Here is a 113946-nt window from a genome sequence, read left to right as displayed (position 1 = left end):
GTCCTTGTTCTTCCGGCCCTGCTTTTCTTGGCGGTGATGTACTCAAAAGCACCTTTGAAATCTGTTCTTGCCGGCGCCATTGGGATGCTACCCGGGTTGCTAATTGCTTCGGGCATCAACGAGTTTAAGTTTGGAACACTTAACCCTTTATCTTATGGATCGACCGAAGGCGGAACGCGCGTAGAAGGCCACAGCGCTTATGCAAGCCTCTTGGTGTTTCTGTTCGCAATCGTCGTTTACCGGCGCTTCTTCACAGCCCGTTCACCACTGTTGATTTTCGCCGTCGCCGTATTTCTGGCGATGCTGCTGCAACCCGCTGTAGTGAACCTGTTTGTTTCAATATTCAAAGGTGGATATGCGCTTTTCGTGGACAGCAGCGCGGGTCGGTTGCGGCATGATATGACGGTCGATGACAACGGATTGCTGCGCGTTCAAGGATGGTCAAAAATGGCCTTGGGTCAAAGCATGCCTTGGATCGCTGTTTTAGCGGCCATGCCCTTCGCGAGTTGGCGAAAGAACAACGGGCAAGTGTGGAACCTTATCTGGGTCGTAGTCTTGCTTTGGTCCCTTACATTTTGGATCCGGTCTTGGGACGGTGGCTTTGGAAGCAACATGCGCTATTTTCTGCCTCTTTTCCCAGTTCTTGCGGCTCTGGCGGCCAAGATATTTGTAGACCTTGGCCGTAGCGCCGACAAACCTGCGTTGTTCATTTTTCTGGGACTTGTTTTGGGTTTCTGCTGGTGGCTCGCTTGGGCGCTGACGGGTCCAGGTGAATGGGAAGGGGCCGGTTTCTATGCTGGTAAGTGGATGCTGTTCATCGTGGCATTCTCTTTGATCTTAGGGCGCAACAACCATACACTTTGCCTTTGTGTTCTGACGGCGGCTCTGACCATAGGAAGCATTAACCTAGTGCGGGATATTATGTCCGCGCAGGAACGCAGAGAATCGTTTCGCATTTCCAACGAAGTTTTAGCAAACTCAATCACTGCGCCGAGCCTTACGATCGGGTATCCCGTACTATTTTCGTTCCAAATTCCCGTTGACTATGGGTTTGTCGGCTACCGAAGAACCAACGGCATCGAAAACGCGGCAAGTGACTACACGATTTGGGTTGATGACCAATCAATCGACGAAGTACTGGCTCATAACCCCAAGCTTGCCAAAACCGACGAGGTCCTGGACGTTGAAATGGGCAAAGTCACGCGATTGAAACTAAAGTAAGGGCAGAACAAACCCGGCTTGACAAGTGCCACGCCGAGGCTGTCCCCAGAGTTAAGTTGCGCAGGTGTGTCGTGCCTTCAGCACACTCAGCGTCTTATTGGTTCAGTGGTATTGGTTCACCTGACGCTGCATCTTGGAACACAGACGCAGAATTCGAAGGATGGGATACACGATTCCGCTTGAATTCGAGGGGTCAACAAAGGGTTCGTTTTTGGTCGGGTGGAACATGACGGCCTCCTGATCTTACCTAGGGTTAACTCAGGCCCGGAACATGTTCTGTGAACAAGGGCACACAAGACCTAGCCATGTGCCGTATTGGCGTACGAAACGGCGTTGCACAGAATGGGGCGAGATCACATTTGAAGGGGTTTTATCAGTGCAAAGCCTGTAAAGATGGGAACACGGCCACGGCCTTCACCAGAATTGTCACCCAAAAATCTGCTTATTCAAAAATTTAGGGAGCCATCTCCCTAACTTGTGGAAACGGCTCCCATAAATTTAGTCGTACACAATTTAACTCGTTACTCAACGTGTCATACAAATTACCACTCACAGCCTCGCTTGGAAAATTATCGACGATTTTTTTGCGATTTGAGAGGTTTTTCGATCAATACTCAGCACAGTAACAAAGCACATCGGCACATTGTTTACTTATTAGAGACTTTAGCGGGCGAAACTTCCCGCCGAGCCACCAATTTGAGCCAAAAGTTTGAGAATCTGCTGTGGGCTTAATCAGGTCGTCGTTTCACTAGGGTCCAAAGTCATAGAAACGGCAATTTTGGCGCCTCGCAGGGCGCAAGGCTTGTCAGAATTACATAGTAATGTTTCTATGTGATCAGCACTTTAGCAACAAAACAGGACTTTAGCATATACTATTGGGAGAATTTCTATGAAACTGCATTGCTTGGTCGCATTGTCGGCGAACCCTATTTGTTCGCAGACCTTCGCACAAGATGCGCCGATCCAGCACGATGCAGAGTTCTATGTCCTCCAGGCGCAATACGCTCAGCAATGGGCCCAGGATGATGCTGCCGTGGACGAGGCGCGTGGGGCGGGACCGAGTTCGTTCGGATACTGGCCCGGCACATGGCCCGCAAAGAGAAATTCCCGGACACTCAGTCCGCGATTGGTGTTCTCTATGAAGGGATCAAGAACATCCGACTGGAAACCCAGCGAGCGGTCGAAGCATTTCTCGCCAAACAAGGCTCGTCCATGCTGTAACCAGAACCCCCTTTGCCGCAACCCGGCCAAAGGCCCAAGCATTATAGACATCAAGGAACACAAATGGCTGCAAATCTAATTTTCGCTTTTGGCTTGGTCATCTCGCTTGGCATCGGATTTCTGTACTTTCGCGATCTTGGGGACGTTTCGCAGATGTTGCTGAAGGTAAAGCGCGAAAACATGGTGCGTTTTATTCGGCATGAATACACCCTGATCGCCGTTGGCTTGGGAAGTTTCGTGGTCGCAACGCTGGTGCATTTCATTTTTGGCAGCGGGCCGTTGTGGCTGTGGATTATTTCAGCTCCGCTTGTGATTTTGCTTTACGGATTTCCCTATGTCTGGGTTCACTTGGGACTTAGAAACCAACTGAACGATGCCGCCTTTTTCCCGATTTCAGAAGCCCGTAAATACGTCGGCCCGTCAGCGCCCGTTATCGTGATTGAAAACAACGGACACGCCCGCGCGCATCCTGATGCGCAGATCATGAGGCCTCATCTGGCTGGCGATACGAACGGTTTGGGCGGAGAAGACATCGTGATGACCTATTGCGCGATGGCAAATCTTGGACAAGGCTACGCCCCCCGGATCGAGGGCAAGCGTCTTGATCTGGAAGTTCTGGCACAGCACGGCAACAACCTGATCCTGCGCGACAATGAAACCGGAGAGCCGATCCAGCACATCTATGGGTTCCGCGAAGCCGACCGGGACCCAGAGACCGACGGCCTTGCCTGCCCCCTGCGGCCCGAAGCGCAAATGACGCCTTGGCCGACCTACCGGATGACGTTTCGCGGTTTCCAGAAAGCCTTTCCCAACGGCGAAGTCTTTCTGAACCCACCCTCGCCAAATCTGGCATTGCGCTTGCTGGACATGATCACCGAGATCACGTTTGGCTGGGGCATCGCGCGTCAGCATCAAGAGGAAGCCCCTGTCATGGACAACATGGACAGGTCCGACGATCGCTTGCCCAACAAAGCCTATGTTTGGGGTATCACCATTGGCAATGACGCCGCCTGCTGGACGGACGATTTCGTTGTCGACAACAACTGGATCGTCAACGCCAATGTCGGCGGGCGAGATATGGTGGTTAGTCTGGACCCCAAATACGAAAGCCTTGGCGTATGGTACAATGACAGCGGCAAGCCTGTGACGCGCTGTGACTTTTGGGGGATGTCGGATCAGGGCCGGTTGAAACGTGTCGAAACGCTGCGCGCGGGCGTGTTCTGGCATGTCTGGTCCGAGTTCTTTCCGGAAACCGACATCAATCGCGTTGCACAAGGAGAGACCAAAAGCGAAGCGGTCGCCTGACATACAATTTAACGCTTAACGATCTTGGGAGGGATCAATGGCTATTACGAAAAGACTTAGAGATACCGCACTGCAACTGGCATTCGTCGCGGCGCTGCCCACTTCAGTTTATGCGCAACAGTCTGATTGGTCTTATCAGGCCACGATTTACCTGTTTACACCCGAAACAGATGTGTCCCAAGAAACGCCCAATGGTACGGTCGAGGGAACTCTGGCCTTCTCAGACGCGCTGGAAAACCTCGATCTAGCGTTCATGGGTACATTTGCGGCGACCAACGGGCGTTGGTCCATTCTGGCCGACTACAACTATACCGACCTTTCGTTTAGCAACGACACGCCCGGTCAGGCCAGTTCAGGCGTCGAAACATCGCTGACCACGCAGTTCCTGAGCGGCTATCTGGGTTACAGGGTTTTGACCACAGACACTTCGACCGTTGATCTGGCCGGAGGGTTCCGGTGGTTCCGCACCCAAACAGATTTTACCGTATTACCGGGAGCGGCGCCGGGACGAATGGTAAATGTCGACGAAAGCTGGACCGACCCTGTCATCGGCGTCCGAGCGCGCATGAGGTTCAATGAACGGTGGTCCGGAACCGGTTTTTTTGACTATGGCGGTTTCGCAAGCGACAGCGAAACCTGGCAAGTTCTGCTGACGGCAGACTATGCAATCAACGACCGGTGGTTGCTGAGAGGGGGGTACCGATATATCTCGTTCGATCACGAAATAAACGGCGGCGACTTCAAGTTTGATCAATCCGGCCCGCTATTTGGGGCAACCTATCGGTTCTAGCCGGTTGCTTTGCACACAAACGGGAAATGCGTCTGGGATCGCCGCAATTCCCACTGTTGGGGGTATCAGGTCACAGGTACTTTGATACGCTGCGGCGAGGCGTCAAATGCGAAAGCAGGTGACATCGTTTCAAGCACATTCTGATGGGCCACCTGAACCCACGAACGAACCTGCAGCAGGATCGCTGCCCCGCCGACAACGATTGTTGCGCCTATCATGGGAGAGGCCGCAAGTTCATAGTTTTGGGTGCTGGCTATCCACAATGCAAACCCAAGGCGGGTCACGGCCACCGCGTCCGTTACGCGTGTCAGCTTAGGCAGGAAATAAGACGTGATCGCAGACGCGCAGACGATCAAGCCCATGTAGATAAACCCCGCCAGAACCGGCAGCGGTAATCCCAACCGTGTGGCATCGACATGCGAGTACAGAACGCAACCCGCCGAGAACGCGAGGAAGGCAATGGAATAAAGTCTGCGCTTTTCCCGGTTTAGATGTTCGACAATCCGTTTCACGGCAAAGCCCCTGAGCCAACTGACCAGACCTTTCTGAAGCCGGAATTTGTGGTTGATCTGACGAAATCTGGGCGGAAATGAGACTTTGCCACCGAAGGACCAAGACTGCATGGTCACCTTAGTACGGCGTTTCAAATTTTCCTTCGGCGTGGAAACCAACGGAAGGTGTCGTCAAAAAAGGATCAGGCTTTGGTAACATCGGAAATGTTCAATAAATCAACGGCCAGCCGGTTTATTCCTCGGCAAATATCACCAGCAGCAAGCGGCGAATCTCCAATACAAAGTCTTCCTTCGACTGGGAAATGACCAACGCGCCGCGCGCAGCGGTTATGACCAGATAAGAAAGGTCTTGCGCGCGTTCCGAAGTGGACGCCAGACCTTGCCGCAACAGAAATTCACCCAGTTTTGCAACATAGGCCCCTGGCCAGTTTTCCGGTTGAGTCGCCGCAATCTCCAACGCGTCTTCCAGCAGCTTTGCACCATGGTCCGTTTTGGATATTTCCAACGAGTCGCTCACGACATGAAGCAAGACTTCTTCCAGAACTTGAAGCGGAGCGCCGTCACCTTTCTCCAAAAGCTCAAATACATTCCGGTACAGGGTTTCGGTATAAGTTCTGAGCGCCCACGTATAGCAAGACTCCTTCGAGCCGAACTTCTTGTAGATCGACTGACGGGACAGCCTGACCGCCTTCGCGATGTCTTCCATGGATGTCTTACGGAACCCGTATTGCGCAAACGTGTTCATCACATCACGGGGATCAACACCCGAAATCGTTGGCGCCGTTACCATGTCTTACCTCTCATCAACCCGGTGCATGACGGATACCTACCCTTAGGCAGGTGCAAGTCCGCTCATATTCAGGCTGCCTCTTCCTGTCGCGTCACGTTTTGCCTGCACGAATTCATCAGCCGCTACTTCCCGTTTGAATCAAATTAGACTTCAAACCTGAGGCAGGGCCGAACGTCGCGCCTTTTTGGGCAATTGGTTTACACAACCAGTCCAACTTGCCAACGGCACTTGGCGTCGCAGTTGCGTTGCGATTGACAAAACTGGCCAAAGAAACCGTCGCCTGCGGAGCGCAAGCGACGGCTCGGCTAATTTGACGGTATCAGGATTGCACGGCTTTCATGAACCGGTCTCGGATCACGACAGGGTCCATCGTAATCGGTGGCATTTTCGCGTTACCGCTTTCGCACTTACTGACGATGATCGTCATTTTCTTGGCGTCCAGCGCCTCCTGCAGCACGCGGCCCGTATCCTCGGCCTGACATTCGACCACCCGGTCACAGCCAGCCGCCTCGGCCATTTTGGCAAGTGACGTTTTCTGCCCGGCATAGGTGGGTTGATCGCCCGTCGACCCATATGACCCGTTGTCGACAATCAGCAGGATGTAATTGTCTGCCACGTTATTGGCGATAGTGGGCAAAGTGCCAAGATTGGTCAAAACAGACCCATCGCCGTCGATGACGATAACCGGCTTAGGTTGGGCAAGCGCCAAGCCCAAACCAATGGAAGAGGCCAGACCCATCGTGCCCAGCATGTAGAAATTGGTCGGCTGATCGTCGATTGCGTGAAGCTCCTGACTGGGGATACCAATGTTGCAGACCACCAGTTGATCCCGCAGGATCGGAGCAATTTCTTTAAGGATTTCTGAACGGATCATTGGTCGCCGTAGCCTCCCCAAAAGTTGGCATCGGTCAGAATGGCGACCGGTTTGTTGCACATGAACGTGTATTTCAGGATTGCGTCCAATTCCTCGACATCCGCTTGATGGTGAAAGTGGTAGGTCGGGATGTTCAACTGGGCAAGCAGGGCCTTGGTGTGCACCGCCATTTCAACCTGACAAGCGATGGGTTCACGCAGTTCTCCGCGATACGAGATCAGCATGGGCAGCGGCATCCGGTAGTACTGAATCAACGTCGCAAGTGTGTTGATCGTTACACCAATTGCCGTGTTCTGCATAATGATGGCCGGGCGCTTTCCGCCCATCCATGCACCTGCACACAGGCCCATCCCCTCATCCTCTTTGTTGGAGGGGATATGGTAGATGCCATCACGCTCATCAATCTCGGCAATGACACCCGCCAGTTGTTTGCACGGGACGGTGGTGACGAACGAGATATCGTTGGCCATCAGATCATCCGTGATCTTTTTGTCTATGTTCATGTCCTGTTTGTCAGTCCTGATTGGGGCGCAAAAGCGCGATTGACGAGTTACGGCCTGCGGTGCACATGCACGGCACAGGCCGCATGACGGACGACGCGCGAGGCGGTCGAACCAAGAAAATAGTCGCTGAGGCCAGGCTTGTGCGACCCTATGACGATGCATTCAACGTCGTTGTCACTGGCATAGTCGATAATGGTTCGCGCCGTGTGGCCTTTGATGATATCGCACTTGATCCCGTCAATATCCGACACTTTTTCGCGCAGAAGGTTGCGCGCAGCACGAAACCCTTCGGCAACCACGTCCTTATCCAGATATGCGCTGACCGACCCTTGCGGCATTTCATAGACATGCAGGGCTATGATCTCGGTGCCTTCGGCAGACAAGGCACGTGCAACCTGCAATGTGTGCTGTGACAACCCATGATCCAGCGCCATTGGCACGAGAATTTTCTTGTACATAAAAGCCTCCTACTCCCATGGCGCGAGGATGATCTTGGGCGCGGAAACCGCACCCCTCCGCAGATCCTGGAATGCGCGCGCGCCGTCAGACAACGCGCGTGCCTCGACCCAGTCAAGCGCACCCAGACGGCCATCAAAAATGGCCTGTGCGGTTTCTCGGAAATCCTCAGCCGTATATGTATAGGTGCCGAAAAACGTGATTTCCTGCAAGGTCATACGGCGCGCATCCAGCCCGCCACTATCCTCACCTAAACCCGCATGGGCGATCACCCCGCCCGGCTGTGCCAGAGCGGAGGCCGTCGCGCGGGTCGCGGCAAACCCGACGGCGTCAATGATCAGCGGGAACGTATCGGCGGTTTCAGCGACAAGCTTAAAAGGAATCGCATTTTGCAGATATGCGCGTCGCAATGTGTTTGGCTCAACAATCTGAACGTTTTCGACCCCCATCGCGGACAGGGCCAGCGCTGCGGCAACCCCGATGGCCCCCCCGCCCAATACCAACGCGCGGCGCTCCATGGATGAATGCGACGCCTCAAGCCCAAGGCGCGCCGCATGCCACCCCACGGCCAGCGGTTCCGCCAAAGCGGCCTGTGATAGGCTGACATGCTGCGGCACATCGATCAGATTTCGTTCTGGCATGGCAACAAACTCTGCGAAAGCACCCTCACGCGGCGGCATTGAGATGATCTGGCGGTCCGGGCACAGGTTTTCGCGCCCGGCAGAACAGGCACCACAACGTCCACAGGAAACCAGCGGGTTAATGGTAACCCGCGCACCGTCACGAGGGCCGCCCACGATAACGCCAGCCGCCTCATGCCCAAGGATCAACGGCGCCGGTCGACGCGCATCATGGCCCAGATAGGCGTGCATGTCCGACCCGCAGATTCCGACTGCTTGAATCCGAATAAGGTGTTCGCCGTGATTGGGCTTGGCATCCGGGACATCCCGATAAACCACGCTTTCAACACCTTCATAGATCAAAGCCTTCATTTTGCGGTGAACCCCCCATCAACCATCAGCACCTGCCCGGTGACATAGTCCGACGCGCGCGAGCACAAAAACAAGATCGGGCCGTTTATGTCCGCCATTTCGCCATTGCGGCGAATACAGGTCTGGGCTGCATTGCGTTCCGCGCGCGCCGGATCATCAAAGACGGCGCGCGTCAATTCGGTTGGGAAGAACCCTGGCCCTATGGCATTGGCCGTGATTCCGAAGGGCGACCATGCCTCGGCCATTGCACGGGTCAATTGGCCGATCCCTGCCTTCGTGGCGCCATAGGCAACACCACCCGGAAAGGCACGCGTCGTCTGTAGCGAGGCGAAATTCACGATGCGGCCCCACCCTTTTTTCTTCATCTCAGGAACCATTGATTGGCTCAGAAAAAACGGTGCGCTGAGGTTCACAGCCAATGTCTGATCCCATCCTTCGGGGGTCACGTCATCCGCTGTCTCTCGGGTGTTCAGCCCGGCCGCGTGGACGAGGATATCCGGCGCACCAAACTTGGCCGAGACCTCCTGCGTCAGTCCATCCACACGAGATCTGTCTGAAATGTCGGCGACGACCGCATCGGCATTTTCGCCGATCTCTTCGATCAGCCCGACCAAAGCCTCGGGTCGGCGCGCAACGCCCACAACCTGCGCCCCCGCAGCCGCCAGAACCTTGGCCACCTGTCGCCCTAAGCCCGAGCTTGCACCGGTCACGCAGGCAACTCTGCCTCTCAGGTCAAAAAGCGCGCGCGGGTCATCCATCTGCGGTCAGGTCAAATTGTTCGTCGGGGAAATACTTGGCCAGACGCACGTCTGCGGCACGCGCATGGCCTTCCATCCCTTCCAGTCGGGAAATGCGGGCTGTGGCAACGGCTATCGGTTTGGACCCTTCCCGTGTTGCGCGCTGCCATGTGACGATCTTCATGTATTTGTGAACGCTCAAGCCACCAGTATAGCTTGCCGCGCCCGATGTCGGCAGCACGTGGTTCGTGCCCGTTGCCTTGTCGCCATAGGACACAGTGGTTTCTTCGCCCAGAAACAAAGAGCCATAGCAGGTCAGCCGATCCAGCCACCAATCCAGATCTTCGGCCTGTACGGTCAGATGTTCGGGCGCGTAGGCGTCGGAACAGGCGGCCATTTCCTCACGGTTAGCGCACAGGATCACTTCGGCATAGTCCCGCCACGCGGCTGAGGCATTTTCGCGATTCAATTCGGGAAGGTCCGCGATCAGGGTAGGAACCAGTTCCATCACCTTTTGCGCCAAAGGCCGATCATCCGTCACCAGCCAGACGGGTGAGTTGTAGCCATGTTCGGCCTGACTGACCAAATCGGTCGCCACCACATGCGCGTCGGCGGAATTGTCCGCAAGGATCAGGCTATCGGTCGGGCCTGCGATCATGTCGATGCCGACTTTTCCATAAAGAATGCGCTTGGCCTCGGCCACAAACTGATTGCCGGGACCCACAAGGATATTCGCACGCGGCAGACCGAACAGGCCATAAGTCATCGCGGCCACGCCCTGCACCCCGCCCATGGCCAGAATGCTATCGGCCCCGCAAATATGCGCAGCATAAACAATGGCTGGTGCGACGCCTTCCCCGGGGCGTGGCGGCGAACACGCGGTGATATGGCGGCACCCGGCCACCTTTGCCGTCGTCACCGTCATTATCGCGCTGGCGATGTGGCTATACCGTCCGCCGGGCACATAACAACCCGCCGCATCCACCGGGATCGCCTTTTGCCCTGCGACGAAACCGGGCACGATCTCCATCTCAACATCTGAAACGGTTGCTTTTTGCGTTTCGGCAAAGCGGCGCACGTTGTCATGGGCAAACCGGATATCGGCCTTCAGCTTTTCGGGCACGCGTGCGATGGCCGCGTCAATCTCGGCCTGTGTCATCAGCACGTTGCCCTCAAACTTGTCGAACTTCGCCGCGTATTCCATGGCTTTGGCGTCGCCACCCGTTTCGATATCGGCAAGGATTGTCTTTACCGTGTCATGCACCTCGGTTGCATGGGACTGCGGGGTTAGCGTCGCTTTTTTCAAATACTCGCGCGGCATGGTTAGAAAACCCTATTGGTAGATTTCAGGAAGCAGCGTGGTCGACACAGCCGGAACATAGGCGATCAGAATAACCACGATCAGCATTGTCAAAACAAAAGGAACGGCGCGGGCTGCGATCTTGAGGATCGACTCGCCGGTAATCCCCGAGACCACGAACAGGTTCAGCCCTAACGGGGGCGTAATGAACCCCACGCCCAACGCGGTGATCATCATGATGCAGAATTGGATCTCATTCATGCCGATGTTATCTGCCAGGGGCTTCAGAATCGGGGCGAGGATCACGATATTCGGCGTCGTTTCCATGACACATCCTGCCGCGATCAGGATGCCGATCATCAGCAAGATCAGCAGATATGGATCATCGGTCAGAGAAGTGACGGCTGTCACAAAGCCCTGCGGCACACCCATGATTGCCAGTGCCTCGGCCAGAGGGGCCGAGAAGGCGATGATCGGTAGGATCACCCCGTTTACCTTGGCCGAACTGACCAGCATCGACGGAAAATCGGCCAGAGTCAGAGTGCGCAGGATGAAGCCCATGATGATGGTGACAACCACAGCGGTCGCGCCCGCCTCGGTCGGGGTCAGGCGGCCCGAGAAGATGCCGTAGAAGATGATCCCCGGCACGATGAACGCGTACCAGCCGGATTTCAGCGCCGAGCCAAGATTGGCCAACCACTCGCCCATTGTCATCATGCCGCCGCCCTCATAGGCATAGATGCGATTCATGATGATGTTGGTCACAAGGATCGATACCAGAATGGCCAGACCGGGGATCAACGCCGCCAGGAACAGGGTCGAAGCGGAAATCCCCAGCACAAGGCCGATAATAATATAGGCAATCGAAGGTGGGATCAGGATGCCGGTACAGGCCCCTGCCGCGACCAACGCACAGGCATAGGGGCGGGGGTAGCCGCTTTCGACCAGTCGGTTGATCGTCATTCGGCCCACCGCAGCAGCACCCGCCGCGTCCGAGCCCGAGATGGCGGCGAACATGCCGCAGACCAGAACGGTAGCCGAGCCAAACCCGCCCTTGGCAAAGCAGGTCAGCGCCTCAGCAACATCCAGGAATTTGCGCGACAGCCCCGTTCGGACCAGCACGTCGCCCGTCAGGATGAACAATGGCACAGCGGTCAGGGCAAAGGCGTCGATGCCAGTGAACAGGCTTTCTCCCACAAGGCTGAGCGGCAGATCGCCCGACATGATCAGCATCACGATGGCCGCCGTACCGATGGCCGCCCAGACGGGTACGGCCAGTGCAATCAGGCCAACGAACAGGATCACAGGCAGATAAAAATCCCAGCCCAGTTCAACGGTTTGATTTAGGGAACCCCAAAGCATCGCGTGTCCCCTCAGTCAAACAGCTTATCGCCTTCGAAGACGGGCTTGCCGTCCCTCAGGCATTTCAGATCGCGCAGCAGCGACTGGATCAGCCGCCAGATCATCAGCGCAAAACCGGTAGGCACGGCCATCAAGAACCAGACCTTTGACACGCGCAGCCCATCCGTCACCGAGCCGAACTTGGCCGAGACATGCACCGCCTCGTACGACCAATAAAGCGCGATGACGGCCACGCCGAACATCACCAGATCGCCAAAGATATACAGCAGCGCCTTGGGACGCGGCCCGAGATAATGCATGATCACGTCGATACGGATATGGGCGCGTTCCTTGACCGCCGCCGCAGCGCCAATCCACGCGAGGTAGATAAAGGAATAGCGAACGATCTCTTCACCCCAGATCGACGAATATGCGAAAATTTCGCGCCGCAGGACCTCGATGGCCATGGTGATGACCAGCATCACGTAGAATACCAACAGCAGCCAGCGTTCGGCGTTGCGGTCTATGTTTTGAAGTAAGGTCATCTGTTCCCTCGGCGTGCAGGCAGTCAGGCGCGCGCCTTATGGTCCGGGCGTTTACCGGCCTGACTACATGAGGTTGTGACGGTCGATTAGGCGTCGTGGACGAAATATTTGCCTTGGGTCCCTGCGGCCTCGACCAATTTCTCGAACGCATCCATCGACCCGGCCAGTTCCGTCTTGAACGGATCCCAATCGGCGTTCTGATATCCACCGACGCTTTCCCACTCGGCCAGTTGATCAGAACTGAGCGAGTGGAACTCGACACCAGCCTTGTTCAGTTCAGCCATTGCATAGGCGCGGGCCGAGGGCACTTTGGCAAGGTTCTGGTGGCTCGTCATTTCGGACGCCCAAATGATGCCTTCCTGCACGTCGGCCGGCATCGAATTGAACCACTCCAGATTGCAGGAATAGACCTGACTGTCCGGCACGGCCTGCGTAAAGGTCACGTGGCTGAGGATGTCTTTGAAACCAAAGACGAACAGCGCGCCCACAGATGGATCAAGCGCATCCGCGACGCCCTGCTTGATGGCCGAGGGGGTCTCACCCCAAGCGACAGGCGTCGGGTTTGCGCCGACCATGCGATAATATTGCTGCAACATCTTGGAACCCGGTACGCGAAACTTGATACCGCTCATGTCACCCGGAGTGATAATGGCATTCCCGCCCTGCCGCACGGCAACAACGCGGGGGTCGATCACGACGTAGAACAACGCCTTGAACCCGGCAGCTTCGACCTTGGGATGGACTTCGTTTTTCCACGTGTCCGAATTCACAAGATTGGTGAATTTCTGGTTCGATCCGCACAGATACGGCATGTTGATCAGATCAACGGTAGACGCAAACGGCGCGAAATTCGACAGCGAGTGTTGCGCAGCCTGAATGGTGCCGCCCTGAACCTTTTGCACCAAAGATCCGCCTGCACCCAACTGTCCACCGGGGGCCAGCTTGACATAGACCTTGCCATTGGTGGCGTTCTGGATGTTTTCCTTCAGGTCCAGCTGCATGATCGGATAACTGCGTGATGCACCCAGCACATAGGCTGTGGCGATGGTCATCACGTGATCCGCTGCCTTTTCGCGCTCGCTTTCCTCCTTGGCGGTTTGCGCTGCGGCCTCGGATGACCACAGTACGCCCCCCGCCCCGGCAACCAGCGCCGCCGTGAACGCCCCCGTGGCGCTGAGCTTCAGGAAATTGCGGCGCTCGGCCGACGCCAGTTCAGTTTTGTCGTTGTTCATAGATTGCCCTCCCAAGCAAAAAAGTCAGCCGTCGCTTTCTGCGTCGCGGTCAGCCTCCTTTTTCAGAATTGCGACAACGAACAGGATCGACGCCGCGAACAGGACCAACATCTCACCCACGTCCCCAAGAAAGGCACTGCCTGCAAAAGCACCCAAAGCCACGTTCGCGAAGTAGATGACAAACACGATGATGGATGCGGTCAGAAACACTTTTCCGGACTCCCTTCGGATTCGGCCCAAAGTCATTTGTAAGCGCTTACATCAAAAATGCAAGCGCTTACATATCTACTTTCCTTGGAGGCCGGTTGAGATTAGACTTATTGGCAAAAGTGAATTGCGGGTTTGATAATGTCGAAATTGGGGGCGGCACCAACGCTGGACGATGTGGCCAAGATGGCGGGCGTTTCGACGGCGACTGTCTCGCGCTGCCTCAACAGCCCAGACCGTGTCGTCAAAGCGACGCGGGAACGCGTTCAATCGGCTGTTGATGCCTTGGGCTATACACCGAATTTTGCTGCACAGGTGATGGCCGCCAAACGTACATTCACCATTGGTGCGATAATCCCGACAATGGAGAACGCAATATTCGCGCGCGGGCTGCAAGCCTTTCAGGAAGAGTTGCACCAGCACGGATATACCCTTTTGGTTTCAAGCTCGGCCTACAAGCCAGACATCGAGGAAGAACAGATCAGGACGCTGGCGGCGCGGGGCGCGGATGGGCTTTTGCTGATTGGCCATGACCGCGACCCAAAAATTTATGAGTTTCTGAACCGTCGAAATATCCCCACCCTGGTCGCGTGGTCTTTTACTCCCGATGCGCCGGTCCCCTCGATCGGGTTCGACAACCGCGCGGCAATGTGCGCGTTGGCAAACCGTGTCATTGCCATGGGCCACACGCGTCTTGGCATGATTTCCGGCGTCAGCGCTGGCAATGATCGCGCGCGCCTGCGGATCGAAGGCGTTAAAGACGCCGCGCGGCAAAACGGATTGGACGTTTCGGATTTGACAATCATCGAAACGCCTTACGAAATTGAATGCGGGGCCCAAGCATTCTCCCAGTTGATGGGCCAAGCTTCGCACCCGACAGCTATCCTTTGCGGTAACGACGTCTTAGCCGTTGGCGCGCTGCGGCGGGCTCAGGAAATCGGGCTGCGCGTCCCCAAGGATGTCTCGATCACTGGGTTTGACGACATCGAATTGGCCCGAATTGTTAGCCCGGCCCTGACAACCGTGCACGTTCCACATCGCGAGATGGGGCGCAAGGCCGCCCTGCAACTGATCGAGATGGTCGAAAAACAGGTCACGGATCAGGGCGAACAGCTCGACACCAGTATCATCGAAGGTCAGTCGCTTGGGCCGCCGGTCGGGATTTAAGCTGCCTCGGCCTCCATCGTTCTGAATTCATTTTTGAGCCAGATATGTTTTTTACACATAGGCTCGGTAAAATGCTGGCGTATCAGCTTTTCCATTGCCTTCTGGATCAAAGCCGATGTCGTTTCGGGATAGACCTCGGTGGTGAACAACGACACAGTCCGCACAAAGTTCCGGCCGGGAAAAGGCATGGCTTTGACGCTGTCGTGAAATCGCTGCGCCCGGTGGAAACACGCGGCAGTGGTAATCGCCCATCCCGCGCCCTCGGCAACCAGTCCAATGATCGACTGATTGCACTCCAGTTCGAACCGGTTCGGCAGGTTGTACTTGCTGCGAGTCAACTGAATTTCGATCTGTTTACCGATCATATAGTCGCGCGAATATCTCAGCAGCGGAAGGTTTGCATCCGGCTCAAACAGTTCTTCGGGCTGAACTTCAATGCTACTTGGCAAAATGACGATAAACGGGTCGCGCATTAGCGGGTATTCGATCAACCCCTCTGTGCGTTCTGATGGCCGCGTGGCGACTCCTGCGTCCAGCTTATGCTCTTGAAGTTTGGCGATGATCTCATGGCTCGGGCGGGTGTAGTGTCGAAAGTTACAGCGCGGCAACGCCTGGGCCAGAAACCGGAACAGATCAGGCGCGATCTGGTTATCAAAATCGTCGATCAGGGCCAGCCTCAGGTCGGTCGCGTGACGCCAGTTTCCGGTTCGGATTTCAGCCTCACCCCGTTTCAATACCGTCAGACCATCGCGAACATAACGCGCAAACACTTCTCCGGCCGGGGTCAGCCCCATAGGGCGGCGACCATGGTCTACCAGTTCGATGCCAAGCGCACGTTCAAGACTGCGCAGGTGGTTTGAGACAGTACTGATGGACAAGCCGGTTTCCGACGCGACCTGTTGGATCGACCCTGACTTGGCGATCAATTGAAACACTTCCAGCCAGCGGAGGCTTAGGGATTTAGACACAGCAACCGTCCATTGTTTCGATTACCTCGAAACAAGCCAAGCAGAGAAATGCCCGTTCGGCAATGGTGATGTTGTTTATACGACCCTAACCTAAGACCGAACCCGTTCAAGATTGGGGTCGTAGGGCGAGGTCGGAACAACGGTGACCGCCACATGCTCGCCACAACGATCCAACACCATTTCGCTGCCGATTTCGGCCAAGTCCGACTCAACAAATCCATGCGCCAGATTAAGGCCGGTTCGATGCCCCCATTCGCCGGACGTGACGGTGCCAACAACCCTATCCCCCCGCATGAGCGACCCTCCGGGATGCGCGGGGCCTTGCGATGTGTGCACCTGCAAGACAACCAACTTTTTGCGAAGTCCGTCCGACTGCCGCGCCTTCAATGCCGTGCGCCCGATAAAGTCACCTTTGTCGAGTTTCACGAACCGATCCAAGCCGGTTTCAAAAGGATCAAACTCTGTAATTAAGTCGGATTTCCAATGCAGGAAGCTTTTCTCCATGCGCATCGAGTCGACGGCGCGTGCGCCAAATAACTTCATGCCCAAGGGTTCACCAGCCTGACGTAAAGCCAAGTATGCAGCATAGAGCGACGCGTTGGGCACGTGGATTTCATAGGCCAGTTCACCCGAGAAACTGACACCCATAACGGTGGCGGGGGCGATCCCGACAAAACACTCGCGAACGCTGAGCCACGGGAACGCCTGTGCCGACCAGTCGCCGCGCGCGCAGGCGGACAGGACATCCCGCGCCCTGGGGCCGGCAAGGATCAGGATGGTCTGATCGTGTGTCAGGCTGCGCAGGTGGACGTCTTCGTCAGCCCGCAAATGGCTGGTCAGCCAGTCCATGTCGTGAAACTCACTGGCCGCAGCTGAGCCGTACCAAGTGCGTTCAGGGCCCCGGTCGCTGGCGGGCAAATTGGCCAGTGTCGCTTCGGCCTTGATCATACCGTTGTGGTTCAGCAGGTAACCCAACCCCACACGCCCGTCGCGCTTTATCACAGACCCACAGAACATCCGATCCAGAAATGCGTGACGATCTGCACCCGTTATCTCGATCCGATTGAAACCGTTCACCTCGGCCAGCCCCACATTGGTCTGAACATTGGCGACCTCGGCGGCCACCAGATCGAAGGTTTCGTCAAAATCGAAACTGTGGGTGTGCGCGAAATCTGGCGCGGGCTTAATGTAATCCACCCTTTCCCACCCGTTGACCACGGTGAATTCGGCCCCCTCAGCCGCCAAAACCGGGGTCAGAGGGGTCGTCTTGGCAGGTCGCCCGGCGGGGCGGTGTTCATGCGGAAAGTGAAAGCGGAATTCGTTCTGGTAGTCCTCGATGGCCTTCAACGCCGTCAGTTCGACATTCGCATGCCCCGTGAACCGGCGGGGATCAAGGCACCACGTGTCGTAACACGCCTCGCCGTGCACGATCTGTTGCGCCAGCAGCCAGCCATGGCCGCCACCCTCGCCCAAACCGGCGCGCAGGCCGATGATGCAGAATGCATTGCGCTTGCCCGGGATCGGCCCGACCAAAGGCGCGCCGTCGATCGTATAGGTGATCGGGCCATTGACCACCGTATGCACCCCCGCCTCCATCAGTGCGGGCATACGGGCAAAAGCGCCCTCCAGCACACCCGTTACGCGGTCCAGATCGTCAGGACACAGCGCGTTGACGAAATTCGGGTCGATCCCGTCCATGCCCCATGTCTTGCAATCCTGTTCGTAGAACCCCAGCAACAACCCGTTCTTTTCCTGCCGACAATAATAGTCGCTGATCGGGCAGCGCAGCAGAGGCATCCTGTGGCCCGCGTCGCGAATGGCCGGGATCTCTTCGGTCAGGAAATACTGATGCTCCATCGAGGCGACGGGGTGATGCACCCCCATCATCGCGCCCACCTCGTTCACGCGATAGCCACCCGCGTTGACGACGATATCGCAGTCGATATCGCCCTGTTCGGTTTGCACCGTCCATGTATCATCGGCATGTTGTTTCAGCCCGACAACCGGCGTATTGCGATAGACCTCGGCCCCTGCCTTGCGCGCCCGCCGGGCCAGCGCCTGACACAGCTGCGCAGGGTCGATATCGCCATCCATCGGATCCCACAGCCCGCCGATCAGGTTCTCGGTCGAGATCAGAGGGTGACGGCGCGCGCATTCCTCGGCATCTATCACCTCAAACTGCACATCCATTCCGCGCGCCATGGATGCGAAATGGCGATAACCCTGCATCTGCGCTTCTGTATTGGCCAGCCGGATGCCGCCGTCGCCATGGTGATAATTGATCGGATAATCCGGGTCTTCGGCCAGTTCCTTATACAGCCCGATCGAGTGCGATTTCAGCCCGACCATCGTCTGGTTCATCCCAAAGTTCGTCACCTGCGCCGCCGAATGCCACGTGGTGCCCGAGGTCAGCTCGTTCCGCTCGACCAGAACCACATCGCTCCACCCCTCCTGCGTCAGATGATAAAGGGTAGAACAGCCCGCAATCCCGCCTCCGATGACAACGACTTTGGTGCGTGATTTCATGAACGTGGCTCCTGCTTTGCTGCCCACAAGTCTTGCGGAACTATGCGCGCCCGCGACAAGCCGCCCAGTGCTTGTATTGAAAAATCGAAACCGCGATTGCGGATTCTGCAAATTGCACTTGGCCTTTGCCAAGGGCGTGAACCCGCGCTTAGGGTTCAGGGAACAGGGCAAGAAAGGAACCGGATGAGCACGGGCAGCAAACGAAGCGGCAGACGCGCCCGGCACGCGCAGCGCGCGGCGGCCCCTGTGATTGATCCCTGCCCGCCCGGTCAGATCGGTGGCGCCTTTAAGCCGCTGACCGACCTTGAGATCACGCAGATTTACGATACCGCCCTGCGCCTGCTGGAAACCCTCGGGATGGGAGAGGTGCCGGATCGGCTGGCCCGCGACCTGCGCGCTGCTGGTGCGCAACCCGGACCTGACGACCGATTGCTATTCCCGCGCGCCATGGTCGAACAGGCCATTCAATCCGCGCCCAAACAATTCACTTTTCACGGTCGCGATCCTGCGCGATCAATCGAGGTTGGCGGCGACCGCGTGTTCTTTGGCACTGGGGGCGCAGCGGTCCAGACGCTGGATCTCGACACGGGCCTTTATCGACCCTCAACCTTGACCGACTTGCATGACTTCACCCGGTTGCAGGACACGTTGGCCAATGTCAGTTGGTTCACCCGGTGCTGCGTGGCAACCGACGTGCCCGACAATTTCGATCTGGACGTCAACACCGTTTATGCGCTTATCCGCAACACCACCAAACCAATTGCCACGTCCTTTACGCTGGCCGAACATGTCGCGCCCATCGTCGAGATGCTGGATATCGTTGCTGGCGGCCCCGGCGCGTTCGCCGTGCGCCCGTTCCTGAAGGCGCATATCAGCCCGGTCATCTCGCCCTTGCGCTATGGCGAAGATGCGGTGGATGTGGTCTATGAATGCATTGCCCATAACATCCCCATGTCCTGCATCACTGCGGCACAAGCCGGTGCGACGGCCCCGGCCACGCTGGCCGGGTTTCTGGCCCAATCGCTGGCCGAGACGCTGGCCAGCCTTGTGATGGTCAACACGATCAAACCGGGCTTTCCGATGGTGTTTTCCAACTGGCCTTTCATCGTGGACCTGCGCACCGGGTCTTTTGCAGGCGGCAGTGGCGAGACGGCGATCCTGAACGCGGCCTCGGCCCAGGTCAGCAACTGGCTGGGGCTGCCGTCGGGTGTTGCGGCCTCGATGACCGATGCCAAGGCGATTGACGCGCAATACGGGGCGGAGAAAGGCATCACCTCGTTGGCGGCGGCGCTGGCGGGTGGGAACCTGATCTACGAAAGCTCGGGCATGACCGCATCGCTGCTGGGGGCCAGTTTCGAGGGCTTCGTGCTGGACAACGAAATGCACGCCCACACCTACCGCGCCCTGCGCGGGATCGAAGTGACCGAGGAAAACCTTGGGTTCGAGGCAATCTGCCAATCAGTTCTGGGTGACGGGCATTTTCTGGGCAGCACTCATACCTATGACGCGATGGAGCGCGATTATTACTACCCCGAACTCGCCGACCGAACCGAGCCGCGCACTTGGGCGGATGAAGGCGCAACTGACGCATGGGCCACCGCCCGCGCCCGCGCGAAGGAGATCTTGGCCACGCACCGCCCCCAGTATTTGACACCTGAACAAGATGCGGAAATCCGCGCCCGGTTCCGTATCCTTGATTGATCTTCCCCAACTGACACCCGGCGGCTAGGGTCGGCGGGACTTGCGACAAATGAGGCCCTGATGACCGATCCCTTCTTTCAGCCCGTCTCGGCCATGGAACTGGCGCGTTTTGCGGGCGTACCGACCTTCATGCGCCTGCCCGGCATGGCGCTGGATCACGCGCGGATCGCTGAGGTTGATATCGGGCTTGTCGGCATTCCATGGGACGGAGGCACCACAAACCGCCCCGGCGCGCGCCACGGGCCGCGCCAGTTGCGGGATTACTCGACCATGATCCGCGCGATGAACCCGGTGACCGGGGTTACGCCCTTTGCGATGATGAACTGCGCCGATCTGGGCGACGTGGCCCCGAACCCGGTGGATATCGAGGATACGCTGGAGCGCGTGACCACCTTCTACACCGACCTGACCGCGCGTGGCATCACCCCCCTGACCGCCGGAGGGGATCACCTGACCACCCTGCCCGTCCTGCGCGCGCTGGCCAAATCCGGCCCGCTGGGGCTGATTCAGTTCGACAGCCATACCGACCTGTTCGACAGCTATTTCGGTGGGCACAAATTCACCCACGGCACCCCGTTCCGCCGCGCGGTCGAGGAAGGCTTGGTCGATCCCAAACGCTTTGTTCAGGTAGGCATTCGCGGCACCGCCTATAACACCGAGGATATCGAATGGGGCGAGGCGCAGGGCATCCGCATCATCCGTATTGAGGAGTTGTTCGAGCGGGGCATCAACGATGTCATGGCCGAGGTGCGCGGCATTGTCGGCGACGCGCCGACCTATTGCACCTATGATATCGACTTCGTGGACCCAACCTTTGCCCCCGGCACCGGCACCCCCGAGATCGGTGGCCCGAACAGTTTTCAGGCCCAGCAGGTGATCCGCCAGATGGCTGGAGTGAACCTTGTGGGGGCCGATTTGGTCGAGGTCTCACCCCCCTTCGACGCCTCGGGCGGCACCGCGTGGCTGGGAATTTCGCTGATGTTCGAACTGCTCTGTGTTCTGGCGCAGGCCGTAAAGGCGCGGCGCTAACTGACGTTTTCGGCGATCATCGAGATCATCTCGAACATCACCGCCGCTGCGGTCAGGGCGGTGATGTTGTTCGGGCTGTCCTTGGTGGGCATCATGCAAACCACGTCTCCGCCCACGATGTTCAGCCTGCGCGCGGCCCGCAAAATCCCCACGGCCTCGTCAATGTCGAATCCCTTCTCGCCGGGCTCCAGATTAGACACCGCAGGCGCGACAGAGGGGTCGAGGCAATCCAGATCGAAGGTGATATAGACCGGGCGATCGCCCAACACTTCACGCGTCTGCGTCACCACGTCCTCCAGCCCGCGCTGGCGGAATTCACGCATGGTGACGATGTTGTAGCCATAGTCATAGGACGGTTGCAGCCAGTCCAGACTGCGCGGATGACCCCGTAGACCGATTTGCATGGATCGCGTTGGATCAACTTGCCCCTGATCGGCCAGATAGGCGCCCCAATGGGCGGCGGACTTCTTGGCGCCCAGAAAGTGATCGACCTTGGTGAACACATCCGTATGCGCATCCAGATGCAGAAAGCTGATCGGCTCGCCCCCGGCTATTTGACCACGCCCCAGCGCCTGCACGATACCGCCGGTGATCGAGTGATCACCGCCAACCGATACAGGCCGCGCCCCCGCTGCGTCGATGTCCTTGTAAAAACCCGTTATGCGTTCGATACAGTCCTCGTTGTCATTAGCGCGCGGAAAGGGCACGTCGCCTACATCGGCAATCTTGGCGCTGGCCCAAGGGTCGATTTCGAACACCGAATGCACCCGTCGCTGCACGGCCGAGACATGGCGCAGCGCGCGAGGGCCAAGGTGCTGATCCCGCTCGGTCGTGCCGTTGCCGGTGGAATGGGGCACGCCGACAAGGGCGATGTCCTGCCCCTCGGGGCCGGTATTGGGACAGCGGAACAGGGTCGGCACGCCCCACCAATACAGGTTATCCATCATCGACTGTTCATAGCGGTCGGTCATCTGCATTCCCTTCAAGAAAAACGCCCCCGGCTGGCGGGGGCGCATATGTTCAGATTTTCTCGTCTTCTCGCCGGAAGGCCCCCTGCACGATCCGGTCGATGACCATGGCGCAGAACAGGATGGCGAAGCCGCCCAGCAGGCCCGGACCTTTGGCCGCATATTGCAACGCCTCAAGGATTTCCTTGCCCAAACCACCACCGCCGATCAGCGAGATGATCACAACCATCGACAGGCACATAAGGATCGTCTGGTTCACCCCGGTCATAATCGAGGGCAGCGCCAGCGGAATCTCGACATCCTTCAGCAACTGCCATTTCGAGGCCCCAAAGGCGACCGCAGCCTCTTTGATGCTTTCCGGCACGCCGCGCATCCCCAAAGCCGTCAGGCGGATCACCGGAGGCATGCCAAAGATAATCGTGGCCAGAATGCCAGGCGGATTGCCGGTGCCAAAGAAGGCGATGATCGGGATCAGATAGACGAAAGCAGGCAGCGTTTGCATCAGGTCCAGCACCGGTTCCGCCGCACGGTAGGCGCGCTGCGACTTCCCGAACCAGATGCCCAGCGGGATACCGAAGATCACGCACAAGATCACGGCAGCGCCGACAAGCGCCACTGTCTCCATCGCGACGTCCCAGTACCCAAGAAGCGCGATATAGGCCAGCGACGCGGCGGTGAAGATCGCAACACGGGGGCCTGCCGCACGCCATGCGGTGACACAAATAACCAGCATGACGACGGGCCAAGGCGACCCGATCAACGCAATCGTCAGCGCATCCAGAACCGAGCGAACGCCAGCCACAATGCCGTCGAAAACATCACCACCTGCCGCTGCGGCCGCATCAATCTTGGCTTCCATCCAACTGGCGAGGGCAGAAAACAGCGTTCCGTTGCCTTCGCCAAGAAAGATCGCGGAAACCTCCTGTTCCGGGAACGCATCCAGCAAGGGCAGCGACGCGTTGACCGTGAACTTGTACACGATCAACGGCCCAATTGCGGCGATGAGAACCGCGCCCAGCACGGTGTTCCTTCTGGACTGTCCGCTTTCCGTGCTGTCCGGATCAATCCGCCATTTCGAATATTGCTTTTCGTAGACCCTATCTGCGTAGAACCCCTGCACCAGTTTGAAAACCAGCAACATCAACAGACCCGTGATCAGAATCCCTGCCGCTTCGGATTGCGCGGCAGCAGCCCTTTCTAGGCTGGTGTCCGCTGCTTTTTGGATGTTTTCGGCCAACTTGGTAAAGCGGTCGATATCGGCCTTTTCCGTGGCATCCGCCGCACGTGCCATCAACTCGGCCGCCCGTTCCTGTTGGCGCGCGGCCCTTTCCGCAAAGTCGGCACCAGGATTGCCCCAGGCACCCCGGCCAATCTGAACCCATGCGATGATCTCAAGGATCAGGAAGGTCCAGAACATCCCCCAGATCGCGCGCGACGCCGACCAGAATGGCCCCAGCACCGCAGCCCACAGGTTGAAGGTATTGGGAACGGGGCTGGTCGCATCATGGATCTTGTGAAACGCGTTGACGTAATAGTCGCCATTCGGTCCGGCAAACTCCTTGATCGAATGGTCCAGCGCCTCGCGGTCGACTTCGATGTCAGAGGCGGCTGTAACTTTCAGCTCGTTGGTTGCGTCAGTCATTTTTGCCCCCCTGAATACCACGCAGCAGGCGCGGTTTGGTCACGATCCCCACGTCACTCCCTGCATCCGTTATGACCACCGGCATCTCGGTATTCACCGCTAGGTCGATCAACTGGTCCAGATCTGCGCCCTCATCCGCGCGCGGCGCACCCTCGAGGGACCCGGTGTAGCTGCCCATCGGCTCCATGATCGAGTGCGCTTTGACGAGTTTGAGTTTCGAGATGCCCTGCACAAATTCACGCACGTAATCGTCAGCGGGGTTCATGACGATATCTTCGGGTGTGCCGATCTGAACGATCACACCGTCTTTCATGATCGCAATGCGATGTCCGATCCGGATCGCCTCGTCCAAGTCGTGCGTGATGAACAAGGTCGTCTTCTTGAGCTGCGCCACCAGCGCCTTGAACTGATCCTGCAACTGCAACCGGATCAATGGGTCAAGCGCCGAGAACGGCTCGTCCATCAGCAGAATTTCCGGGTCCGAGGCCAATGCGCGGGCGATACCGACGCGCTGCTGCATCCCACCCGAAAGCTCTTTGGGCAAGCGATCTTCGTAACCGGTCAGATTGACGAGGCTGAGTGCGTGGTCGGACACCGCCCATCGCTTGGATTTCGGCACTTTTCGGATTTCGAGGGGATACGCCACGTTGTCGCGCACCGAACGGTGCGGCATCAGCGCCATGTGTTGAAAGACCATCCCGATTTGCTGCGCCCGGATGCGGCGCAATTCAGACTCAGAGATCTTTGAGACATCCCGCCCCAGAATTTCGATCTTACCCGCAGTCGGCTCAATCAGGCGATTGACGTGACGCACCAGTGTCGACTTGCCAGACCCCGACAGGCCCATGATACAGAAAATCTCGCCGCGCGGGACTTCGAAGGTCGCGCCCTGCACGCCGACGACGCAGTTAAAACGCTCCAGAACTTCAGGTTTTCCAATGCCTTCGCTGCGCACGGCAGCCATGGCCTCTTCTGCCCGTGCGCCGAAGATTTTCCAGACATTTTCTAGTTTTACGACAGGTTCGTCCATTTGCCCCTCATGTGCAGGGCTTTGCCCCGGCATATAAGAAAAGGGCCGCCGCGAACTGTCGCGACGGCCCCCCGATTTTGGATGTTAGTTGGTGAGCCAACCGATGACTGTGTCTTCGTTATCCGCCACCCACTGCCGGGCGAAATCCGCTGCTTCGACATTGTCGACGGCCAGCGCCTTGCCCATCGCGCTCAGGTCATCGCCCTCCATCTGGTAGTTGCGGAACAGGGCCGCCACTTCGGGATAGTTTTCCTCTAGCTCCTTGGCGTAATGCAGATGGAGTGTCGCGCCATTCCATGCCGAAGATGCCTCAGACTTGGCCAGCCAATCCGGATCATCGGTCGGCTGAACGATGGTCCACGTGGCCGGATCATGCGCGGGCTCTTCCAGAACTGTCAGGTCCTGCGTCACAAAGATGTAGTGGGGGCTATAGCAGAACCCGATCCACGGATCGCCTGCCTTGGTCGCGTTGGCGAGGTTGGCATAGGCAATTGTCTCTTCATACTCGGTCAGGTCGAAAACCTGGTCATAGCCGTAAGACTTGGCCCGAATTTTCTCTACCACGGTCGAGGCCCAGCCCGGCGCGCCTATCCAAACTTCTGGCGTGCCGTTACCGTCCGTGTCAAAAATCGCTATCTTGTCGGGGTCGCTCAGATCATCAATGGATTTGATGTCATGCTGTTCGGCGATATAGGTCGGAACACACATACCCTGTTCGGCTTGCACAGGGTTTTCGTTCATCACGACGGTGCCGTTATCCTTGACGTATGTGTCATGCAGGTTTTGCTGGTTCGGCATCCAGACCTCGGGGTGCACATGCATCGACCCGCTGTCCATCGCCTCAAATACAATTGGGTTGGTTCCGTTCTGCAATTCCACATCAAGGCCGAGGTTTTCCTCGATAACGACTTCTAGGATATGCGCGGTGGCATTCACCGATGCCCAGTTCGGCACACCGATCACGATGTCCGCAGCAATGGCAGGACCGGCTGCGACAACTGTCGCGCTTCCCAATAGCGTGGCTAGTTTTTTCATCAGGTTTCTCCATGTTGGGCGTTCACGGTGCTGTTTTTTTGTCCGATCTGGGTCGGTGTCGCACTTTGCAAACAGTATCAAAAAGCAGTGGCTTTCCGTTTTTTTTGACCAACGGCTTGAGGTGCCGGAATGGTAGGAAAACTCAAGCACGCAAGCGCGCCGCCCATCAAGCGTTACGTAAACCAAAACCGCGTATGCGAAATTATCATATATTTGTTTCGGTTTATTGCGATTTGACAGCTTCGGTTTCTGTGTAAGCCTTGGGCAAAGCTTCGCTGCGCCGATGCAGGCCATCGAAACAGGCACGCGCAAACTCGATATTCAAATAGCGCACAACCGTATGAATTCTCCACTGGAAACGGACTGCCAGCCCGACCAAGTAGGCGGTAAACACGTTGAAAATTCCGAAGATCGAGACAGATTAGTTATGGTTTGAAGCCCATTTGGCCCAGTTATTCGCAGAGGTAGACGATGTCGCAGCCTGATATTCATCTATACACCGCTGGTACGATGAACGGATACAAGCCCGTCATCTTCTTGGAAGAAGCGGGCGTTCCCTACGACCTGACGCATATCAACTTCTCAAAACAGGAACAAAAGGCCCCGGACTATCTGGCGCTGAATCCCAATGGCAAGATCCCTACGATCTTTGATCGGTCAGAGGGGCGTGCGATCTTTGAAAGCGGTGCGATCCTGTGGCATTTGGCCGAGAAATACGGAAAGTTCCTGCCGGCCGATCCGGTCAAACGGTCCGAGGTTATGCAGTGGGTCTTCTTTCAGGTGGGCCATATTGGTCCGATGATGGGTCAGGCCATGTATTTCCAGCATATCGCGGCCCCGAATGGCCACGAAGAGCCTTTTTCGATCCGCCGCTACGTCGACGAAAGCCGCCGTTTGCTTGAAGTCATGAACACCCGTCTGGAAGGGCGCGACTGGATCGCCGCGGATGAGTACACAATCGCTGATATGATGCTGTATCCGTGGGCGCGCGCCTATGTCTGGGCCCGGGTCGAGGTCGATGGCTTACCCCATCTGAATGCGTGGTTCGACCGGATCGACGCGCGGCCCGCTGTTCAAAAGGCGCTGACAATCCCCAAGGCTAATCCTCAGTTCTGGGACGCGGCGGCGGATGCATCGGCCTTTGCAAAAGAAAACGCAGCGCGCTTTGCCGGTGATGTAAAGTCAAGCTCGGACTAGGTGCCGTGCGACAGAATAAATTTGGTTGTCGCATTGGTCAGATCAGGAAAGCGGGACCTTTCACTTACAAACAAATAGACCTGCCGTTGTTCCGGCAGGTCTTTGATCGGACGGAACGCCGTTGCTTCGGGAATGAAATCGGCGACGGTTTGCGGCAGAACCGTCACCCAATTCCCTGTCCGGACCATAGTGATCAGGGAATGCGTGTTGTGAATGGTGACGTCGGCTTGTCCGATCGCCTCATGAAAACGCGGCGACTGGATCAAGTCACACAGCGCATTCCGAATGAACGGCACCGATAGAATATCGTCGATCACCAGTGGGCTTGTTTGCGTCATTAGGGGGTGGTCCACGGCACACACAAGGCCAAACCTGTCTTCAAACAGCGGCAGAGCCGTCACACCGTTCAACGCATGGTACCCCGAAGCAATGCCTATATCCGCCTTTCCATCGGCCAAGGCGTCCAGCACCTGCGCTGTATCCGTATCCCGCAGTTCGACCTTCACGCCCGGAAAGTTCTGCGTCATGTGCTGCAAGACTTTGGGGAATACAATTGCCGCCACCGATGGCACGGATACGATCCGCAACAATCCGTGTTCAGCGTTCACAGCGGCTTCGATATCCAGAACCGCTTGATCGAACTGACGCAGTTGCTTCAGGCTCAAGTCAAACACCTGCTTACCCAGCGGGGACAGGCGGTTTTTGCGCTCACCTTCGAAGAGCTTCTTACCAAGGTGATCTTCAAACTGCTTCAGCGTCATTGAAACGGCGGACTGGGTTCTGCCCAGCCGGTCGGCGGCCTCAATCAGGTTGCCGGTTTGCGCCACGGTGCAAAAGCACCGCAATGTCTCAATCTTGATCGGCATACTTCATTTTTTCTGAACTTTAATCAATTTATTTGAATTTGACTGATGCCACAAGGCCCCCGCACTCTAAGCGCGACCAAAATACGACTCTGGGGCGCATAGTGACCAAATTGAATCTGATTGCCGGTGAATGGCTGGCAGGTGAATCCGAAATCGAGAACCACAACCCATCGGACCTGAGCGATCTGGTTGGCACCTTCGCGCAGGCCAGTACAGATCAGTTGGACGCCACGCTGGATCAGGCACGTGCCGCGCAGGTTGAGTGGGCTGCCTACCTTCCCGAACGCAAGCAGGCGGTTCTAAACGCCATTGGCACCGAACTCATGGCCCGCGCCGAGGAACTAGGTACACTGCTGTCACGCGAAGAGGGTAAACCACTGGCCGAAGGCAAGGGCGAGGTTTATCGCGCCGGTCAGTTCTTTACCTACTACGCCGCTGAATGCCTGCGCCAAATCGGTGAGAACGCCGACTCTGTCCGCCCCGGGGTTGAGATTGACGTGCGGCGTGAACCCGTGGGCGTTGTCGCCATTATCAGCCCGTGGAACTTCCCCACCGCGACTGCTTCGTGGAAGATCGCACCGGCGCTATGCTATGGCAACGCGGTGGTTTGGAAGCCTGCGAACATCACCCCGGCCTCAGCCGTGGCGCTGACCGAGATCATCGAACGGCAGGATATCCCCATGGGTCTGTTCAGCCTTGTGATGGGGTCAGGGCGCAGCATCGGTCAACGGCTGGTGGAAAGCCCCAAGGTAAACGCGATCTCTTTCACCGGATCGGTGCCTGTGGGCAAAGGGATCGCCGCCGCTGCCATTCAGAACCTGACCAAAGTGCAGATGGAGATGGGGTCCAAGAACGCGCTGGTCGTGATGGACGATGCCGATCTGGATTTGGCGGTGACACTGGCGCTAGGTGGCGCATTCGGCGGCACCGGGCAGAAATGCACGGCCTCGTCGCGTCTGGTGGTTCACGCACGGGTCCATGATGCGTTTGTCGACAAACTGGTCGCTGGGGCGCAGGCGATGAAGGTTGGGCACGCGCTGGAGAGCGGCACCCAAATGGGGCCGGTCGTCAGCGAGCAGCAGTTGCAAGAGAACCTCTCTTATGTCGAGCTGGGCAAGTCCGAAGGTGCGGAACTTGCCTGTGGCGGCGCGCGGCTGCAGATGCCCCATGATGGGTTCTACATGTCTCCGGGTGTGTTTCTGAACACCAGAAACGAGATGCGCATCAACCGCGAAGAGATGTTCGCCCCACTGACCAGCGTTATCAAAGTGGAAAGCTATGATGAGGCACTGAACGTCGTTAATGACACCAATTTCGGCCTGACCTCGGGCATCGTCACCCAAAGCCTTGCCCGCGCCACCCATTTCCGCCGCAACGCGCGCACCGGGGTTGTCACCGTGAACCTGCCCACCGCCGGAACCGACTATCACGTGCCCTTCGGCGGGCGCGGAGACAGCTCCTACGGCCCGCGCGAACAGGGCAAGGCGGCTGCTGAATTCTATACCACAGTCAAAACCGCCTATATCAGCGCCGGGACGCCGGTCTGATGCGGATTGACGGGCTGCAATACGCCAACTGGTCGGAAAAGATATTCCGGCAACTGCGCGAGGGCGGCGTTGACGCGATCCACGTCACCATCGCCTATCATGAAAACTTCCGCGAAACCGTTCTGAACTTTGAAAAGTGGAACCGCTGGTTCGAACAATACCCGGACCTGATCATGAAAGGCCGCTGGGCCAGCGATATCGACACAGCGCGGAAAACCGGGCGCACGGCGGTGTTCTTCGGCTTTCAAAACCCCTCGCCCATCGAAGACGATATCGGACTGGTCGAAATTCTGCACGACCTGGGCGCGCGGTTCATGCAACTGACCTATAACAACCAATCCCTGCTGGCCACCGGCTGCTATGAGGCCACAGACAGCGGCATCACACGCATGGGCAAGCAGGTCATCAAAGAGATGAACCGCGTGGGCCTTGTGGTCGACATGAGCCATTCCGCAGACCGTTCGACCATCGAGGCCGCCGAGATATCCGAGCGCCCCATCGCCATTACGCATGCCAACCCCCATGACTGGGCCCCCGCGCTGCGCAACAAGCGCGATGCGGTGATACGGGCCGTGACGGAAAACGGTGGGATGCTGGGCTTTTCGGTCTACCCTCATCACCTAAAGGACAAGTCTGCCTGCACAATAGAGAGCTTTTGCGACATGATCGCCCGCACTGCCGACAGATACGGCGTTCAGCATCTGGGGATTGGCACCGATCTGTGTCAGGACCAGCCCGACAGCGTGGTCGAATGGATGCGCGTCGGACGCTGGACCAAAGAGATCGACTATGGCGAAGGCTCGGCCTCGGCCCCCGGTTTTCCGCCGATGCCCGGCTGGTTTCAGGACAACCGCGATTTCGGAAATATCGAGGCAGGGCTGCGCGCGGTTGGTATGAACGAAGTTGAGGTTTCGGGTATCATGGGCGGAAATTGGTACCGCTTCTTCGACGAAAATTTCGGACCATTGGGGAAATGAACGAAACCGGTCGCCATATCGCCCGCAGAGACCCCGCTCAGGTCATGCGCCTGTCGCGGCTGGGGTCCTTGCACCAATGCCGCCTCAGCTTTATGCGGCAGTTGACGCGACGCATGGCGCGCGAGGAATGGACCTTTACCCGACCTGTTTTTGCCATTGACGCAAACGGGGTCGGCCACGCCGTCTATACCGCACAAGGCCCGGACCATGCCTATTCGCTGGTCGCGTTTGCACATGACCTGCCCCCCGAAAAACGCTCTGACCGGGTGATTGCGGAAGCATGGGATGCCACTTTTACGCTGTTCGATGGCGTTCCGACCGCGCAGGATATTGAACGCCTTGGCCAGAACGTTCCATTGCAGGAGGCTGGCCGCGTCAGTGAGCACGAGCTGTCCCTGTCGCGCGCAAACCGTTCTGTCCGCTTGTGGGCACATGTCGTCGACAGGCTGGCTGACGGTCAACAACCGGACCTCGATCAAATTTACGACGTCGGCTACCTGATGCGCACGACAGCCGTGTATGGATCTGGCAAATTCGGTGCCGCAGACCGGGAAAAGACCGCAGACCGCCCCGAATTGAGCGCCCCGTTCCAGACCGAAATGCTATCGGTCTATCTGATTCGCACATTTGTCCGCGATTTGGTTCAGCACATGGCCCGTGCCAAAGGCGGTGAGAATACAGCCGATCTGGACCCCAAAATCGCCCGTCGGCTGGGCATTGGAAACTCGACCGGGTTGGGTATGGCACCGTTTATCGTGAATCATCCAATCCTGTTCAATAACTGGATCATGGTGCGCGAAGAAGCAATCGCGCGCGTGCGGTCCTTACCCCGAGCGTCTGACGCGGAAATCGCGCAGTTTCAGAACATTTTTGACCGCAGCACATTGTCGATTTCGTGGTGGCGATCCGAACATCCTGTTCAGATTAGGAAACTGGCGGATATGACGTCTGACATTCAGGCCATCGCAAGCCACTTGGACGGGGATGCCTTGACGCAGGACGCCCCGTGGGACCGACTGATCACATGGGCCGAGGAGGCACTCAGCGAGGAAGGTCAGGAACTGCTGGCGTCGCTGGTGCTGGAGCCGTATGGCGATCTGGTCGACGGGTTGGCAAGTTGCATGGCCGACAGCAACACAAATGCGCAGATCATCGACGGTGCGATGCCGGTGTCCAAAGCACGCGAACTGATCCTGAACAATTTTGAATGGGCGCTTGCGCTGGATTGGGCGGCGGAACCGAATTGCGCGCGCGCTTGGTATGTGTCCGAGGAAAAGCTGGAACCCAGATTGGGTGAACGGTTTGAGGAACCCATAGCCGAATACGAACAACCCTTGGCCCCCGCCCGGGACGCTGCCGCGGCGTACAAGGCGCTCGCAGACTGGCACGGCGATATCCCAATCCGCGAATTCCTGTTGCAGCACCCGGAACATCGGCACACCATCCGGCGCGCGCAGATCGGACGTATCGCCCCCTACGGAGAAATCCGCGACAATACGATCAGCGCCGATGTCATGCCCATAGACATGTTGCGCGCCAAGCTTTCGTTCTTTGGCGCGACGCATTTCGATCCGCGTTCCGATCGCTGGGTTCGGATCTGCATGTATGCGGGCGCGCCCTACCCCGAAGACCTGACGAATGATACGGCGGATACTTGGGTCTACCCGGAGCCAGCCGCATGAGCCTTTCGCTAAACGAAATTGAAGCGACCGCCAAACGTGCCGCCCGTGGTGCAGGTTATACTTGGGGTCACGCGGAAGAGGCGGGAAAAGCGACCCGCTGGCTTTGCGCCCAAGGGTTGGACGGCGTATGGGCGCTTGCATCTTTGCTGCACCAGAATCTGGCACACGCGCCCGAGAAACACGCGCCCTGTATTTCGGGCGACACCTGGACCGGAACGGATGTGCTGTGTCCGCTTGCCACTGGCTGTGCGCTTTCTGACAGTGCGGAAGTATTGCGGGCAGCCCCCGTCACGCTGACCAATGTCAATGCTCCCGCATTGCTGCTGCCATTCGCATCCAACGCAGCTCGCATTTTGAACAGTGGTGTCTCTATCACGATCGACGGCGCAGAGGCGCAAACTGATGGGCTTACCCTGCACCTGACTGGGGCGATACCGGATCAGGCCCAATCCGTAACTGTGCGCTTAGCAGAGGTTGCGCCCCCGACCCAACGGCAGCAGTCTCGCGCAACACCTGATCCTGCGGCTTGGTCTGTCCTGACACGCTTTGCCCATCGCACCTATGCCCCCGCGACCGAAGAATCCCGCCTGCGCGGTGCTGGTGCGGGCCTGTCCGACAACGATTGAAGAGGTTGAAATGGTTGAAACCCGCACACTGACCCTGACCGAAATCGAAGACCTCGCCTTTCGCGCACTTGTTGCAGCTGGTACCAGCGAGGCCAACGCGCGCGCATTGGCCGTTGCAACAGCCGCAACCGAGGCAGACGGCGTCGCCAGCCACGGCCTCGCCTACATCCCGATCTATTGTGAGCATGTTCAGTGCGGCAAGGTCGATGGACAGGCCGAACCGGTTCTGTCGCGTTCCCGACCCGGCGTCGTGGCGGTAGACGCTGCCACAGGATTTGCGCATCCAGCCATCGACGCGGGGTTTGATGCGGTGATCCCTGCTGCGCGCGAACAGGGCATCGCGGCGCTTACTATCCGCAACAGCTATAACTGCGGCGTCCTTGGGTACCATACATTTCGCCTGGCACAGGCCGGGTTGGTCGGATTGGGCTTTACCAATGCACCAGCATCCATCGCGCCGTCGGGCGGCTCCAAGCCCGTGGTTGGAACCAACCCGTTTTCGATCGCCGCCCCCGGCACGGATGGCCAACCTGCCCTTCTGATCGACCAGAGCGCCAGCACCATCGCCAAAAGCGAAGTCATGAAACACGCCCGTGAAGGAAAACCCATTCCGGTTGGCTGGGCACTGGACGCTGATGGCAATCCCACGACCGACCCGAATGTCGGCCTCAAGGGCTCAATGGCGCCTTCTGGGGGCTACAAGGGTGTGGGCGTTGCGTTGCTTACCGAAATTATGGCGGCCGCTTTGACAGGAGCGACCTTGGGCCTGAACGCGTCACCCTTTTCCGGAACGGCCGGAGGGCCACCAAAAACCGGACAATTCTTTATTGCCATCGACCCGTCGGCCACGTCCGACGGCGCTTTTGCATCAAGCATCGTCGAACTTGTCTCGGACATCCGTTCACAAGACGGGGCGCACCTGCCCGGGGACGGCAGGCGCGCCAAACGCATTGCTGCGCAGGAAACCGGAGTAGCTGTCAACGTCGCCACGCTGAGCAAGATCGAAGCAATCCTCCAGTAACCAACCTTTACTTTTACCTCACCGGATGAGTCTCAGTTTCTGGATCGAACCCGCGATGTATACGAACGAGTCGATGATCTCATCACCCGTCACTTCGTAGTAATTGGACGGCGAAGAGACCCAAGCGTTGGTGTCGGCGGCTGCCTGATCGAGCATTTCGAAAGCCACGGCATAGATAATAGTGCTGATCGAGTTCCTTCACTTCCCGCCGAATAAAGTAGACACTCCCTGGTTTCTCAATAACCTAGGGAACGGCCTTGTTCTCCAGCATGTACTACGCCCTTTGTCAGCTCCAGTTAAAGCTGAAGGGAAACAGTAGCTTACCTGTTGGAAATGGTGCCCGGGGGCGGAATCGAACCACCGACACGAGGATTTTCAATCCACTGCTCTACCCCTGAGCTACCCGGGCACGGGAACGGCGACTGCCGTTGGGTGGAGGCGTTCTATGACTTGCCACAGGCAGTGTCCAGAGCCTTTTTCACATTTTTTCAATGTGGGCGTTGCGGCCCTTCTTCTTCCGGCGATAAGTCCGTTTCGACATCCTCTTCGCGCTGGGACGGAACGGAATATGACCCATTTAGCCACTTGGCCAAGTCGATGTCGGCGCAGCGTTTTGAACAGAAGGGGCGAAACTTCGTAACGGTGTCATCTCCGCAGATGGGACAGCTCATTTCAGAACCTCCGAAAGCGGGATTCGGGCTCGTTTGCGTTGTAGCTCAAAATGCCCAAGAGGTGTCCAGCCGGCCATTGTTGTCTCGATCGGATCAGCCTTCAAAGCAGCGCGCAATGCGGATTCAAAGCCACGGCGATCTTTCTTTGGCATTGGGGCCAGATCCACGGTGATTTGCCCACCCAGGCCGCGCACGCGCAATGCGCGGGCCAACGCCTTGGCGCAAGCGAAGTTGGCTTTGGTTCCCGCCGCCAGCGACGTGTCGGCACCAGTATTCACATCTACAGCGATCAAGGCGCGGGTGGGCTGGATATAGAGATGACCGCCCCCCGGCAATGGCTCGGATACCCCGCGGGCGACATCCAAAGCATCAAGCACCCCGTGCGTATCGAAGCCACCGGCCTGCGTTACAACCTCGGCAGGATCCGTCCAGTCGCGCCACGCAAGAACATGCGGCCCATCGCCTTCCAACAGAAGTTCAGGCTCGGTCTCCGGATCATTGATAACCTGGTCCGCATGAGCCAACATCGCGTTGATGTCCTCGGCGATCTCACCCGCGTCTTCCCCGGCGCAGGATGACCGCAGAATCAATCCGTAGGAACTGCCATCCATACACTCATGAGCGATTTCCAGAAGGCGGTCACGCTCATCCTCGTCCCTAATGGAACGCGAGATGTTCAACCCTGGCGCGTCGGGCGTTACAATCGCAAAACGGCTTTTGAACAGCACCCGATCGGTGACCGGCAAAGCCTTGCCCGGTTCGGCATAGCCGCTTACCTGAACCAGCATCAGGGCGCCGGGCGACAAGCCTTTAACCTGACGCAGAAAAGCAGGCCCATCCGGCGTTGTCAGGAACATACCGCCCTGCCCCTTGACCGGACGGTCTGCGCGGGCACGATAGATTGTTCCGGGCGCGGGCGCATCCCCGACAATCAGGAAATCCTCAAGTTTTCCGTCAACCATCAACGCCGCAGCTTCGCGGTCGTCGATGTGGTCCAATACGATGGTGCGGCCTTTCATGGTGCCTCACGATATAGGGGGTATCCGATGCCTTGCAGCAGAGCAGCGGTTTCAGACAGGGGCAAGCCGACGATACCGGTGAAGGAACCGGAAATCCACGGGATGAATGCGCCAGCGGGGCCTTGGATTGCGTAAGCACCTGCCTTGCCCTGCCAATCGCCGGTCGCCAGATAGGCGTTGATCTCAACGTCAGAAAGGCGTTTGACCTTGACCTGGGACACCACATCGCGCTGCAGCACACGCTCGCCACGCCGAACCGCGACCGAGGTGATGACACGATGGCGCCTGCCGGACAAAGCATGAAGAAACTCGGCCGCCTGCCCTGCGTCTTCGGGCTTGCCCAATATCCGGCGGCCCAGTGCGACCGTGGTATCGGCGCAAAGGGTGATATCATCGCTATCTGCCTGAACCGCCTGCACTTTTGCCCGCGTGATGCGGTTGCAATATGGGACGGGCAATTCGCCCTTCAGAGGCGTTTCGTCAATATCGGGGGCGCGAATGGCATCGGGCTGCACGCCAAGCTGGGCCAGCAGGTCCAGCCGCCTTGGGCTGCCCGATCCTAAGATAAACGCCATTGGGTTGGGCGTTACTTGAAGCGATAGTTGATCCGACCCTTGGTCAGATCATAGGGGGTCATCTCGACCTGAACCTTGTCGCCGGCCAGAACACGGATGCGGTTCTTGCGCATCTTGCCTGCCGTATGTGCGATGATCTCATGGCCGTTTTCCAGCTCGACCCGAAACGTCGCATTAGGCAGGAGTTCCTTCACGACACCGGGAAATTCGAGCGTATCTTCCTTGGCCATGTTGTCTCCACATTTACGTTGCACTCGCAGAATCTACGAGGATGTGCGCCTAAATGAGCCTATTTTGGGCTTATTTCAAGGCCGGAATCGCTAAAGTCGGGATAATGTGACGGATTCGACTCTGGTGGTCTGCTCGCCCCAATGGCTGCGGTTCAGCACGCGACCGTCCGCACGAACCGCCGCAATCGCTCCAAGGTCGATTTCCGCGAAGGTCCAGCCGGGCCGATTTAGCACGCCTTCCGCCAGCACGCCAGTTTCGGGGAACCCCTTGTCAGGCGGCCCGAAAATGCCGCCGGTGCCGGTGTTCATATCCACAGATTCGGACCAGTCATTGTTTCCCACCAACGAGGCCATGACTGTAACGCATTGATTTTCCAAAGCTCTGGACATCGCGCCAATCCGCACGCGCCAATAGCCCGACAATGCCTCGGTGCAGGACGGTACAAGGATCAGGTCGGCCTCGCTCAGCGCGCGGCCCAGCAAGGGGAATTCGCTGTCGTAGCAGATCAGCACACCAATCTTGCCCAGCGCAGTGTCGAACAGTTTCAGTGGACCGCCGGGGGCGATGTCCCACTGCTCTCGCTCGAACCGGGTCATGATCTGTTTGTCCTGATGATCCTGCCCACCATCCGGCGCATAAAGCTCGGCCCGATTCACTGGGCGGCCCGGCCCGTCCACAACCGCGGCCGATGCCCCCAGAATATAAACGTTGTACTCACGGGCCAGTCGCTGATGCAGGGTGTGCACGTCTTCCATCCGGTCAGAAACCGCGTGGATCGATCGCTCCAAGTCGCCTGCAACCTCTGCCCCGTCCAGTGTCGACAATTCCATCACGCCGTATTCGGGAAAAACCAGCAATTCGGCCCCCTGCCCAATGGCATCGCGGACCCAGCGATCCAGCTTGTCCTCATACTGGGCCCAACTTTCGAGCCAGTCGAGGTCATAGGCGGCGGTTGCGACTTTCATTTAGGGGATCCTTCGGTTCTGGATTGGTGCAACACTAAGTCAGGAGCGCGCGGTCTGTATACACCCCGACGCGACCCGACAGGAAAGTGAATTGGCATAAAGGCCGCGACTTGGTTCAATAGGGACAGGAGGACGCCCATGCAAAACCCTGAAAGCTTCGAAAAGTTCTACTTCGCCAAAGTTGGCATGGGCGAGGCCTGTGGCTGCGCCGAACGCGTCATCGACGTATTCGAGTTCAATCGAAAAGGCGGGGCGCAAACTAGGTCCGAAGTTCAACTGGAAAAGCCCAGACGCCGGTCTTTTCGAGGGTGGGCGGTGAAATATGGCCTTCTCAGCCGCAGACAGACCCGTTGATACCTAACAGCGCAGCTATGCGTTCAGATCCCTGATCCAGAATTGCAGCGGTTTCTTTGTCTCGGCCTCTTCGCCAATATCCTTCCACGAAAACTGTGCAACTACACCGGGCAAAGGTTCATACCCGCGCGCGCGCCAGAACGCGTCCAGCAGGCGGTAATTTTCGGGCCGCATCGGATGATCCGCCGGGCGTTGTACCGCGCAGAAGGCACATTTCTTGAAGCCCAGTTCACGGGCATGCGCTTCGCGTAGATCGAAGAACTTGTGGCCAACACCTTGCCCCCGATAATCCGGTAGCAAAACGGATTCCGCACAGTAGAAGACTTGCGGCAGGTCCAGATCTGCGCCCTCAAAGGCCGCTGCGAAATCGTCGGAATGGTCGATGAGAGGGGCACCGGTGGATGCGCCGATCAGCCGATTACCATCAAAGGCACCTACAACGATGGACTTGTCGCTATCACGGTAGGATTGCAGGTATTTCCGTTCATAATCCAGATCGCCGTCATAAAGGTACGGCCACGCCCGAAACACTTCGATCCGCAAGCGCGCGACATCGTCCAGAGCGGCCTCAAGCGCCATTCCGGTCAGGGGGCGAACGGCTGTGACCTCAGCCATTCGAGACCTGTTTGATCCAATCAGCGAGGTTGTAGAAGGTCGTAACGCGGGTAATTTTCCCGTCTTTTAGATCAAAGAACGAACCCGCAGGCAGGCGATAAGTCTGACCATGCGCTTGGGGCAACCCTTCGTCGGTTTCCAGATAGGTGCCGTTCACGATGAACTCGGCCGCGGCGCGGGTGCCGCCCTGGGCATCGAACACCACAATATCGGTCAAAATTTCGCGGTAGCAGCGGTTCATGTGGGCGCAGAAGGCTGCGAACTGTTCTTTTCCAAACCGAATTTGGCCTTCGTTCACATGGTGGGCCACATCGTCGGACAGGCACGCCAACATGCCCTCTAAATCGCCTGCGTTGAAGGCGTCGAAATAGGTTTTGACGGTCTCGTTCATGATCATTCCGTAGGCTCGCCCCAGCGGTCTTTCAGATGCTTGATGATCTGATCGCGGGTCTGTCGGTAGTGATGTAGCTTTTCTTCGCGGTTCTCGCCCAGTCCAGTAGGGTCCATAATTGGCCAATAATCGACATCCAGATGAAAAATCCGGGTTAAGTCCAGCGCCCGGCGTTGGCTGGCGGGCGACAACGCGACGATCAGGTCAAACGAGCTGAGGTCATCGCCCCATTCCTGCATCTCATCGAACGAGCGTGAACGATGGCGGGACAGTTCGACACCAATTTCCTGGCACACTGCAATGCAGAACCCGTCGATTTCCAAGTCATTGTGAACACCGGCGGACTGGACATATGTGCCGGTTCCATAGAACTTTTTCATGATGCCTTCGGCCATGGGTGACCGAACCGAATTATGGTCGCAACAGAACAGGATGGACTGCGGCAGAGGCGTCACCCGTCACCCCCCGAAATGCAGCACGCAGATCAGCGTGAACAAGCGGCGGGCGGTATCGGTATCCACTTCGGCCTTACCTTCCAGCCGCTCCTGCAGGACCCGGCTGCCCTCGTTATGGATGCCGCGCCGGGCCATGTCGATGGTTTCGATTTGGCTGGGCGGCAGAGACTTCACCGCATCAAAATAACTTTCGCAAATCTGGAAGTAATCCTTCACCACCTGCTTGAACGGCCCCAGCGAAAGATGAAACTCGGCCGCTTTCTCCTCGGCCTCGGTCGCGATGTCGAACACCAGCCGTTTGTCGCGGATCGACAACTGCACATGGTAGGGACCGTCCGGCACAACCCTGTCCTCGCGCTTGGGCAGGACAAACGAGTTGTCTTCCAACAGATCATAGATTGCGACCTTGCGCTCCTGCTCGATTTCAGGGGTCGGCGGAGGCAGATTGCGATCATCCAGTTCTATATGCGAAATGCGGGTCATGTGTGTGCAGTCCGTTCAGGTCGGATCAGGCTTATCGCAACAGAAATAATTGGACAACGCGGGAATGGATCAAATCGACGGCTCCGCAGGGTCAATTTGCTCTTTTGCAGCAATGGGTCGGCGAACATACCGGGATGCCAGCGGGTCAGATGGGTGTCGGGTACCAACTTTAGGCCGCCAAGCTTTCACTCGTTCAACCGCTTCAATCGTGCCGTGACAGACAGACCGTGTGCCTCAAGGCTTTCTGAACGGGCCAGTTGCTCGGCCGCGGGGCCAATTGCGCGCAATGCCTCGGGCGTCATTTGGCTAAGGGTGGTCCGTTTGAGGAATTCCATCACGCTGAGCCCCGAGGAAAAACGCGCCGACCGCGCCGTGGGCAGCACGTGATTGGGGCCGCCGACATAATCTCCGATCGCTTCGGGGGTGTATTGCCCAAGAAAGATAGCACCTGCATGGACCGTTTTTTCACTAAGCGCGACTGGATCAGACACGCACAGCTCTAGATGCTCGGGCGCGATTCGGTTGGACAACTCCGCCGCTTCGTCCAAATCGCGCACTGTTATAATTGCCCCGAAATCGCGCCAACTGGCACCGGCAATGGCGCTCCGCTGCAGCGTTTCAAGCCGTTTCGCCACGGCCTTTGCTACGTCTTGCCCAAACGCAGCATCGTTCGTGATCAGGATCGACTGCGCGCTCTCGTCGTGCTCGGCCTGGCTCAACAAATCCAGCGCAATCCAGTCCGGGTCGTTATCCTTGTCGGCAATCACCAAAATCTCAGAGGGTCCAGCGATCATGTCGATGCCGACCTTGCCGAAGACCCGACGCTTTGCGGCGGCGACAAAGGCGTTGCCCGGTCCGGTAATCTTGTCGACCGGAGCAATCGTGCCCGTGCCATAGGCCAACGCCGCGATCGCCTGTGCCCCGCCGATGCGGTAAATCTCATCCACACCCGACAATTGCGCCGCCAGCAAGACCAGCGGGTTCACCTGACCGTCCGGCGTTGGCACGGCAATCGCCAGCCGATCAACTCCTGCCACCTTTGCCGGAATGGCATTCATCAAAACAGACGACGGGTACGAGGCCAGACCGCCCGGCACATACAAGCCAGCCGCCGATACGGCAGACCAGCGCCAGCCCAATGTCGCACCGGTTTCGTCAACCCATTGATCATCAGACGGCATCTGCCGTTCGTGATATGCCCGAATTCGGTTTGCGGCCAATTCCAAGGCGGCGCGATCGTCGGGCGTGACCTGTGCCACGGCTTCCGAGATTTCAGCCGCTGAAAAAGCCAATGTGTTAGTCGTCAGGTCAAGCCGGTCAAATTTTGCGGTCAGTTCTATGACTGCTGTGTCACCACGGGTGCGCACGTCTTCAATAATCTGTGCCACAACGGCGTCAACATCGGGGCTGTCCTCGCGTTTGGCGGACAACAGCGCCTTGAACGCCGGTTCGAATTCGCGCGAGGTTGTATCTAGAAAGACGGGCATATTGTGCACTCCGGGGCATTTCACCGGGACATATCGCCCGGATGGGCTGGCCTCAACCCTTCAGCGGCAGGGTGCAGCGATTTGCGCATCGGATAATGCGGCATAACAAGCCAGTTTGTCGGCGAGCCTACATCTAACCACCCATAGCGACGATAGAACGCGCGGGCAGTTGCCGTGGCGTTAAGATGCGCCGTCGTGCATCCTTGCCCGGCTAACTCATGCTCCAATCGGATCAGAAATGCCAAGCCGATCCCGCGCCGCACATAGGCGGGATCGACATAAAGCAGCGAGAGTTCCGCCCCGTGACGCAACCCTCCGACGCCAGCGACGACGCCATCTGCCTCGGCCAGCCATAAGGTCGCCCCCGACTGTATCCATCGCCTTATGGTCTGAGGATCCTTGTCACCCGTCCACGCCGCCAGCAGAACGGCGTCTTTATCGTGGTCACCAGCGCAAAGATAGGTGATCGACCGGGTCAGAACCCGGCTGATCTGAAACACGTCAAACACGGTCGCGCGACGCAGCTCCAGACCCGTGGATGGCCCAGAGAACGCCTGCGCTATGCCCCGCTTATTCCGGATGGTGCGGGGCCTGCCCAGATGGAGCCTGATACGGTCGGGTGACGTCCTTCAGGGTGGCGTCCAACGCCTCGACTGTCAGGCGAATTGCACCGTCTCCAGCCAAGGTCAGCAAGACCTGACCGGCACCGTCCTCTGCGGCCTCGAAGTCGACCGACAACAGTGACATGACCATGTCCTTATCGCTGCGGTCGATACCCTGACTGGCGACCGAAAGAACCGAGTCAAAGACAAGCACTGACTGCACACGCTCGAATGGCCGATCGCGAAGGGCGGCGGCATCTTTGTCTTCCCACCGGAAACGGTTCAGCAGCAGACCGAAGCGACGTTGTGACGGACGCCATGTCATCTCGGTGATCGGAAACACCGCGTCCTGCGTGAGCGTCGAGATCACCTGAAGGTCGTCAGTGTCCTGCGCGCCCAGGTTCAGAGGGGCCTCGCGACCGTCGTGGAAGCTTGCATCAGTCATTGGTTCTTGATCCGTTCAATCTTGGCACCCACACCTTCCAGCTTGCGCACCACATGTTCATAGCCACGGTCCAGATGATACACGCGGCTAACAATCGTTTCACCTTCTGCCGCCAATCCCGCCAGAATCAGCGATACCGACGCACGCAAATCCGTCGCCATGACGGGCGCGCCTTTTAACCGCTCGACCCCTGTCACGGTGGCCGTGCCGCCATGCACTTCGATGTCGGCCCCCATACGCACCAGTTCGGGTGCGTGCATGAACCGGTTTTCAAAGATACGCTCTTCTAGAACAGATGTCCCCTCGGCCGTACACATCAATGCCATCATCTGCGCCTGCAGGTCCGTCGGGAAACCCGGGAATGGTTCGGTGACCACATCAACTGCGCTGACGCGACCGTTTTTGCGCGCGACTTTCAGACCCTTATCGGTTTCAGTGACATTCACACCTGCGGCATCCAGTTTCGCAGCGAAGCTTTCGACCAGAGACATACGGCCACCCAGCAGTTCGACCTCACCTCCGCACATGGCCGGAGCCAGCATATAGGTGCCCAGTTCAATCCGGTCGGTCACAACCTGATGGGTTGCACCGTGCAGACGGTCGACGCCCTGAATCTCGATGGTCGACGTGCCCTCACCGGCGATCTGCGCGCCCATCTTGCGCAAGCATTCCACCAGATCGACAATCTCGGGTTCGCGCGCGGCGTTTTTCAGAACCGTGGTGCCCTTGGCCAATGTCGCTGCCATCACGATGTTTTCGGTCGCACCGACGGATGCAAAACGCATCTCGTGCACAGCGCCCTTCAGCCCACCTGAAGCCTTGGCATGAAGGTACCCGTCTTTCAACTCGATCTCGGCGCCCAGCGCCTCAAGCCCTTCGACGTGCAGGTCCATAGGTCGTGCGCCGATCGCGCAACCACCGGGAAGCGAGACCACAGCCTCACCAAACCGCGCAAGCAGCGGGCCCAGCACCAGATTCGAAGCCCGCATCTTGCGCACGATCTCATAATCGGCCGTATGGCTCGTGAGGTCATGGCTGGACATCGCCAGCACCTGCCCGTCCTGCAGCGCCGACACCTCGGCGCCCAGCGATTGCAGCAGAGCGGTCATGGTCTTGATGTCACTCAGCCGCGGCGCATTGGTTAGCGTCAGCGGTTCATCGCTTAGCAACGTGGCGGGCATCAGGGTCAGGCACGCATTCTTGGCCCCCGCAATCGGTATCTGACCGTTCAGCGGCCCGTTGCCCGTCACCAGAATCGAATCCATCTGCTCTTATCCCTCGTCCTTGCCGGCCTTGTCCCCAGATGTGGCACGCGCCTTGGCCTGCGCCTTGCGCCGCGCCATATTCGCCTTAAGCGCGGCCTTCAGCCGTTCCTCGCGTGCGTCACCGGGTTTACCGTGTTTTTTAGGTGTATTTCTATCTGCCATAGTCTTTCTCTACAGGAGGCGAAAAAAACCGTCCAGACACCCTTGCGCACCGTTTCGTTTGAGTCTAATCACCCGCCCACAGCGCTGCTGTAGCTCAGAGGTAGAGCACTCCCTTGGTAAGGGAGAGGTCGAGAGTTCAATTCTCTCCAGCAGCACCATCAAGCCCCCAAAATTTTTTGTTTGAAAACCCGGTAGAACACTGGATTAGCAGGCTGAATTCGCCGGTATTGGGTGCCCGTGGGTGAAACGCTGTTTATCGATAGGTTTTGCCACCTCCTGCATCCAGCTTTGGTCGCAATTGGTCAGCCCCGCTTGGATTATTCCGTAAAATGTGCTTCGAAATGCAGAACCAGGTGCTTTGGCTTTTGACTGTTGCCCTGTTCTTTCACATCGTCACGCGCCTCGCGCATTAGGCGCAGGACAGTCTCAAGGTCATCGCTTTCTGATTTCATCAACCCGTAGGCGTGCAGGATTTTTCCCGCAGGCTCATGTTCTCCGGCCATCGCCAATTCCGTGGCGCATTGCCAAGATCGGTTTTTGACCATGTCGGAATACCTCATTGGCGTTCGGTTCCTTACTTAGTCGTTCCGGGCCTCCGTCCACCGCTGGCACATCGTCGCCAGTTACGACCCACATTGGTGTACCGGTTTGTCATTCGGGTCTGACTGTTCAGCCAGCGAGACCGTATCATATTCAACAGATACAACATATCCGCTGTACAGTCTGCACAAACCCCGTTCTGGACCTTTTCGGACAACCAATCGGTTTCCAGCCATTTTGGGACATCTGTGCAATCTTTGCATTCAGCATGTCCAAGGTGGGTTCCTCAATCAGTCTTTCGATATTCGCCATAAGCCTATCTCCATTCCAATCACCCAAGTGATGTGGAAGGAGGCAGTTCGCGCAGCATGTTTCAAAGCGCCAATGACATGCGCATTGCGGCCAAATGGGTTTCCAAGTCTGAATGTGGTTACAGTCGGGGGGGCATCACAGCCTCCGCGAGTGCTTGGTGTTTTGGCTATGCGCAGCACCCCCTGATCCCGCCGCAACCCCCTCGGTTGACGTGGCAACCATACGATACAGCAGGACTGCCGCCCATATGGCAAGCTTCCTGCGGGTCTACGTATGAAACCCTGCCAGAAACATGTGTCTAACCGCCAAAAGGCTTTGCATCTAACGGGTACGACAAGGCAAATCACTGCTGCCTTGTCAGAGGTTTTTTTAAGAGGGATCAGGCGTCAGCAGGCGCCAGGATCGTCATACCTGCGCTGGTTGCGACAGCCATGATCGCCGGTATATCCGGGGGCGCGTCCATTGCCGGAATCTCGGTTGTTCCGTCGGGCATGGCTTCGCCAGCCTGGGTAAAAAACGTGTCATGCATGGCGCCCGGAGAATTGACGCAAAGCAGCCGACCGGGTTGGGCGCTGGTACAGGTAAATGCGTGAACCGCGCCATCTGGCACTTTTACAAAATCACCGCCTGAGACCTTGATGGTCTCACCGTCAACAAGAAACTCAAACTCCCCGTCCAGTACGAAGAAACTTTCGTCTTCACCGGCGTGATGATTGGGCGGCGCGCCAGCACCCGGGGCGGTCTTGATCTCGACAATCGTATAGCGATCCCCGGTCTCTGCAGGAAAGGCGTGAAAGGTCAAAAGATTACCAAGCAGGTGATAAATACGTGGACGAGATTCAGTCATCGGGCGACTCCCTTTACTTCAATCTTCACGTCATTATGATACACATATCTACTTATGAGACAAGTGTATCATAAAAGGGCCTGAACTTGGCAACACGGACAAATCAGAAAAACCGAACGCGCGAGGCACTTTTGTCGGCGGCGCGTGCGCTCATGTCCGAGGGCACCGAAGTAACCTTGGCGAAAGTGGCCGAACACGCGCAGATCAGCCGCGCCACGGTTTACAGGTATTTCTCTGATCCCGGGGTGCTGGCTCTGGATGCCACATTGGACATGGAGGTCAGGCCGACGTCGGACTTGCTTGAGGGGATATCGGACGTGCGGCGGCGTGTTCATGCGGTGGCGCGGTATTACCTTGAATTCTCGCGCACGCATGAGGCGTACTTTCGCCAGTTTTTGTCAGAATCCTTCAAAGCATCGCTTCAGGACGGAAATGTAAAGATGCGGGGGGCCAGACGCGTTGCCGCCTTTGCTGAGGCTCTTGCCCCTGTTCGGTCTGCTCTGGGCCCTTCTAAATTCGAAGATCTTGCAAACCGGCTTTCCATGACAACCGGAATGGAACAGTTCATCATTCTCGAAGACATTTTGCGTGTGGACCAGCCGACCGGTGACCGGCTTCAAGAGGGGTTGGTCGATGCCCTGCTGGACAGGTATCTTCCGGCCTAGCAGCGCATAAAGCATTTTAGTCGCCGTCGTAGGCTGGTGTTTGCCCCAGCGCGCTTTTCGCGAAATTTTCAGAGTTTCCGAAAATGTGGCATAACTCACCAAAGCACGTGTCTCAGTAAACTATTGTTTCCGAAGAACGAGAGCGACGGATGGGTACGAAACGGCCACCCCAAACGACCAAATGTTCCAATTGCGGTCAGCTTACGGATATTGCGTCCGGAACCTGTTCGTCTTGCGGCGCTCCGCTCAGTGCGAATTGGTCGGGGTTTCAGGGTCGCACGCTGTGGGATGTGCTAAACCTTTTGATCGTGCCTTTTGTTCTGGCGGTGGGTGGATTCTTGCTGAACGATATTTCGGTCAAACGTCAGAACGAAATTCAACAGCAGGAAACGCTCCGGCAACGCGAAAGGGATGAAAGCCGATTGCAGACCAACGCGCTGCAGGCGTATTTCGATGCGATCGGCGAGCTTCAGTTGGAGCAGTCCTTGGGAAAGGTCTGGGTTAGACCGGCGGTATTGGCGATCGCAAGAACCAAAACACAGACCATCATGCGGGAAATCAACCGCGAACGGCAGGGTCTGGTTGTTCAGTTTCTGAAAGATGCCAACCTCATTGTTCACAGGCAGCCGGCAACAGTCGTACCGTTCTATCAAAGCAATGATTGTTCGCCGCAATCGACGACGAAAGCTGATAATCGCGCGTTTCTTTCCTTGGAGGATACCAAGCTGATCGGGGTGTCCCTAGCCAACGCGGATCTGCAAGCCGTCGAACTGACCGAAGTGGACATGCGCGAAGCCGATCTTCGCAATGCCAACCTGTCCTCGGCCATTTTGGTCAACTCGGATCTACGGGGGGCCAACCTTAGTTCCGCGAACCTGATCGGCGCAGAAATGACAGGCGCCTATCTGGTGAATACCCAACTGCGTGGTGCAGGGCTGACCGGCGCAATTCTGAGGTGTTCCTTTCTGAGAGGGGCCAATCTGGAGGCCGCAGATTTGCGCCGCGCGAATTTCCGGGGTTCGTCCATGGAAGGCGCTAATTTCTGGGCCGCCGATATTCGAAACGCAGACTTGTCGGAAACATTTTTGCGCAACGCAGACTTCAAGGCGGCATTTCTGGATGGCGCCGATTTCAACTGGGCTGATCTGCAAGGGGCGTTGCTGGATGATTCTTACCTGATCGGGACTTCGTTTCTGGGTACCGATCTCAGTGGAGCGGATCTGACCAATGCCAGTTTTATCGAGGAAATCCACGACCCCGAGCACGCTCAGAAAGAGAAAACCCTGAAAAAGAACTTTGAAGTCGCCAAGAAAACGCTGCGAAACGCGATCCTGTGCGACACGATCATGCCTGACGGTTCACTTGAAAGCCGCGACTGCGATCCAGAATCGGGCTTAGAGCCGGGTGTCCCGATGACGATGCAACCCATCGAAGACGTTGAGCGGATCGTCGGCACGTATTTTGTGGAGGGGTATTTCGACGGCTATTTTGACAACGCGACAAACACATATGTCGAAGAACAGTGCTGCTACAACGGAATCCTCTCGATTCAGGCCGAGGAAGACCTGAAGAACTATGCACGCCTGCACTGGACGATTATTTCCGACGACGAAAACCAACAACGGGCCGAGGGTGTCGGCCAAATTACCGACACCGGAGAGCTGTATTTCATCTTTTCCTTGGGTGACTTCAAGGGCGACGGCCTGACATCCGCGGCCGAGACCGACATGCTGTCAGCCAGATTCCGTTTTTTGTTCAATGGCGGCTTTGGAGGCGAAACCTGGGGTCTGTTAGAAGCCCGGGAGTAGGATGTTGATTACTCAATCCTGCCCGGCGCTTCTGTAGCGTAAACCGCCCGATTGTTAGCGAGGGTTCCAGCCTGCGTAAGCGGGGCCGTTTGCCGCCGGTGGCGTCAGTTCAATCGCTTGGACGCAGCCAGCGCACCCGCCAGGGCATTCTCAATCTCACCGGGAAATTCGCGGCCTTTTTCATGCAAACCAGCGGCGACCCAGCCAACCGTATGACCCCTGGCGCCAATGTCGTTCGCCCGACCCAATGTCAAAGAGGTGCGTTCCGTGCGGACAAGCGCCATCGATTCCTCGATTTCGCTTTCCGTCAGGACCATGCTGACGGCGCTGTAGATATCCATAGATACCTGCAACGTCTGATGCTCCAACCGATGCACTGACTCTGAAAGCATCCGCGTGCAAAAGGCTGAAAGAAAATACCACCGGAAAATGGAGAAAACGCGTTTTTGGAACTCACCCGTCAAACCCGCACCGAAAGAGGCAGCGCGCGCAATCTGTTCAAACGCTGCTTCTGCCGCCGAGGATGCCTGACAGATCTGACGTTCGCGCATTTTTGTAGGAACACCGCACGATGCTGAACTCACTGCGGCGTCTTGTGTTTCAAAATTCATTTTAGCCCTCCGGTAAAAACCCTTGATGAGGACATGGGAAACTCAAAGTTCATTCTAATGTTTTTTTCTGCCTTATTTCGCTGTAATTCCTCGATTTCTGGCAATTACAAAAATGACACAAATGGGCGTTTAACGCAAACATATCCGCTCTATGTTTGTTTTCGACGTGACGCGGCTCTCCCCAATCACCGGCCGAACCGTGCAACAGAATCAAGCGTTCCTACGCAAAATGCCCTCAAAACGGACATGATCTGGTACCAGTTATGCCTATTTCACCGCCTATACCAGTTCAATCCCGCGGATTTGTTTACCAGTAAGACTTTAACGAGGGGGTACGAGCGGGACTAAGGGGGTGAGCGCCTGCCCAGCCCGACTCGCCCAAGGGCAGTGCAGCTCCCCCATCATAGCGACTTAATCGATCTTGCTTTTTTGAGCATGCGGGGTGACGCCGAAACTCGACCGATACACCCTTGAGAAATGGCCCGGGCTTTCGAACCCACAGGCCATCGCCACCTCGGTGACCGACGCTTCGGTTTGCAACAGCAATTTCTGCGCCCGCTCCAGACGTAATTCCATAAAATATTTCTTGGGGGACGTATTCAGGTATTTTCCAAACAGTCGCTCAAGTTGCCGGGTCGAAATGCCAAGGTCTTCGGCAATCTGCGACGGAGACATAGGTGCCTCAATACAATCTCGCATGATGTGGATGGCTTTCGCCAAATGCGCGTTGCGCATCCCGTTTCTGGATTGCAACGAAACGCGCTGTTTTGCGGTGGCATTGCGCACGGCGTTGTAAACCATCTGGTCAGCCACCGCGATGGCCAGTTCCTCGCCGTGGTCGCGCTCGATCAAGTGCAACATCAGGTCGGCTGTGGCCGTACCGCCGGACGCGGTAATGTGCTTTTCATCTGCCACAAAAACGCTGCGGACAAGGTTCACTTCGGGGAAGGCCTCCATAAAGGCGTCGTGATATTCCCAATGAATTGCCGCCTGCATTCCATCCAGAAAACCGGCCTCGGCCAAAAGCCACGCCCCGGAACATAGCGCACCGATCGCCGTTCCCCGCGCCCGTTCGCGGCGTAGGGTCGCCAGCAAAGGGCGTGTGACGTGGTTGCGCATATGGATGCCGGACAACACAAAAAGCTGGTCGGTCTTCGGCAGATCGTCCAGCCTGCCATGCACTAACGTCACCAGTTCATTGGAACAGACTGCGCGTTCACCATCCTCTGAAACCAGCGTCCAGTCATAAAGCTGTTCCTCGCTGACGAGATTTGCGATCCGCAGCGGCTCGACCGCGCATGAAAAGGCAAGGTGTGAAAACTCCTCGATCAGGATGAAGGTGATGTGCCGGGTTTGGCGCATTGGGTGTTCCGTCTAGTTGGGCGTGTTTCATGCTGCACGATTCTTTTCTGTATACATTTTGTATTTTTTTCGAATACAGAAGGGAAGACCCAACACGAATCGTGTTTGACTGGGGGGAACCGGATGAAAGACGACGCCAAATCCCGCAAAGCGGAATTGACCGAACATCTGAGGGTCGGCATCCTGACCCTGCGCCTGCAACCCGGCACCGATCTGGACGAGGCGCATCTGTCGGATGCGTTCGGCCTGTCGCGGACCCCGCTGCGCGAGGTGTTCCGGCAATTGGCCGGTGAAGGGTATCTGGGCCTGCGCACCAACCGATCCGCGCGTGTGTCCGAGATGTCATATACCACCCTGCGCGATTTCTTTCTGGCCGCGCCGATGGTTTACGGCGCCATCCTGCGGCTGGCGGCCCAGAACGCGACACGCGCGCAGATCGACGCGCTGAAAGACGCGCAGCAGTCGTTCAAGGCGGCCTTGCGCGCTGGGTCCGCCGAAGACCGCGCATTGGCCAACAACCGTTTCCACGACGTGACCGGAGAGATGTCGGGCAATGTCTACCTTCTGCCCTCGTTCAACCGCCTGCTGATTGACCACGCCCGGATCGGGATGACGTTCTATCGCCCTCAAACCACCAAGATGACCGAAAACCTGTCCCAGGCCAGCCAGCAGCATGACGCCATCATCGCCGCCATCGAGGCGGGCGATGAGGCGGCGGCTGCGCAGCTAGCCGACGACCACTGGAACCTGTCGCGCGATCAGATCGAACTGTTCGTAATGCCCGACGCGCTTGATGTGCCTATGGGCGCGCCTCTGTCGAAACCTGCATGAGGATGCAATGAACCCAATTTTCAAGTTTGAGGGGATTTACACCCCCGTAATCACGCCCCATCAAGCCGATGAGTCCGTGAATTGGGACGCTCTAGCGCAGGTAATTGAGTACCTGATCGAGAATGGCGTGCATGGCCTGATCTCGGGCGGGTCCACCGGTGAGAATTATGCCCAGACCGTTGAGGAACGGTTAGAGCTTGCGAAGTTTACGCATCAGCAGTTGAAGGGCCGCCTGCCCTTGGTTGTCGGCACCGGCGCGATGCTGACGGCGGATTCGATTGCTCTGGCCTCGGGCGCGCGTGAGATTGGCGCGGATGCGATCCTGCTGGCCAGCCCGCCCTATGCGGTGCCCACCGACCGGGAAAACGCCTTGAACGCGCTGGCCATCGACAAGGCCGCTGACCTGCCCGTGATGCTGTATAACTATCCGCACCGCACCGGCACGATGATGGGAGAAGAGTTCCTTGACCGAGTTGGCCGCAGCCGAAACTTCTGCGGCATCAAGGAAAGCTCGGGCGATATCAACCGGGTGCATCTGCTGGCGCGGGACTATCCGCATATCCAACTGGGATGTGGCATGGATGATCAGGCGTTGGAGTTCTTTGCATGGGGCGCGCCCTTCTGGGTTTGCGGCGGATCGAATTTTCTACCTGCCGAGCATGTGGCGCTGTATCAGGCTTGCGTGATCGAAGGGGATTTCGCCAAGGGCCGCCGGATCATGTCGGCGATGATGCCTCTAATGCGGGTGCTGGAACAGGGCGGTAAATTCATCCAGACGATCAAGCACGGCGTGACCATGAACGGGATTGATGCGGGGGGGATGCGGCCCCCGCTGAAGGGGTTGAACAAGGATGACAAGCGCGCGCTGGAACAGGTGACACGGGTGCTGAAAAAGACAATCGCTGACATCGTGGCTGAGGGGTAAGGCAATGGAACTGCTGACACAGGACGAATACACATCCATCGCCGCAGGGCTGGACCTGCCCACCGGGGCCTTCATCGACGGCAGCTATCGCCCCGCGATCTCGGGCCAGACGTTCGAGACGGTGAACCCCGCGACAGGTGAGAAATTGACCGATATCGCCGCCTGCGGTGCCGCAGACGTGGATTTTGCCGTCGAAAAGGCGCGCGAAGCGTTTGAAGATGGCTGCTGGTCGAAACTCCACCCGTCCGAGCGCAAGGACGTTCTGATACGTCTGTGCAAGCTGATGACCCGCAACGCCCGTGAACTGGCGGTGATGGAGAGCATCGACAGCGGCAAGACCATCTATGACTGCGAAACCGTGGACGTCCCCGAGACGATCCACTGCCTGAAATGGCACGCCGAAGCGATCGACAAAATCTACGATCAGGTCTCGCCGGCCAGCGACGACCACATCGCCATGGTGGTGCGTGAACCGATTGGCGTTGTGGGGCTGGTGCTGCCTTGGAACTTCCCCCTGCTGATGCTGGCGTGGAAGATCGGGCCAGCCTTGGCGGCGGGTTGTTCGGTGGTGGTGAAACCGGCGGCTGAGACCACTTTGACAGCCCTGCGTTTGGCCGAACTGGCGATGGAGGCCGGTCTGCCGCGCGGCGTGCTGAACATTGTTCCGGGTGGCGGGGCCGAGGTAGGCGAGCCCATCGGGCGACATATGGATATCGACATGGTGTCCTTCACCGGTTCCACCGTCACCGGCAAGCGGTTCCTGACCTATTCGGCGGAAAGCAACGCCAAAGAGGTGGTGCTTGAGATGGGCGGCAAGAACCCCGCCATCGTGATGGAGGATGCCGAAAATCTGGACCGTGTGGCCGCGCATGTCGTCAACGGCGCGTTCTGGAATATGGGCGAGAACTGCTCGGCCTCGTCCCGGTTGATCGTGCATAAGGACGTGAAGGCCGAACTGCTGGAACGCATCGCGCATCACGCGAAACAGTGGAATATTGGCGACCCTCTGAACCCGGAAACCCGCATGGGCGCGCTGGTCAGCGAGGGGCATTTCACCAAGGTCTGCGGCTATCTGGAACAGGTCGGGAATGTCGTGATCGGCGGCACTGCCAAGGACGGGTTTGTCGAGGCCACGGTGGTTGAGGTGCCCGGCAACGACGCAGTTTTGGCGCGCGAGGAAATCTTCGGCCCCGTGCTGTCGGTGATTAAAGTCTCGGGCTTTGACGAGGCCATCAAGATCGCCAATGACACTGAGTATGGCCTATGTGCTTCGATCTTCACGGCCAATGTCAAACGCGCCATTCGCGGCGCTCGGGCGATCCGGGCCGGTACGGTCACGGTGAACAGCTTTGGCGAGGGCGACATCACCACGCCCTTCGGCGGCTACAAGCAATCCGGCTTTGGCGGGCGCGACAACTCGGTTCACGCCCATGATCAATACACCCAACTAAAGACAATCTGGATTGATCTGGCCGATGACTCGGATGAGGCCGTGGATTGAGCAGGTACACCGCCCGCACCCTGCCCCTGCACCGTGGGCCTGCGGCGTGGAGCGTCCTTCTGGGCGATCCCCCGCCCGCGCGGGAACTGGTCGACACCATAACCGCTGATTTCACCATCATCGGCGCGGGGTTTGCCGGGCTGTCCGCAGCCCGGCGTCTGACGCAACTGCAGCCCAGTGCCAAGATCGTAGTGCTGGAAGCGGGGCGTGTGGCCGAAGGCGCGGCAGGGCGGAACTCGGGCTTTATGATCGACCTGCCGCATGATCTGGCCTCGGACGATTATGCGGGCGCGGGCGATGACCGGGCGATGATCGCATTGAACCGCCGCGCTATTGCGTTCGCGCGTGAGGCCGTCGAGCAATACCGGATCGACCCGAACTATTTCGCTGCGGCGGGCAAAGTGAACGGCGCGGCCAGTGCAGCCGGGCATGACCATAACAAAAGCTACACACAGCATCTGGCCAGTCTGGGCGAAAACAGTGAAATGCTGGACCCACAGCAAATGTATGAGTTGACCGGATCGCGCCACTATCGCTCGGGTCTTTTCACACCGGGGACGGTGATGTTGCAACCGGCGGGCTATGTGCGCGGTTTGGCGGCTGGGCTTGTCGGGGATGGGGTCGCGGTATTCGAGAACTCGGCCGTCACTGGGTTTCAGAAACAAGGCGGCGCGTGGCAGGTACAAACGGTGCGCGGGTCGGTCAGCACGGGCACGGTAATCCTGACGGTGAACGGTCATCTGGAAAGCTTCGGGATTGAGACCGACCGACTGATGCAACTGTTTCTTTTTGCTGCCATGACGCCCGAGTTGGACGTGGACCAAATGGCCCGTATCGGCGGTCAGACGCGCTGGGGTGTAACCCCGTCTGACCCGATGGGCACGACGATGCGGCGGATAGATACAGGTCAGGGCGGCAACCGTATCGTTACCCGGACCTGCGCCGCGCTGCGTCCTGGCATGGCCGCGACGGCGCGCGATCTTGAACGCGCCTCGCGAGTCATGCAGCGCAAGTTTAATCAGCGTTTTCCACAGTTGGCAGGCCTGCCAATGCAGTACCAATGGGCGGGCCATCTGTGTCTGAGCCTTAATGGTGTGTCCGTCGCGCGACAGATCGAACCGGGTGTCTTTTCCGGCTGCGTCCAGAACGGGCTGGGCACCGCACGCGGGACGCTGACAGGTATCGCAGCGGCCGAGCGCGCCTGCGGACACAGCTCGGACATCACCCGGCACTTCGAAGCAGAGCACCCCCCCAAACGCCTGCCCCCGCAGCCCTTCCGCGAGCTTGGTGCGAATGCAGTATTACGGTGGAAGGAATGGCGGGCCCGCGACGAATGAACGGACCCACCGCTTTTCAATAGCTTTGGTTCAACTCATCCGCCGCCGGGATTTCCTGTTCCCGTCGGGCGATATAATCCAGCAGCGCTTCGTTCTTGGCCTCATCCAGTTTCGGTTCCTGGTATTCGGCCAGCAGGGTCTTGGCCCGGGTCAGGGCGCGTTCGGTGATCTCGACGCTGCCTTCGGCCTGCCACTGCTCGATCGAGTTGTTGTCGAACATCTCAGGCATGAAAAAGGCGCTTTGGAAATTGTCCTGCGTATGCGGATGGCCCAGATAGTGTCCGCCGGGGCCGACATCGGGAACAGCGGCGAAGGCCTGATCGAAATCATCCCATTTCGGCCCTTCGGCCATGCGATAGGCCATTGCGCATTGTTCCGCATCGACGATGAACTTTGCGACGGAACAGTGCATCCCGGCCTCATTCCAACCCGCGCTGTGCCATATATAGTTGGCACCTGCATGGACCACCGCCTGCAACGTGGTGGCAGACTCGTATCCAGCCTGCGCGTCAAAAGTCTTGGCTCCGCCCAAAGTGTTCGAGGTGCGCCACGGCACGTCGTAATGCCGTGCCATCTGGCCAATCATAAAGTTCATTAGGCTGATCTCGGGCGTGCCTGCCATCGGCGCACCGGACTTCATCGAGACGGTCGACAAGTAATGCCCGTAGATCGCGGGCGCACCCTTGCGGATGACCTGCGTATAGGCCAGCGCGCTCAGCGCCTCGGCGTTCAACTGCGCCACTGTGGCGGGAACGGATGCCGGTGTATTCGCCCCACCTAGTACGAAGGGCGAACACAGCACCGGTTGGTTGCGGCGACAAAAGGCCCGCATGGCCCCCAGCATCGTTTCATCCCAAACCAAAGGCGAGTTGCCGTTACAGTTGCCGGTGGTGACCGGGTGATCCTCTAGGTACTCCTCGCCGAACAGGATGGCGCACATCTCCATCACGTCCTCGGCGTTTTTAGGGCTGGTAGTCATGCCCATGAAGGTCTTGTCTGAATGTTTCATCGACGAATAGGTGATCCGCAGATGGCGCTGGCTAATCGGGTGGTCATAGGGTTCGACGATGTGATGGGCGCTGGAATGAAGCGCAGGCAGCATGTGGGCCAACTTGTGGAACATCGCCAGATCGTCCAGCGTCGGATTGCGGCGCACATCCTCAAGATCGCGCAGGAAGGGCGCGCCGGTCATCGGCACAAAGATCGAATGCGGCCCGCCCAGCCGCACATTCTTTTTCGGATCACGCGCGTGATAGGTGAAATCGCTGGGGATGGTGGCGATTAAATCGCGCACCAACCCGCGATCCAGATAGACCATCTCACCCTCGACCTTGGCGCCAACCCTCTTCCAATCCTCCAACGCGATGGGATCGCGGAACTGGACACCCACATTCTCGAGAATATCCATTGAGGCATTGTCGATGCGTTCAACCTGCGCGCCGTCCATCACCTCACACAAGGGGATGCCACGGGTCAGGCCGGGCAGCATGTCGAAATTGGGCGCGGTGCGCAGGGCGCGGCGGGCGGAACGGCCTCCTGCGCGGGTGGCGGTGCGAATGTTCATGGGGCAATCCTCCGATCTTGCCCCCAGACTGGAGGATTCGCAGGCCACGCACGTCACTGATTGCGATATCTGTTTGCAAGAAGCGACATTGACCAGAAAACGATCCGCTATACTCTTAAATGCTGACTGGCTTTCACCCGTCGAATTACCAATACTGAGGTGAATGAAAGTAATCCAAAACCCGCCGATGATTGCCACCCATCATGTCCAGACGCCACTATAGCCTCCCGCCGTTGACCACCTTATCCGCGTTCGAGGCCGCAGCGCGGCACCTGAGCTTTAAGAACGCAGCCGAGGAACTCTCGGTCACTCCCGGCGCGGTCAGCCACCAGATCAAGGCGCTTGAGGGCGATCTGGGCACAGCCCTTTTCCAACGAAAACACCGGGGCGTTGATCTGACCGAAGATGGAAAAGCCTTGTACGAGGCACTGTCATCCTCTTTCACGCGTGTCTCGAAAACTCTGGGCGCAATCCGGAATCGAGCTTCGGTCGGAAAGGTCACGGTGGGATCGACCACGGCCGTTGCCGCCCTGTGGCTGTCCCCGGCTGTCATCCGGTTCTGGCGCGACATGCCCGAGGTCAACGTTGATCAATTGTCTCAGGATCGCGCCTTTCGCGACAGGCCGGATGTTGACTTCTTTATCCGCTATGGCCGTGACAGTGATCCCAGCCTGACGAATACGCCTTTGTTCCGCGATCATTTGGTGCCGGTCGCCAGCCCCGAGGTCGCCGACCGACTGATCGGCGCCAGTTTGGATGAACTTGCAGCCGAGCGGTTAATTCACCTAGAGTCCGAAGACCGTAGCTGGACAACCTGGCCAGAATGGTTTCAGCAATTGGGGTATAGCGGCACAATTCCAATTGAATCTCGCGTAAACAGCTATTCGGTTGCCTTGCAGCTTGCCCGCAAGGGGGCAGGGTTGGCGCTGGGATGGCAGCGGCTAATCCAGCCGATGCTGCAATCCGGCAAATTGGTCACAATCGGTCCGCATCAACTGACCGCGCCAAACCAGTTCTACCTTGTCGGTCGTCCCGATGAAGACCTGTCCGACAGCGCGCGCGCCCTGAAGAATTGGATCATTCAAGAGGTGCAGAACGGTTCGGTTTAGGTGAAATCACTCTTTGATGAGGATTTCTGATGTTGTGTGGTGCCCTTCCCTTCCGCCAATACAGATAAAACGCATCCAGCACACCTTCAGGAGAGCCCGATGAACAAGCATAGCCCGCTGTCCTCCGTCCTGGCCGATGTAAATGTCGCCAACGGCCTGCCTAACGAACATTATATCGACCCGGCCGTTTTCGCCGAAGAACGGAAATCGGTCTTGTATGCGAACTGGTCCGGGATCGGGTTCGGCAAGGATGTGCCCGAAGAAGGCGACGCCAAGCCGGTCGACTTTCTGGGAATGCCCCTGCTGATCGTGCGCGACCGCGACGGAGAGGTCGGCGTTTTCCAGAACACCTGCCGCCACCGTGGCATGATTCTGGTCGATACCCCCCGCAAAATCGGCGGCGCGATCCGCTGCCCCTACCATAGCTGGTGTTACAGCCTGAAAGGGGAATTGCGCGCGACCCCACATGTGGGCGGCCCCGGCCACAACACCCACGAGGATGTTGACCGCAAGAACCTGGGGCTGGTCCGCGTGCGATCCTATGTCTGGCGCGACGTGATCTTTGTGAACGTGGACGGCAATGCCCCTGCCTTCGAGGACGCCCATGCCGCTTTGCTGGAGCGTTGGAAGGAATTTGACCAGCCCGTGTATCACGGCGGCGAGACATCCTCGTTCAAACTGGAGGTCAAGACCAACTGGAAACTGGCGGTCGAGAACTATTGCGAAAGCTATCACTTGCCGTGGGTCCACCCCGGCCTGAACAGCTATTCCCGGCTTGAGGATCACTACAATATCGAAAAGCGCGGGCATTATTCCGGTCAGGGCACGCTGGTCTATCGGCAACTGACCGATCAGGACGGCGCAACCTTCGAGGACTTTGAAGGCCTCAGCGACCAATGGGATGAGGGCGCGGAGTATGTGGCGCTCTATCCGAATGTCCTGCTGGGCGTGCAGCGCGACCATGCCTTTGCAATCGTGCTGGAACCCGTCGATCAGGAAAACACGGTCGAGCATATCGAACTGTACTATGCCAAAAGCATCGAAGACACACCCCAGCATGACGGCCTGCGCGCCTCGAACGCGCAACTCTGGAAAACCGTGTTCGAAGAAGACGTCTTTGTTGTCGAAGGAATGCAGAAAGGCCGCCATGGTGTTCTGTTCGACGGCGGTCGCTTCTCACCCGCGATGGACGGGCCGACGCATAACTTCCATCACTGGGTCGCAACACAGATCGAAAACGGTCGCGCGGAATAAAACCACAAACCGGTCGGCCCGCGCCGACCGTCCTGACGGAGACCGAATGGACAAGACAGATCTAGACCGTCTGTTACTTGAGGCGCATGATCGCAATGATTTTGACGCCTTGATCCGCTATTATACCATGGCCGCTGACGAGTGTGAGACCGCGCAGGACATCGACGCGGCCTGTTTTTATTTGACCCACGCCTTTGTCTTTGCACTGGAATTCGGCGCAGCCGAGGCAGACGCCTTGAACGCGCGACTGGCTGCATATGGGCGTGCGCATCGGTTGGACTTTTTGGATTAGCACCTGACCCTACGGGACCCTATCCACGTGCCTGTGCAGTTTATATCCTGATCGCACCACCACGGTCGCTTTGGGAGGGGCGGACGCATGGAACATGAAACGAATATGCTGATCGTTGGCGCGGGGTTCTCGGGTCTGATCATGGCGATCGAGGCGCGAAAGCGAGGGATCACCAAAATCGCGATCCTTGAAAAGGCAGGCGATATCGGCGGGACCTGGCGCGAGAACACCTATCCCGGTGTGGCCTGCGATGTGCCTTCGCACCTGTATTCCATGGCCACGCATCTGAACCCTGACTGGAGCCGCGCCTATGCGGGCGGGGCCGAGATACAGGCGTATCTACAAAAAGTCGCACAGGACGAAGGGCTTTACGACCTGTGCCATTTTCACCAGCGCCTGAAGGCGGCGCGGTGGGACGGAGCGCGTTGGCAGGTCGAAACCCACGAGGGTCAGCTCTGGTCGGCCCGATTTCTTGTTTCTGCCATAGGCGCCCTGCATATCCCCAGTATTCCAAACATTCCCGGCGCAGACAGCTTTCCCGGCCCCAGCTTTCATTCGGCCCAGTGGAACCACGATGTTCCCCTCGCAGGCAAACGTATCGCGGTTGTAGGAACAGGCGCTTCGGCTGTCCAGTTCGTCCCTGAGATCGCGAAGATGGCAGCCCAAGTCACGATCTTTCAGCGCACCGCGCCTTATGTGCTGCCCCGCCCAGATGGACCGATCGCGCCGTGGGTCCGCCGCCTGTATCAACGCCTGCCGATATTACCCCGGCTTCGCCGAAAAATGATTTATCTGGTTTTCGAATATCGCCACCGGGTCTTTCGCGGCGACAAGGGGGCCGTCAACTTTGCCATGAAGATGTGGCGCAATTCGCTGGAAAAAGCGATCTCGGACCCAGCCCAGCACGCCATGCTGACGCCCGACTATCAGATCGGCTGCAAACGCATCCTCAGTTCTAACGACTGGTACCCTGCCCTTGCACGCGACAACGTAACGGTCGTACCGCGGGGTGTGGCCGCAATCGAAGGCGATCAGATCATCGCCTCTGACGGCACGCGTACCAAGGCCGATATCCTGATCTGGGGCACCGGGTTCAATGTCACGGAATCGGTCGAATTTCTGAAAATCAATGGAACAAATGGCCTGAGCTTGCGGGACGCGTGGTCCGACGGGATGAAGGCCAATCTGGGCACAGCTATCGCCGGATTTCCGAATTTCTTTATCCTGCTGGGCCCCCATACCGGGTTGGGTCATAATTCGGTCGTTCTGATGATCGAGGCACAAGTGCGCCATATCGGGCGTATCTTGGACGAAATGAACAGCAATGGCACCCAGACCATCACGCCGGATGCAGAAAAGCAGGCAGCTTTCCTGCAGGAAATGCAGGACAGGCACGTAGACAGTGTCTGGCAAGCCGGTGGGTGCACGTCCTGGTATCAGGATGCCAAGGGCCGCAACACAACCCTCTGGCCCGGCACCGTATCAGAATATGAAAAGCGCATGGCGCGGTCCGGGATCGAGCAATACTCGGTCGTCCCGACCCAAAGTGGAGAGCATTGAGATGACCACCTTTTTGATTATCGTTCTTTTGATCGCAGCATTTTTCGGGGCCATGAACCTCTGGACCCGAAAGCTGACACAGGATGGCTTGAAGCGGGTTCCGCAACTTGGTCAGATCGCACCGGTACAAGGCGGCAGTATTCACTATGTCGAGGCGGGCGATCCTGCAAAACAGACCATTGTGATGATCCACGGTCTGGCCGGGCAGTTGCAGCATTTCACCTATGCGATGGTCGACATGATGGCCGATGACTACCACGTCATTGCGGTCGACCGCCCCGGCTGCGGGTATTCGACGCGCGACACGGGCGATCTGGGCCAACTGCACCAACAGGGCCGGATGATACAAGAGCTGCTGGACGCCAAGGGCGTGGAAAATGCCGTCTTGGTCGGACATTCTCTGGGCGGGGCAGTGTCACTGGCCATGGCACTGGACAATCCTGGCAAGATAAAGGCGCTGGCGCTGCTGGCCCCGTTGACGCAAGTCATGCCGGGGCCGCCTGACGTTTTCAAACCGCTGGCGATCCGAACGGAATGGCTGCGCAGCTTCATCGGAAACACGATCGCGGTGCCAATGGCGGCAAAAACCGCCCCTCATACTCTGGGCATCGTGTTCGGCCCCGAGCCCGCGCCCGAAGATTTTCTGGATCGCGCGGGCGGTGCCTTGGGTCTGCGCCCGACGGCTTTCGTTACCGCGTCACAGGATGTTGCGGGCATTGACGACAGCATGGACGCGCAGGTCGCGCGCTACCCGGATCTGAAAGTTCCCGGCGGCATCCTGTACGGCCAAGAAGACGCCATCCTCTCGCCCGAGGCGCATGCCGCCCCCATGACGCAGTTCGGCCTGACAGACGAACGGCTTGAGGGGCTGGGTCACATGATACCGATTACGGCCCCAGAAACCTGCGTTGCTTTTATCCGCCGCATTGCGATGGCCGCAAACGCCGAAGGCGAGGCCACCGACAAGACAGGTTAAAGCACCGTCAAAAAGAATCCCGGTTTGGGGGTCATTTCCCTCTTGACCCCCTCGGGCCCCTCCCTTAAATCGCCTCTCACTCGTGGCGGAGTAGCTCAGTTGGTTAGAGCAGCGGAATCATAATCCGCGTGTCGGGGGTTCAAGTCCCTCCTCCGCTACCACCCCTTCCCCCTGTTATCTGATAGGTACGTGAAGTTTCTTCCGCTGGTTTTGCGTGGAATGCGCATTGGGTGACGATCCGGATATCAGCAGACGAAAATTCGGACGCGAAAGGTGATGGGATTCGCTGCACGGGCGTCGCATGAGTTGAACCTGCGCCGCACATCGCATTGTTGGTTGGGGTATTCAGACCTCGCTATGTTCCTCAAGGTCCAAAGGCGCATAGCTTCCATCCTTGCGATGCACTTCCCGTCCACTGAGCGGCGGATTGAACACGCAGACAAGCCGCAGGTCCGTGTCTGTCGCACGCACCACATGCCGGTCGTGTTGATCCAGCGCATACAGGGTGAATGGCTCAAGGCTATGCCATGTGTCATCGTCAAACGCCCTGATCTGCCCTTTACCTTCGATACAATAGCACGCCTCGAAATGATGTTTGTATTCAAGCTCAAGTGCGGCACCCTTTTTGATGATCGTGTCCGTCAGCGAAAAGCCCAATCCGTCAGAGGCAAGCAGCAATCTTCGGCTGCTCCACCCCGGTCCAGAGACGTCCCGATCTGTCTCAAGGATATCTGCAAGTGCTGTAACAATCATCTTTCTCCGCCTTTTTTCTATCGCACCGCCCGGTTCATTCCACCGTCGGACAGTATACTCTGACCATTGATATACCGCGCGGCGTCGCTGGCAAGAAACACGCAGGCCTGCCCGATTTCCTCAAAGGTAGCGGGCCGTTGCGCCGGGATTTCCCGACGGGCCCGATCGGACAGGTTCACATTCTCGCAAAATCCGGGCAGCAGGTTGTTCATACGAATGTTGTGCCGCGCGTAACGATCGCCATACAGCTTCGAGAAACTGTGCAAAGCACCGCGCAGCATGCTCATGGGATAAGGCGCACGCGGCTCTACTGCGTTCATGGATGAGATATTGACGAATGCACCGCCGCCCTGCTCGATCAATATGGGCGTGACGATACGGGCAATCTTGACGACGTTCAGCACATACATGTCCAGACTTTCGTGCCACAACGCGTCGCTGAGCTCCAATAGCGGCCCGTCAAAATCCGGGTCGAATCCGACGGTTTTGATGGCTTCGGGCACCGTCCCACCGTGGCCCATATTGCTGACGATCGCATCAATCCGTCCGTACTTGCTTATGGTGTCGTCGATCATTGCCTGCAGATCGTCGACATCCAGCACGGACCCCCTGCGCCCAATACCGCCAAGGTCCTCTGCCAGTTCAACCGAACGGTTAGATGGGGACATCAGCGAGACCTTGTAGCCGGCCTTCGCCATTTCAATGGCGCATCCCCGGCCGATACCTTGTCCGGTTCCCGTCATCAGGGCGACCTTAAGTTCGGGCATCATCTTTCCTTTCTTCAGGCAAACTACGTATGAGATTTACTCAAACGAAATCATCCTAATTGCTGGAAAGGAAACAGTACTATCGAGTTTTTGGCATCCTGATGTTAGATATTCTCACATGGCGGAAAATCTCAGACACCTCCGGGCCCTTCAAGCGTTTGATGAAACGGCGACCCATTCCAGCCTGACAAAGGCAGCGGATGTGCTGAACGTCACCCACGGGGCGATCAGCCGTCAAATCAAGCTGCTGGAACTGCATCTTGGTGTGGTGCTTTTTCATCGTCGTCCCAATGGGGTCGAACTGACCAAGGCCGGGGAACGCCTATACCAATCGACACGCGGGGCATTTTCCGCATTGCAACTTGGCGTGTCAGAGGTAAAGCGGATTCGTCATCGCCAGTCGATTACAGTGTCGTTGTCCACATCTCTGGCGCTCAAATGGCTTGTCCCATTGCTCAGTTCGTTTCAACAGGAGCATCCGGGTATCGCCTTGCTGCTGGACACAAATGACGCTTATGCGGATTTCGACAGATCCGAGGTCGACATAGCCCTGCGTTTCGGCAAGCCCGGCTGGGGCGGGCTGTATCATGAGCAAATAAAGCAAGAAGAGTTGATTGTCGTCGCCGCGCCATCGCTTGTTGGAAAGCAACGACGACCGATGCTCGCCGAGGAGGTTGCTGACCTCCCGCTCTTGCACGACGCCTTCAACGTAGGATGGGAAAGCTGGGCTGCGCAGGTTGGGCTAAGCCCCGAGCGGATCAAGTCACAGAGTGTCAAATACGTAGACAGCGCCGTCTTGCTGGAGGCCGCAATGGACGGACAAGGCGTGGCACTGGCAAGACATCTGTTGGCCGCCAGAGACTTGGAACTTGGCCGACTAATCCGCCTGGATGACAGCAGCGTCCCACTGGATCGTGGGCTGTATTTCGTCTGTCGCCCCGGCGATCAGGAGCGGGTCACGGTGAGAATTTTCAAGAAATGGCTCATGTCGATTTGAGGATTTGCCTGTTGTACCAAAGTCAACATCACCACCTTTGGGGTTCAGACTCGACGTTCTTGATTAGTATTCAACAACTCAGCATGATCCAAAGATGGGAGTTGGGATCAAAAATTGGCTGAACGGTCTTGGTCTGGACCAGTATGTTGACGCTTTCGTTCAGAATGACGTTGACGCGCGGGTCTTGCCACTTTTGACCGTGGAAGACCTGAAGGAATTGGGCGTCAGCCTCGGTCATCGCAAAATTCTGTTAGCGGCGATCTCTGATCTGACACCCGATGACGCGCCCGCGCCCAAGGCTGTGGACACAGACCCCATCGACCGGCCCACCCGATCAACCCCCGTGCCAGAAACATCGGACGGTGCAAGCCCGATCGCCGAGCGGCGCCACCTGACGGTGATGTTCGCAGACCTAGTCGGGTCGACCGAGTTGACGAACCGGTTGGATCCAGAGGACATGCGGATCTTGTTGCTGAACTATCAGGACGCAGTCGCAGGGGCCGTCAGTCGATATGGCGGGTACGTGGCGAAATATCTGGGCGACGGGCTTCTTGTATTCTTCGGCTGGCCGCGCGCCTACGAAGATCACGCCATTCGCGCGGTCAAAGCCGGGCTGGATGCGATCAACCGCGTCAGAGAGCTTAGAACACCTGATGGGGATCAACTGTCGGCACGGCTGGGCATCGCAAGCGGCGATGTCGTAGTCGGGGACACCGTCACCGAAAACACTTATGAGGAAGGCGCAATGACCGGCCCGATCCTCAATCTGGCGGCACGGATTCAGGAACATGCAAAGCCAAATACGGTTGTCGTACCCGAAGAAGAAACCGAAGCTGCCCTGCATCGTATCTTTGAGTTTGAAACGCTCGGGGAAGTGGATCTGAAAGGGTTCAAAGACCCCCGAACCTTGTTAGAGGTGGTGGCCGAACGCAGTGCCGAAAGCCGGTTCAAGGCCTCCCACGGGGACGAAAGCACCAGCGCCCTGATTGGGCGGGATTACGAAAAGGGCATCCTTCTACAATCGTGGCAAAGGGCCCGTAACGGACAGGGCGAGGTGGTTCTTCTGTCGGGCGAACCGGGCATTGGCAAATCCCGTCTGACAGAAGAGTTCCTGGCTGACTGCACGAAGGATGATCAGGCAGACGTTATCCGGCTGAACTGTTCTCCATACCTGACCAGCAGTCCCTTCCATCCGGTCACGGAACGAATTTCCCAAGACGCGGGTGTCGAGCCCGATTTCGACGACAATCTAATTTTGGAACATGTGCGCGACATGCTCAGTTCGCGCCCCGGGCTGAATCTGGATAAGGTTCTGCCGGTTTTCGCCGCTCTGGTTGCCCCGCGCAGTGCGCTGGCCCGACAGATTCTAGAATTGTCACCACAGGAACAACGCGACCTTACGATCCAAACTCTGATCAAGACGGTCAAGATACGGTCGAACGCACGACCCGTGATCCTGTGCGTGGAAGATGCGCATTGGATCGACCCGTCGACTCAGGCCCTGTTAGAGCGGTTCAAAACGATCTGTGCCGACTTACGCCTGATGATCCTGATTACCCACAGACCAGAATGGGAGTTGGGCAAGAGCGAAGGCGAAGCGCATGTTCAAACCCTGAAATTGCGGCGCTTCGATTCCGCTCACGTCGCGAATTTAATCCGCAATATCTCGGGGGCAGAGCCTGATCAGAAGATGATCAATCTGATCATCGAAAAAACCGACGGCGTGCCGCTGTTCGTCGAGGAACTGACGCGCGCAATCCTAGAGGCCGGAGGTCAGGATAACGTCGCCATTCCGTCCTCGCTCAAGGGCGCTTTGATGGCCCGTCTGGACGCCGTTTCTCAAACCGCAAAGCGAGTTGCGCTGACGGGGTCGGTCATTGGCCGTGAATTCGACCCGGTCTTGCTGGGCGCTGCCATGCGCGAGGACAAGTCAAGCGTTCAGGCAAGCCTGGATGAGTTGTCCCGTACTGGCCTGATTTTCGAAAGCGGGCATAACCGTGGGCATTTTGTCTTTCGCCATGCCCTGATCCGCGACACGGCCTATCAATCCATGCTTGGCTCTACCCGGCGGCAGCAACATGCGGATGTCGCACAGGCCCTGAACACGCTACGATCCGCCGAAATTGCACGCCGACCCGAACTGGTCGCCCGCCATTTATCCGAGGCCGAGGACTGGGCCGCTGCTTTCGACAAGTGGCGCACAGCAACCGAAATGGCCCTTGCCCGGTCCGCCAGCCAAGAGGCAATGTCCAATGCGCGCGAGGCGCTTATGGCGGCCCAAAACATGGGCGCAGGGATCAGCCCGGAAACGATTGTCGGGCAAATTCTTGTTGGCAGAAGCTACGACAGCCTTGGCGAGTTACCCGAAGGGATTGCAACCCTCAAAAAAGCGTCTGACGCCGCCCGACAGATTGGCGATATCGGGCTTGCTGCCGATGCCGCCAACCAGTTTGCGGATTCCTGCATGATGTCCAGCGAACGACACGCCGAAGCCATAGAGCTTTGCAGCGATGCTCTGGACGCCCTGCCGGAAGAAGATGAAACCCGCCGTTGCCGGCTGATAAGCCAGCTTGCAAGGGCCTACATCTTTGTCGGCCAATTAGCCGAAGGTTCCCGATATGGACAGCTTGCCATGGAGCTTTCGGCGAAACTGGGGGATCACAAATCCCAGTTTTCGGTCATGATGATGCATTATGGCGCGCCCTTTGTCGCCAGAAAGGAAAGCGAGGCACGTAACTGGCGCGAGAACCTAGAAGCAATGCACAAAGTAGCCGAAAAGCTTGGCAGCATTGATCAGGGTCGCGACAGAACCCTAAGCCTGTTTGTGGGTGCGGAAATGGCAGATCGCCAGCTCATGGAGCACTCGCTTGAGTTGTTGACCGAAATATCCAGAAAGGACAATCACCTACAGCTTTACTGGGTGCAAAAACATGCGCGCGCCATGGTTGCCATCATGGACGGAGACTTTGAGGCGGCGGAGAAACACGCGACAGAAGCCGTCAAAATTGGACGAAAGACGCATGGTGAGCATGTCGAAGGCGTCTATGGCGTTCAGATGTTCACGATCCGTCGCGAACAGAACCGATTGCACGAAGTAGCACCGGTCATCAAAAAGCTGATGTCGGAAAGCCCCGGCGATGTTGCCTGGAAACCGGGGTTCGGGCTGATCGCAGCCGAGCTTGGGTACAAGGAACCGGCCGAACGTATTCTTAACGAAATGGCTGAAAACAATTTCGTTTTGCCGCCCGACGCGATGTATACGACGACCTTGTCCTACCTTTCTGACATCAGCGTCGCCGTCGAACACAAGCAGCACGCGGAGGCGCTTTTTGAAATTCTCAAACCCTACGAAGAGCTGACGATTACAGCAGGTGCAACCACGGTGTGTGCCGGTGCCGCCGCGCGGCGTCTGGGCAGCCTTGCTGCTTTGCTGGCGGATTGGGAGGCGGCTGAGCGCCTTTTTGAAAAGGCAATCGAGATCGACACGCGGATGGCCTCGGTTCCATGGATTGCACATAGCAAGGCGGCTTATGCCTCGGCGCTGCGGCGTCGGGGACGCGCGACCGACCTGCACCGGGCGTTTCAACTGGAAGCGGAAGCGTTGGCAACGGCACAAAAATTAAGTATGGTTTCCCTTAGGTCAAAGCTTGAAGGAACTGCCGTTTGACCCCTTTAAAATGCTTGGGGGAGCATGATGCCAAGATACATTATCGAAAGAAATTTTGCAGAACAGCTTGATGTAACAAACGACGACAAGATCAAGATCAAAGAAATCAACGACGAAGAAGGGATCGAGTGGATTTTCTCGTTCCTCAGCGCGGATAAGCGCAAAACCTACTGCCTATACGAAGCCCCGGACGAAGAAAGTTTGCGCAAGGCGGCCAAAAGGCTGAATATCCCAGCCGACGTCATTACGCCGGTCGACCGGATCGATCCCGGAATATTTGCCTGAAGCCCAACGGTTCTCTTACAGATCAAAAATCACTTCAACACCGGGAACAGGTGGATCTTCGATTACTGGGGCAGTAGCGCAAGAAACCTTTTATGCAAATGAAAGGTTATCCCAATGTTTGATTTGAAGTCGCTGGACGGCGACATGGTAACGGTTGATCAAGACGCGCTCGATGCCCTTAGCGCATCGCTCAGGGGGGGCGTCTATCTTCGCGGCAGCCCCGAATACGACGAAGCCAGAACAACCTGGAACAGTATGGTCGAGCGATACCCCGGTTTTGTTATCCGAGCCTTGGGTGCCAGCGATGTTCAGAAGGCGGTCAACTTTGTGCGCAATGCCGGGTTGGTGATGTCTGTCAGATCTGGCGGCCATCAGATTGCTGGTCACGCGGTTGCGGACGAAACAGTCATGCTGGACCTTTCGCATATGCGATCTGTCCATGTTGACCCGATAGCCAAATCTGCGCGGGTCGCGCCGGGTGCCGTGCTTGGCGATGTGGACCGCGAGACACAGGCCCATGGTCTTGTCGTTCCAACCGGCATCAATTCAACCACGGGAATAGCTGGCCTTACACTAGGCGGCGGCTTCGGCTGGTCCACACGGAAGTTCGGCATGACGATCGACAATCTGGTATCGGCTGAGGTTGTTACGGCAGAGGGCGAAATTGTCACCGCGTCTGCAAGCAGCCACCCCGAGTTGTTCTGGGCGATCCGTGGAGGCGGCGGAAACTTTGGCGTCGTGACGTCCTTTGAATTTCAATTGCATGACCTCGGGCCAGAAGTCCTTTCAGGCTTGATTGTCCATCCCATTGAAAACGCCCCTGCGCTTTTGGCGGAATATGCCAAAATCGCAGACACATCACCGGACGAGCTGACCGTTTGGAGCGTCATGCGAAAGGCGCCGCCATTGCCCTTCCTGCCGGAAGAGTGGCACGGACGAGAAATCCTGATCTTTGCCGCCTGCTATGCCGGTGCAATGGAGGATGGCGAAAAAGCCGTCGCCAGGTTGCGCGCGTTGGGTGATCCGATTGTCGATGTTATCTCGCCGCATTCCTTCGTGGATTGGCAGGCTGCTTTTGATGCCCTTCTGACACCCGGCGCTCGAAATTATTGGAAAAGCCATGATTTTGAGACGTTGTCTTCGGATGCGATAACGGGATTGCTGGACGGCATTGCCACGCTTCCCGATCCGGCGTGCGAAGTTTTCATTGCCCATGTCGGGGGTGCGATGGCACGGGTTGGGGCAGATTCAACGGCCTATCCACAACGCTCGGCACATTTTATCATGAATGTGCACACACGTTGGGAAGACCCCGCCAAAGACGCCGAATGCATCGACTGGGCCCGTACCCTGTATGACAGAATGCAGCCGCACGCGACCGGCAGCGCCTATGTGAATTTCATGCCCGAGGATGAGGCTGACCATATGGCCGGAGCCTACGGCGCGAACGGCAGCAAGCTGTCCAAAATCAAGGGTAAGTACGACCCCGGCAACCTGTTTAGGGTCAATCATAATATCCTGCCGACCTGAACGGCATAGGGTTATGCCCTCCGACGGCGGCCCAAACACGGGTCGCCGTCAAGGGTGATCGGGCCGTGACGCTCATTGTTCGACCTGCGCAAATGCGCCCCGTTCAAATCGTTGACACAGCGCGGGCATCCCCGTCATATTCAAAAATATGATAGATTAAGAACCAACTTGATCAGGAGGGATGGATGCGGCTTTCCAAGATTAACCTGCTCATAGCACTCGTTTTTTCGGGCGCTGCCTTTGCGCAAAACACCACGCCCGAGCAAACACTTTTCACCAACGTGCATGTCTTCGACGGCGTGAATGAACAACGGGTCGAAAACGCAAACGTTCTGGTCGAAGGGAACCTGATCAAAGCTGTCTCGACCTCACAGATAGACGCGCCCAATGCGATTGTGATCGATGGTGAAGGCCGCACCCTGACGCCGGGGTTTATCGAAACGCACGCGCATCTGATGCTAATGGGACCAAGCATTCCCGCGATGGAAGCCAATGCCACGTGGGAAGATTTCGGCATCCACGGAACGCGTATGGCCGAGATGTACCTGATGCAGGGCTTCACAACTGTACGCGACGCCGGAGGCGCGAATGGAGGGCTGCGCCGGGCCATCGATTCCGGGCAAATACTTGGTCCGCGATACTATCCTTCAGGTGCGTTTCTGGGCACGCGAGGCGGGCATGCAGATTTTGCCAGCTTTACCTCTCCACCCGGCGCGTCGACAAATTTCAGCCGCCTGAACATGGCACAGGAAGTTGACAGCGTTGCAGACGTTCAGAAATTTGGCCGGAACAACTTTCGCATGGGCGCGACGCAGTTGAAGTACATGCAATCGGGCGGCGTGGTGTCTGCCTTTGACCCGTGGCAACTGCTGGCCGGATCCCCCGAAGAAATTGAGGCCGCCGTGCAGGTTGCCAGTGAATACGGCAGTTACGTCATGGCACATTCCTACCGGAAAGAGGCCATCATGAATGCGCTCAACGCGGGCGTCAAAAGCATCGAACACGGGTTTTCCTTTGATTGCGAAATCGCCGCACTGATGAACGAGAAAGGTGCCTACATCACGACCAACCTGACCGCGTTCGACCCCGGCCTGTTAGAAATTCCCGCCGTTGCCAGCGTGCCGTCCAGCCTCGCCAAGGCCAAATCCGCGTCCGAGACCTTTGCTGGCTATATCGACAACATGAAGGAATGTCCTGTCAAACGCGGGTTTCAAACCGACTGCGTCGGCTCAGTCGAAGCCTGCAACATCCAGATTGCCTATGAGAAGAAGCTCAACAACGATTTCTTCGGCCCCTTCGTGTCCATGACAACGCTGACCTCGACAGGTGGTGAGATCGTTGCCCTGTCGGGCGACTTCATGAACCCCTACCCTGCGGGTAAGCTGGGTGTGATCGAAGAAGGCGCCTATGCTGACATCCTGCTGATCGACGGCAACCCGCTCGAGGATTTTTCCGTCGTTGGCACCGGTGATAAGTGGTTCGGCGCCGATCCGCGCCCCGAAAGCCCCGAGACCATTCGCCTGATCATGAAAGACGGGGTGATCTACAAGAATACGCTGGAGTAACGCTTGCCTATCCACTGGCCCAAGGGGTTTGGGATGATCAAAATGCTCGGCGCGTCACTGGCGTTCATGGCTTGCGGCACTATAGCTTTGGCGCAAGGATTGTCCGGGCCATCATCTGTCGGCGCAGAGCTTGAGCCCGGTGACGGGCTGACCGACCCGCAATACCGATCAGACTTTCCCCGCAATATCGCGCCGAACTGGTTTACATGGAAAGATCGCCTTGCCGAGAATGGCTTTCGGTTCAACATCGATTATCTCGCACTTGGGCAGACAACGAATGCTGATCTTGGCGAAGCCGAAGCCGCCGGAGGTATCGCGCGGTTCTATGGGAACTGGCAAGCAAGCGACCTTGGGTCGCTGACCTTCAAGATCGAGGATCGCCACAGCTATACCGATGTCGCTCCTCAGTTTCTGGGACTGGACGGAGGTGCGTTGTCCATAACCGGCACCGCATTCAACGACAGCGGGCTTTTGCTGACCAATCTGTTCTGGACCCAGCGCGCCCAGAACGGTGCATGGACCTTGCAGGTTGGACAAATCGACGTGACGGATTTCGTCGATATCTACGGGCTGGTCAGCCCCTATAGCGGCTTTCAAAACCTCGCCTTCAACACAAACCCCACGATCAACACCCCCAATCAGGGGCTGGGGATCGCGGGCGGCCTAAAGCTCAGCAGCAACCTTTACGCGGTCGCCAGCATTGCCGACGCCAACGGGGACCCGTCCGACCCGGATTTTGACGTGTTCAGCGACGGCAACCTCTTTAAGTCGTTGGAGCTGGGCTATACCTCAGCGTTTGATCGTATCTACTTTGACAATGTCCACCTAACCCTTTGGCATGCAGACGGCGCAGAGGACGGAAGCCGCGCCGAAGACTATGGTGCAGCCTTTTCCGCTGCTTGGTTCGTTGGCAACACGTGGATGCCGTTCTTTCGCGCAGGTGCCTCGAAAGGAACGGCGGCTTTGTATGACCGATCCGTGTCGACCGGTATCGGGTATTATGGCCGCAATACAGACCTTGCCGGTCTAGGTCTGAACTGGGCCGAGGCGCGCGGCGTGGACGGGGATCAATTCACGCTAGAAGCGTTCTATCGGTTCTCGATTTCGCCAGGGCTGCAGATCACGCCATCGGCCCAATTCATTTCCAACCCGCTGCTTAATCCTGATCAGGACAGCATCGCATTATTCAGCCTTCGCACGCGCATCGTCTTCTGACATCCGCCAATCCCAAAGGAGTATCCAGATGAACAAATTGATCGCCGCCGGTATTTTGGCTCTGTCTTTAGGTACCCCGATCCTTGCCAGCGAGGAAAGCAAAACCTGGGACGCCTCTGATGAGGCCAAGCAATTTGTTCAGGACACGATTGTTCTGGGTATGCTGGCCAGCCCCTATGGCACAGGTTGGACGGAATACGACCAGCTTCACACCTATTTCGAACGCGCCCGGGACAACGGTATAACCGGGCACGAAATGACGCTTGCGGCTGCGGGCATGCCTTTTGAAGCGCTGCTTGAACAGCACTATCACTTTCGGGCGGCGATGGCCCAGCAGCCAGAGAACTACCTGATCGTGAACGAGACACGCGACATCGAAGCAGCCCATGCCCAAGGTAAGACGGCTGTGATCTGGAACAGCCAGACAGCCACGATTCTGGATGGCGACCTGACGAAAATGGCCCTGCTCAAAGATATGGGGATCAAAAGCATGATCCTTGCCTATAACGACATTTTCAGAACCGGCTCGGGGCAACTGGCGGCGTATAACGGGCGGGACATTGGCCTGACGCCGTGGGGCAAGTCCGTCATAGATGAAATGGTGCGGTTTGGGATCTTGCTGGACCTTAGCCATACCGGGTCAAAAACCGCCAATGATGCTATGGATTATATGGACGAGACCTATCCTGGCATCCCGTATGTCTATACCCACTCGGTTCCTGCCGGGCTTTACAAGAACGCGCCAGAGGCCACGGCGCGCGGATGCTATCGCGCGATCCCCGACGATGAAGCCCTGCGCGCCGCCAAGTCGGGCGGCTATGTCTCGCCCACATTTACGGAATGGATGATGGACGGCATCTGGCCCGAGGATATCTCACCCCAGCAAGCTGCGGATATGATCGACTATTACGTGCAACTGGTGGGAGTTGATCACGTGGGGATCGCCACGGACGACATGTTCTCACTCGAACTTGTGGTGCAATTCGCGACGGCCAATGCCAGCATGTATGACGACGGTGGTTACATGATTGACGCCTTCAACAAAGGCGCAACCGGCAACGGTGAGCTTGCCAAGATTTTGGCCGCCGTCACAGACGACCTGTGGGCGCGCGGTTACAGCAACGAAGACTTGGCGAAGATATACGGCGGCAACAAGATGCGGGTCTATGCGCAGGTTTGGGAAGGCAAACCTCCGCAGCAATTTCTGCAGGAATACCCCGAACGCCTGCGTATGCGGCAGGAGTTTCGGGATCTTTTCCATTCTCGCTGAACCGAAAGTCAGCGCGCGCGGGCTACGTTTAACATCGGTGTTGTGCGGGTTACCTGCTGTGTGCTGATACCTTCGGCTTCGGTGATTTTCACCGCCAATGTCTTGGCGCTTGGGAAACGATCAAAATACCGAAACTCGATTTCCCTTAACGCGTCCATGTTCTGACACCTGATCTCATAGTCAGCGTGAAACTCAGAATTTTTGACCTGATCTCTTTCTTCGCCCTTGTCGGAAATCACGCCAAAGCGTTTTCCTGGCAGTGTGACATTGGCCGAGGTTGCAAAGCACCTTGCACTGTCAGCCATGCGAAACAATTTCATCGGGTCAGACAGACGCGAGACTGCAATCGCCACACGTGTTTGGCTGTCCTGTTCGGCGCCCAATTGATCCATGATTTCCGAACCGGGGGCCGACAATGACAAGGTAATCTTCCCACCCGAAATTGCGATATTCAGGCGGCCTGACCCGACCTGCCCAAACGCCTTGGACTGCGTGGACGACACTGCGATTGCGGGAATCAGGGCCAAAACTAAAACAAAAAACTTCTTTAACACGGCAACACCCAACCTGGACTCTGCGCCTCAAAAATAAATCTGTATTACACCTCGTACAATCACAACACGAGCCCCCAAAACCCCACCAGATATGGGGAGTGCGCAGGCATCGGCGATAAAATATCCGACAATAAAAGTCAGGTTGACATTGTTGACTTTTTCACTCAGTTATCGGCCAATCGGTGCCGCCAAGCGCACTGATCCCCGTTTCTGAAAAGAAAGATCTGACCCCGATGAAAAAGTTATTTGCCGCCACCAGCGTCCTGACCCTAACCGCATCTACCGCGTTTGCCGCGGGTGAAGACCAGTCCAAGTCGGACGTCCTGACCACTTATGCCAACATTGCCGAGGCGAAGTACGACGACAGCCTGATTGCGGCAAAGTCTCTGCAGACGGCTGTGAATGCGCTGATCGCGAACCCGTCGGACGCGACACTGAGCGCTGCCCGGGCCGCTTGGATTGCGGCGCGTGTGCCCTATCAGCAGACCGAAGTTTACCGCTTTGGAAATGCCATTGTCGATGACTGGGAAGGCAAGGTTAACGCGTGGCCGTTGGACGAAGGGCTGATCGACTATGTCGATGCGTCCTATGGCGGCCCGAGCGACGAAAACGAATTCGCTGCGCTAAACGTGATCGCCAATCCCAGCTTCGACCTTTCAGGTGAAGCAATTGACGCCTCCGAGATCACCCCGGCCCTTCTAAGCGACACCCTGCACGAAGCGGATGGGATCGAGGCCAATGTTGCGACCGGCTATCACGCCATTGAATTCCTGCTATGGGGTCAGGACCTGAACGGCCACGGTTCGGGCGCAGGAAACCGTCCTTTCACGGACTACGTGCAGGGCGACGCATGCACAGGCGGCAATTGCGACCGCCGCGCGCAGTACCTGAGTGCGGCCACCGACCTGTTGGTCAGCGATCTGGCTTGGATGGCCGATCAATGGAAAGAAGGCGGTGAAGCGCGGGCCGCTCTGGCAGCGGACGAAACCGCCGGTGTCGCTGCCATTCTGACCGGAATGGGCTCGCTGTCTTACGGTGAACAGGCAGGTGAGCGGATGCGCCTTGGCCTGATGCTGAACGACCCCGAGGAAGAACATGATTGCTTTTCTGACAACACACACAACAGCCATTACTATGACGGGCTTGGTATCCAGAATGTTTATCTGGGCAACTATACCCGCATAGACGGCACCCCGGTCAGCGGCGCATCTCTGTCTGATCTGGTGTCGTCAAGCAATCCGGAACTGGACGCCGAGATGAAGATCAAGCTGGCGAACACAATGCAGGCGCTGGGGCGCTTGAAATCCACGGCGGAGGCCGGGTTTGCTTATGACCAGATGCTCGAGCGTGGCAACGAAGGCGGTGAGCAACTGATCATGGGTGGTGTTAACGGTCTGGTCGATCAGACGAAAACGATCGAGCGGATCGTCACAGCTCTGGAACTGGACCAGATCGAGTTTGAAGGCTCGGACAGTCTGGACAACCCAAACGCTGTTTTCCAGTAACTCAATTTTTGCCGGAGGCGCGTCTTTTGCCACGCCTCTGGCATTCCTGAAACCGGAGACCCACCCGTTGACTCTGGATCAAGGACAAATAACTTACTAATTGAGTAAGAAATCTATCGAGCACCGAGTCGCCATGATCGTATGCCACTGCACAAATATAACGGATCACGACATCCAAGCAGCGATTGACTGGATGCGCACGGCTGATCCCTTTGCGGTCATCACGCCCGGAAAGATCTACCATGCCCTTGGAAAGTCTGCGGATTGTGGCGGCTGCATGCCGCTTTTCTTAGACACGATGCGGTCCAACGACAAACTGGAAGTCCCCATGCAGCTTCGTGCGTTGCGCACCGGAGCAACACAGGAGAATACGAATGAAGGGCGACCCAAAGGTCATAGAATATCTAAACAAGTCTCTGCGGCATGAGCTGACGGCCGTCAGCCAGTACTGGCTTCACTATCGTCTGCAGGAAGACTGGGGTCTTGGTCACATGGCCAAGAAAAGCCGCGAGGAAAGCATCGAAGAGATGGGGCACGCTGACAAGCTGGTCGAGCGGATCATCTTTCTCGGCGGCCATCCAAACCTTCAGAAGCTGGACCCTTTGCGCATCGGGCAAACCCCGAAGGAAACACTCGAATGCGACCTGGCGGTAGAGATTGACGCCAGGGCCCTCTACAAGGAAGCGCGCGAATATTGTCAGAGCGCCGGGGACTACGTCACCATGTCTCTGTTTGAAGGATTACTGGCCGATGAAGAAGGGCATATTGATTTTCTTGAAACGCAGCTTGATCTGTTTGAAAGGATCGGCGAGGCCAATTATGCACACCTCAACGCATCGAAAATGGATGAAGGCGAGTAAGCTTTTGTTTGCGGTGGCGGTCGTTTGCGCGGCGACCCCATCCCTGTCGGCCGAGTTGCAGGACCTGCACTTAAACGTCATCCCCAGAACCGAAGACGAAAAATCCCGGATTGCGGCTGCGACGGCTGCTCCGTTGGATTTCGACGCCCCACAAAGGTTCGAAGAACTACCTGCGGGTGCAGCAACCGTGCGCCTGCGCACCGACGCGGACGCGTTTTCCCAACCGTCCGGCAATCTGGAATTCGCGCAGGAACTCGACTTCAAAGTCGGCAATGGGCTGTTCAAGAAAATCTGGGTCTCATCGCCGTCATCCACTCTGGCTTCGGACGGGTTGGGGCCGCTATACAACGCGCGCTCGTGTCAACGCTGCCACCTCAAGGATGGTCGGGGGCACACGCCGAATGGGCCGGATGACAACGCCATTTCGATGTTTCTGCGTGTGTCGGTCCCCGGCGGGGATCAGATACAGGAGATCAAAGACTACATCGCCACACAGCCCGAGCCGAACTACGGCGGACAGATGCAGGACCTGTCCCTGCCCGGTCACCCGGCGGAATACAGGTTGGACATCACCTACGAGGACGTGCCCATAAAGCTTTCGGGCGATGAAACTGTCGTCTTGCGCAAACCAACCTATGAGGCCGTTGATCTGGGCTATGGCCCTCTGCACCCCGATGCGATGCTCAGCCCCCGTGTCGCACCGCAGATGATCGGGTTGGGACTGCTTGAGGCGATCCCCGTCGATGACCTGCTCGCCAAGGCTGACCCCGACGATGCAGATGGCGATGGTGTTTCGGGCCGACCGAATATCGTTTGGTCGATCGAATATGGCGCGCCGATGATGGGCCGCTTTGGGCATAAGGCTGGTATGCCGACGATTGCGCAGCAATCCGCTGCGGCCTTTGCCGGGGACATCGGGATTTCAAGTCCCATGTACCCGGCAGCGCATGGGGACTGCACTGAATTGCAGGCAGAGTGTGTAAGCGCCCCGCACGGGGACGGTGACGATCGCACGTTTGAAATAGACCAGCAGGGCATGGATTTGGTCGTTTTCTACAGCCGCAACCTGGGCGTGCCAGAGCGGCGCGACGTGGACGACACCGAAGTACTGCACGGCAAGCGCGTGTTCCACGACAGCGGGTGCGCCGCGTGCCATACGCCGTCACACGTCACGCACCGGCTGGAAGACCGGCCCGAGCAAAGTTTCCAATTGATCTGGCCCTATACCGACCTGCTGTTGCACGACATGGGCGAGGGTCTTGCCGACAACCGTCCTGAGGCCCGCGCGACAGGGCGCGAGTGGCGTACGCCGCCGTTGTGGGGGATTGGCCTGACGGAGCAGGTTTCGGGGCATACCCAGTTCCTGCACGACGGTCGCGCGCAATCGCTACTGGAAGCTATCCTGTGGCATGGCGGCGAAGCTCAGGGGGCACGCGACAAGGTTGTCACGCTGCCCAAGGAAGACCGTGCGGCCCTCATTCGGTTTTTGGAGAGCCTATAGTGCGTGCCGTTCTGCTTGCTTGCGCTCTGATGACCCCTTTGCCCGCAACAGCTCAGGACCGGGGGCCGATCCTGACGGACGTGGTCGAAGGGCACATCCTGCCCGGCTATGCGCGTTTGTCCAAGGCAACCGATGCACTTAGCAGCGCGGCGCAGTGGGATTGCGCAGCCACATCCCCCGAATTGCGCGCGGCTTATCATGCTGCTTTTGATCGCTGGATCGCGGTAAGCCATTTACGGTTCGGTCCCTCCGAGGCCGACAACCGGGCCTTTGCACTGGCGTTCTGGCCCGACACCAAAGGGTTCACACCCAAAGCGCTGTCCGGTCTGATCGCGGTTCAGGATTCCGCCATTGAAACGCCAGATGGGTTTGCCGAGACTTCAGTCGCAGGTCGCGGTTTCTTTGCGTTAGAGATGATGCTGTACGACACCGCCTTCATGGAAACCGAAGACGAGCCGTACCGATGCGCCCTTGTTCAAGCAATCGCAGTCGACATCAATCGCAACGCCAAAGTGATTGATACGGATTGGGCGTCATACGCAAATCAAATCACCACAACCGGAGGCCAAAGCGCATTCCGCTCGGACGATGAAGCCATGCAAGAGCTGTACAAGGCGCTTGTCACCGGGCTGGAGTTCACAGCCGACACCCGCCTCGGGCGGCCATTAGGAGCGTTCGACCGCCCCCGGCCCAAGCGTGCCGAAGCGCGGCGATCTGAACGCTCGTTGCGCCATGTCGAATTGTCCCTGATCGCATTGCGGGATCTTGCGGCGCGATTGTCGGCTGATCACCCCGAGGTTGCCTCCGATCTGGCCAAAGCGTTCGGAAAGGCAATCGACCGCGCGCAGCGTTTGGATGATCCGGTGCTTGCGGGCGTTGCGACACCTCAGGGGCGATTGCGGGTTGAAGCACTGCAGCAGTCGATCAACGACATCCGGTCGGTCGCCACAACTGAACTTGGCCCGACTTTGGGCATCAACGCCGGGTTTAACGCATTAGATGGTGATTAAGGTATGACCAGCCGCCGCCGATTTCTGGCAGGACTGGCTGCCTTAAGCGTTGCCCCGACACAAGGATGGGCGGCCGTCGGTGCGCCCGACTATCTGGCCGCCGCCCTGTTTCCTGATGGATCACACCGGTTGGTCGGTTTGTTGGCGGATGGAAGTATTCTGTTCTCACTGACCTTGCCCGCCCGAGGCCACGCCGCCGCCGCGCACCCCCATCGCCCGCAGGCTGTTGCCTTCGCGCGGCGACCGGGAACCTTTGCCGTGATCATCGACTGCACAACAGGTGCGCAAACCGCGGCGTTAAACGCGCCTTACGGCAGACACTTCTACGGTCACGGCGCATTTTCACAGGATGGCACCCGACTATTCACAACAGAAAATGACTACGAAGCCGGAGAAGGCGTGATCGGTGTCTGGGAGACTGCACAATATACTCGGTTAGGCGAATTTCCGTCAGGGGGAACCGGCCCCCATGACATTCGCCTTATGGCCGACGGGCAAACACTGGTCATCGCCAACGGAGGGATTGAAACGCACCCCGACACCGGCCGCACCAAGCTGAACCTGCCGGTCATGCAGCCGAACCTCACCTATCTGGGCCTCGACGGCTCCATGCTTGAACAGGCCGAATTGCCGCCGGGGCTGCGCCAGAACTCGATCCGTCATCTGGCGGTCCGGCCTGACGGGCTGATTGGGTTTGCGACCCAGTGGCAGGGTCAAACCACTGAACACCCGCCGCTGCTTGGCCTGCACAGACCGGGCGACGAAATCCGCCTTCTAGCCGCCCCGAATGCGTATCAAAGCAGATTGCAAGGCTATGCCGGCAGCATCGCTTTTTCCGGCGATGGAGCATCGATCGCGATCACCTGTCCCCGTGGAAACGCTTTGCACCAGTTTCGTGTCGAAGACGGTCAATTGATAGGTGTTTTCGAACTGGATGACGTCTGCGGACTTGGCTCCAGCGCAGACGGGCTTGTTTACACCACCGGCACCGGCGCGGTTGGAACGCTGGGAACAACGGTCAAAACGACGGCCCGGCAGCACTGCCAATGGGACAACCACCTGATCCCCGTGGGACGTCCCGCGTAATTTGGGCAAACACCCCCCCTTAGATTACACTTGGAAGAATCAAACAGCTACCGTATTGGCAGGCGCAACACCGGCTCCCCTCTGAGTTAAGGACTGACTCGATTGAAACAGACGCCCGACGCACCGCATTCCATCTACGGGGTTGATAAATGGGGCAAAGACCTGATCGAGGTGACGAAACAGGGTGAAATCGGTCTGCGCAATCCTTTGGCCCCCAAGACCGCCGCGATCAGCCTGCCCGGAATTCTGGCCGATCTGGATGATCGGGGGATCAAGGCGCCGATGCTGCTGCGGGTTTCCTCTTATCTGGAACATGAAATTGCGCATCTGAACGAAAGCTTCCGCGACGCCATTGCGCGCGTGGGCTACAAAGGCTCTTATCGCGGCGTCTTTCCAATCAAGGTGAACCAGCAAGCGCAGGTCGTCGACCGCATCGTCGAGTTCGGTAAGAAATACAATTACGGGCTTGAGGCCGGATCAAAGCCTGAGTTGGTCGTGGCGCTGGCCCATCGTCTGGCCCCCGAAGCGCTGATCGTCTGCAATGGCGTCAAGGATGCCGAGTTCATTCAGCTTGCGATCCTCAGCCGCAAGATCGGCTTTAACACCGTCATTGTTCTGGAAAGCCCGAAAGAGGCCGACACGGTGATCGAGGTCTATAACGAGCTGGGCATCGAACCGTTGATCGGCGTGCGGGTAAAGCTGACCAACCAGATCAGCGGCAAATGGGAAGAAAGCTCGGGCGACCGTTCGGCCTTTGGCATGAACACTGACCAGCTTGTCGCCACGGTAGACAAGCTGCACGATGCGGGCCTGCTGCATTGCCTGAAACTGCAACACTCGCATCTGGGCTCTCAGGTGCAGGACGTCAACGACGTGCGCCGTGCCGTGGGTGAGGCGTGTCGTTATTACACCGAACTCACGCGCGAAGGCGTACCGCTGACCCATCTGGACCTCGGCGGCGGCATGGGCGTGGATTACACGGGCGAGAAGAAAGCCGCCGAGAACTCGATCAACTACACGGTCGAGGAATACTGCGCCAACGTCGTTGAAACCGTCGCCTACGCGATGGATGAGGCCGAGATTACCCACCCCACGCTTGTCACTGAAAGCGGACGGGCCGTGGTTGCGACCTCGTCGATGCTGGTGTTCAACGTGTTGGAAAGCACGCTCTACGACGCCCCCACCGGCCCCGAGGTTGAACCCGACGATCACCACATGGTCGCTGACCTCGCCGCCGTTCACGGATACCTCAGCAAAACCCGCCTGCAGGAATGTTGGAACGACGCCACATTCTATCGCAACGAACTGCGCGCACTGTTCAGACGCGGCTATGTCGATTTGCGCCAGATGGCGCGCGCCGAACGCATCTACCTGTCGCTCATGGCCCGCCTCAAGGCGCTGGCCGCAAGCGATGATCTGGACACGGATGTTGATGATCAGCTTGAGAAAGTGGCCGATATCTACCACTGCAACTTCTCGCTGTTCCAATCCCTGCCCGATGTCTGGGCCATCGACCAACTACACCCGATCGTGCCGCTACAGGGCCTGAACAAAACCCCCGACCGCCGCGCTGTCCTGTCAGACATCACCTGCGACAGCGACGGCAAGATCGACCAGTTCATTCTGGCTGACGGCGTCTCACCCAGCCTGCCAGTTCATTCCCTGCCGAATGAGGGCGAGTATTTCATGGGCGTCTTCTTTGTCGGCGCTTATCAGGAAACGCTGGGCGACCTGCACAACCTGTTCGGCGATACCAACGTCGTCACCATCGACCTTCGCGCCGACGGCGGCTTTGATCTGCTGCATGAACAAGAAGGCGATACGATCAGTCAGGTCCTGTCCTATGTCGAATTCGACCCGCAAGACTGCGTCGCCGCTTTCCGCAAAATGGTGGACGAGGCGATCTCGACCGGTACTCTGCAAGCCAAGGACCGCAAAACCCTGATGAGAGCCTATCGCGACTCGATCAACGGCTACACCTATTACGAATAAAAAGGAGACACACCATGGGCAAAACACTGGTTGTCGGCGCTGGCGGCGTATCCCACGCAGCCGTGCACAAGATGGCGATGAATTTAGATATCTTCACCGAAATCACTCTGGCCAGTCGCACGAAATCGAAATGCGATGCCATCGCAGCGGCCGTCAAGGATCGCGTCGGCGTCGAGATCAAGACCGCTGAACTGGACGCCCACAAGGTCGAAGATACGGTCAAACTGATCAAGGAAACCGGGGCCGAGATTCTCGTGAACCTCGCCCTACCCTATCAGGATCTGGTGCTGATGGACGCGTGCCTCGAGGCTGGTATCCACTACCTCGACACTGCGAATTATGAGCCCGAGGATGAAGCCAAGTTCGAATACCACTGGCAATGGGCCTATCAGGAGCGCTTCAAAGCGGCCGGCCTGACCGCCATCCTCGGCTCGGGCTTCGATCCGGGTGTGACATCCGTCTTCGCGAAATGGCTCAAGAAACATAAGCTGGAAACGATCCGCCAGATCGACGTACTGGACGCCAATGGCGGCAGCAACGACCAGGAATTCGCCACCAACTTCAACCCGGAAATCAACCTGCGCGAAGTGCTGGCCGAAGTGCGTCACTGGGAAAACGGCGCGTGGCAACACTCCCCCGCCATGACCCACAAGGTCGAATTCGACTTCCCCGCCATCGGTCCCAAAAACATGTACCTGATGTATCACGAGGAGCTGGAATCGCTTAGCACTCACTTCCCCGAGATCGAGCGCGCCCGATTCTGGATGACCTTCGGCGATGCCTACATCACCCACGCCAAGGTGCTGGAAAACGTCGGCATGACCCGCATCGACCCGGTGATGCATGACGGCAAGGAGATCATCCCGATCCAGTTCCTGAAAACCCTGCTGCCCGACCCCGGCGATCTGGGCGCGGAGACCAAGGGCAAAGCCTGCATCGGCGACATCGCCACAGGTCAGGCCAAGGACGGGTCGGGGGAAAAAACCTACTACATCTACAATATCTGCGACCACGAAGAGTGCTACGCCGAGGTCGGCAGCCAGGCCGTCAGCTACACCACCGGCGTCCCCGCCATGATCGGCGCAGCCCAAGTGCTGAAAGGCAACTGGACGCAACCGGGCGTCTGGAACATGGAACAGCTCGACCCGGACGACTTCATGGACATGCTGAACACACAAGGCCTGCCCTGGCAGGTCCACGAGCTTGACGGCCCAGTCGAGTTCTAGATCCAGAACTTCATCTGGCTAAAAATATCCCGGGGGGTCCGGGGGGCTGGCCCCCCGGCCTCTCCACAATCGGAGACGCCCGACATGTCCGACATGATGACCACCCAAGCCGGAGACGCCGGTGCCTTCCGCAATTTCGACCTCAGCCGCGTCCCCACACCCTGCTTTGTGGTCGACGAAAAAGCGGTCGAACGGAACCTGACCATCCTCTCCGAGATCGGCACCCGCTCCGGCGCACATATCCTCAGCGCGCTCAAAGCGTTTTCAATGTTCTCACTGGCCCCGCTGGTGCGCCAACACCTCGGTGGCACCTGCGCCTCTGGCATCTATGAGGCGCGACTGGGCCGCGAGGAATACGGTGGTGAGGTCGCAACCTTCTGCGCTGGCTACAAAGACGCGGATATCTACGAAATCCTGTCGCTCTCCGACCACATCATCTTCAACTCGCCCGCGCAAAAAGACCGCTTCCTCGCCAAAGCCCAAGCGACCAATGTGCAGATCGGCCTGCGCATCAATCCGGAACATTCCGAAGGCGAGATTCCCAAATACGATCCCTGCGCGCCCTGTTCACGCCTTGGGACACCCGTCAGCCAACTGACCGAAGACACTCTGACCGGCGTGGACGGGCTGCACATGCACACGCTCTGCGAACAGGGCTTCGAACCGCTGCAACGCACATGGGCCGCGGTCGAGCCGAAACTCAAACCCTTCCTCGGCCAGCTCAAATGGCTGAATTTCGGCGGCGGGCACCATATCACCCGCGATGACTACGACCGGGACGAGCTCGTGGAATTCATCAAATCCATCCGTGAGACATACGGTATCGACGTCTACCTCGAACCCGGCGAGGCCGTCGCCTTGGACGCAGGGATTCTGGTCGGAGAAGTCCTCGACCTGCCGACTAACGGAATGCCCCTTGCGATCACCGATATCTCGGCCACCTGCCACATGCCCGACGTGATCGAGGCCCCCTATCGCCCCGCCCTGATGGGTGAGGCTGATGCAGGTCATACTTACCGCCTTGGCGGGCCGTCCTGCCTGGCCGGTGACGTGATCGGCGACTACACATGGGACAAACCGCTGGAAATCGGCCAGCGTTTCGCTTTTCTCGATCAGGCGCACTACTCGATGGTCAAGACCAACACGTTCAACGGCGTTCCCTTGCCAACCATCGCCCTGTGGAACAGCGAAACGGACGAACTGAAGATCATCAAACAGTTTAGCTATGAAGACTTCAAGGACCGCCTCTCATGAGCATTTTCCTCGACAGTGAACTAACTGCGTCTGAACGCACCGAAGACGCGCGGTTCCGCGTAATCCCTGTGCCGCTGGAGCGCACCGTGTCCTATGGCTCGGGCACCGCCAAAGGCCCCGACGCTATCATCGAGGCTAGCAATGAGCTGGAGCGCATCACCGGCCATGCCGAGCCTTGCGTCGAAGGCATCTTCACAGAAGACCCGCTGGATTGCGACGCCCCCTTGCCCGAGGTTATGGAGCGACTCGCCCAACGCACCGAGGCCGCCATTCGCGCGGGCAAAGTGCCTGTGACGCTGGGCGGGGAGCATTCGCTCAGTTACGGCGCGGTAATGGGCGTGGCGCGGGCGCTGAACCAACCCATCGGCATCGTTCAAATTGACGCCCATGCCGACCTACGCAATGCGTATCAGGGCGAGAAACACTCTCACGCGTCGGTCATGCACCTTTTGGCAGAAGAAGGCATCAAACTGGCCCAGTTCGGGGTCCGCGCGTTCTCGACCGAAGAGGCCAAAAGCCGGTTGAAAAACCACGTCTTCCACGTCGACGCCGAGGAGCTGGTCACAGGCAACATCCACGCGGTCGACCTGCCCGAGGACTTCCCCGAGCTGGTCTATGTCAGCTTTGACGTGGACGGTCTGGACCCCTCGTTGATGCCCGCCACCGGCACCCCGGTTCCGGGCGGTTTGGGCTATTATCAGGCGCTGCGATTGGTCGAACACGCCCTGAAAGGCCGCAAATGCGTGGGTTTCGATGTGGTCGAGCTGGCCCCCGACGGCAATGCAGCGTGGGACTTTACCGCGGCACAAGTCGTCTATCGGCTGATGGCAGCCTGTTAACCCTCGGACGTTTCGTTCAGCTCCATGTGCCCGTTGCCCTTGCTCAGCACGCGGCGCAGCATCGGCTCGAAGAATTCCAGCGGTTTGGTCCGATAGTCCGGGTCGAACGCCTTTTGATCGTATTCGTGGCAAAAATAGCGGCAGTCCTCCCAGTACGGGCTGTCGCGGTACTTGTCGCGGGCATTTCGATCTCCGCCCCAATGGTGGTTGTAGTAGTACCCTTGAAAGACACAGTGATGTTTCAAAATCCAATAGGTCTTTTCGCTGACATAGGGCTTCATCATTGCGGCTGATAACTCACCATGATTGTAGGGGGACAGAATATCGCCAGTGTCATGGATCAAGGCCGCTACGACCAATTCCTCATCCGCGCCATCCTCATAGGCACGGGTCGCGGCCTGAAGACTGTGCTGGTAGCGATTCACCGGGTACGGCGTCCAGTCTTCGTCCAGCGAGCGGATCGCATCCAGAATTCGGTCGGGCAGAGCGGCGTTATAGGCCTCTTCATATTCGATGACGGCATCCCAGTCGGCTTTGGTCGCCTCCTCGAAACTGGTCCAGGTGGGTTTGTGGCTTTTGTCCAGCATCGCGCGGTCCTTTGGCTGATTTGTTCAGCGAGGATAGAACAAACGGCTTGCCCAAAAAAATGAATTGATTTTATCATATCAATTAAAAAATACTTTCAACATGCAAACCAAAGCCCTTGAGACCTTTCTGTGCGTTGCCGAAACCGGAGGCTTTCACGCGGCGGCCCGCAAGCTGAACATCACCCAGACGGCTGTCAGCGCCCGCATCCGATTGATCGAAGAAGAAACCGGAAAGCCCCTGTTCACCCGCGGCGCCGGGGGCACTAGGCTGACGGAATTCGGACGCCAATTCCGGCCCTATGCGGAACAGATGCTGTCGCTTTGGTCCTTTGCTTCCCGCGATCTGCCTGCCCAATCACAGAACCGGGTCGCTTTGCGTTTAGGTGCGCAACTCAGCATTTGGGACCCTTTGCTGGTCGATCTCGCGGTGCGTTTTGAGCAGCGGCTTGGGCAAATTCTGCTAACGCTGAATTATGATCACGATCTGAACATGGTCGACGCCGTTGCGACCCATGTTCTTGACGCGGCGCTGACACATGAAAAACCAACAGATGCGCGGGTTGAGTGTAAGGAACTTGCCCCAGAGCGGTTGATATTGGTTCAGGCAACCACCAACCTGTACGATCCCGTCTTCGTCAATCTGGAACTAGGCGAGGTCTATCAGGATCATATTCGGTCAATCGCGCGACAGGCGTCGACTCAATCGGTCTTTCTGGGAAATTGCATGATGGCCCTGCGCTATATCCTCAAGAGGGGCGGAACCGGCTATTTCCCCGAATATCTCGTTGATGAGTATCTACACGCTGGCGATCTATGCCGCGTGATCGGTTCGCGCGACCTTTTGCTGCCTGTTTACCTGATCGCCCGAAAGAACAGTCCAGCCCTGGAAAGCGTTCTGGGGTGCGTGACAGACCTTAGAGGAGCAAGCTAGGCCGCAGACAGCGCTGTTCGCCGTCTGGTCCGCAACAGCGGGCGTCCTGCGATCACCAGAAACACGCACGAAATCAGGATGCCCAAAATCGCTGGTAGATAGAGCAATATCCACAGGTCCGGGTCGTCGATCACGACAGGTGACACAAATCCCCGAACGCCCTCGAGCAGGACCAGAATCGTAAACGCCCCGAAAATCTGTGGCCACAGCCCGAACCTTGAAAAACTTCCCAACATCAAAGTGGCATATCCGGCCATCGCGACTGCGACGCATATGGCAATCCACGAAAACCTCTGATGCAGTTCGTCGATCAACTCACCTGCGCTGAACTCCTCTGCAGCAATAATTTTATCCCGGCTTTGCAAAAGCTCGAGGGTGGGAATGGCTTCGAGACTGCGATTATTTATCCGGTTGGTGTTTGTCATCCCAGAGATGTCATAAGACGCGTCCTCAAACAGGGTCGATGACAGCGTTCGCCCATCTTTGGTCAACCGCAAAGCGACCCCGTCCACCATCACAAGGTGTATCCCCTCGCCACTATTGACCAGATAGGCGGTTTTGCTTGAGTAGCTGACCGGATTATCCTCATCCCGACGGTCAGAGACGAACACCTCGTACAGAGTCCCATCCAGGTCAATCCGTCCGATATAGACCGTCACACCAACTGCGGGGTGCATAAACTCACCCTCATTCAATAGCTGGGCGGTGACATCGCCTGCGACCTCAGCCTGACGTCGCTCAAGCTGATCAACGGACGCGGGGCGTAGGAAGACACTGATCGCAGCCATCATCAGCCCCGTAATCAGCCCAAACAGAAACACGGCGCGCGCCAACCGCCACGGGCTGGACCCGGTGGCTAGCATGACCGTCAGTTCGCTTTCCCGGCTCAGACGATTGGTGGCATAGACGGCGGCGGCAAACACCGCCATCGGCATCACGGTTCGTATCAGGGTGGGAAGGGTCAGGGCGGTGAACTCCAGAAACACCATAGCCGACTGCCCGCCGCTGATCACACGGTCAAACAGGCTGACCGACCGGGTGATCCAGAAAACACCCACCAGAACCAAGGTGAAAAAGCCGAACAGAATCAGCAGTTGCCGCAGGAAATAGCCATCGAAGCGCGACATGAGACTCCATCCGTCTGATCAAGTTCCCGCCGACAGTATTGTATTAGGAAAGCCGTGGAAACCGCGATTGGACACTCGGCTGAATTTTACCTCAATCCGGCAGCAGGTGAATAGTCAGATAGCACAAAAGCTGAAAACCACCCTGAACCATGTGGTTTTCTTCCAGATCAAATTTCATGACCGTCTGATCGGACAAAAAGAACGCAAGCCACAAGCCAATTGACACCACAAAGGCCGTATCAACGCGTTTGATCCAAAGCTTCCTGTTCTGATAAGGCGTTGCAACTGCGATTAAAAACAGCAAGGCCGCAATCAAAGCCCAAGCGATGATACCGACGAACAGGGCGATATCCACGGCCGGAGTCGCTCCGAACTGCTCAAGTGTTTTTTGCAAGAACGGATAATTGTGCCCATCGAACCACGGCGTAGACGTATACCCAAGCAGCTCCAGACCACCGATAAAGTCGGTGAGGAAAGCAAAGGCCCACCATATGAACCAGAACGCCACAAGGCTTTGCTTAAAGAAAATACGCATGGATTGCCCCCAAAACAGCAAAAACTCATCAAGAACGCGGCCAACACTACTTGATTTGCTGAAAATCCAGAAATTCCGGCCAGACTGCTATGACGCCAACAGCGTGCACGCACTTGAAATTTTGAGGGAAATGGCAGGGGCAGCAGGGTTCGAACCCGCGACCTACGGTTTTGGAGACCGTCGCTCTACCAACTGAGCTATACCCCTAAGGTGCGCCTCAGATATGCCAGCCGCGCGGCGGACTCAAGAGGCTTTTTGAGATTCAGCTACAGTTATGTATTCCACAAACAAGTTGCGCGCGGCGTTGAGTTCTATAAGACACATTTTCGCCAACAGAAGGACGCCTGACGTGAACATCCGCAAGAAAATTGCCGACAGCGAAGCCGTCCTGGACTGGGCGGCCCGGCGGATCGCAAGCTATATCCGGATGGTCAACCGCAATACCAAGTGGCAACGTATCGGGTACGAAGAACTTGACCAACTGGCCGATCAAGGCGAACCGGTCATCGTTGTTCTGTGGCATCAGCGACTGGCGCAATCGCCTTATTTCTTTCCGTTGGACAAGGGTCGCATCTGTTCGATCACCTCGTCGGCACGTGCAGGCAGCATGGTGGGCCGGGTGCAGAAGCTGTTCGGCATGGACACGATTGCCATGTCCAGCCACAAGCGCCACGTCGCATTGTCGCGCGAAGTTCTCGGAAAGATGAAGCAGGGTATCTCGATCGGGATCGCCGCCGATGGTCCGCGTGGGCCTGAACGCGTATCTTCAACCGTGCCCCTGATCTGGGCGCGCACCTCGGGCAAACGGGTCTTCGGCATCACGTTCTCAGCCAAACACGGAAGCGAGGCCGGAACCTGGGATCGCCTTCTGATGCCGCGCCCGTGGCGGAACGAGGGCGTTTTTTTGTGCCGCGAATGGACGGATCCCGTTCCGCGCAAAGCGACCGAAGACCAGATCGAAGCGCTGCGCCTCAGCCTTGAAAAACATATGAACGACATCACCGCCGAGGCTGACCGGATGGTCGGGCGCGAGCCGTGGTCGCCGAAGGGCTAACCGCCCCTCAGCCTTTGCATCAGATAGATTTCGCTGCCTTCGGGGATCGGCTCGGTCAGACCGCTGGCGACAACGCGCCCGTCAATCGCGATGGACACGCCGGCATCTATCGGCCCCTGAAGCTGAGGATGCAGCCGCACCAGTTCCTGTAGCAGCTCACCCGTGGTTTTGGCATCGACCTCCACTACCTGCTGGCCCCCGGTCAAAGACCGAAGGCCAGACCAGAGGTGAACCTCAACCATTGTCCCTAAGCGCGGCCAGAATGCGCGGCGGGGACATCGGCAGTTGCTTCATTCGTACGCCTGCCGCTTGCGATACCGCATTTGCGATAGCGGCCAGAGGCGGCACGATTCCTGTTTCGCCCACTCCGCGCACGCCGAACGGGTGGCCAGGGTTGGGGACTTCGACAATCACCGTGTCGATCATGGGCAGGTCACTGGCGACGGGGATGCGATAGTCAAGGAAGATCGAGTTTTGCAGCCGACCATCCTCGCCATAGATATATTCCTCGTTCAGCGCCCAACCGATCCCTTGTGCAGCGCCGCCTTGGTACTGGCCTTCCACATAGGTCGGGTGGATAGCCTTGCCCGCGTCCTGAATGACCGTATAGCGGGTGATGCTGGTCTTACCCGTTTCCGGGTCAACTTCGGCATCCACAATATGCGTGCCGAAGGATACACCTGCACCTTCGGGAGTCGCCTCAAAATGGCCCGAGATCGGCCCCCCGGTGCTGCCCATATCGGCCGTGATATCAGCCAGTGGCATCGGATCGAAATCTCCGGCATTGGGGCCGGACGGGACAGCGCAACCGTTTTCCCATTTTACCGCGTCCACAGGGATGCCCCACTTGGCCGCCGCGCGTTCGCTTAGTTTCTCAACTGCATGTCTGGCTGCCTTGATGGTCGCCAGACCGCTGGCATAGGTCACGCGTGAACCGTGGCTGACATCGTTATAGCCCAGCGTCGCCGTATCCGCGATTGTCACACGGATGTTTTCGTAAGGGATACCCAGCACTTCGGCCGCCATCAGCGCCATCGACGCGCGCGAACCCCCAATATCGGGCGTCCCCACCATCAACTGCGCCGAGCCGTCCTCGGACAGGGCCAGCGACACGCTTGTCTCGCCGCCGTGGTTGAACCAGAACCCGCAGGAAATCCCACGCCCCTGTCCCGGTTTCAGCGGGGCCGAATAATGCGGATGCGCCTTGGCCGCTTCCAGCGTTTCAACAAGACCTATGCGCTGATAGCGCGGGCCATAGCTGGCCTTGGACCCTTCATGGGCCGCGTTTTTCAGGCGTACATCGACTGGGTCCAGACCCAGCTTCTTGCACAGCTCGTCAATCACCGACTCGACTGCGAACGCACCCATTGGCGCACCCGGCGCGCGATAGGCCGCCTGTTTTGGGCGGTTGGCCATGACGTCATAGCCGATCTGCTTGACGTTGGTCAGGTTGTAAGGCGCAAAGGCGCACATGGCGGTCATGTCGCCGGGCGCGCCCGGGAATGCCCCACCCTGCAAGCGGAATACACCCTGCGCGGCAGAGATTGTGCCGTCCTTCTTCATCCCGATTTTGATGTCCATCGACGCCGAGGCGGTCGGACCGGTCGCCCGGAACACCTCGGATCGGGTCATCACAACTTTAACGGGCCGGTTGGCTTTGCGGCTGAGTGCTAGCGCGACAGGTTCGATGAATACCGTTGTCTTGCCGCCGAAACCGCCTCCGATCTCGGATGCGGTGACGCGCAATTGCGAGGTTTCGATGCCCAAAAGCGCCGCACAAGTTTTTTGCGCGATCCAGTGACCTTGGGTGGTACACCACAGCTCACCCTTGCCGTCATTGCCCAGCATCCCCAGACAGGCATGCGGTTCGATATAGCCCTGATGGGTGGCTTCGGTGACGAAACTGTCTTCGATCACCAGATCGGCCTCGGCGAACCCGGCCTCGACATCGCCATGGCCGCTTTCGTGATAACGCACGACGTTGGGATGCATCCCCTCAGGCACGGAATAGTCCGCAGCCCCTTCGCGGATGACCGGCGCGTCGGAGGCCATCGCCTTGTCCACGTCAGTGACGTGGGGCAGAACCTCGTACTCGACCTCGATCAGTTTCAGCGCGTCGCGTGCGGCCAGAGCCGAAGTCGCCGCGACAGCCGCAACTGCGTGCCCGTCATACAGCGCCTTTTCACCCGCCATGACGTTTTCCAGCACATTCCAGAACTCACCTTCCAGACCGGGCATGAACGGCACTTCGGCGAAATCGGCGCGGGTGACGACGGCTTTGACATCCTTCAACGCCTCGGCCTTGGACGCGTCGATCTTCACGATCCGTGCATGGGCATGGGGCGAGCGCAGGATCGCGCCGTGCAGCATCCCAGGGGCTGACATGTCCGCTCCAAACTTGGCACGGCCTGTGACCTTGTCCAGCCCGTCTGGGCGGTTCGGGCGGGTGCCGACAAAGGTAAATTCTGTCTTTCGATCGTCCAGAGCCATTACGACGCCTCCCGCAATTCTTCCGCCGTTTCCATCACGGCGCGAATGATCTTGTCATAACCGGTGCAGCGGCACAGGTTGCCTGCCAGCCAATACCGGGTTTCTTCCTCGGTCGGGTTGGGGTTCTTTTCCAGCAGCGACTTGGCCGCCACCAGAATGCCCGGTGTGCAGATGCCGCATTGCAGGGCGGCATGGTCGATGAACTTCTGCTGCAACGGGTGCAACACGTCACCATCTGCGAGACCTTCGACAGTTTCGATCTGCTTACCGTCTGCCTCGGCACCCAACATCAGGCACGAGCAGACCAAACGGCCATCGACTGTGACGGAACACGCACCGCAATCGCCGGTGCCGCAGCCCTCTTTCGCGCCGGTCAGGTTCAGCTTGTCGCGCAGACAGTCCAGCAGGGTTTCACGGGGGTCGCACAGAAAATCGACCTCATCCCCGTTTACGGTGGTGGATACATGGAGCTTGCTCATGCTTTCTCTCCTTTCGCGCGGGCATAGGCGATTTTCGCGGCACGCTTGGCCAGAACGCCAGCGACCTCGGTGCGGAATGCGATCGTGCCGCGTTTATCGTCAATCGGGTTACAGGCCGCAGAGGCCGCCGCCGCCAGCGCGTCCAGCGCGGTATCGTCCAGAGTGCTACCGATGATGGCCTTGGCGCAATCTTCAACCAGCAGGACGGTGGGGGCGACCGCGCCCAGGGATACACGCGCCTCGGTCACGGTGTCGCCGTCCAGACGCAGGCTAACACCTACGCCAACCACGGCGATGTCCATCTCGGTGCGCGGAATGAACCGCAGATAGGCGTCGCCCGCGTTGTCCCCGCGCACGGGGATATTCACGGCTGAGACAACCTCGCCCTTGGCCAGTGACGTTTTGCCGGGGCCGGTGGGGATGTCTTCGACGGCCACCTCGCGTTCACCCTCGGGGCCGGTCACCGTCACACTCACGCCTGCCGCAACCATCGCAGGTACCGAATCCGCCGCCGGAGAACCATTGCACAAGTTGCCGGTCAGCGTCGCGCGGCCCTGCACCTGCGTGGATCCGATCAGGTCCATCGCCTCAACCACACCGGGCCAGTCGCGGCCTAGGTCGGGGTGTTCGCTCATCTCGGCACCGGTGGCGGCAACGCCCAGCGTCCAGCTTCCATCAGCGTTGCGGGTTATGTCGCTGACACCGTCGATTTTCTTGATGTCGATCAGCGTGTCGGGTGTGACCAGTTCCGAGCGCAGCTGCACCAGAACATCCGTTCCACCGGCCAGAAAGCGGGTGACACCCGTTGCGTTTGCAGCCAGAGCCGACGCCTCGGCGAAACTGGCGGGGCTGTGATAATCCATGAAAATACCTCGCACCTGTTGATCAGGATTCACTAGGGTTCGCAGGGGACGTTAGTGCAGCACCGCCCCGGCGTCCATGGCTGGAACGACCAAATTTTGCGATTCAAAATGTCGTTTCTAAACTTCCGATCAGAGGTCGATCTCGATCACGCCATCTTTTTGCGCAGCTCGGCTTTGGCAAAGGATGATCGACCCCTCGCGCTGCTTGTTGGACAAAACGAAATCGCGGTGTTCGACCTCGCCCGAGATCACGCCGCACTTACAGACCCCGCAGATGCCGTCAGCGCATTTCACATCCACGTGTATCCCCGCCTCATTCAACACCTGCGCGGCGTCCTTGTCGGCAGGCACGGCCAGATCGCGGCCCGACTTGGCCAGCCGCAGGGTGAATTCGTGATTCTCGTAATCGGGTTGTTCGGGGACTGAGAAATACTCCAGATGCCGCGCCTCATCGGGAAAGCCCTGACGCTCAGCCGCCTGCATCACCCCGTCCATGAACCGATCCGGGCCGCAGGTATAGACATGCCAGCCGGTCTGATAAGCCGACAGGATCGCATCCAGATCAGCGCGCGTGCCCTCGTCCGAGAAATGATAGTGGACGCGATCCGCCCACGGCATCGTCGCCAGATCCTGCAGATACCCGGCCCCGGCGCGGGTGCTGGCGGAATAGTGCAGCTCGAACGGTTTGCCCAAGGCGTGCAGACGATGAGCAAAGGCGATCATCGGCGTGATGCCGATCCCGCCGCCCATCAGAAACGTCTTGGTGGCGCCCTCGTCCAGTTCGAAATGGTTGATGGGCTTCGAGATGAAGACCTTGCGCCCTTCGCTAAAGATACGATGCAGCAGGACCGAGCCGCCGCGCCCGTCATCCTCGCGCAGTACACCGATCTGATATGTCATTCGGTCCGCCGGATTACCGGACATGGTATATTGCCGCAGGAATTCCGGCGCGACCAGAACGTCCAGATGCGCGCCAGCGGTCCATTCCGGCAAGGGCGACCCGTCCAGCGTCGAGAATTCGTACTTGGTCACATCCGTCGTCATCTTACCAACCTTCGTCAGCTCAACCCGCATCACCGGAGCATCGCCCGCGATCGCGTATCGGTGGATCACCGACATATCTCCAGCAGCTTTGCGGGTCTTGTATTCATCTGCGCTCACCATTGCCTGATACGCGGCGATCCCGGCCTCACGGTCCATGGCAAAGGGATAGGGCCATGGATGCGGTGCAAGGTAGGCGGGGTAAACCGCAAGCGTCTGGTCTTCGTATTTCAGATCAAGATCGGTTTGCAGGTCACGCCGGTTCAACGGATGCTCAGTCGGGCGGTACGCGCCGTCCGATTGCAATTCGATGTCCCACCACCATTTCTTGATGTCGTTCAGGCCGCCATTGCCGACAGCGTCATCCAGTTTCGCCAACGCTGGCGCGGCCTGGGGAATATTCATCGCGGCCCATCGGAAGGGGCGCTCTTTGAAAATCCCCTCAAGGTTCCATGGGCAGGTCTTCATGCACCGCCCGCACATCGCACCGCCCGGCGTGGTCACGCGGTAGGTGGCACATTTCTGGCTGTCGGATTTCCAGATTTCATAGCCGTTGAACATCAGCTTCGGTCCAGCGGTGATTGCGCCCGAGGGACATTCGCGGGCGCATTTGTTGCAGCTCTCGCAAAAGGTTTGCAGGCCGAAGTCTATGGGTTTGTCATGGACCATCGGCATATCCGTCGTCACCGCACCGGATTTCAGGCGCGGCCCAAGGTAGGGATTCAGGATCACCTCTCCGATCCGGCTGACCTCACCCAACCCGGACAGCAACAGAAGGGGCGGTTGCAGCACCTCACCATCCATTACCGTATGCGCGCGGGCCTTGTACCCGAGGTTACGGATCTGCTGCGCGATCACCCCACCCAGAAGCGAGAACCGCAGATAGGCGCGCATCGACTGAGCGACACTGATCCAGTCATCGCCGCTGGCGCCCTCCATCGTTTCATAGCCCTGGTCGATGATCATGCTGATGGCTTGGTCGTGGGGCGGATTGATCTCCTCGCCCGTCGCATCATGGGAGTACCACGCCCATTCGGGGCAGCGGCTAAGGCCCACCGCATCAACGCCCAGAAAATACGTGGCCGCCTTGATATTCGCGGCATTGTGTGCGGTATCGGTTGGTGGAGGGGTGTCCGCGCTTTCCCCATCCTGCAACAACACAAACGCGCCCAGCGCACGGCGTTGCGCGAAACTGGGGGCCGCTTTGCGAACGTAGTAGCCGCCTTTCGCCGCGTCCTGCAGATTTTTGCCCATATCGCCGAATTGCGCACGGGCAAACATGTCAGCGCGCTTGGGGACGCGGGCGACGTTTTCTTCGTCAATATAAGTGGTGGGTGCGTCGACTCGTTTGAGTTTTTCAAACGGATGCGCCCCATCGACATAGCGCCGCTTGGCATAAGCGTCGCGGTTCAGCGCGTTCTTGGCAAACCCAGTACCCAGCCACCAAGCGGGGCCTTGGGTGTGAAACCACGGCTGCTGGGCCATCGGCGCCAATGGCTGATCATACGCGATCTCCATCTCGGTCGTCACGGCAGCCAGCCCGAACCGTTTGCCCAGCCATGGGGCAACGACCTCTCCGTCCTCGACCGAACACAGACCCGCCGCGACGGCGAGCTTTCCCAGATCAACTTCGGTTGACATGACAGTGTGCGCACGCGCGTCAAACCCCAGAATGCGGATGTAATTGGCGATGACCACCGCGTTCTCGGTGGCCAGCAGACATGCGCGGTGGTCCTGCGCGTTCATGATCCAGTCGGACCCGGGTTCTTCCGGTTTTGGGTCGCGGTTGTATTCGTACAGAAAGACAATCGCGTAACGATGACGGTCCATGGGGCGCGGCTCGGCCTCCATGCTTTCCTTCAAATCGGCCATGATCAGATCAATGCCGGACGCCAGCGTCTTTGTCTGGCGCGTCTTCAACGCATGGGCCAGACGGTCAATATCGGGGTTGCGGCGGGGTTCGGACAGCAACGCTTCGGCGGGTAGAGGACCGCAGCCCATCATGGATGCATCGTTGAAATATCCAAACGCCTTCAGGTGGTTGGCACGCGCTGTCGGGTCCGGGGGTATTTCGGACGGCACCGGGTTCACGAACCCGTCGCGGATCGCATCCATCATCGCCTGAAACTCACCCATCGCATTCACGATACTTTCGGGCTGATTGGGGCGCTGGAAACTGAGAACCGGCATCTGACGGACCCCAGACAGATCAGGCAACGCAGTCTGCCGAGCCAGCCGTTCCAACGGGTACGACCCCATATGGACCGGCCTGTTCCTGTCCGAAAAAAAGCGGATCCCCATCGCGTGCCTCCTGTTTGCTCAACGTCATCTAAATCGTCATGGACCGCCGATCCATTCATGAATTATCATAAGCGACATGAACAAAATTGATTTCACTGACCTTGATGGCAAAGTTCTGCGCGTCTTTTTGACGATACTCGAGGAGAATTCGGTTTCAAAGGCAGCGGACCGAATGGGCGTTACGCAATCGGCGATCAGCCATACGCTTGCCAAGCTGAGGCAGGTTCTGGGCGACCCTTTGTTCGTTCGATCAGGTCAAGGCCTGATACCGACCGAACGCGCCTTGTCCCTGAAAGAACCAGTGCAAGGCGTGCTTGATGGATTGCGGGCGCTGACAGACGATCGCCCGTTCGATCCGCTATCCGAGGAATTGCACGTTCAAATCGCGACAAACGACATGCCGCGAGAGTTGATCTTCCCCAAACTGCTCCGCACCGTCCGCGCCGAAGGTATCAGACTGCGGCTTGGCTTTATTCCCTCGGGCGTGCCGGATCCGGACCTGCTGCGCAGCGACCGGTGTCAGTTGATGCTGTCCCCATTGCCACCGGACGGGCCGGACATCTTTCAAAAGCGTGTCCTCAGCAGCCCGTTGATGATCTATTACGACGGAACCCGCCGCCAGCCGCCGACCGATTGGAAAGCATATTGCGAAACCGAACATGTCGAGGTGCGGTTCACGGACGGGCGCAGTTCGCGCGCGGTCATGCGGGGTGTGGACCAAAACCAGATCAGGCCAGCCACCGTCACCTTACCCCATTTCAACGCCATCCCATCCTTCGTGAAAGGAAGCGACCTGATTTCAACCGACACGGCCTTGATGAGGCACGGTCCCCTCGCCGCGCTGGATTGCGCGCCGTTGCCGTTTCACTGTGAACCGGTTTCAATCTACATGGTCTGGCATCAGAGGTTTGCCAATGACCCCGCGCATCGCTGGTTGCGGGGACGAATAGAACGCATAGCGGGCACGCTTCACGATTGAGACAGCAGCCAGTTCTTAATCAACGCAACCAATTCGGGCTGCCGGGGTTTTGCCGGGCTGACGACATGGAACCCAAGGTCTTCGATCAGAACATCCGGCAGGGGCCGTTCAAGCCGTCCTGATGCAAGTTCCGTCGCGACCAGAGGTTCATGTGCCAGCGCAATCCCCTGCCCCGAGGTGGCCGCGTCAATGGCCAAACTCGTCTGGCTGAAGCTCATCACCCGAGGCTTACCATCCAGCCCAAGGCGTTCAAGGAACAGCGGCCACAACCCATGCGTATCGTTCAGAAGAACGTGGTCCCAAAGGTCTTCCGGCTTAGTGATCTGCCTTGCCAATTTGGGGCTGCAGACCGGGACGAATGCATTTGAAAACAGGGGGGTTGATGTCAGGCCTGCCCCAAACGGCGCTCGCCCCTGCCGCACGGCGATGTCCACGCCGTCACCCTTGAAATCCGCCAGCCGTTCCCGCGCATCAATTTTGACCGAGATGTCGGGGTGCCTGTCTGTCAGGTCCGGCAAACGCGGCACCAGCCATTTTGAAGCAAAGCTTGGTGTCACTGAAACAACAACCTGCTGATCGCTGGACAATTCATCCACGGCGTCTTCAATCAACCTGAACGCCCGGCGCAGTGGCGCATGAAAACGACGACCCGCCTCGGTCAGCGCCAAACCGCGTGGCAGACGTTCAAACAGCTTTTCCGCCAGTCGGGCCTCAAGCCCACGGACCTGTTGCGCCACGGCACCCTGAGTGACGCCAAGCTCCTCTGCTGCAAGCCGGAAATTCAAGTGCCGGGCCGCAGCTTCAAAAGCGCGGAGCGCGTTCAATGGGGGCAAGGCTGCCATCTGCCTATCCTGTAGTTTTTCTACAGCATAAAGACAGAAGAACTGATTGGTCAAACTGCCAGTCAGAGCGCATCCTTAGGGCACCAGACATCGGAGGCTTGAGATGACAAAAGTAGCGCTAATTACAGCAGGTGGCAGCGGCATGGGGGCAGATTCCGCCCGCCGCTTGGCCGCCGACGGGTTCAAGGTGGGCATCCTGTCCTCGTCGGGCAAAGGCGAGGCATTGGCGCATGAACTGGGCGGGGTCGGCGTGACCGGCTCGAACCAGTCGACAGACGACCTGCAAAAACTGGTCGATGCAGCGATGGCCCATTGGGGACGCATAGATGTGCTTGTGAATTCGGCGGGGCACGGGCCGCGCGCGCCCATTCTGGACCTGACCGATGAAGACTGGCACACGGGAATGGATGTGTATTTCATGAACGCCGTCCGGCCAACGCGGCTGGTGACGCCGATCATGCAGGCGCAAGGCGGTGGCTCGATCATCAACATATCGACCTTTGCCGCGTTCGAGCCTGACCCCGTGTTTCCAACCTCGGGCGTGTTCCGCGCCGGCCTTGCCGCCTTCACCAAGCTGTTTTCGGACAAATATGCCGCCGACAATATCCGCATGAACAACGTCCTACCCGGCTTTATTGACAGCCTGCCCGAGAAAGAGGACTTCCGCGCCCGCATTCCTATGGGCCGATATGGGCGCAGCTATGATGAGATCGCCTCGGTCGTTGCATTGCTTGCGTCAGAAGGCGGGGGTTACATCACGGGCCAGAACATTCGCGTTGACGGCGGCATTACCCGGTCGGTCTGAGTTCAAAACCGCGCTTTGACAAAATGGGTCAACGCCGCGCCGGTTTCAAAATAGGCGCGGCGCAGGCCAGTCCAGCTTTCGCGGTATTCCACCACCGAGGGGACGGGCAAGAGATCGCGATCTTCTTGCAACAGGCTTTCGGCCACCAACCGGCCAAAGACGGTTCCCGGCCCGATGCCGCGCCCAGAATACCCATGGACAGAAAGCGCATTTGGGCCAATCTCGGTGATCTTCGGGATATGATCTGAGGTCATCGCGATCCGCCCGTGCCAACCCTCAGTCAACGGCTGGTCGGACAGTTGCGGGAACAGTTCGGACAATTTGCGCCGAATCCAGCGCCTGTGCGCTCCGCCCCCCGCGTGGGAAAGATCACCCATCGCACCGATAATGAACCGGCCATCCTGATCAACGCGGAACGACGTCATGATCAACCCAGTATCCCAACACCCTTCTCCGCCCGGCAAAATGCTGGAGCGCAGGTTGTCCGACAAGGGTGCGGTGGAAAACTGGAAATAGTAGACGGGGACATAAGCCGGTGCCGAAGCAGCGAGGTTTAGGTGATAGGCGTTTGTGGCCTGAATCACGGCCTTGGCCCGCACCGAGCCTCGTTCCGTTTCAAGTACCCAGATATCCCCATCACGCGTCAGCGACTGACCCGGGCTGCGCGTGAATACCTGCACCCCGGCCTCGGACGCAGCCCGTGCAAGCCCGCGCACATAGCCCAGCGGCTGAATGGTTCCGGCCCGTGGATCAAACAGCGACCCGTGGAAAGCCGCGCTGCCTGTGCGTTGGCGCGTCTGATCGGTGGATAACAACTCAACCGGCGCACCCACCGCGCGTTGCTGCGCGTAGCGGTTTTGCAGGTCTTTCAAACCCGCACAGGAATGGGCGCAATGCAGGGTTCCGTTGCGCACAGGTTCGCAATCAATTGCGTGCCGCTCGATCAGGTCAAAGACACCGGCAGGTGCGTCAGCAAGCAGGTTGATCAGGCGATCCCCTGACGCCGCCCCCAGATGCGCCCGGATATCCTCGGGCGGCAGCCACAATCCGGCATTTGCCAGCCCCACATTGCGACCTGACCCGCCATGCCCGATCTCTTGCGCCTCAAGCAAACAGACCGACGCCCCAGCGCGTGCCGCGGTCAACGCCGCCGCGCAGCCGGTATACCCCCCGCCGATCACTGCAAGATCGACGGTCAGAGTATTTGTCAGCACAGTGCTTTCGACCCGTTCGCGGCAGGTCTGTTGCCAAAGGGACTGGTCGTGGTCGCGCAAGGGCTGCTCCTTGAAAATTGGTCGGATCATCCGGCTTGCATCAGCCGGTTGCAAGGGCCATTTGATCCTCGCGCCCCATGGCAAGAAGGACCGGTTGCGTGTCCTGGCGTTCCTGAAACGCGGCCTTATCCTTCATCCCATGCCAATTCGCCTGCACCAGTGATTGCGCAACAGCACCGCTCAGCGTTGAGCCGGGACCGGTGACTATGAAAAGGTCAGGTGCGAATTCGCGGGCCGCCGTCTGTACGGAACGGGTGAAGTCGTAGACCTCCGTCACCTGATGCCCCAACGTATAATCCCAAAGTTCGTGCGTATCCGTAGCGCCCGGCCACCAAACCTTACCCCTCCCGTCGATAAGGGGTCGGGTCGGTTGGCTGAAAAGTTCAACCCCTAGGCGCAACCGCCCCTCAGCAGCGACTGGCGCTTGCAGAGGTGTATGGAATGCGGCGTGGTTCGCCAATCGCATTGGGAACTGATTCTGGACAACAGGCTGAGAGGTTTCAAAGGCTTTCAGCCCCACCTCATTGCCCGCCAATACCAACATACCGCCCAAGTCGATCGACAATGCCAGATCATGACCATCAATCGCATTGATCCGCGCGACATCGGCCAACAACTCCGCCTTGCGGACCGGATCGTTTTTCCATGTCTCATCGGTAAAGGGATAAACAAGCTGCCCGCCGATAAGGTGATCCTGCATAAGCGTTCCCATGGTGTTCACGACGCGGAACCCGTTCTCGGGCGACAACGCACCTGCCACGGCCAGGGCAATGTACCACCCCATCGAGTTCCCGGTGACAGCGACCACCTCGATATCGTCAGCCAGATCCAGCGCGTCCGACAGGGATGCCGCGTAGATCAACGGTGACGCCACATCACCCCGCGAAAACTTACTGACCGAAAAGCGCCCCGCGGCGTCCAGATCGGTTACCCGCTCTTGTCCGGCCTCAGCACGAAGTGCGTCAAACCGGCGGAGCATGTCCATGCGGTCGGCGTGGTGGCGATGCAAATATCCCAGCTCAGGCTTGTTATAAGTACCCCGCCCTGGGCAGATGACAACAGCGGTGCGGGTCATGATCGGCCTCCGGCCAGTTTGAGCGCAGCTTCGACTATGCTTTCTTCGGACGGCAGCGGCGCGGCATAGGCGGGGCCGGTCGCGATAAAGCAGTCCTCGGCCGCGACACGTGCAGTGGGGGTTTCGGCGCAGTTCTCGGTGAAAAACGCCATCAACGCCTCGGACTGACTTCCGGTTCGGCGGCATTCATCAACGATCAGGATTTGCTTGCATCCCTTGGTCGCCGCACGCAGTGCGTCAGCCGGTAGGGGCGCAAGCCAGCGCATATCAATGACACGAGGCTTTAGGCCAGCCGCCTGCAACGCAGGCAGCGCCTTTTGTGATAGGTAGTGCCCGTTGCCATAGGTGACGATCGCCAGATCGATTCCGTCACCGTGCACCCCGACCTCCCCTATCGCGATGCGTTGATCCGGCGAGGGATAGGTCGTCATCCACTCGGCATCCTGAGCTTCGTGCAGATCGCGCATGGGATACAGCGCAATGGGTTCCAAAAAAACCACAACACGTTGCTCTTCCCGCGCCAGGCGCACGCATTCACGCAGCATCTGCGCAGCGTCCGATCCTGTCGACGGACAAGCGATAATCACCCCGGGAATATCGCGCAACACGGCCAGAGAATTGTCGTTGTGGAAATGCCCCCCGAACCCCTTTTGATACCCCAGCCCCGCAATCCGAAGAACCATCGGATTCGAGAACTGACCGTTCGAAAAAAACGGCAGGGTTGCCGCCTCGCCCCTGATCTGGTCCTCGGCATTGTGAAGATAGGCGAGGAACTGGATTTCGGGGATCGGGATGAACCCGTTATGCCCCATGCCGATTGCCAGCCCCAGAATTGACTGTTCGTCCAACAGCGTATCAATAACCCGATCCGGCCCGAACCTTTGTTGCAGCTTTTGCGTAACGCCATAGACGCCGCCCTTGCGACCGACATCTTCGCCCATACAGACAATCTCACCATGCTCCAGCATCAGATCGGTCAGCGCCCAGTTGATCAGACGGCTCATGGGTTGGGGATCGTCCATCGCGCGCAGATCGCTTCCGAATGCGCGCGTGCGTGCCTCGGCGCTTGGGCCATTGGTGGGCTTGCAGGCGCGCGTTGGGGGGATCAGGCTTGCCATGACCTCGGCCGCGTTGGTCAGGTGCGGGCGCGTGGCGGCCTCGGCTGCGATACGCTCGGTTCGGGCGCAGGTGTCCTTGTAAATCCTCAGCGCCTGATCGGGCGTCAGCGCGCCAGCCTGATCTAACAGGCGCACCGAATGCAGCAGAGGATCATTCGCTTCATCCGCTTCAACTTCGGACTTTGACAAATAGGTCGTGGGCACGTCCGCCCCGGCATGACCGAAAAGACGCACGGTGCGCAGGTGCAGAAACGCTGGCTTGCGCCGGGTACGGACGTATTCAGCAGCTTCTTTAGCCACGGCAAAAGTTTCAAAAATGTCCAAACCGTTGGCTTGGAAATACTTTATGCCCGGTCGGTGCTGCATGGACGCCTGAATCCAACCGGTGGGCGTCTTCACCGAAATACCGATCCCGTTATCCTCGCACACAAACAAAAGCGGCAACGGCGTTGACTGAACACTGGTCCACCCCGCCGTGTTTATCGCACCCTGAGCTGTCGAATGGTTAGCCGAGGCATCGCCAAAGGAACACATCGCTATTCCATCTTCAGGCAGTTCCCGGTGTTCGGGATCGTGACGCCGTGCCGCGCCCAGCGAATAGGCCGCGCCAACCGCCTTGGGTAGGTGGCTGGCAATCGTAGACGTCTGCGGTGGGATCATCAGCGCCTTGGACCCCAAGACCTTATGCCGCCCGCCCGATGTCGGGTCTTCTTTCGAGCAGGCAAAGCTCAGCAACATGTCCCACGCTATCTGCTGACCCGGCACTTGCTCGGACCGCGCAATTTGAAACGCCGCATCACGATAATGCAGAAACGCGATATCGGTTGGGCGCAATGCATGAGCCACCGCAGCCATCCCTTCGTGCCCCGAGGAGCCTATGGTATAGAACCCCTGCCCCGCCTTCTGCATCGCACGGCTGGTCCGGTCCAACGCCCGACTAAGCACCTGCGACCGAAACAGGGAAACCGCGTCTGTCTTGTTCAACCCCGGACAAGGCAACGGACCATCTGGCAAGTCCCCTTGCGCGACCCGGGTCAGAAAATTGTCATGGACGATCTGAGCGCGATCCATCAGTGGCCTCATTCAATAACTGGTTAGCGGCGTCAGACTCAATTCAGCCCCTTTTTGCAGGCCTTCCCAGCCTTGGCAGAAGAAAACTCCGCTGACCTTTCATCAGCAATACACCTTCATACGAACCCACAAGATACATTCCGTATGTAAGAGTTCGATTCTCTGTATCAGGCTGGCGCAGCTCAATTACCAGTGATATTCCATTCGAAAGGTATGAGGAAATATCATATGATTGCGCCTCGTCGGTTTCTGCCCTCGATCCCATCGCTGCTGGCACTGGAGGCCGTTGATCGTTTGGGAAGCGCCTCGGCGGCCGCCGAAGAGCTGTCACTGACCCAAAGCGCAATCAGCCGGCAACTCAAGACACTGGAAGAGCAGTTGGGCGTCGACCTCATCTTACGCACCCATATGCGGCTGCATCTGACGCCCGCGGCGCAGGAATATGTTCAGGTGGCCCGCGCGACGTTACATCAGTTGGCGCAAGCTTCGCTGAAACTAAAGGCCAATCCGACGGGCGGGTCCCTGAACCTGTCGATTTTGCCCGCATTCGGAATGCACTGGTTGGCGCCACGCCTTCAAGACTTTGCCCGCAAGCACCCTGAGGTTACGGTAAATCTGAACACGCGCCTTCGTCCCTTTGACTTTGACCGGGATCGCTTTGACGCCGCAATTCATTTCGGCCGCAAAGACTGGACTGGCGTCAACTATCTTCCCATCATGCGAGAAGACGTCATGCCGGTCTGCGCACCCACCCTGCTGCCGGACCAAAGGGACAACATCGAGTGGTTGCTGAATGCACCCCTTCTGCAACTGGAAACGCGCCCCGACGCGTGGGAGAAGTGGTTCGCCGCCCAAGGGTATGAGGTTTCAGGCATCCAAGGGATGCTATTCGATCAGTTCTCGACAATGTCTCAGGCAACCATTCACGGGCTGGGCGTTGCATTGCTGCCCAGCTATTTGGTTGCGGACGATCTCAAATCCGGTCGGTTAGCGTTGGCATGGGACGGGCCGGACTTCAGTCTGGGCGATTTCTATTTGGTATGGCCGCAATCTAGAGCAGAACCAGAGCCGCTGAAATCATTTCGGCTCTGGCTGCAAGATCAGATCACAGCGTCAGATAGCGACGGTTCCGACACCGAGTGAGATATCCCCGCCGACAACTTTAAGTCCGACCGGCGATCTAGCGCGCGGCAGGCGCGGACCACGTCCGCGCCTGCCATGCCCAACGGGAGGAGGTGTTTCGACAGAAACATCGACGACGGGCGGGAGAGCCCCTATTCGAGCTAGGTATCCAGCGAACGGGCGATCAATTCCTTCATGATCTCATTGGTGCCACCGTAAATCATCTGAACCCGCGCATCCGTATAAAGGCGGGCTATGGGATACTCCATCATGAACCCGTAACCACCGAAAAGCTGAAGGCATTCATGCATGACTTCGTTTTGCGCCTCGGATCCCCAATACTTGGCCATGGACGCCGTCGCAGCGTCCAAAGTTCCTGCCTCCAGCTTGGCGATACAATCGCTTACGAAGCTGCGCAGAATTTCGGCCTTGGTCTTGCACTCGGCCAGCTTGAAGCGGGTGTTCTGGAAATCCATGACACGCTGCCCAAAGGCTTTGCGTTCCTGCGTGTATTTCACCGTTTCGGCGATTGCGTAATCAATAGACCCCAGCGCGATGATGGCGATCGTCAGGCGTTCCCACGGCAGTTGCTTCATCATCTGGTAGAAACCCTGCCCTTCTTCGGGCCCGATCAGGTTCGTCATCGGAACCTTCACGTCTTCAAAGAACAGCTCGGCCGTATCGTTGCCTTTCATACCCAGCTTTTTCAGGTTGCGGCCTTTGCGAAAACCCTCGGCGCCGTCTGTTTCGACGGCGACCAGTGAAACTCCCTTGGAGCCCTCGGATTTGTCGGTTTTCGCCGCAACCAGAATAAGGTCGGCAGATTGCCCATTGGTGATGAAAATCTTAGAGCCATTTAGGCGGTAGCAGTTCCCGTCCTTTTCTGCGGTCGTGCGGATGGCCTGAACGTCAGACCCCGTCCCCGGCTCGGTCATGGCCAATGCGCCAACCATCTCGCCAGAGGCCAGCTTGGGCAGCCACTTTTGTTTCTGCTCATCGCTTCCATAGGCAGTGACATAGTGGGTCACGATGGACTGAATTCCATACCCCCAACCTGCGTCCCCATGTGAAGTTTGCGCATACATCGTGATCGCGTCAAACCCTATGTCACCGCCAACGCCGCCGTATTCCTCGGGGATGGCACCCGCCATCAGCCCCATATCCCCGGCCTTACGCCAGAATTCCCGGTCAACAACACCATTGTCGTTCCACCGTTCGATATTCGGCACCAGTTCATCTGCCATAAATCGGCTCGCCATTTCAGCGAACATCTTGTGTTCTTCTGTTGCCCAAGCGGATGTAGCAGAAAACAGAGACATAGAGCGTCCTCCCAAAACATATTTTGCGCACCGTAATCTGCACCGACAAACGATCCAATGCGTGCAAAGACACACAACGCAACGTCATTTCAGGAATTCGAACAGGCCGAAACTAATTCAGCAACGCCGCTTCCAAAAGAACCTTTGCGGCGGCCTTGGCTTCGTGGGCCGGGTCGCAGGATTTAATCAAAACCGCCGTAACGATGGCCCCTTCTTTCAACAGCAGAATCTGACAGGCAAGCGCCTCAGGGGCAGACGCGCCTGCCCTGCGTGCAAGATCGGTGAAATACTCCAACAGTAGGCGTTTATGTTCGGCCGCCTGAACATGGATCGGATGCGTCTTGTCCTGAAACTCTGCACCGGCCTTGATGAACATGCAGCCGCGAAATCCATCCTCTTCGAACCACTCGCCCAAAGCGTCGAAACTGGCGATCAACTGGTCGGCCGGCGTGTCGGCAAGTTCTTCAATGCGACGCAGAAACCAGTTTCTAAAGTTCTCGTCCCGCAATCGCAGCGCGGCAAGGATCAATTCCTCTTTGGTTCGGAAATGCTTGTACATCGAGGTCTTGGACACACCGGTCTCGACCACCAGCTTATCCATACCCGTGGCGTGGAAACCGTCTTGATAAAAGACCTGCAGGGCCTTGCGGACCAGTTCATCTCGTTTGTTCGGGCGCATTTATTAGCTCAATCCTTGACTGATCTGTACATATTATTTCGATCTGGAAACTACAACCTCTTTCCAAATTTGCAGTGAATATCTCAAGGGATGAGGGTACCTTACAATACAGCTCCGAGAAAAATATCGACTTGACACTTGACAAACATTACCGATCTGTACACTTTCAATTCCAACATGTACCGATCAGTAAACCTTGGAGCTTCCAGATGAGACGCCGTGCCAGCCCCTTCTCACCTCAGTATGTCCCCATTCTTCTGACTATCGCATTGCTTGCGGCCTCATTGACCTGAAAGGAACCAGAATGACACGCCCCCCTCTTCCCCCGTTCACGCAGGAAACCGCCATTCAAAAGATTCGGATGGCTGAAAACGGCTGGAACAGCCGCGATCCGGATGTCGTCACGCCCGCCTACACCGAAGACAGTCAATGGCGTAATCGCGCCGAGTTCATTACCGGGCATGCAGAAATCCACGCCTTTCTGACGCGAAAGTGGCGGAAGGAACTGGATTACCGATTGATCAAAGAACTTTGGGCACATTCAGACAACCGGATTGCCGTGCGCTATGCGTATGAATGGCACGATGACAGCGGTCAGTGGTTCCGCTCATACGGGAACGAGAACTGGGAATTCGCCGCTGATGGCCGGATGGCCAAACGTCATGCGTCATTGAATGATGTGCCGATTTCGGAACAGGATCGGCTGTTTCACTGGCCCAGCGGCCCCCGGCCCGATGATCACCCCGGCCTGTCAGATCTCGGCCTGTAGAAAGGACAGCCCATGCCCCGTGCATTTTCCGAACTGATGTTCACGCCTGCCGTTCGCGCCCATCAGGAACGTATGGGTTCTGCCAAGACCTATGCCAAGTTCCTTGAGGGCGGCCCCCAGCAAGGCCATGAGATTGGCCCGGCAGAAAAAGCGTTTATCGAAGCCCGGGATGGGTTCTATCAATCCACCGTGTCCGAGACCGGCTGGCCTTATGTACAGTATCGCGGCGGGCCTGCCGGATTTCTAAAAGTGCTTGGCCCGACAACGATTGGGTACGCCGACTTTTCCGGCAACAAGCAGTATATCTCGCGTGGGAATCTGGACGGCAACGACCGGGTGGCCATGATCCTGATGGATTATGCAAACCAGCGCAGATTGAAAATTCTGGGGCGGGTCGCGTTCACCGAAGGCGAAGCCGCCGCAGCCGGCCTGTTTCCCGATGAAGCCGATGCTGTGGCAGAACGCGCCGTCATTATTCGGGTCGAGGGGCTGGATTGGAATTGCCCGCGCCACATCACACCACGTTTTACCGAGGCGGAATTGCGCCCCCACCTGAACAAGCTTGGTCAACAACTGGCGCAGCTTCAGGCCGAAAACGAGAAACTGAAACAGCAACTGGCAAGCCGATCCTGAAACGGCTTACCCGGCATTCCGGGTATTTTCTGATAACAAGGAAGCATTTCATGCCGCGTTCCACGTTGAACTTCGCTTTTGTGTGCCTGGCCGGTTTCACCTTGTCGACCGGAATTCTGATGCTAGGCTTTTTTGCATCTCCCGAAGCGGTGCGTTCTTCTCCACCAGCAACCTACAACTCGTTGTTGCTGGAGCATCTTGCGAAGCGATAAGGCGGATTGGGCTTAATTCTTCGTCGAAATACACATTTATCCGCGCGCATCCCCTTGACCTTCCCGTGACTGGAACCCTCATTTAGAGGGTGAAAAGCACATCGGGATGAGTCGGATGACCACACCGCAAAAAATTCAATTGAAAATCACCGGAATGGGGTGTGCGTCCTGCGTTGGTCGCGTTGAGGCCGCTCTGGATGACGTTCCGGGCGTTACATCGGCTGCGGTCAATTTTGCTACCGAAACCGCGCAGGTCTCATTTTCCGGGCCCGTTGAGTCGCTGACACACGCGCTGGATCAGGCGGGCTATCCGGCTTCTGTTACCCAAACGACGCTGACTGTTTCCGGCATGAGCTGCGCATCATGCGTGCGCAAGATCGAAGGGCTTTTGTCAGGTGATCCAGCCGTCGTTGAAGCGCAGGTCAATCTTGCGACTGAAACTGCGACGGTGACGTATGTGGACGGGGCAACCACCGCACAGGCGCTGGCGGACCTCTGTACCAAAGCGGGTTATCCAGCCCGTGTCGCACAAGAGGGCGGTGAAGCAGACCACAGCAAGGCGCAGGAAGCCAATTCGCTGGCTCGCGCTACACTGTTTGCTGCAATGCTGGCGTTGCCCGTTTTTGTGCTGGAAATGGGCGGGCACATGATCCCGGCCTTCCATCATTGGGTTCACGCTACGATTGGAACTCAGACAAGCCACCTTATTCAGTTTGGCCTGACCACTCTTCTTCTGCTTGGACCGGGACGGGTCTTCTACGCGAAAGGCATCCCTTCTCTGCTACGCAGGTCCCCGGACATGAACGCGCTGGTCGCCATGGGAACCGGGGCGGCCTATTTGTATTCGGTGGTCGCGACCTTTGCGCCGGCGGCCCTGCCGGAGGGTAGCGCCAATGTCTATTTCGAAGCGGCATCCGTCATCGTCGTCCTGATCCTTCTGGGGCGCGCGATGGAGGCACGCGCAAAGGGGCGCACCGGTGCTGCGATCCAGAAGCTGATCGGCCTGCAACCTAAAACGGCTAGGGTGGAACGGGACGGCACAATGATCGACCGCCCGATCTCAGAGATTACGGTGGGCGATATCCTTCAGATCAGACCGGGTGAGCGTGTTCCGGTGGACGCCGAAGTTCTGGACGGCACATCCTTCGTGGATGAAAGCATGATCACAGGTGAGCCGATCCCTGTTGGAAAATCCGAGGCGGATCAGGTCGTGGCTGGCACCATCAACGGCACCGGGGCACTGCGGGTAAGGGCAGCGCGCGTTGGTGCCGATACTGTTCTGGCACAAGTCATTCGGATGGTTGAACAGGCGCAAGGTGCCAAGTTACCGATACAGGGGCTGGTCGACCGCATCACCGCGTGGTTCGTGCCAGCGGTTATCGGCGTTGCGGCCCTGACGATTGTAGTTTGGTTGATCTTTGGACCAGCACCCGCCCTGCCGATGGCATTGGTCGCAGGTGTTTCGGTTCTGATCATCGCGTGCCCCTGCGCCATGGGATTGGCAACGCCGACGTCGATCATGGTTGGCACGGGCCGCGCCGCCGAATTGGGTGTTCTGTTTCGCAAGGGCGATGCCCTGCAACAGCTACAGCAAGCCAAGGTCGTGGCGCTGGACAAGACCGGGACACTGACACAGGGACGTCCTGAACTTGAAAGTATCGTGACGGCCAACGGGTTCGACAGCGATCAAGCCCTAAGGCTTGCAGCAGCGGTTGAGACCCGATCCGAACACCCGATCGCAACAGCAATCACGCGCGCAGGGCCTGCGGTGCCGCCCGATGCCTCGGACTTCCAGTCACTGACAGGCTTGGGGGCTCGGGCCTCGGTTGACGGGCAGGACGTCATCATTGGGTCGCTCAGGTTGATGCGGCAGAACAACGTGGATGTGTCAGAGTTGAAACAGGACGCCGACCAGCGCGCAGCCGAGGGCACAACCCCCTTGTTCCTAGCCGTCGACGGCGAGGCCGCCGCAATGATCGCGGTTTCAGACCCGCTCAAACCCGGTACTGCCGAGGCCCTTGGCAGGCTACATGCGATGGGACTGACTCTGGCAATGGTCACCGGAGACAACAGCGGCACGGCGCAGTCGCTTGCCCGGAAACTTGGTATTGATCACGTGACGTCTGAGGTGTTGCCAGACGGCAAACTGGCCGCGATCAATGACCTGCGCGACCAGTTTGGATCGCTGGCTTTTGTCGGGGACGGCATCAATGATGCCCCAGCGCTTGCAGCCGCGGACATTGGTATTGCGATTGGCACGGGAACCGACGTCGCCATTGAAACAGCAGATGTGGTGCTCATGTCCGGTGATCTTCGCGGGGTGGCTAACGCGATGGATATCAGCCGCCGCACGATGCGGAACATCCGGCAAAACCTGGGCTGGGCGTTTGGATATAATGTCTTGTTGATACCGGTTGCGGCAGGCGCGCTTTTTCCCTTTGGCGGGCCATTGCTGTCCCCAGCCTTAGCCGCCGGAGCAATGGCGCTTTCCAGTGTTTTCGTAGTCACAAATGCGCTGCGCTTGCGCCGGGTCCGGGCCACTTTGCCTGAAAGAGAGCACACACAAACTCAGCAAACGGTGGCACCATGAATATCGGTGATGTTTCGACCCAGACCGGGTTACCCGCAAAGACGATCCGCTATTACGAAGACATCGGACTGGTCAAACCCCTGCGCGATGACAACGGGTACCGCCGGTTCCGCAGTCAGGACATACACAAGCTGAATTTCCTGGGCCGCGCCCGTGCATTGGGCTTTACAATCGAAGACTGCCGCACATTGATGGCCCTGTATGAAGACGACACCCGCGCCAGTTCCGACGTCAAGAAGGTCGCGCGCGCGCATCTGGCCCAAATCGAGGCCAAGATCGCTGACCTGAACGCCATGCGCGATACGTTGGGACACCTGATTGACGCATGTGCGGGCGATGATCGGCCCGACTGTCCAATCCTGCAAGATTTGGGAGGCAAAGCATAACACGGGGTTGCCCTTTGCACGCAGCTTTGGTTTGTCTCTGCTGAACGGCCCAACCGGGCATGAGAGAGGATCACCAAATGGCAAAAGTCGCATTCCTTGGATTGGGTGTCATGGGCTACCCAATGGCCGGCCATCTGCAGGCCGCAGGTCACGACGTCACCGTCTACAACCGAACGCAAGCCAAGGCCGAAGCATGGGTTGCCCAGCATGGCGGTGCAATGGCCGCGACACCGCGTGAGGCAGCCGAAGGCGCTGAGTTCGTCATGTCCTGCGTCGGTAATGACGACGACTTGCGCATGGTCTGCGCTGGTGAAAATGGCGCGTTTCACGGAATGTCTGACGGCACAATTTTTGTCGACCACACGACTGTTTCTGCCAAGGTGACGCGCGAGTTGTACGAGGCGGGCAAAACCCGTGGGATCGCCTTTGTCGATGCCCCGATCTCGGGCGGACAGGCGGGGGCCGAAAACGGGGTCCTGTCAATCATGTGCGGCGGAGACCAGCCTGCCTATGACACGGCAGAGCCGGTCATGCAGGTCTATTCCAAAATCTGCCGTCGGATCGGCGACAGCGGCGCGGGGCAGATGACGAAGATGTGCAACCAAATCGCCATCGCCGGTCTGGTACAGGGCCTTAGTGAAGCGCTGCATTTTGCCGAAAAGGCCGGGCTGGACGGCCGGTCGGTCGTTGAGGTGATCAGCCAGGGCGCGGCAGGAAGCTGGCAGATGGCGAACCGTTACGAGACCATGCTGGACGACCATTTCGATCACGGTTTTGCCGTTGACTGGATGCGCAAGGATTTGGGCATCTGCCTGAGCACCGCCGATGAAACAGGCGCGTCCCTGCCTGTGACGGCTCTGGTTGATCAGTTCTACAAGGATGTGCAGAAACTGGGCGGTGGTCGCTGGGACACCTCGTCCCTGATTAAGCGTTTGCGCGCGTTGGGATGAAGCAAGGGGGCTGTCTGCCCCCTCTTGGGCCGCTGGCCCAATTCACCCCCGAGGATATTTTAGGGCCAGATGAAAAGGATCCCGCTGAACGCGGGGCAGGAATTCGAATGAGCGACTTGATTGGTTTCTGGACAGGCGCTTTGCGCCAGCATTGGGGTCTGGATGCGCGACTGACCCGTTTGGATGGCGAATACGACCTGAACTTTCTGGTGCAGGCGACAAATGGCCAGGACTATGTGCTCAAGGTCATGCGGGCCGGGTGCGAGCAGGAATTCGTGGACCTTCAGGTTAAGGCTTTGGATCACATTGCGCGCGCAGCGCCGGGCTTGCCCTTTCCAAAGGTGATTCAAGATCTTGAAGGTGTAGTACTGCCTCAAATTGAAGATCAGGAAGGTGCGCCGCGTCTGGCGTGGCTGCTGGAACGCCTTCCGGGGCAATGCTACGCCAAGGCTGCGCCCAAGTCCGAAGACCTGATACTAAGGCTGGGGCGCGTATTGGGCGCAACGGATCGCGCATTGGAAGGGTTTTCGCATAGCGGGTTGAACCGGGCCGACTTTAAGTGGGACCTAACGCAGGCCGGCTGGATTTTGGAAAAGTTGGACGCTATTACGGACACCGCGCAGCGGGCGCTTTTGACAGAGATTTGCGCCGAATTTACAGCGACCTCAACTGCGCTTGCCACCTTGCCGAAACAGGCCATCCACAATGACGCGAATGATTACAACATTCTGGTCGAAAGCGAGTTGGGCCAGCGCCAAAGCGTATCCGGACTGATAGATCTGGGCGACATGTGCGCCGCCCCCCGCGTGTGCGATCTGGCGATTGCCGGGGCGTATATCGTTCTGGATCACCCCAGACCAGAACATGCGCTGGCCGCTTTGGTGCGCGGGTATCACGCGGCCAATCGTTTGCGTCCGGAAGAGGTTGACCTGATATGGCCCTTGTTGCGGATGCGGCTGGCGGTGTCGGTTGTGAACTCGACCCTGATGGCGACTGAAAACCCCGATGATCCTTATGTTACGATCAGTCAGGCCCCGGCGTGGCGGTTCCTGGGGAACAAGGCGGTGAATGGTGGCTTGATGTCTGCACGATTGCGGGTTGCCTGCGGGTTGCCTGTCACGGACGGCGCCGAGCATGTCCTTACCTATCTGCATGAGCATCGCGGACAGTTTGCCCCAATGTTCGGACAGGATTTAACCGATGTGCCGATGGGGTCTTTGTCGGTGGAAAACTGTGTCTGGCCGCAGAATCCTTTCCACATGCCTTTGGCCGAGGCCGCGCGCGTGGGCGAGGAGTATGGTGAGGGCCCGTGGCTGGGTTACTACAACGAACCGCGCTTGATCTATGCCGAGCCGGGGTTCCGCAAGGGGCCGTGGAAAGCGTCAGATCGGCGAACGGTACATCTGGCCGTGGATGTGTTCGCCCCGGCGGGCACCATGCTGCACGCACCGATAAGCGGACGGGTTGAGGCGGTCGAGAACCGTGACGCCCATCTGGACTATGGCGGTGTCGTGATCCTGCATCATGAAACGCCCGAGGGGGATGCGTTCTATACGCTCTATGGTCATCTGGACCCCGAGGTGTGCGAGCGACTGAAACCTGGTGATCCCGTGGCG

At 57.9% G+C, this 113946-nt stretch carries 111 protein-coding genes and 4 tRNA genes (2 of these 115 cut by a window edge); 56 read left to right on the top strand and 59 right to left on the bottom strand.

All coding sequences use genetic code 11. From position 1 onward, the window contains the following. Positions 1-1221, top strand: the 3' portion of a protein-coding gene (locus RUESEDTHA_RS14535; RefSeq protein ID WP_219635860.1) for a hypothetical protein. It extends 546 nt beyond the left edge of the window; 1221 of the gene's 1767 nt are visible here — the last part of the coding sequence; its start codon lies beyond the left edge, outside the window; its stop codon occupies positions 1219-1221. Between the two features lie 102 nt (positions 1222-1323). On the opposite strand, the gene RUESEDTHA_RS20895 is transcribed toward RUESEDTHA_RS14535, so the two are convergent. Then, a complete protein-coding gene (locus RUESEDTHA_RS20895; RefSeq protein ID WP_255431748.1) occupies positions 1324-1449 on the bottom strand; it encodes a hypothetical protein in 126 nt (41 codons plus the stop codon). An 858-nt stretch (positions 1450-2307) separates the two neighbouring features. On the opposite strand from RUESEDTHA_RS20895, the gene RUESEDTHA_RS14530 reads away from it, so the two are divergent. The 3 genes from RUESEDTHA_RS14530 (at position 2308) to RUESEDTHA_RS14520 (ending at position 4537) form a co-directional block, all read left to right on the top strand. Beyond that, positions 2308-2442 carry a hypothetical protein gene (locus tag RUESEDTHA_RS14530; protein WP_255431747.1) on the top strand — a complete coding sequence of 45 codons (135 nt, stop codon included), beginning with the start codon at positions 2308-2310 and terminating at the stop codon, positions 2440-2442. A gap of 63 nt (positions 2443-2505) precedes the next feature. Next, entirely contained in the window at positions 2506-3747 is a 1242-nt protein-coding gene (locus RUESEDTHA_RS14525; protein WP_180887492.1) for a DUF3179 domain-containing (seleno)protein, read from the top strand. Between the two features lie 37 nt (positions 3748-3784). After that, complete coding sequence (locus RUESEDTHA_RS14520) at positions 3785-4537, top strand: outer membrane protein (RefSeq protein ID WP_255431746.1); 753 nt, start codon at positions 3785-3787, stop codon at positions 4535-4537. Positions 4538-4602: 65 nt separating this feature from the next. Here RUESEDTHA_RS14520 and RUESEDTHA_RS14515 read toward each other — a convergent pair whose 3' ends face one another. The 12 genes from RUESEDTHA_RS14515 to RUESEDTHA_RS14460 form a co-directional block, all read right to left on the bottom strand. After that, positions 4603-5184: a hypothetical protein gene (locus RUESEDTHA_RS14515; RefSeq protein ID WP_180887491.1), complete on the bottom strand. Its 582-nt coding sequence runs from the start codon at positions 5182-5184 to the stop codon at positions 4603-4605. Between the two features lie 97 nt (positions 5185-5281). Continuing rightward, on the bottom strand, positions 5282-5839 hold the full coding sequence (locus tag RUESEDTHA_RS14510; RefSeq protein ID WP_180887490.1) for a TetR/AcrR family transcriptional regulator: 558 nt from the start codon (positions 5837-5839) through the stop codon (positions 5282-5284). Positions 5840-6158: 319 nt separating this feature from the next. Then, positions 6159-6713: a sulfopyruvate decarboxylase subunit beta gene (gene comE, locus RUESEDTHA_RS14505; RefSeq protein ID WP_180887489.1), complete on the bottom strand. Its 555-nt coding sequence runs from the start codon at positions 6711-6713 to the stop codon at positions 6159-6161. After that, the gene (comD, locus tag RUESEDTHA_RS14500) at positions 6710-7216 is read right to left on the bottom strand and encodes a sulfopyruvate decarboxylase subunit alpha (RefSeq protein ID WP_170698774.1); all 507 of its coding nucleotides are present in this window, start codon (positions 7214-7216) and stop codon (positions 6710-6712) included. The genes comE and comD overlap by 4 nt, the downstream gene beginning before the upstream one ends. 47 nt (positions 7217-7263) lie before the next feature. Next, positions 7264-7674, bottom strand: a complete 411-nt coding sequence (locus tag RUESEDTHA_RS14495) for a universal stress protein (protein ID WP_180887488.1) — start codon at positions 7672-7674, stop codon at positions 7264-7266. A gap of 9 nt (positions 7675-7683) precedes the next feature. Then, a complete protein-coding gene (locus RUESEDTHA_RS14490; RefSeq protein ID WP_180887487.1) occupies positions 7684-8664 on the bottom strand; it encodes an alcohol dehydrogenase catalytic domain-containing protein in 981 nt (326 codons plus the stop codon). After that, entirely contained in the window at positions 8661-9422 is a 762-nt protein-coding gene (locus RUESEDTHA_RS14485; protein WP_180887486.1) for an SDR family NAD(P)-dependent oxidoreductase, read from the bottom strand. The genes RUESEDTHA_RS14490 and RUESEDTHA_RS14485 overlap by 4 nt, the downstream gene beginning before the upstream one ends. Then, positions 9415-10722, bottom strand: a complete 1308-nt coding sequence (gene hisD / locus RUESEDTHA_RS14480) for a histidinol dehydrogenase (protein WP_180887485.1) — start codon at positions 10720-10722, stop codon at positions 9415-9417. The genes RUESEDTHA_RS14485 and hisD (RUESEDTHA_RS14480) overlap by 8 nt, the downstream gene beginning before the upstream one ends. Before the next feature lie 12 nt (positions 10723-10734). Then, positions 10735-12063, bottom strand: a complete 1329-nt coding sequence (locus RUESEDTHA_RS14475; protein ID WP_180887484.1) for a TRAP transporter large permease — start codon at positions 12061-12063, stop codon at positions 10735-10737. Positions 12064-12074: 11 nt separating this feature from the next. After that, the gene (locus RUESEDTHA_RS14470) at positions 12075-12587 is read right to left on the bottom strand and encodes a TRAP transporter small permease (RefSeq protein ID WP_180887483.1); all 513 of its coding nucleotides are present in this window, start codon (positions 12585-12587) and stop codon (positions 12075-12077) included. A gap of 86 nt (positions 12588-12673) precedes the next feature. After that, on the bottom strand, positions 12674-13819 hold the full coding sequence (locus RUESEDTHA_RS14465) for a TRAP transporter substrate-binding protein (protein ID WP_180887482.1): 1146 nt from the start codon (positions 13817-13819) through the stop codon (positions 12674-12676). A gap of 24 nt (positions 13820-13843) precedes the next feature. Then, positions 13844-14029: a hypothetical protein gene (locus RUESEDTHA_RS14460; protein WP_171126139.1), complete on the bottom strand. Its 186-nt coding sequence runs from the start codon at positions 14027-14029 to the stop codon at positions 13844-13846. A gap of 138 nt (positions 14030-14167) precedes the next feature. Here RUESEDTHA_RS14460 and RUESEDTHA_RS14455 point away from each other — a divergent pair, with 138 nt between their 5' ends. Beyond that, positions 14168-15193 (top strand): LacI family DNA-binding transcriptional regulator, encoded by a 1026-nt coding sequence (locus RUESEDTHA_RS14455; protein ID WP_180887481.1) that lies wholly within the window; start codon positions 14168-14170, stop codon positions 15191-15193. On the opposite strand, the gene RUESEDTHA_RS14450 is transcribed toward RUESEDTHA_RS14455, so the two are convergent. Both RUESEDTHA_RS14450 and RUESEDTHA_RS14445 read right to left on the bottom strand, forming a co-directional pair. Then, the gene (locus RUESEDTHA_RS14450; protein WP_171123460.1) at positions 15190-16161 is read right to left on the bottom strand and encodes a LysR family transcriptional regulator; all 972 of its coding nucleotides are present in this window, start codon (positions 16159-16161) and stop codon (positions 15190-15192) included. The two genes, RUESEDTHA_RS14455 and RUESEDTHA_RS14450, sit on opposite strands and share 4 nt — an antisense overlap. A 90-nt stretch (positions 16162-16251) precedes the next feature. Then, entirely contained in the window at positions 16252-18687 is a 2436-nt protein-coding gene (locus RUESEDTHA_RS14445; RefSeq protein ID WP_180887480.1) for an FAD-dependent oxidoreductase, read from the bottom strand. A 183-nt stretch (positions 18688-18870) separates the two neighbouring features. Between RUESEDTHA_RS14445 and RUESEDTHA_RS14440 the strand changes: the two genes are divergently transcribed. Both RUESEDTHA_RS14440 and speB (RUESEDTHA_RS14435) read left to right on the top strand, forming a co-directional pair. After that, positions 18871-20388: a trimethylamine methyltransferase family protein gene (locus RUESEDTHA_RS14440; protein WP_180887479.1), complete on the top strand. Its 1518-nt coding sequence runs from the start codon at positions 18871-18873 to the stop codon at positions 20386-20388. 60 nt (positions 20389-20448) lie between these two features. After that, entirely contained in the window at positions 20449-21417 is a 969-nt protein-coding gene (gene speB, locus RUESEDTHA_RS14435) for an agmatinase (protein WP_180887478.1), read from the top strand. Here speB (RUESEDTHA_RS14435) and RUESEDTHA_RS14430 read toward each other — a convergent pair. From RUESEDTHA_RS14430 to RUESEDTHA_RS14410, 5 genes are all read right to left on the bottom strand, one after another. Then, complete coding sequence (locus RUESEDTHA_RS14430; protein ID WP_180887477.1) at positions 21414-22388, bottom strand: arginase family protein; 975 nt, start codon at positions 22386-22388, stop codon at positions 21414-21416. The genes speB (RUESEDTHA_RS14435) and RUESEDTHA_RS14430 overlap by 4 nt on opposite strands. A 49-nt stretch (positions 22389-22437) precedes the next feature. Beyond that, positions 22438-24027 carry a proline/glycine betaine ABC transporter permease gene (locus tag RUESEDTHA_RS14425; protein ID WP_180887476.1) on the bottom strand — a complete coding sequence of 530 codons (1590 nt, stop codon included), beginning with the start codon at positions 24025-24027 and terminating at the stop codon, positions 22438-22440. Beyond that, positions 24020-25057 carry a glycine betaine/L-proline ABC transporter ATP-binding protein gene (locus tag RUESEDTHA_RS14420; protein ID WP_180887475.1) on the bottom strand — a complete coding sequence of 346 codons (1038 nt, stop codon included), beginning with the start codon at positions 25055-25057 and terminating at the stop codon, positions 24020-24022. The genes RUESEDTHA_RS14425 and RUESEDTHA_RS14420 overlap by 8 nt, the downstream gene beginning before the upstream one ends. An 84-nt stretch (positions 25058-25141) precedes the next feature. Further along, entirely contained in the window at positions 25142-26092 is a 951-nt protein-coding gene (locus RUESEDTHA_RS14415) for a glycine betaine ABC transporter substrate-binding protein (RefSeq protein WP_171126155.1), read from the bottom strand. Positions 26093-26315: 223 nt separating this feature from the next. Continuing rightward, positions 26316-26486, bottom strand: coding sequence for a hypothetical protein (locus RUESEDTHA_RS14410; protein WP_180887474.1), 171 nt, complete (start codon positions 26484-26486; stop codon positions 26316-26318). A 77-nt stretch (positions 26487-26563) separates the two neighbouring features. Between RUESEDTHA_RS14410 and RUESEDTHA_RS14405 the strand changes: the two genes are divergently transcribed. Then, the gene (locus tag RUESEDTHA_RS14405) at positions 26564-27289 is read left to right on the top strand and encodes a glutathione S-transferase family protein (RefSeq protein WP_180887473.1); all 726 of its coding nucleotides are present in this window, start codon (positions 26564-26566) and stop codon (positions 27287-27289) included. Here the strand turns inward: RUESEDTHA_RS14405 and RUESEDTHA_RS14400 are convergent. Then, a complete protein-coding gene (locus RUESEDTHA_RS14400) occupies positions 27286-28155 on the bottom strand; it encodes a LysR family transcriptional regulator (protein WP_180887472.1) in 870 nt (289 codons plus the stop codon). The two genes, RUESEDTHA_RS14405 and RUESEDTHA_RS14400, sit on opposite strands and share 4 nt — an antisense overlap. Before the next feature lie 101 nt (positions 28156-28256). On the opposite strand from RUESEDTHA_RS14400, the gene RUESEDTHA_RS14395 reads away from it, so the two are divergent. Genes RUESEDTHA_RS14395 through RUESEDTHA_RS14375 form a run of 5 tightly spaced genes read left to right on the top strand, consistent with a single transcriptional unit; the run spans position 28257 to position 34008 of the window. Next, positions 28257-29702, top strand: a complete 1446-nt coding sequence (locus tag RUESEDTHA_RS14395; protein WP_180887471.1) for an aldehyde dehydrogenase family protein — start codon at positions 28257-28259, stop codon at positions 29700-29702. After that, positions 29702-30679 carry a membrane dipeptidase gene (locus tag RUESEDTHA_RS14390; protein ID WP_180887470.1) on the top strand — a complete coding sequence of 326 codons (978 nt, stop codon included), beginning with the start codon at positions 29702-29704 and terminating at the stop codon, positions 30677-30679. Before RUESEDTHA_RS14395 ends, RUESEDTHA_RS14390 begins: the two co-directional genes overlap by 1 nt. After that, entirely contained in the window at positions 30676-32361 is a 1686-nt protein-coding gene (locus tag RUESEDTHA_RS14385) for a hypothetical protein (RefSeq protein WP_180887469.1), read from the top strand. Before RUESEDTHA_RS14390 ends, RUESEDTHA_RS14385 begins: the two co-directional genes overlap by 4 nt. Beyond that, positions 32358-32987, top strand: a complete 630-nt coding sequence (locus RUESEDTHA_RS14380) for a DUF3726 domain-containing protein (protein ID WP_180887468.1) — start codon at positions 32358-32360, stop codon at positions 32985-32987. The genes RUESEDTHA_RS14385 and RUESEDTHA_RS14380 overlap by 4 nt, the downstream gene beginning before the upstream one ends. Before the next feature lie 10 nt (positions 32988-32997). Then, positions 32998-34008, top strand: a complete 1011-nt coding sequence (locus RUESEDTHA_RS14375) for an Ldh family oxidoreductase (protein WP_180887467.1) — start codon at positions 32998-33000, stop codon at positions 34006-34008. 334 nt (positions 34009-34342) lie between these two features. Here RUESEDTHA_RS14375 and RUESEDTHA_RS14370 read toward each other — a convergent pair. The 6 genes from RUESEDTHA_RS14370 to RUESEDTHA_RS14345 all read right to left on the bottom strand — a co-directional run bounded on the left by RUESEDTHA_RS14370 (position 34343) and on the right by RUESEDTHA_RS14345 (position 37469). Further along, positions 34343-34417, bottom strand: a tRNA-Phe gene (locus RUESEDTHA_RS14370). Positions 34418-34496: 79 nt separating this feature from the next. Continuing rightward, complete coding sequence (locus RUESEDTHA_RS14365) at positions 34497-34679, bottom strand: DNA gyrase inhibitor YacG (protein ID WP_180887466.1); 183 nt, start codon at positions 34677-34679, stop codon at positions 34497-34499. Beyond that, a complete protein-coding gene (locus RUESEDTHA_RS14360) occupies positions 34676-35698 on the bottom strand; it encodes a ribonuclease E/G (RefSeq protein WP_180887465.1) in 1023 nt (340 codons plus the stop codon). The genes RUESEDTHA_RS14365 and RUESEDTHA_RS14360 overlap by 4 nt, the downstream gene beginning before the upstream one ends. After that, entirely contained in the window at positions 35695-36273 is a 579-nt protein-coding gene (locus RUESEDTHA_RS14355) for a nucleoside triphosphate pyrophosphatase (protein WP_180887464.1), read from the bottom strand. The genes RUESEDTHA_RS14360 and RUESEDTHA_RS14355 overlap by 4 nt, the downstream gene beginning before the upstream one ends. 11 nt (positions 36274-36284) lie before the next feature. Then, positions 36285-36503: a translation initiation factor IF-1 gene (gene infA, locus RUESEDTHA_RS14350; protein WP_005978431.1), complete on the bottom strand. Its 219-nt coding sequence runs from the start codon at positions 36501-36503 to the stop codon at positions 36285-36287. 90 nt (positions 36504-36593) lie between these two features. Next, positions 36594-37469, bottom strand: a complete 876-nt coding sequence (locus tag RUESEDTHA_RS14345; protein WP_180887463.1) for a carbon-nitrogen hydrolase family protein — start codon at positions 37467-37469, stop codon at positions 36594-36596. Between the two features lie 138 nt (positions 37470-37607). On the opposite strand from RUESEDTHA_RS14345, the gene RUESEDTHA_RS14340 reads away from it, so the two are divergent. After that, a complete protein-coding gene (locus RUESEDTHA_RS14340) occupies positions 37608-37823 on the top strand; it encodes a hypothetical protein (RefSeq protein WP_180887462.1) in 216 nt (71 codons plus the stop codon). Between the two features lie 15 nt (positions 37824-37838). On the opposite strand, the gene RUESEDTHA_RS14335 is transcribed toward RUESEDTHA_RS14340, so the two are convergent. From RUESEDTHA_RS14335 to RUESEDTHA_RS14295, 9 genes are all read right to left on the bottom strand, one after another. Next, entirely contained in the window at positions 37839-38438 is a 600-nt protein-coding gene (locus tag RUESEDTHA_RS14335; RefSeq protein WP_180887461.1) for a GNAT family N-acetyltransferase, read from the bottom strand. After that, positions 38431-38829 (bottom strand): ketosteroid isomerase-related protein, encoded by a 399-nt coding sequence (locus tag RUESEDTHA_RS14330; RefSeq protein WP_180887460.1) that lies wholly within the window; start codon positions 38827-38829, stop codon positions 38431-38433. The genes RUESEDTHA_RS14335 and RUESEDTHA_RS14330 overlap by 8 nt, the downstream gene beginning before the upstream one ends. Positions 38830-38831: 2 nt before the next feature. Continuing rightward, a complete protein-coding gene (locus RUESEDTHA_RS14325; RefSeq protein WP_171123576.1) occupies positions 38832-39284 on the bottom strand; it encodes a low molecular weight phosphatase family protein in 453 nt (150 codons plus the stop codon). A gap of 3 nt (positions 39285-39287) precedes the next feature. Beyond that, positions 39288-39767: a UPF0262 family protein gene (locus RUESEDTHA_RS14320; protein WP_180887459.1), complete on the bottom strand. Its 480-nt coding sequence runs from the start codon at positions 39765-39767 to the stop codon at positions 39288-39290. Between the two features lie 185 nt (positions 39768-39952). Beyond that, positions 39953-41254, bottom strand: a complete 1302-nt coding sequence (gene hisD, locus RUESEDTHA_RS14315) for a histidinol dehydrogenase (protein ID WP_180887458.1) — start codon at positions 41252-41254, stop codon at positions 39953-39955. A gap of 20 nt (positions 41255-41274) precedes the next feature. Continuing rightward, positions 41275-41763 (bottom strand): GNAT family N-acetyltransferase, encoded by a 489-nt coding sequence (locus RUESEDTHA_RS14310; protein ID WP_255431744.1) that lies wholly within the window; start codon positions 41761-41763, stop codon positions 41275-41277. Between the two features lie 61 nt (positions 41764-41824). Further along, positions 41825-42301: a DUF2948 family protein gene (locus tag RUESEDTHA_RS14305; protein ID WP_180887457.1), complete on the bottom strand. Its 477-nt coding sequence runs from the start codon at positions 42299-42301 to the stop codon at positions 41825-41827. Next, entirely contained in the window at positions 42298-43566 is a 1269-nt protein-coding gene (gene murA / locus RUESEDTHA_RS14300; RefSeq protein WP_180887456.1) for a UDP-N-acetylglucosamine 1-carboxyvinyltransferase, read from the bottom strand. Before murA ends, RUESEDTHA_RS14305 begins: the two co-directional genes overlap by 4 nt. A gap of 6 nt (positions 43567-43572) precedes the next feature. Next, positions 43573-43728: a hypothetical protein gene (locus RUESEDTHA_RS14295; protein ID WP_171123585.1), complete on the bottom strand. Its 156-nt coding sequence runs from the start codon at positions 43726-43728 to the stop codon at positions 43573-43575. 83 nt (positions 43729-43811) lie between these two features. Here RUESEDTHA_RS14295 and RUESEDTHA_RS14290 point away from each other — a divergent pair. Then, a tRNA-Thr gene (locus RUESEDTHA_RS14290) sits at positions 43812-43886 on the top strand. A gap of 159 nt (positions 43887-44045) precedes the next feature. Here RUESEDTHA_RS14290 and RUESEDTHA_RS14285 read toward each other — a convergent pair. Then, positions 44046-44288 carry a hypothetical protein gene (locus RUESEDTHA_RS14285; RefSeq protein WP_171123612.1) on the bottom strand — a complete coding sequence of 81 codons (243 nt, stop codon included), beginning with the start codon at positions 44286-44288 and terminating at the stop codon, positions 44046-44048. A 671-nt stretch (positions 44289-44959) separates the two neighbouring features. Beyond that, the gene (locus RUESEDTHA_RS14280; protein WP_180887455.1) at positions 44960-45427 is read right to left on the bottom strand and encodes a cupin domain-containing protein; all 468 of its coding nucleotides are present in this window, start codon (positions 45425-45427) and stop codon (positions 44960-44962) included. Between the two features lie 86 nt (positions 45428-45513). Between RUESEDTHA_RS14280 and RUESEDTHA_RS14275 the strand changes: the two genes are divergently transcribed. Together RUESEDTHA_RS14275 and RUESEDTHA_RS14270 are read left to right on the top strand one after the other, a co-directional pair. Continuing rightward, entirely contained in the window at positions 45514-46092 is a 579-nt protein-coding gene (locus RUESEDTHA_RS14275; protein ID WP_180887454.1) for a TetR/AcrR family transcriptional regulator, read from the top strand. Positions 46093-46241: 149 nt separating this feature from the next. Continuing rightward, entirely contained in the window at positions 46242-47900 is a 1659-nt protein-coding gene (locus RUESEDTHA_RS14270; RefSeq protein ID WP_180887453.1) for a pentapeptide repeat-containing protein, read from the top strand. 104 nt (positions 47901-48004) lie between these two features. Here RUESEDTHA_RS14270 and RUESEDTHA_RS14265 read toward each other — a convergent pair whose 3' ends face one another. Continuing rightward, positions 48005-48511 (bottom strand): hypothetical protein, encoded by a 507-nt coding sequence (locus tag RUESEDTHA_RS14265; protein ID WP_180887452.1) that lies wholly within the window; start codon positions 48509-48511, stop codon positions 48005-48007. A 411-nt stretch (positions 48512-48922) separates the two neighbouring features. Further along, a complete protein-coding gene (locus RUESEDTHA_RS14260; protein ID WP_180887451.1) occupies positions 48923-49873 on the bottom strand; it encodes a GlxA family transcriptional regulator in 951 nt (316 codons plus the stop codon). A gap of 123 nt (positions 49874-49996) precedes the next feature. On the opposite strand from RUESEDTHA_RS14260, the gene RUESEDTHA_RS14255 reads away from it, so the two are divergent. The 4 genes from RUESEDTHA_RS14255 to RUESEDTHA_RS14240 are packed head-to-tail and all read left to right on the top strand — an operon-like array spanning position 49997 to position 54467. Next, positions 49997-50704 (top strand): GntR family transcriptional regulator, encoded by a 708-nt coding sequence (locus RUESEDTHA_RS14255; RefSeq protein ID WP_180887450.1) that lies wholly within the window; start codon positions 49997-49999, stop codon positions 50702-50704. Positions 50705-50711: 7 nt separating this feature from the next. After that, a complete protein-coding gene (locus RUESEDTHA_RS14250; RefSeq protein ID WP_180887449.1) occupies positions 50712-51629 on the top strand; it encodes a dihydrodipicolinate synthase family protein in 918 nt (305 codons plus the stop codon). A gap of 4 nt (positions 51630-51633) precedes the next feature. Then, entirely contained in the window at positions 51634-53130 is a 1497-nt protein-coding gene (locus RUESEDTHA_RS14245) for an aldehyde dehydrogenase (RefSeq protein ID WP_180887448.1), read from the top strand. Further along, a complete protein-coding gene (locus RUESEDTHA_RS14240; RefSeq protein WP_180887447.1) occupies positions 53127-54467 on the top strand; it encodes an FAD-binding oxidoreductase in 1341 nt (446 codons plus the stop codon). The genes RUESEDTHA_RS14245 and RUESEDTHA_RS14240 overlap by 4 nt, the downstream gene beginning before the upstream one ends. A 16-nt stretch (positions 54468-54483) precedes the next feature. On the opposite strand, the gene RUESEDTHA_RS14235 is transcribed toward RUESEDTHA_RS14240, so the two are convergent. After that, entirely contained in the window at positions 54484-56031 is a 1548-nt protein-coding gene (locus RUESEDTHA_RS14235; protein ID WP_180887446.1) for a trimethylamine methyltransferase family protein, read from the bottom strand. Positions 56032-56234: 203 nt separating this feature from the next. On the opposite strand from RUESEDTHA_RS14235, the gene RUESEDTHA_RS14230 reads away from it, so the two are divergent. From RUESEDTHA_RS14230 to RUESEDTHA_RS14205, 6 genes are all read left to right on the top strand, one after another. Next, on the top strand, positions 56235-57140 hold the full coding sequence (locus RUESEDTHA_RS14230) for a LysR substrate-binding domain-containing protein (protein WP_180887445.1): 906 nt from the start codon (positions 56235-56237) through the stop codon (positions 57138-57140). Positions 57141-57239: 99 nt separating this feature from the next. Continuing rightward, positions 57240-58394, top strand: coding sequence for an aromatic ring-hydroxylating dioxygenase subunit alpha (locus RUESEDTHA_RS14225; protein WP_180887444.1), 1155 nt, complete (start codon positions 57240-57242; stop codon positions 58392-58394). 46 nt (positions 58395-58440) lie between these two features. After that, on the top strand, positions 58441-58686 hold the full coding sequence (locus RUESEDTHA_RS14220; protein ID WP_180887443.1) for a hypothetical protein: 246 nt from the start codon (positions 58441-58443) through the stop codon (positions 58684-58686). Positions 58687-58773: 87 nt separating this feature from the next. After that, entirely contained in the window at positions 58774-60246 is a 1473-nt protein-coding gene (locus RUESEDTHA_RS14215; protein WP_180887442.1) for an NAD(P)/FAD-dependent oxidoreductase, read from the top strand. A 1-nt stretch (position 60247) separates the two neighbouring features. Then, positions 60248-61222, top strand: a complete 975-nt coding sequence (locus RUESEDTHA_RS14210) for an alpha/beta fold hydrolase (RefSeq protein ID WP_180887441.1) — start codon at positions 60248-60250, stop codon at positions 61220-61222. An 84-nt stretch (positions 61223-61306) separates the two neighbouring features. Further along, positions 61307-61383, top strand: a tRNA-Met gene (locus RUESEDTHA_RS14205). 184 nt (positions 61384-61567) lie between these two features. Here the strand turns inward: RUESEDTHA_RS14205 and RUESEDTHA_RS14200 are convergent. Then, positions 61568-61975: an ectoine synthase gene (locus RUESEDTHA_RS14200; protein ID WP_180887440.1), complete on the bottom strand. Its 408-nt coding sequence runs from the start codon at positions 61973-61975 to the stop codon at positions 61568-61570. A gap of 17 nt (positions 61976-61992) precedes the next feature. Continuing rightward, the gene (locus tag RUESEDTHA_RS14195) at positions 61993-62742 is read right to left on the bottom strand and encodes an SDR family oxidoreductase (RefSeq protein ID WP_180887439.1); all 750 of its coding nucleotides are present in this window, start codon (positions 62740-62742) and stop codon (positions 61993-61995) included. A 118-nt stretch (positions 62743-62860) separates the two neighbouring features. On the opposite strand from RUESEDTHA_RS14195, the gene RUESEDTHA_RS14190 reads away from it, so the two are divergent. From RUESEDTHA_RS14190 to RUESEDTHA_RS14160, 7 genes are all read left to right on the top strand, one after another. Then, the gene (locus RUESEDTHA_RS14190; RefSeq protein ID WP_180887438.1) at positions 62861-63739 is read left to right on the top strand and encodes a LysR substrate-binding domain-containing protein; all 879 of its coding nucleotides are present in this window, start codon (positions 62861-62863) and stop codon (positions 63737-63739) included. A 94-nt stretch (positions 63740-63833) separates the two neighbouring features. Beyond that, a complete protein-coding gene (locus RUESEDTHA_RS14185) occupies positions 63834-67406 on the top strand; it encodes an adenylate/guanylate cyclase domain-containing protein (protein WP_180887437.1) in 3573 nt (1190 codons plus the stop codon). Positions 67407-67433: 27 nt separating this feature from the next. Beyond that, complete coding sequence (locus RUESEDTHA_RS14180) at positions 67434-67691, top strand: DUF4242 domain-containing protein (RefSeq protein WP_171211291.1); 258 nt, start codon at positions 67434-67436, stop codon at positions 67689-67691. 114 nt (positions 67692-67805) lie between these two features. Further along, positions 67806-69221: an FAD-binding oxidoreductase gene (locus RUESEDTHA_RS14175; protein ID WP_180887436.1), complete on the top strand. Its 1416-nt coding sequence runs from the start codon at positions 67806-67808 to the stop codon at positions 69219-69221. Positions 69222-69406: 185 nt separating this feature from the next. After that, positions 69407-70786 carry an amidohydrolase family protein gene (locus tag RUESEDTHA_RS14170; protein WP_180887435.1) on the top strand — a complete coding sequence of 460 codons (1380 nt, stop codon included), beginning with the start codon at positions 69407-69409 and terminating at the stop codon, positions 70784-70786. 33 nt (positions 70787-70819) lie between these two features. Further along, the gene (locus tag RUESEDTHA_RS14165; RefSeq protein WP_180887434.1) at positions 70820-72001 is read left to right on the top strand and encodes a carbohydrate porin; all 1182 of its coding nucleotides are present in this window, start codon (positions 70820-70822) and stop codon (positions 71999-72001) included. Between the two features lie 28 nt (positions 72002-72029). Continuing rightward, a complete protein-coding gene (locus RUESEDTHA_RS14160) occupies positions 72030-73271 on the top strand; it encodes a membrane dipeptidase (RefSeq protein WP_180887433.1) in 1242 nt (413 codons plus the stop codon). 8 nt (positions 73272-73279) lie between these two features. Here RUESEDTHA_RS14160 and RUESEDTHA_RS14155 read toward each other — a convergent pair whose 3' ends face one another. Beyond that, the gene (locus RUESEDTHA_RS14155; RefSeq protein WP_180887432.1) at positions 73280-73825 is read right to left on the bottom strand and encodes a DUF2796 domain-containing protein; all 546 of its coding nucleotides are present in this window, start codon (positions 73823-73825) and stop codon (positions 73280-73282) included. A gap of 233 nt (positions 73826-74058) precedes the next feature. Here RUESEDTHA_RS14155 and RUESEDTHA_RS14150 point away from each other — a divergent pair, with 233 nt between their 5' ends. The 10 genes from RUESEDTHA_RS14150 (at position 74059) to speB (RUESEDTHA_RS14105) (ending at position 85098) form a co-directional block, all read left to right on the top strand. Further along, positions 74059-75330 (top strand): imelysin family protein, encoded by a 1272-nt coding sequence (locus tag RUESEDTHA_RS14150; protein WP_180887431.1) that lies wholly within the window; start codon positions 74059-74061, stop codon positions 75328-75330. Positions 75331-75463: 133 nt separating this feature from the next. Then, positions 75464-75757: a bacterioferritin-associated ferredoxin gene (locus RUESEDTHA_RS14145; RefSeq protein WP_180887505.1), complete on the top strand. Its 294-nt coding sequence runs from the start codon at positions 75464-75466 to the stop codon at positions 75755-75757. Continuing rightward, a complete protein-coding gene (gene bfr, locus RUESEDTHA_RS14140) occupies positions 75705-76190 on the top strand; it encodes a bacterioferritin (protein WP_180887430.1) in 486 nt (161 codons plus the stop codon). The genes RUESEDTHA_RS14145 and bfr overlap by 53 nt, the downstream gene beginning before the upstream one ends. Then, a complete protein-coding gene (locus RUESEDTHA_RS14135; RefSeq protein ID WP_180887429.1) occupies positions 76177-77691 on the top strand; it encodes a di-heme oxidoredictase family protein in 1515 nt (504 codons plus the stop codon). The genes bfr and RUESEDTHA_RS14135 overlap by 14 nt, the downstream gene beginning before the upstream one ends. Continuing rightward, positions 77691-78701 (top strand): imelysin family protein, encoded by a 1011-nt coding sequence (locus RUESEDTHA_RS14130; protein ID WP_180887428.1) that lies wholly within the window; start codon positions 77691-77693, stop codon positions 78699-78701. The genes RUESEDTHA_RS14135 and RUESEDTHA_RS14130 overlap by 1 nt, the downstream gene beginning before the upstream one ends. Before the next feature lie 3 nt (positions 78702-78704). Next, positions 78705-79787: a DUF1513 domain-containing protein gene (locus RUESEDTHA_RS14125; protein WP_180887427.1), complete on the top strand. Its 1083-nt coding sequence runs from the start codon at positions 78705-78707 to the stop codon at positions 79785-79787. Between the two features lie 102 nt (positions 79788-79889). Then, positions 79890-81779 (top strand): biosynthetic arginine decarboxylase, encoded by a 1890-nt coding sequence (speA, locus tag RUESEDTHA_RS14120; protein ID WP_180887426.1) that lies wholly within the window; start codon positions 79890-79892, stop codon positions 81777-81779. Between the two features lie 14 nt (positions 81780-81793). Then, positions 81794-83005 (top strand): saccharopine dehydrogenase family protein, encoded by a 1212-nt coding sequence (locus RUESEDTHA_RS14115; protein WP_180887425.1) that lies wholly within the window; start codon positions 81794-81796, stop codon positions 83003-83005. Positions 83006-83089: 84 nt separating this feature from the next. Then, the gene (gene nspC, locus RUESEDTHA_RS14110) at positions 83090-84259 is read left to right on the top strand and encodes a carboxynorspermidine decarboxylase (protein ID WP_180887424.1); all 1170 of its coding nucleotides are present in this window, start codon (positions 83090-83092) and stop codon (positions 84257-84259) included. Further along, positions 84256-85098 carry an agmatinase gene (speB, locus tag RUESEDTHA_RS14105; protein WP_180887423.1) on the top strand — a complete coding sequence of 281 codons (843 nt, stop codon included), beginning with the start codon at positions 84256-84258 and terminating at the stop codon, positions 85096-85098. Before nspC ends, speB (RUESEDTHA_RS14105) begins: the two co-directional genes overlap by 4 nt. Here the strand turns inward: speB (RUESEDTHA_RS14105) and RUESEDTHA_RS14100 are convergent. Next, complete coding sequence (locus tag RUESEDTHA_RS14100) at positions 85095-85685, bottom strand: HD domain-containing protein (RefSeq protein WP_180887422.1); 591 nt, start codon at positions 85683-85685, stop codon at positions 85095-85097. The two genes, speB (RUESEDTHA_RS14105) and RUESEDTHA_RS14100, sit on opposite strands and share 4 nt — an antisense overlap. A gap of 100 nt (positions 85686-85785) precedes the next feature. On the opposite strand from RUESEDTHA_RS14100, the gene RUESEDTHA_RS14095 reads away from it, so the two are divergent. Continuing rightward, positions 85786-86616: a LysR family transcriptional regulator gene (locus tag RUESEDTHA_RS14095; protein ID WP_180887421.1), complete on the top strand. Its 831-nt coding sequence runs from the start codon at positions 85786-85788 to the stop codon at positions 86614-86616. Here the strand turns inward: RUESEDTHA_RS14095 and lptF are convergent. From lptF to RUESEDTHA_RS14080, 3 genes are all read right to left on the bottom strand, one after another. After that, a complete protein-coding gene (lptF, locus tag RUESEDTHA_RS14090) occupies positions 86613-87743 on the bottom strand; it encodes an LPS export ABC transporter permease LptF (protein ID WP_180887420.1) in 1131 nt (376 codons plus the stop codon). The two genes, RUESEDTHA_RS14095 and lptF, sit on opposite strands and share 4 nt — an antisense overlap. A 91-nt stretch (positions 87744-87834) precedes the next feature. Further along, the gene (locus RUESEDTHA_RS14085) at positions 87835-88278 is read right to left on the bottom strand and encodes a hypothetical protein (RefSeq protein ID WP_180887419.1); all 444 of its coding nucleotides are present in this window, start codon (positions 88276-88278) and stop codon (positions 87835-87837) included. 131 nt (positions 88279-88409) lie between these two features. After that, positions 88410-88485: transfer RNA gene (locus RUESEDTHA_RS14080), tRNA-Trp, on the bottom strand. A gap of 142 nt (positions 88486-88627) precedes the next feature. Between RUESEDTHA_RS14080 and RUESEDTHA_RS14075 the strand changes: the two genes are divergently transcribed. After that, positions 88628-89332, top strand: a complete 705-nt coding sequence (locus RUESEDTHA_RS14075; protein WP_180887418.1) for a lysophospholipid acyltransferase family protein — start codon at positions 88628-88630, stop codon at positions 89330-89332. Here RUESEDTHA_RS14075 and RUESEDTHA_RS14070 read toward each other — a convergent pair. The 5 genes from RUESEDTHA_RS14070 to RUESEDTHA_RS14050 form a co-directional block, all read right to left on the bottom strand. Further along, positions 89329-89574, bottom strand: a complete 246-nt coding sequence (locus RUESEDTHA_RS14070) for a MoaD/ThiS family protein (RefSeq protein WP_170385336.1) — start codon at positions 89572-89574, stop codon at positions 89329-89331. The two genes, RUESEDTHA_RS14075 and RUESEDTHA_RS14070, sit on opposite strands and share 4 nt — an antisense overlap. Beyond that, positions 89567-91822, bottom strand: a complete 2256-nt coding sequence (locus RUESEDTHA_RS14065; RefSeq protein WP_180887417.1) for a xanthine dehydrogenase family protein molybdopterin-binding subunit — start codon at positions 91820-91822, stop codon at positions 89567-89569. Before RUESEDTHA_RS14065 ends, RUESEDTHA_RS14070 begins: the two co-directional genes overlap by 8 nt. Further along, complete coding sequence (locus RUESEDTHA_RS14060; RefSeq protein WP_180887416.1) at positions 91822-92301, bottom strand: (2Fe-2S)-binding protein; 480 nt, start codon at positions 92299-92301, stop codon at positions 91822-91824. The genes RUESEDTHA_RS14065 and RUESEDTHA_RS14060 overlap by 1 nt, the downstream gene beginning before the upstream one ends. Continuing rightward, on the bottom strand, positions 92298-93164 hold the full coding sequence (locus RUESEDTHA_RS14055; protein ID WP_180887415.1) for a xanthine dehydrogenase family protein subunit M: 867 nt from the start codon (positions 93162-93164) through the stop codon (positions 92298-92300). The genes RUESEDTHA_RS14060 and RUESEDTHA_RS14055 overlap by 4 nt, the downstream gene beginning before the upstream one ends. A gap of 129 nt (positions 93165-93293) precedes the next feature. Further along, positions 93294-96506, bottom strand: a complete 3213-nt coding sequence (locus tag RUESEDTHA_RS14050) for a reductive dehalogenase (RefSeq protein WP_180887414.1) — start codon at positions 96504-96506, stop codon at positions 93294-93296. A 76-nt stretch (positions 96507-96582) separates the two neighbouring features. On the opposite strand from RUESEDTHA_RS14050, the gene RUESEDTHA_RS14045 reads away from it, so the two are divergent. Continuing rightward, on the top strand, positions 96583-97485 hold the full coding sequence (locus RUESEDTHA_RS14045; RefSeq protein ID WP_180887413.1) for a LysR family transcriptional regulator: 903 nt from the start codon (positions 96583-96585) through the stop codon (positions 97483-97485). Here the strand turns inward: RUESEDTHA_RS14045 and RUESEDTHA_RS14040 are convergent. Continuing rightward, the gene (locus RUESEDTHA_RS14040; RefSeq protein WP_180887412.1) at positions 97476-98327 is read right to left on the bottom strand and encodes a LysR substrate-binding domain-containing protein; all 852 of its coding nucleotides are present in this window, start codon (positions 98325-98327) and stop codon (positions 97476-97478) included. The two genes, RUESEDTHA_RS14045 and RUESEDTHA_RS14040, sit on opposite strands and share 10 nt — an antisense overlap. A gap of 103 nt (positions 98328-98430) precedes the next feature. Between RUESEDTHA_RS14040 and RUESEDTHA_RS14035 the strand changes: the two genes are divergently transcribed. Continuing rightward, positions 98431-99132, top strand: a complete 702-nt coding sequence (locus RUESEDTHA_RS14035) for an SDR family oxidoreductase (protein ID WP_180887411.1) — start codon at positions 98431-98433, stop codon at positions 99130-99132. Positions 99133-99134: 2 nt separating this feature from the next. Here the strand turns inward: RUESEDTHA_RS14035 and RUESEDTHA_RS14030 are convergent, their stop codons facing one another. From RUESEDTHA_RS14030 to RUESEDTHA_RS14020, 3 genes are read right to left on the bottom strand one after another with little or no spacing between them, the layout of a single operon-like run. Further along, on the bottom strand, positions 99135-100406 hold the full coding sequence (locus RUESEDTHA_RS14030) for an FAD-binding oxidoreductase (RefSeq protein WP_255431740.1): 1272 nt from the start codon (positions 100404-100406) through the stop codon (positions 99135-99137). Positions 100407-100446: 40 nt separating this feature from the next. Then, a complete protein-coding gene (locus RUESEDTHA_RS14025) occupies positions 100447-101481 on the bottom strand; it encodes an ACP S-malonyltransferase (RefSeq protein ID WP_180887409.1) in 1035 nt (344 codons plus the stop codon). Next, positions 101478-103670 carry a dehydrogenase E1 component subunit alpha/beta gene (locus RUESEDTHA_RS14020; RefSeq protein ID WP_180887408.1) on the bottom strand — a complete coding sequence of 731 codons (2193 nt, stop codon included), beginning with the start codon at positions 103668-103670 and terminating at the stop codon, positions 101478-101480. The genes RUESEDTHA_RS14025 and RUESEDTHA_RS14020 overlap by 4 nt, the downstream gene beginning before the upstream one ends. Before the next feature lie 228 nt (positions 103671-103898). On the opposite strand from RUESEDTHA_RS14020, the gene RUESEDTHA_RS14015 reads away from it, so the two are divergent. Continuing rightward, positions 103899-104813 (top strand): LysR substrate-binding domain-containing protein, encoded by a 915-nt coding sequence (locus RUESEDTHA_RS14015; RefSeq protein WP_180887407.1) that lies wholly within the window; start codon positions 103899-103901, stop codon positions 104811-104813. A 140-nt stretch (positions 104814-104953) separates the two neighbouring features. Here the strand turns inward: RUESEDTHA_RS14015 and RUESEDTHA_RS14010 are convergent, their stop codons facing one another. Together RUESEDTHA_RS14010 and RUESEDTHA_RS14005 are read right to left on the bottom strand one after the other, a co-directional pair. Then, on the bottom strand, positions 104954-106111 hold the full coding sequence (locus RUESEDTHA_RS14010; RefSeq protein ID WP_180887406.1) for an acyl-CoA dehydrogenase family protein: 1158 nt from the start codon (positions 106109-106111) through the stop codon (positions 104954-104956). 112 nt (positions 106112-106223) lie between these two features. Further along, entirely contained in the window at positions 106224-106790 is a 567-nt protein-coding gene (locus RUESEDTHA_RS14005) for a TetR/AcrR family transcriptional regulator (protein WP_180887405.1), read from the bottom strand. Positions 106791-107094: 304 nt separating this feature from the next. Here RUESEDTHA_RS14005 and RUESEDTHA_RS14000 point away from each other — a divergent pair, with 304 nt between their 5' ends. From RUESEDTHA_RS14000 to RUESEDTHA_RS13970, 7 genes are all read left to right on the top strand, one after another. Beyond that, a complete protein-coding gene (locus RUESEDTHA_RS14000) occupies positions 107095-107559 on the top strand; it encodes a nuclear transport factor 2 family protein (RefSeq protein WP_180887404.1) in 465 nt (154 codons plus the stop codon). Between the two features lie 12 nt (positions 107560-107571). Further along, positions 107572-108192 carry a pyridoxamine 5'-phosphate oxidase family protein gene (locus tag RUESEDTHA_RS13995; protein WP_180887403.1) on the top strand — a complete coding sequence of 207 codons (621 nt, stop codon included), beginning with the start codon at positions 107572-107574 and terminating at the stop codon, positions 108190-108192. A 50-nt stretch (positions 108193-108242) separates the two neighbouring features. Beyond that, entirely contained in the window at positions 108243-108404 is a 162-nt protein-coding gene (locus tag RUESEDTHA_RS13990; protein ID WP_180887402.1) for a hypothetical protein, read from the top strand. A 115-nt stretch (positions 108405-108519) separates the two neighbouring features. Then, positions 108520-110994, top strand: coding sequence for a heavy metal translocating P-type ATPase (locus RUESEDTHA_RS13985; protein ID WP_180887401.1), 2475 nt, complete (start codon positions 108520-108522; stop codon positions 110992-110994). Next, on the top strand, positions 110991-111380 hold the full coding sequence (gene cueR, locus RUESEDTHA_RS13980; protein WP_180887400.1) for a Cu(I)-responsive transcriptional regulator: 390 nt from the start codon (positions 110991-110993) through the stop codon (positions 111378-111380). Before RUESEDTHA_RS13985 ends, cueR begins: the two co-directional genes overlap by 4 nt. A gap of 77 nt (positions 111381-111457) precedes the next feature. After that, positions 111458-112330: an NAD(P)-dependent oxidoreductase gene (locus tag RUESEDTHA_RS13975; RefSeq protein WP_180887399.1), complete on the top strand. Its 873-nt coding sequence runs from the start codon at positions 111458-111460 to the stop codon at positions 112328-112330. A 107-nt stretch (positions 112331-112437) separates the two neighbouring features. Then, positions 112438-113946 carry the 5' end (the start) of an aminotransferase class III-fold pyridoxal phosphate-dependent enzyme gene (locus tag RUESEDTHA_RS13970; protein WP_180887398.1) on the top strand. Its footprint extends 1557 nt past the window's final position, so the window shows 1509 of its 3066 coding nt (coding positions 1-1509); the start codon lies at positions 112438-112440; the stop codon falls past the right edge of the window.

The sequence above is a fragment of the Ruegeria sp. THAF57 genome (genome assembly GCF_903914075.1).
In the GTDB taxonomy this organism is placed as follows: Bacteria; Pseudomonadota; Alphaproteobacteria; order Rhodobacterales; family Rhodobacteraceae; genus Ruegeria.
This window is presented reverse-complemented; position numbering and strand designations above follow the sequence as displayed.

Coding starts and splice junctions, on each gene's coding strand:
- RUESEDTHA_RS14360 (WP_180887465.1), bottom strand. CDS start 35,698: ATGAAAGGCCGCACCATCGTATTGGACCACATCGACGACCGCGAAGCT.
- RUESEDTHA_RS14415 (WP_171126155.1), bottom strand. CDS start 26,092: ATGAAAAAACTAGCCACGCTATTGGGAAGCGCGACAGTTGTCGCAGCC.
- RUESEDTHA_RS14365 (WP_180887466.1), bottom strand. CDS start 34,679: ATGAGCTGTCCCATCTGCGGAGATGACACCGTTACGAAGTTTCGCCCC.
- RUESEDTHA_RS14035 (WP_180887411.1), top strand. CDS start 98,431: ATGACAAAAGTAGCGCTAATTACAGCAGGTGGCAGCGGCATGGGGGCA.
- RUESEDTHA_RS14000 (WP_180887404.1), top strand. CDS start 107,095: ATGACACGCCCCCCTCTTCCCCCGTTCACGCAGGAAACCGCCATTCAA.
- RUESEDTHA_RS14345 (WP_180887463.1), bottom strand. CDS start 37,469: ATGAAAGTCGCAACCGCCGCCTATGACCTCGACTGGCTCGAAAGTTGG.
- RUESEDTHA_RS14520 (WP_255431746.1), top strand. CDS start 3,785: ATGGCTATTACGAAAAGACTTAGAGATACCGCACTGCAACTGGCATTC.
- RUESEDTHA_RS13990 (WP_180887402.1), top strand. CDS start 108,243: ATGCCGCGTTCCACGTTGAACTTCGCTTTTGTGTGCCTGGCCGGTTTC.
- RUESEDTHA_RS14295 (WP_171123585.1), bottom strand. CDS start 43,728: ATGGCAGATAGAAATACACCTAAAAAACACGGTAAACCCGGTGACGCA.
- RUESEDTHA_RS14400 (WP_180887472.1), bottom strand. CDS start 28,155: ATGCCGATCAAGATTGAGACATTGCGGTGCTTTTGCACCGTGGCGCAA.
- RUESEDTHA_RS14475 (WP_180887484.1), bottom strand. CDS start 12,063: ATGCTTTGGGGTTCCCTAAATCAAACCGTTGAACTGGGCTGGGATTTT.
- RUESEDTHA_RS14485 (WP_180887486.1), bottom strand. CDS start 9,422: ATGGATGACCCGCGCGCGCTTTTTGACCTGAGAGGCAGAGTTGCCTGC.
- RUESEDTHA_RS14160 (WP_180887433.1), top strand. CDS start 72,030: ATGAACAAATTGATCGCCGCCGGTATTTTGGCTCTGTCTTTAGGTACC.
- murA (WP_180887456.1), bottom strand. CDS start 43,566: ATGGATTCGATTCTGGTGACGGGCAACGGGCCGCTGAACGGTCAGATA.
- RUESEDTHA_RS14250 (WP_180887449.1), top strand. CDS start 50,712: ATGAACCCAATTTTCAAGTTTGAGGGGATTTACACCCCCGTAATCACG.
- RUESEDTHA_RS14220 (WP_180887443.1), top strand. CDS start 58,441: ATGGACAAGACAGATCTAGACCGTCTGTTACTTGAGGCGCATGATCGC.
- RUESEDTHA_RS14085 (WP_180887419.1), bottom strand. CDS start 88,278: ATGCGTATTTTCTTTAAGCAAAGCCTTGTGGCGTTCTGGTTCATATGG.
- speB (WP_180887423.1), top strand. CDS start 84,256: ATGAGCATTTTCCTCGACAGTGAACTAACTGCGTCTGAACGCACCGAA.
- RUESEDTHA_RS14280 (WP_180887455.1), bottom strand. CDS start 45,427: ATGACTGAATCTCGTCCACGTATTTATCACCTGCTTGGTAATCTTTTG.
- RUESEDTHA_RS14185 (WP_180887437.1), top strand. CDS start 63,834: ATGGGAGTTGGGATCAAAAATTGGCTGAACGGTCTTGGTCTGGACCAG.
- RUESEDTHA_RS14420 (WP_180887475.1), bottom strand. CDS start 25,057: ATGGACGAACCTGTCGTAAAACTAGAAAATGTCTGGAAAATCTTCGGC.
- RUESEDTHA_RS14305 (WP_180887457.1), bottom strand. CDS start 42,301: ATGACTGATGCAAGCTTCCACGACGGTCGCGAGGCCCCTCTGAACCTG.
- RUESEDTHA_RS14020 (WP_180887408.1), bottom strand. CDS start 103,670: ATGGATCGCGCTCAGATCGTCCATGACAATTTTCTGACCCGGGTCGCG.
- RUESEDTHA_RS14230 (WP_180887445.1), top strand. CDS start 56,235: ATGTCCAGACGCCACTATAGCCTCCCGCCGTTGACCACCTTATCCGCG.
- hisD (WP_180887485.1), bottom strand. CDS start 10,722: ATGCCGCGCGAGTATTTGAAAAAAGCGACGCTAACCCCGCAGTCCCAT.
- RUESEDTHA_RS14495 (WP_180887488.1), bottom strand. CDS start 7,674: ATGTACAAGAAAATTCTCGTGCCAATGGCGCTGGATCATGGGTTGTCA.
- RUESEDTHA_RS14065 (WP_180887417.1), bottom strand. CDS start 91,822: ATGGCTCTGGACGATCGAAAGACAGAATTTACCTTTGTCGGCACCCGC.
- RUESEDTHA_RS14530 (WP_255431747.1), top strand. CDS start 2,308: ATGGCCCGCAAAGAGAAATTCCCGGACACTCAGTCCGCGATTGGTGTT.
- RUESEDTHA_RS14455 (WP_180887481.1), top strand. CDS start 14,168: ATGTCGAAATTGGGGGCGGCACCAACGCTGGACGATGTGGCCAAGATG.
- RUESEDTHA_RS14025 (WP_180887409.1), bottom strand. CDS start 101,481: ATGACCCGCACCGCTGTTGTCATCTGCCCAGGGCGGGGTACTTATAAC.
- RUESEDTHA_RS14225 (WP_180887444.1), top strand. CDS start 57,240: ATGAACAAGCATAGCCCGCTGTCCTCCGTCCTGGCCGATGTAAATGTC.
- RUESEDTHA_RS14040 (WP_180887412.1), bottom strand. CDS start 98,327: ATGGCAGCCTTGCCCCCATTGAACGCGCTCCGCGCTTTTGAAGCTGCG.
- RUESEDTHA_RS14245 (WP_180887448.1), top strand. CDS start 51,634: ATGGAACTGCTGACACAGGACGAATACACATCCATCGCCGCAGGGCTG.
- infA (WP_005978431.1), bottom strand. CDS start 36,503: ATGGCCAAGGAAGATACGCTCGAATTTCCCGGTGTCGTGAAGGAACTC.
- RUESEDTHA_RS14005 (WP_180887405.1), bottom strand. CDS start 106,790: ATGCGCCCGAACAAACGAGATGAACTGGTCCGCAAGGCCCTGCAGGTC.
- comE (WP_180887489.1), bottom strand. CDS start 6,713: ATGATCCGTTCAGAAATCCTTAAAGAAATTGCTCCGATCCTGCGGGAT.
- nspC (WP_180887424.1), top strand. CDS start 83,090: ATGTCCGACATGATGACCACCCAAGCCGGAGACGCCGGTGCCTTCCGC.
- RUESEDTHA_RS14285 (WP_171123612.1), bottom strand. CDS start 44,288: ATGAGGTATTCCGACATGGTCAAAAACCGATCTTGGCAATGCGCCACG.
- RUESEDTHA_RS14340 (WP_180887462.1), top strand. CDS start 37,608: ATGCAAAACCCTGAAAGCTTCGAAAAGTTCTACTTCGCCAAAGTTGGC.
- RUESEDTHA_RS14525 (WP_180887492.1), top strand. CDS start 2,506: ATGGCTGCAAATCTAATTTTCGCTTTTGGCTTGGTCATCTCGCTTGGC.
- RUESEDTHA_RS14320 (WP_180887459.1), bottom strand. CDS start 39,767: ATGACCCGCATTTCGCATATAGAACTGGATGATCGCAATCTGCCTCCG.
- lptF (WP_180887420.1), bottom strand. CDS start 87,743: ATGTCGCGCTTCGATGGCTATTTCCTGCGGCAACTGCTGATTCTGTTC.
- RUESEDTHA_RS14255 (WP_180887450.1), top strand. CDS start 49,997: ATGAAAGACGACGCCAAATCCCGCAAAGCGGAATTGACCGAACATCTG.
- RUESEDTHA_RS14060 (WP_180887416.1), bottom strand. CDS start 92,301: ATGAGCAAGCTCCATGTATCCACCACCGTAAACGGGGATGAGGTCGAT.
- RUESEDTHA_RS14200 (WP_180887440.1), bottom strand. CDS start 61,975: ATGATTGTTACAGCACTTGCAGATATCCTTGAGACAGATCGGGACGTC.
- RUESEDTHA_RS14380 (WP_180887468.1), top strand. CDS start 32,358: ATGAGCCTTTCGCTAAACGAAATTGAAGCGACCGCCAAACGTGCCGCC.
- RUESEDTHA_RS14445 (WP_180887480.1), bottom strand. CDS start 18,687: ATGAAATCACGCACCAAAGTCGTTGTCATCGGAGGCGGGATTGCGGGC.
- RUESEDTHA_RS14510 (WP_180887490.1), bottom strand. CDS start 5,839: ATGGTAACGGCGCCAACGATTTCGGGTGTTGATCCCCGTGATGTGATG.
- RUESEDTHA_RS14175 (WP_180887436.1), top strand. CDS start 67,806: ATGTTTGATTTGAAGTCGCTGGACGGCGACATGGTAACGGTTGATCAA.
- comD (WP_170698774.1), bottom strand. CDS start 7,216: ATGAACATAGACAAAAAGATCACGGATGATCTGATGGCCAACGATATC.
- RUESEDTHA_RS14260 (WP_180887451.1), bottom strand. CDS start 49,873: ATGCGCCAAACCCGGCACATCACCTTCATCCTGATCGAGGAGTTTTCA.
- RUESEDTHA_RS13995 (WP_180887403.1), top strand. CDS start 107,572: ATGCCCCGTGCATTTTCCGAACTGATGTTCACGCCTGCCGTTCGCGCC.
- RUESEDTHA_RS14270 (WP_180887453.1), top strand. CDS start 46,242: ATGGGTACGAAACGGCCACCCCAAACGACCAAATGTTCCAATTGCGGT.
- speB (WP_180887478.1), top strand. CDS start 20,449: ATGACCGATCCCTTCTTTCAGCCCGTCTCGGCCATGGAACTGGCGCGT.
- RUESEDTHA_RS14050 (WP_180887414.1), bottom strand. CDS start 96,506: ATGGGGATCCGCTTTTTTTCGGACAGGAACAGGCCGGTCCATATGGGG.
- RUESEDTHA_RS20895 (WP_255431748.1), bottom strand. CDS start 1,449: ATGTTCCACCCGACCAAAAACGAACCCTTTGTTGACCCCTCGAATTCA.
- cueR (WP_180887400.1), top strand. CDS start 110,991: ATGAATATCGGTGATGTTTCGACCCAGACCGGGTTACCCGCAAAGACG.
- RUESEDTHA_RS14390 (WP_180887470.1), top strand. CDS start 29,702: ATGCGGATTGACGGGCTGCAATACGCCAACTGGTCGGAAAAGATATTC.
- RUESEDTHA_RS14145 (WP_180887505.1), top strand. CDS start 75,464: ATGATCGTATGCCACTGCACAAATATAACGGATCACGACATCCAAGCA.
- RUESEDTHA_RS14010 (WP_180887406.1), bottom strand. CDS start 106,111: ATGTCTCTGTTTTCTGCTACATCCGCTTGGGCAACAGAAGAACACAAG.
- RUESEDTHA_RS14210 (WP_180887441.1), top strand. CDS start 60,248: ATGACCACCTTTTTGATTATCGTTCTTTTGATCGCAGCATTTTTCGGG.
- RUESEDTHA_RS14355 (WP_180887464.1), bottom strand. CDS start 36,273: ATGGCGTTTATCTTAGGATCGGGCAGCCCAAGGCGGCTGGACCTGCTG.
- RUESEDTHA_RS14430 (WP_180887477.1), bottom strand. CDS start 22,388: ATGACCGACCGCTATGAACAGTCGATGATGGATAACCTGTATTGGTGG.
- RUESEDTHA_RS14425 (WP_180887476.1), bottom strand. CDS start 24,027: ATGACTGACGCAACCAACGAGCTGAAAGTTACAGCCGCCTCTGACATC.
- RUESEDTHA_RS14335 (WP_180887461.1), bottom strand. CDS start 38,438: ATGGCTGAGGTCACAGCCGTTCGCCCCCTGACCGGAATGGCGCTTGAG.
- RUESEDTHA_RS14235 (WP_180887446.1), bottom strand. CDS start 56,031: ATGAACATTCGCACCGCCACCCGCGCAGGAGGCCGTTCCGCCCGCCGC.
- RUESEDTHA_RS14490 (WP_180887487.1), bottom strand. CDS start 8,664: ATGAAGGCTTTGATCTATGAAGGTGTTGAAAGCGTGGTTTATCGGGAT.
- RUESEDTHA_RS14180 (WP_171211291.1), top strand. CDS start 67,434: ATGCCAAGATACATTATCGAAAGAAATTTTGCAGAACAGCTTGATGTA.
- RUESEDTHA_RS14190 (WP_180887438.1), top strand. CDS start 62,861: ATGGCGGAAAATCTCAGACACCTCCGGGCCCTTCAAGCGTTTGATGAA.
- RUESEDTHA_RS14215 (WP_180887442.1), top strand. CDS start 58,774: ATGGAACATGAAACGAATATGCTGATCGTTGGCGCGGGGTTCTCGGGT.
- RUESEDTHA_RS14265 (WP_180887452.1), bottom strand. CDS start 48,511: ATGAATTTTGAAACACAAGACGCCGCAGTGAGTTCAGCATCGTGCGGT.
- RUESEDTHA_RS14125 (WP_180887427.1), top strand. CDS start 78,705: ATGACCAGCCGCCGCCGATTTCTGGCAGGACTGGCTGCCTTAAGCGTT.
- RUESEDTHA_RS14330 (WP_180887460.1), bottom strand. CDS start 38,829: ATGAACGAGACCGTCAAAACCTATTTCGACGCCTTCAACGCAGGCGAT.
- RUESEDTHA_RS14070 (WP_170385336.1), bottom strand. CDS start 89,574: ATGGTTGAGGTTCACCTCTGGTCTGGCCTTCGGTCTTTGACCGGGGGC.
- RUESEDTHA_RS14015 (WP_180887407.1), top strand. CDS start 103,899: ATGATTGCGCCTCGTCGGTTTCTGCCCTCGATCCCATCGCTGCTGGCA.
- RUESEDTHA_RS14405 (WP_180887473.1), top strand. CDS start 26,564: ATGTCGCAGCCTGATATTCATCTATACACCGCTGGTACGATGAACGGA.
- bfr (WP_180887430.1), top strand. CDS start 75,705: ATGAAGGGCGACCCAAAGGTCATAGAATATCTAAACAAGTCTCTGCGG.
- RUESEDTHA_RS14135 (WP_180887429.1), top strand. CDS start 76,177: ATGAAGGCGAGTAAGCTTTTGTTTGCGGTGGCGGTCGTTTGCGCGGCG.
- RUESEDTHA_RS14055 (WP_180887415.1), bottom strand. CDS start 93,164: ATGGATTATCACAGCCCCGCCAGTTTCGCCGAGGCGTCGGCTCTGGCT.
- RUESEDTHA_RS14095 (WP_180887421.1), top strand. CDS start 85,786: ATGCAAACCAAAGCCCTTGAGACCTTTCTGTGCGTTGCCGAAACCGGA.
- RUESEDTHA_RS14165 (WP_180887434.1), top strand. CDS start 70,820: ATGATCAAAATGCTCGGCGCGTCACTGGCGTTCATGGCTTGCGGCACT.
- RUESEDTHA_RS14195 (WP_180887439.1), bottom strand. CDS start 62,742: ATGCCCGAACTTAAGGTCGCCCTGATGACGGGAACCGGACAAGGTATC.
- hisD (WP_180887458.1), bottom strand. CDS start 41,254: ATGCCCGTCTTTCTAGATACAACCTCGCGCGAATTCGAACCGGCGTTC.
- RUESEDTHA_RS14150 (WP_180887431.1), top strand. CDS start 74,059: ATGAAAAAGTTATTTGCCGCCACCAGCGTCCTGACCCTAACCGCATCT.
- RUESEDTHA_RS14115 (WP_180887425.1), top strand. CDS start 81,794: ATGGGCAAAACACTGGTTGTCGGCGCTGGCGGCGTATCCCACGCAGCC.
- RUESEDTHA_RS14470 (WP_180887483.1), bottom strand. CDS start 12,587: ATGACCTTACTTCAAAACATAGACCGCAACGCCGAACGCTGGCTGCTG.
- RUESEDTHA_RS14385 (WP_180887469.1), top strand. CDS start 30,676: ATGAACGAAACCGGTCGCCATATCGCCCGCAGAGACCCCGCTCAGGTC.
- RUESEDTHA_RS13975 (WP_180887399.1), top strand. CDS start 111,458: ATGGCAAAAGTCGCATTCCTTGGATTGGGTGTCATGGGCTACCCAATG.
- RUESEDTHA_RS14375 (WP_180887467.1), top strand. CDS start 32,998: ATGGTTGAAACCCGCACACTGACCCTGACCGAAATCGAAGACCTCGCC.
- RUESEDTHA_RS14465 (WP_180887482.1), bottom strand. CDS start 13,819: ATGAACAACGACAAAACTGAACTGGCGTCGGCCGAGCGCCGCAATTTC.
- RUESEDTHA_RS14100 (WP_180887422.1), bottom strand. CDS start 85,685: ATGCTGGACAAAAGCCACAAACCCACCTGGACCAGTTTCGAGGAGGCG.
- RUESEDTHA_RS13985 (WP_180887401.1), top strand. CDS start 108,520: ATGACCACACCGCAAAAAATTCAATTGAAAATCACCGGAATGGGGTGT.
- RUESEDTHA_RS14045 (WP_180887413.1), top strand. CDS start 96,583: ATGAACAAAATTGATTTCACTGACCTTGATGGCAAAGTTCTGCGCGTC.
- RUESEDTHA_RS14170 (WP_180887435.1), top strand. CDS start 69,407: ATGCGGCTTTCCAAGATTAACCTGCTCATAGCACTCGTTTTTTCGGGC.
- RUESEDTHA_RS14440 (WP_180887479.1), top strand. CDS start 18,871: ATGAGCACGGGCAGCAAACGAAGCGGCAGACGCGCCCGGCACGCGCAG.